Genomic DNA, 109,699 nt, shown 5'->3' on the forward strand with positions numbered 1-109,699 from the left:
TCCGTCTTCCTTCAGGGGCAGGGAGCCCGGGTTGATTTGCACATCGACGACGTTGATGTTTGAGCTGACAGATGGGTCGACCAGAGCGGTGTGCTCTTCACATGCGGCAAGCAGAGCTGCGGAAGCGAGCGCTAAAAAGCTGCGCCGGTTAAAGAAAGCCATATTCAAAGCCCCTTGAGTGTCTTCATTTTTTTGTGGCGCTTCGCTTAAAGGCGAGTGGCAGGGAAGTCACCAGATTTTTCTTCTGCCCTACAGGAATGCGAGGGGTATTTGCTGATTTCCAACTTTGCTAACCACGTATGCAAACGGTTTGCAAATTTGCGATAATGTCCTTTGGCTTCGCCGCAGCGCAATATATGGTCGCGCTGAAACTGACAGGGGATATGAGCCATGAAGGACATTCTTTCCGAGCTGGAAGACCGCCGCCAGGACGCGCGGCTGGGCGGCGGCCAGCGCCGCATCGACGCACAGCACGGGCGCGGCAAGCTGACGGCCCGCGAACGGATCGAACTGCTGCTGGACGAGGGCAGCTTCGAAGAGTTCGACATGTTCATCGCCCACCGCTGCACTGATTTCGGCATGGAAAACAACAAGCCGGCAGGCGATGGGGTGGTCACCGGCTGGGGCACCATCAATGGCCGCCAGGTCTATGTCTTCTCCCAGGACTTCACCGTGCTGGGCGGTTCGGTCTCCGCCACTCACGCCCAGAAGATCTGCAAGATCATGGATATGGCCGTGCAGAACGGCGCGCCGGTCATTGGCATCAACGATTCTGGCGGTGCCCGCATCCAGGAAGGTGTCGACGCGCTCGCAGGCTACGCCGAGATCTTCCAGCGCAACATCATGGCCTCCGGCGTGATCCCGCAGATCTCTGTCATCATGGGCCCCTGCGCCGGCGGCGCGGTCTACTCACCTGCGATGACCGACTTCATCTTCATGGTCAAGGACACCTCCTACATGTTCGTGACCGGCCCCGACGTGGTGAAAACCGTGACCAACGAGGTGGTGACGGCTGAGGAACTGGGTGGCGCCTCCACCCACACCAAGAAGTCCTCCGTCGCGGATGGCGCCTTTGAAAACGATGTCGAAGCCCTTGCAGAAGTCCGCCGCCTGGTCGACTTCCTGCCCTTGAACAACCGCGAAAAGCCCCCGGTGCGCCCGTTCTTTGACCAGCCCGGCCGGATCGAGGAAAGCCTGGACACCCTGATCCCGGAAAACCCCAACAGCCCCTACGACATGAAGGAGCTGATCACCAAGGTCGCGGATGAGGGCGATTTCTACGAGATCCAGGAGGATTTCGCCAAGAACATCATCACCGGCTTTATCCGCCTTGAGGGCCAGACCGTCGGCGTCGTCGCCAACCAGCCGATGGTGCTGGCAGGCTGCCTCGACATTGACTCCAGCCGCAAGGCCGCCCGTTTCGTGCGCTTCTGCGACTGTTTCGAGATCCCGATCCTGACCTTCGTCGACGTGCCGGGCTTCCTTCCGGGCACCTCCCAGGAATACGGCGGCGTCATCAAACACGGTGCGAAACTGCTGTTCGCCTATGGCGAAGCCACCGTGCCGAAGGTCACCGTGATTACCCGCAAGGCCTATGGCGGCGCCTATGACGTGATGGCCTCCAAGCACCTGCGCGGCGACTTCAACTACGCCTGGCCGACGGCGGAGATCGCGGTGATGGGCGCCAAGGGCGCCACCGAGATCATCCACCGCGCCGACCTTGGCGATGCGGACAAGATCGCGGCCCACACGGCGGACTACGAAGACCGTTTCGCCAATCCCTTCGTGGCGGCGGAACGCGGCTTCATCGACGAGGTGATCATGCCCCAATCCACCCGAAAACGGGTCAGCCGCGCCTTTGCCTCCCTGCGGGGCAAGCAGCTCAAAAACCCGTGGAAAAAGCACGACAACATTCCGCTGTGAGTTGGTTATGGAGTTGAGCAAAGAAACAGCTGGTCAAATGGCTGAGCAATTCGTTGCGATTGCCAGCCAGCATGGAGATGGGCCATTCGATTACTCGGCTCCGTCTGTCATACTGCTTGATCAGTTGCTTGACGGATTTCATTCATCAGGGGGTAACCCCGAGGAAATGCAAGGAACAATTGCAGTTGCCTCTTGCTACTTGGGTGAAGTTTTACGGCGTGTTGCGGGAGCAGAATGGCTGAATGGCGACGAGGCCGGCGACAATGTTCCAGAGGTCATGAGATTTCCTCTTATGATGAAATTTGAGGGCAGCCTGCTTGTTCCGTTTAGTAAGGTGTGGAAACGGGTTGAGAATGGCTCGGAAGATAGTCTGCCATTCTATTTCGACGTGTTGATGAAGCAGGCTGGAAGAGATGAGGTGCCGAGAATTGCCTCTTCTTCCCAGTTTTCCAAGAAAGAGAAGCTGGGCTTCATGGCTCGATTGTTTGGAAAGAAGCTGTGACCCGCGCCCACTGGCATATCACCCGCACGGACAGCAGCCTGACGCTGTCGCGCCGCCTGCCTGCACGCTTCGACGTGGCGGCGGAAACGGTGCTGCCAGCTGCTGATCCCCTGCGGCTGGCGCATCAGATCCGGCAGGATATGTGGCGGAAGCTGCAGAACTTGCGCGGCTTCTCCCCTGTGGTGGAAATCACTGACGAAGGGCAGGGGATGCGGGTGCGCGCGGGCGGGCAGGTGATGGGCCGGGTGCCCGCCAATGCTGCCGCGCAAATCACTGAAATGCTGGAAAATCCAGGCCGCCGGGCCCGCTGGATCCGCCATGCCAGCAGGCGCAAGGACGCCGCTCTGCCCGATTCCCGGGCAGATGCGAAGGATTCGCATAGAATCGCGGCAAAAATTGACATGAAGAGCGAATCAGCGTCATGATCCGCTCCAGCCGATATCAGACAGCGCGCGCCACTTGCGCAGCGCCTGCAGCTCCGGCCGGAGGAGCCCGGGTGACCGGGGGCCGGGGCTGCGGATATCTGGCGGCAATCCCCTTTGCTCTCTGTGCGTTCGCTGCTGCGGCGGCGGATGCCGTGCCTGTCCCCTCGGGTCAGCCTGTGACCCTGGCAGAGGTGGTCCTGGATGATGCCCCCAGCCAGGCCGGAGACACCTGGGCGCGGTTCCGCTTCCTGGCGCCACAGATCGCCCGCGAAAGCGGAACGGTCAGCTATGAAGCGGCTGCCCCTGACATGGACCACCTTTGCGGCACAATCGCGCTGCCTTATCTGGCCGAACACGGCCTGAGCGCGGCGCGGGTGGTGATCTCGCTGTCGGACCGGATGGTGCCCTTTGGCGCCCAGGACCCGGAGGCAACCCAGTTTTTCGAAGCCTACCGCCCCGAGGGCGCGGCCTGCATTTGGGAGGCTTTCTGATGTTTCCACAATATCTTGCGGGCCATGAGCAGGATCGGCGGAATCTTGCGGCATTGCAGCCACAGCCCCGTCAATTGCCGCGATTTGCATGTGACTTGCCCGCAAAGCCGGGTATCCTCGGTGCGGGCAGTCACACGGCTGCCTTCGCATTGAGGTTGAGGCACGCGGACGGCAGCGCCGCCGCAGGTTTCACAAATTTTATCAGGAGACAGAAATGTCCAAGAGCATCAAGCTTCTCGCCCTGGCCGGCCTGCTGGCCGCCGTCACTGCCTGCGCCCAGCAGGAAGAAGAATTCGTCGTTGTTGAGCCGGTTTCTGAAGAACCGGTCTTCACCGGCAAGTACAACTAAGCACTACAGGGGTCCGGCCCTGCGGCCGGCCCCCGCCGCCCCGTGGGGTGCCGGACCGGAGGCACCCAAATGCTGAAACACCGCGGGTTCCCGGGCCGTATGCCCGGCACTGATTTCCAATTCACCATCCGCCGCCCCAACCCCAAAGGGGTTACGCCGCTGACCCGGCGCGAGCGCTTCCGCGACCGCAAGAACGTCGACAAGCGCGTCGACCTGATGTTCATGCAGTCCCTGTGGGAGCATTTCGGCGACCAGCCGTTTGAACGCGGCAACCTCGATGCGGGTCGGCTCAGCTGGCTGTTCGGCCGCGAAGTGATCCCAGCCGAAGATCCCTTTGATCCCGAAAGCTACGAGGCGCTGCTGGTCATCAATGAAGCGGTTGCGCGCGCGTCCTTCCCGGAGGCGTTCGACTGATGCCGCACCCCCGGACGCATACCTCCGGCACGGCAGCGCGGTTCCTTGCGCGCAGCCAATACGGGCGTCCGGGGCGCCGCAATTTCGGCGTGAATCTGCACATGGGCCTTCCAGTTCAGCAGGAATCTGCCAAATTGCCGGATCTTGCGTTTCAGGGGCTTACAGCGGCGCGTGCCCGGTGCATCGTGAGTCAAGCAGCGCAGCCACGCTGCTGTGCCGAGCATCTGTTCCGGCCCCTTCGCCTGAACGGGCAGGTACGCGCCCCCATCCGCGGCCTGCCCGTCTTTTATCCCCTTCAGGCATTGGCGGAAGCTTGCCGTATCCCCCCCCCGGTGCGGCAAGCCTCCGCTCAACAGCCGCAGTTTGAGCCGGCAGCGTTGCACCGTCCCGTGCAGCCTGCAAATTCGGCCGGGACAGTAACGTCCCCGGAAGAAGGAACCTGGACATGCGGGCAAAATCTCTCATCGCAGCGCTCTCGCTCTGCGGCCTCGTGGCGGCCTGTGGCGACACCACCGGCGAGCGCATCATCTACGGCGGCGGCGCAGGCGCGCTTGGCGCAGCCGTGCTGGATGCTAACCTGGTCACCGGCGCCGCTGTCGGCGTGGCCGCAAACCTCATCTACTGCGAGCAAAACCCGCGCAAGTGCTGACGCACCTGCCGCCGCTCTGAACAGCCGCCCCTCGCGGGCTGCTTCTGACATCGCGCAAACGCCGCGTCCGGGCTCTCCCCGGGCGCGGCGTTTTGCATTCCGGAAGACCAAGGAACAAGGGACTGCCTATGTTTGATAAGATCCTGATCGCCAACCGGGGCGAGATCGCCTGCCGTGTGATCAAAACCGCGCGCAAGATGGGTATCAAGACCGTCGCCATCTACTCTGACGCCGACAAGCAGGCCCTGCATGTGCAAATGGCCGACGAGGCCGTCCACATCGGCCCGCCGCCCGCCAACCAGTCTTATATCGTCATCGACAAGGTGATGGAGGCGATCCGCCAGACCGGCGCCCAGGCCGTGCATCCGGGCTATGGCTTCCTGTCCGAGAACTCCAAGTTCGCCGAGGCGTTGGAGGCCGAAGGCGTTGCCTTTGTAGGCCCCCCGAAGGGCGCGATCGAGGCGATGGGTGACAAGATCACCTCCAAGAAGATTGCCCAGGAAGCAGGCGTTTCCACTGTGCCCGGCTACATGGGCCTGATTGCCGACGCTGACGAGGCGGTGAAGATCTCCAACGAGATCGGCTATCCGGTGATGATCAAGGCCTCCGCCGGCGGCGGCGGCAAGGGCATGCGGATCGCCTGGAACGACGAAGAGGCCCGCGAAGGCTTCCAGTCCTCCAAGAACGAGGCGGCGAACTCCTTTGGCGACGACCGGATCTTCATCGAGAAATTCGTCACCCAGCCGCGCCACATCGAAATCCAGGTGCTCTGCGACAAGCACGGCAACGGCATCTACCTGGGTGAGCGCGAATGCTCGATCCAGCGCCGCAACCAGAAAGTCGTCGAAGAGGCCCCGTCGCCGTTCCTGGACGAAGAGACCCGCAAGGCGATGGGTGAGCAGGCTGTCGCGCTGGCCAAGGCCGTGGGCTACTCCTCCGCAGGCACCGTGGAATTCATCGTCGATGGCGACAAGAACTTCTATTTCCTGGAAATGAACACCCGCCTGCAGGTGGAACACCCGGTCACTGAACTGATCACCGGCGTCGATCTGGTGGAGCAGATGATCCGTGTCGCCGACGGCGCCGAACTGCCGATGCGCCAGGAGGATGTGAAACTCACCGGCTGGGCGATTGAAAACCGCCTTTACGCCGAAGATCCGTATCGCGGTTTCCTGCCCTCCATCGGCCGCCTGACCCGCTACCGCCCGCCGGCAGAAACGGCTGCCGGCCCGATGCTGGTCAATGGCAAATGGCAAGGTGATGCACCCGCTGGTGAGACCGCCGTGCGTAATGACACCGGCGTTTACGAAGGCGGCGAGATCTCGATGTATTACGACCCGATGATCGCCAAGCTCTGCACCTGGGCGCCGACCCGCGAGGACGCCATCGGCGCCATGCGCACCGCGCTCGACAGCTTCGAGGTGGAGGGCATCGGCCACAACCTGCCGTTCCTGTCTGCAGTGATGGATCATCCGATCTTTATCGAAGGCTCCATGACCACCGCCTTCATCGAGGAACAGTACCCCGACGGTTTCGAGGGCGTTGAGCTGCACAGCGACGATCTGCGCAAGATCGCCGCCGCCTGCGCCGCGATGCACCGGGTTGCCGAAATCCGCCGCACCCGCGTCTCCGGCCGGATGGACAACCATGAGCGCAAGGTCGGCACCGATTGGGTTGTCGCCCTGCAAGGTCAGTCCTTCAACGTGGTGATTGACGCCGACCGAGAGGGCGCCACCGTCAATTTCGAGGGCGGCGGCAGCTACCGTGTGACCTCTGACTGGACCCCGGGCGACCAGCTGGCCACGCTGAATGTGGACGGCGAAACCCTGGTGCTGAAGGTCGGCAAGGTGACCCAGGGTTTCCGCGTCCGTTCCCGCGGCGCCGACCTTGCCGTCAAGGTGCGCACCCCGCGCCAGGCTGAGCTGGCCGAGCTGATGCCTGAGAAGGTCGCGCCCGATACCTCCAAGATGCTGCTGTGCCCGATGCCCGGCCTGATTGTGAAGGTCGACGTCGAAGTGGGGCAGGAGGTCCAGGAAGGCCAGGCGCTCTGCACCGTTGAGGCGATGAAGATGGAAAACATCCTGCGCGCTGAGCGGAAAGGCGTGGTGTCCAAGATCAACGCTGCCGCAGGCGACAGCCTGGCGGTTGATGATGTGATCATGGAGTTCGAATAATGCACCTCGGGGCAGGCACATATGCGCGCGGGCAGGCGGGTTTTCCCGTCCCCGCAGCCGTGCCTGCCCCGGACAGCATCTCCGTATGCACCAAATCTTCAGGTTTTTCTGCGACACTGGCACCGTTTGACGACCCCAAGGTGCCGCATGACCCGTCTCCTGACCTGTCTTTTGTCCGCTCTGGCTGTCCTGTCCGCCTGCGCGCTGGACAAGGAAGAGGCGCTGCGCGTTCAGCTTTCCGCCTGGGTGGAGCTGGGGGAGACGTTCTTTTTCCAAAGCTCGATGAGCTGCACCGCAGCGGTGTTTCACACCGCGGAAAATCCGCGCATCACTTCACTGGTGGACCGCGCCCGCTCGCTCAACACTGGCATGAAGATGCTGGATGCCGGCAAGCCCGTGATGTTTGCAGTGGCGGGCAAATCCCCCAACGCGGTGACAGAGGACATCATGTCCCGCGACCTGCCGCAGGGGCTGGGGGTGCTGAATTCCGGACTGGCGGGGGTCAGCTGCATGACGGATCTGGTCAAATCCGTCTATTACCAGGCGATCCGCAACCCGGCTTCCAGCCTGGTCTTCGTGCCGGAAACCGGTGCGATGGTGATCCTGGACAAGCAGGCGATGGCGCTGATCTACGTCCGCGGCAACGGCTGACCGGACTTGCAGGGCGGGGTCACCCGCCGCGCCGCTCTTCCACTTCGCGCAAACGCTCGGGGAACTTGTCGATGGTGCGGGACAGCTCGCGCACCGTCCAGGGGTGCGGCTTGCGCAGCTTGACGCCGCCGTCCTTGCCCACCAGAACCAGCATGAAGCCGCGCGGCCGCAGCTTCTTGCGCAGGGCGGACTTGGCAGCCGGATCGGTATCGGTCAGCACCACAACATCGCGCGTCTTCAGTGCTTCGATGCCCTCCATCAGCCGTTCCATCTGTTCATGGAACCGCGGGTCCTCGGGACTGTCGGCAAACACAACCACAGGGCGGTGCGTCCACTGGAATTCCTCCAGTTCCACATCATACCCGGGCTGGATCAAATCGGCCGCAGTTCCATCTGCCGCCGCAGCCGCCAGCGGCAGGAAGCCTGCCAAAACAACGCTTAGGATTGCTCTCATGATCTCTCCTGTTGTGTTGAATATATGTGCGCCGGCGGCAAATGCGACTGTGAATTCCGCCACTTGGACAAAAAACATCTTCGTTAACGGGATAATGAGGGGTTGCCGGCCATGATCGTGCCATTCCCCTTGACCGGGCTGCGGCCTGCGGCCCTCCATAAGAGGCCCCGTAACGCTATGAAAGTCATCCTGCACACCGGCGCTCACCGCTGCGCCACCACCTCGTTCCAGGAATACATGCGCCAGAATGTGCCCGGTTTGAACCGGCAGGGCATTGGCTTCTGGGGGCCGTACCGCACCCGCAAGGGGCTGTTCCATGGCATCCAGCCGGGGCCGGCGCAGGTGACGGGCCGCGATCTGGTGCAGCGTGCGCAAGGCAGGCTGCAGGTCCGCCTGGCGGGCTGCCGCGAACGCGGCATCAGCCAGCTGCTGGTGAGCGAGGAAAACATGATCGGCGCGGTGCGCCAGAACCTGCGGCTCGGCGACCTTTACGGCGGCGTCGGCGAACGGATGGCGCGTTACGCGCAGGCCTTCAGCGGCGCAGTGACCGATGTGGCGCTCTCGATCCGCAGCCTCGACAGTTACTGGACCTCCGGCCTCGCCTATGCGGTGGCGCGCGGGCACAAGATGCCGACCGCCGGCAGCCTCGACCGGCTGGCGTATTCCGCGCGCAGCTGGCGCGACGTGATCACCGACATTGTTGCGGCCATGCCGGGCGTGACCCTGCATGTGCTGCCGTTTGAAACCTTCGGCACCCGGCCTGAGGCGGCGCTGACAGCCCTCACCGGCATCAAGGCACCGCGCGCCCATGCGCGGGTGCGCCTCAACGCCTCGCTGTGCCTGCAGGACCTGCGCGCCAGCCTGCCGCCGGCAGCGGCAGCCGACCTGCCCGATGGGACAGGCCGCTGGCGCCCCTTCAGCGACGCCCAGACCGCTGCCCTGCGCGAGGCCTATGCCGACGACATGATGTGGCTTGCGGGCGGGGCAGACGGCCTCGCGGCGCTGGCACAAGACCCGGATAAACAGGCGGCGGGCACGAACCCGCCCCGTATCGCACTGACAAGAGGAAGACCTGATGACAAACAAAGACGAATGGCGGGCTCTGGCTGAGAAAGAGCTGCGCGGACGGGCTGTTGACGACCTCAACTGGCAGACGCTGGAAGGCATCGAGGTCAAGCCGCTCTATACCGAAGACGACACCAGGGATCTGCCCCACATGGGCACGCTCCCCGGTTTCGGTCCCTTCACCCGCGGGGTGAAGGCCACCATGTACGCAGGCCGCCCCTGGACCATCCGCCAGTATGCGGGCTTCTCCACCGCAGAAGAATCCAACGCCTTCTACCGCCGCAACCTGGCCGCGGGCCAGCAGGGCGTCTCGGTCGCTTTCGATCTTGCCACCCACCGCGGCTATGACAGCGACCACCCCCGTGTGGTCGGCGATGTCGGCAAGGCGGGCGTTGCCATCGATTCAGTTGAGGACATGAAGATCCTGTTCGACGGTATCCCGCTCGACAAGGTCTCGGTCTCGATGACCATGAACGGCGCGGTGATCCCGGTGCTGGCGTCCTTCATTGTCGCCGGTGAGGAGCAGGGCCACGACAGATCCCTGCTGGCGGGCACCATCCAGAACGACATCCTCAAGGAGTTCATGGTCCGCAACACCTATATCTATCCGCCCAAGCCCTCCATGCGGATCATTTCGGACATCATCGAGTACACCTCGAACGAGATGCCCAAGTTCAACTCCATCTCGATCTCCGGCTACCACATGCAGGAGGCCGGCGCGAACCTGGTGCAAGAGCTGGCTTATACCATCGCGGACGGGCGCGAATACGTGCGTGCAGCACTGGATGCGGGCATGGACGTGGACAAGTTCGCCGGCCGGCTGTCGTTCTTCTTTGCGATCGGCATGAACTTCTTCATGGAAATCGCCAAGCTGCGCGCCGCTCGCACCCTGTGGCACCGGGTGATGACCGAGTTCGGCGCCAAGTCCGAACGCTCCAAGATGCTGCGCACCCACTGCCAGACCTCCGGCGTCTCCTTGCAGGAGCAGGACCCCTACAACAACGTGATCCGCACCGCCTATGAGGCGATGTCGGCGGTCCTCGGCGGCACCCAGTCGTTGCACACCAACGCGCTCGATGAAGCCATCGCGCTGCCCACCGATTTTTCTGCCCGCATCGCCCGCAACACCCAGCTGGTGCTGCAGGAGGAAACCGGTGTGACCAATGTGGTCGACCCGCTGGCCGGCTCCTACTACATCGAAAGCCTCACGGCGGAACTGGTCGACAAGGCCTGGGCGCTGATGGAAGAGGTCGAGGAGATGGGCGGCATGACCAAGGCCGTCGAGAGCGGCATGCCCAAGCTGCGCATCGAAGAGTCGGCGGCCCGCCGCCAGGCGATGATCGACCGCGGCGAGGAGGTGGTCGTCGGCGTCAACAAGTACCGCAAGGACAAGGAAGACCCGATCGACATCCTGGATGTCGACAACCACGCGGTGCGTGACGCCCAGATCGCCCGCCTTCAAAAGATGCGCGAGACCCGCGACGAGGCCGCCTGCCAGGCCGCCCTCGATGAACTGACCCGCCGCGCCGCATCGGGCGAGGGCAACCTTCTGGAAGCCGCAGTCGAAGCCGCCCGCGCGCGGGCCTCAGTCGGAGAGATCTCCATGGCAATGGAAAAGGAATTCGGCCGCCACCGCGCGGAAGTCAAAACCCTGGCCGGCGTCTATGGCGCTGCATACGAGGGCGACGAGGGCTTTGCTGCGATCCAGAAATCGATCGAGGACTTCGCCGAGGAGGAAGGCCGCCGCCCCCGCCTTCTGGTGGTCAAGATGGGCCAGGACGGCCACGACCGCGGCGCCAAGGTGATTGCAACCGCCTTTGCAGACATCGGCTTTGACGTGGACGTCGGCCCGCTGTTCCAGACCCCGGAGGAAGCCGCCCAGGACGCCATCGACAACGATGTCCACGTGATCGGCATCTCGTCACAGGCCGCGGGCCACAAGACGCTGGCACCGCAACTGGTCGAGGCGCTGAAGGCCGAAGGCGCGGGCGACATCATCGTGATCTGCGGCGGCGTGATCCCGCAGCAGGATTACGAGTTCCTGTACTCCAAGGGCGTCAAGGCAATCTTCGGCCCCGGCACCAACATCCCGGAAGCCGCCCAGGACATCCTGCGCCTGATCCGCGAAGCGCGCGCCTGACTTGAAAAACCGCATCTGCGGGGCAGGGGAGGCTCTCCCGCACCCGCAGATGCCCGCCCTTCGGGCCGCCCCCTTGGCGGCTTTGGGTCCGGCAGCCCGCCCCGATGGGGCGGGCTGCCTGCATCGCGCCTCCGCGCGATGCCGTGCCCAACCGGTGCGGGTGTGCCAATGGCAAAGCCAGCGGCGGGCGGGAGTGCCCCGTTTTCAGTAACTTGACGGCGGATGCCGCAGCTTTCCGCCGGAACGTGCGCACTGCGCCTTGGCAAAACTGCGGCACGGTGGTTGAGTGGCGCCATGCTGCGATCCAAACGCCGCCAGATACTTACCGGCATGGCCCTTGGCGCCCTTTGGGGCGTGCTGGTAGTTGGCCTGCCGCAATGGCTGGGCTTGCCATACATTCCGGCCCCCATCGCTTTGCCAGGCGCCTTCCTGGCACCGGGACTGGTGCTGACGCTGATCATCGGCCGCCTAGCGCAGCGGCGGTTCTTTGATGACGCTATCATCGACGGCGAGCCTTTCCCGCCCGGTTCCGCGGCAGAAATCGACCAGCGGGTGCTTACCAATACTGTCGAGCAGCTTGTTCTGGCACTGGCCATCTGGCCCTTCGCGGCCGTCACCCTGGGCGGCGCCGTGGCGATTGCCCTTGGCCTTTCCTTTGCGCTGATGCGGGTGCTGTTCTGGGCTGGCTACCACCTGTCGCCGCCAATGCGGGGGCTGGGGTTTGCCGGGACGTTTTACCCGACGGTGATCGCCGGTATCTGGGCACTGGCGGTCTGGGTTTAAGCGGCAGGCCCGTACCCTGCCGATTTCCCGCCTTGCACCCCGCCGCAGCGCCGCTAGTCTCTCGCGCAAAGGGGAGGCGTCTGAATGATACTCGATCACCTGGCGGTAGCCGGCGCAACGCTGGAAGACGCCGCCGCGCATGTGGAGCAGTCCCTCGGCATCCCCCTCGGTCCCGGCGGCGCCCATGCCCGTTACGGCACCCGCAACCGGCTGATCGGGCTGGAGGACGGGCTTTACCTTGAGGCGATCGCCGTCGACCCGGAAACCCAGCCGCAGGAGCAGCCGCGCTGGTTCAACCTCGACCAATTTGCAGGCCCTGCACGGCTCAGCAACTGGATCCTGCGCAGTGAAGATCTGGAAGCGGAGAAATCCCTGCTGCCGCCTCATGCCCAGCGGCATGTTTCGATGCAGCGCGGGGATTTGCGCTGGCTGATGACGGTGCCCGCGGACGGGCTGCTGCCTTATGACAACCTCTTTCCCGCAGTTCTGCAGTGGCAGGCCGACCCGCCCGCAGCGAGACTGCCGCAATCGGGCTGCCGCCTGAGCCGCCTGATCCTCAGCCACCCGGAGGCTTCGGCTTTGCAGCAGGCACTGGACAGGATCATCGCGGACCCGCGCATCGCAGTGGAGCAGGGCGCCCCTGCGATGATGGCTGAGTTTGGTACGCCGCACGGGCAGAGGCAGCTCAGATGATCATCCGCCCCGCTACAGCAGCAGACGCCGAGGCTGTCTGTGCCATCGCCAACTGGGTGATCCGCGACACGCTGGCGACCTTCAACACGATTGAAAAGACCCCTGAACAGGTGCGCGAGCAGATCACCGCCAGCAACGGCGCCTATCTGGTCGCGGAGCAGGACGGGGAGATCCTCGGCCACGCGCATTTCTTCCCGTTCCGCCCAGGTCCCGGCTACCGCTTCACCGCCGAGCACACCATCCACCTGCTGCCCGCGGCGCAGGGGCAGGGCGCCGGCCGCCGCCTGATGCAGGCGCTGGAGAGCAAGGCCAAGGAATCGCAGGTCCACGTCCTGATCGCCAGCGTCAGCAGCGCCAACCCGGGCGCCATCGCCTTTCACGCCGCGCTTGGTTATGCGGAAACCGCCCGGATGCCGGAGCTTGGCTGCAAGAACGGTCTCTGGCTCGACACTGTTTTCATGCAGAAAATCCTGACGCCGGGTATTCCCGCCCCTGACAGTGCCGCGAAACCCGGATAGGCTCGCCGCATGTCACTCTGGACCCGCATATCCGACGCGCTGGCCGCGCTTGCCGCAGGCGAAAGCCTCACCGACGTCTTTGACAAGCTGCGCGCGCCGCCCGAACGCACGGTGGCCTTTGCCATCGCCGTCATCGCGCTGGGTGCCAAGATGGCCAAGGCCGACGGCCAGGTCACCCGCGACGAGGTCACCGCCTTCCGCGAGGTGTTCCAGATCGCCCAGGATGACGAGGCCGGCGCGGCCCGCGTCTTTAACATGGCGCGCACCGATGTGGCCGGTTACCAGGAATACGCCCGCCGCATCCAGCGCATGTTCGGAAACGACCCCACCACGCTCTGCGACCTGATGGAGGGGCTGTTCCACATCGCCATGGCTGATGGCTTCTACCACCCCGGCGAAAACGAGTTCCTGGAGGAGGTGAGCCGCATCTTCGGCCAGACCCCGCAGCAGTTTCAGGCGCTGCGGGCGCGTTTCGTGCCGGATGCCCCCAAGGATCCCTATACGGTGCTGGGCGTCAGCCCTGAGATGACCCGAGAGGAGATCCGCAAGCACTGGCGGCAGCTGGTGCGCGACACCCACCCGGATGCGATGATCGCCCGCGGGGTGCCGGAGGAAGCAGTGCGGCTGGCGGAGAAGCGGATGATCGACATCAACCGCGCCTGGGATGAAATCAGCGGATGCGGCGGCAATGCGGCTGGCCACCTATAATATCGAGTGGTTCGCCTATCTGTTCGACAAGGACGACACCCTGATGCTGGACGCCAAGCCCTCGGGCGTGCATGGCGTCGACCGCTACACCCAAGGCCGCGCCATCGCCCATGTGCTGCAGCGTATCGACGCCGATGCCATCATGGTGGTCGAGGCGCCCAATACCGGCCGCAGCCAGCGCACCACCCGGGCGCTGGAAAACTTCGCTGCTGAGGCAGGACTGCGCGCGCGCGAGGCGGTCAGCGGCTTCCCGAACGACACCCATCAGGAAATCGCGCTGCTCTATGACCCGGATGTGCTGGACGCGGTGCATGACGCGCGCTCCAGCCCTGCCGCACCGCGGTTTGACGGGGTGTTCGAAATCGACCTCGACGTGGATGAGCGGCTGGATCAGGTGGCGTTCTCCAAACCGCCGCTGGAGCTGGCGGTGACCACCAAGGGCGGCACCGCCTTGCGGCTGATTGGCGCGCACCTGAAATCCAAGGCACCGCATGGGGCCAGAACGCCGGAAGCCNNGCGGCCGGGGAGGGGGGGCCTCCCCCAACCCCCCCGCGGGGCCGGCGGGTGCCCCCAAGGGGGGCCCCCGCCTTGCGGCTGATGGGCGCGCCCCTAAAACCCAAGGCCCCGCAGGGGCCAAAACCGCCGGAAGCCATCCCTGCCGCCGCCACCGCCAACCGCCGCAAGCAACTGGCGCAGGCGATCTGGCTGCACCGCCGGGTTGAGGAGCACGTCGCCGCAGGCGAGCATGTGATGGTGCTGGGCGATCTCAATGATGGACCCGGGCTTGACCAGTATGAACAGCTGTTCGGCCAGTCCTCGGTGGAGATCGTGATGGGCGATCTGCTGCACGACCCCCACGCCCAAAGCCTGCTGCAGCCGCGCCCGGCCATCCCGCCCAGCACCTCGAGGTTCTATAATGCGGAAACCAAGCGTTTCACCCGGGCGCTGCTGGATTACGTGATGATTTCGCAAAGCCTGATGGGCCTGCGCCCCCAGTGGCGTATCTGGCACCCGTTTGAGGACGGCGAATGCTACGCCGATGCAGACATGCGCCAGGCGCTGCTGGATGCGTCCGACCATTTTCCGGTGACACTGGATATTGAGGCGGGGTGAGACGCGGGCGGTGCAGCAGCGACCGCGTGGCAAAAGGCAGACCGCAGCAAGCACATTTTGCGCTGATACCATTCTCACGCCACAAATCTGCCTGATACTCAGGGGAAATTCTCCCTATTACATTGCTAAAAAGAGATTTTCTATGTTCTCCCGCATCTTTCGCCAATACCGCCGCTTCTTACTTGGCTGTGCTCTCTTGACGCTGGGCACAATACTCGCAACTGAACTCGGATTTTCTGAACCGTTTGAGGTGGAAGGGCCTCCTGTCCTGACTGCCATATCCCTGATCCTTGCCGTCGTTATTCTCATGGGGCTGCTGATCACCGTATTCACTTTGCTCCTCCCGGCCTGGCTGCCGATGGTAGAGGTTGTCCTCTTGGCCCTCCTGCTCAGCTTGCCTTTGGAACCGGTCTGGCAGTTGGTAGCGGCTAAGACTGGGGCACCGGATTGGATCAGTTGTTTCCTGCTGGCAGGGCTCATTGTGGCCGTAGAACGCTTTATCTACGGCTCCTGGCAGCCTCGGTCATGGCGCCGCGATCTGAAGCCGTGCACCACAACATTTACTGTTCCAGGCACTCCGGAAATCGTGTGGGCGAAACTTGCCCCCATTCCCGCTCACAAGGAGAGCTATTACTGGCCTGATGCGTCCTTTTTGCCGTCGAAGGAAAACAGCAGTGCGGATTTTATTCTGAGCTTGCCTCGTAAGGATATCTACAAGGATGTGCTTGTTGAAATCCGGATAAACAAATCTGATGCGCCGCGGCACCTGAGCTACCGTGCGGACCCCCTGGCGAAGGGCAACGAAGTTGCCTACGCAGTGGAATTCCGCATTGATCCCATCAGCCACGAAAGATGTCGGGTAACCTACAGCCGGCAACTTCTGTCGGTGACACCGGGAAAACGTCTTTTCCTCTATCTTACAAATGATTTTCGCGACATGCGTGCCAGTCTGCGCGCTCGGCTGTCCGGCCGTCGCGATCGTTCTATTCAGGGGTTGCAGATGCTGCGCAGTTAAGGGCGGCCGAAGGGCGGTATGATGCCCGGAGTTTGCGCGGGAGGAACCAGCACCGGACCATTACCCGGCGGCGCAGGATATCGGGACGGGGGGCAGTGGCCGCCTCTACCGGAGCATTCGCGGCTTTCGCAGACACGCTTAGCTTGACAGGCTCCAGTCCACAGATTACGTGACCGCCGCACGAGGGGCATGATGCCTCTTGCAATGGAGATTTTATGAAAGAGTCCCGGGCCTGACGCCCGTTCCTGGCGAACTTCACAGGAACACCCGCAAAGATAGGCACACTCACGCGCTGACGCTGAGTGATCCTGTTTCTGTGCTTTCATAAAATCGAGACATCCCAATGAATATCTCAAAGCACGAGCAACGTGTTTTGCATGAACTCGCTCTGGGCGGCGAGATCAAATACGCACGCGGCGGCAACGGCAAAGTGCACTCCGTCCAGTGTTTTACACGTGACGGATTTGTCCTCTCCACCTGTACAAAGGACGTGTTCAAGCGCCTGAAAGACAAGCGCTTCATCAAGTCGAAGAACGGCAGCCCCTATCGCATCACGCATTTAGGGAACCAATCCGTGCGCGTGCAAATGAACCAGCGATAGGACAGAAAAAGATGACAGATAACACGTTCTCTATCCGCCCTTACCGCGCCGGTGACACGGATGCGGTGATTGCCGTCTGGCAAAGGGCCAACGCGCTTGCTCATCCGTTCCTCAGCCCGGACTTCGCGGCAGAGGTGCAGCAGGCCATGCGCAGCATCTATCTGCCAAATGCGGAAACCTGGGTGCTGGAGGAGGCAGGCGCCGTCATCGGTTTCATTGCATTGCTTGGCAATGAAATCGGCGGCCTGTTCCTGGAGCCGTCCAGACACGGTCGGGGATACGGCAAGGCGCTGGTAGATCATGCCGTTGCCCTGAAGGGGCCGCTGAAGGTGGAGGTCTTTCGAGACAACACCATCGGGCGGCCGTTCTATGAACGCTACGGCTTCGAATTTGCCGGGGGCGTGCTTCACGAACCTTCCGGACAGGTGAGCCGGAAGATGGCGATGCCCGGTGCCTGACCGCCTTCAACAGGTCGCCCCTTGCAGGGCGGCCATGCTATTCATCCAATGGAGACCAGAAATGGACCGCATGGAAAAAGAAAACATCATCGACGTTCACCGCCGTGCCTTTGGCCCGGAGGAAGGACCGGAAGTCGCAAAGCTTGCAGAAAGCTTCCTTGATCACCCCGACACGATCTCAATCAGTGTCAGCCGGGAGGGAAGGATTGCGGGCAATGTGCTGTTCACGCCCTTCGTTTTCGAGGACCACCCCGGCACAAAATGCTGCCTGCTCGCGCCCTGCGGCGTTTTGCCGGAGTATCAGGGCCATGGAGTGGGCAAGGAGCTGATGAAAAGCAGCATCGCACACCTCAGGTCCGCAGGATTTGACGCAGTGTTCGTGCTGGGCGTCCCCGCATTCTATCCCCGCTACGGCTTTGTCCCGACGGACAAGCAAACGCCGTACCCGGATCTGCTGACCATTCCGGAATCCTGGATGGCACTGGAACTGACCGCCGGAACCGTTGCAAAGCTGAGTGGCAAGACGACGGCAATTCCTGAGTTCATGCAGCCAGAGATGTGGGACACCTCCGCATACGGCTAGGTGCTTGAAACCCGGATCTGTGCACCCCGGACGGTTTGACGGGGAAGGCCGGCGCGGAATTCGCGCTGGCCTTTCAGATAGCCAGCGCCTGAAAGGCATGGGCTCCGTTCTGGTTTTCATTAAATTTTAGGCAACTAGCGGCAGACTTGCACTTGCGGGCGCGCGTGCTGCCCTCCACTTTTGGTTGTGGTGGGCGGCGTTCGCGGTGTGATCCGCATACGCAGGTGCCGGAGTATGAGCGAGCAAGACAGAAACAGGGTCTTTGCGGCTGAGCTGGAAGCCCGGTTCGGCGCGGAGCTTGACAGCCGCGAGCGCGAAACCGCGGCGCAGGCACTGGGCCGGGATGCGGCCCGCTGCCGGCTGCGTCCGGGCGGGTTGCGCGCGCTGTTCAAGGCGCTGGAGGAAACCGAACCCGCGGGCCAGGGCTGAGCTTTGCCATGGCGGAATATACGGCAGAAGCCTTCAAGTGGTCCGGCACCGGCTACAACGCGCAGTACAACACCTCCCACACCGCGGTGTTCAAGGACAACGATGCTGCTTACCAGGGCGAAGGCGACAACGGAGAGCGCATCAGCATCGACGGCGGCTCCTTCGGCAAGACCGCCGGCGACCCTTATGCCATCGACATCTCTTTCACCGGCACTGACGGGGCGCAGCACACCGAAACCTTCTATTTCTTCAATACCGGCGGGGAGTGGTATTTCGTGCCGGGGCCGGGCTCTGCCTTCACCACCGGTGCCACGCTGGGCAGCTATCAAAGCCATACCAGCGGCTGGAACTATGCGGATGTGGTCTGTTTCGCCCGCGGCACCCTGATCAGCACCGCCGAGGGCCCCTGTCCGGTGGAGATGCTGCGCCCGGGGCAGCAGGTCCTGACCGCCGATGGCGGCTATGCCGTGCTGCAAATGGTGACCTGCCGCGCAGTCAGTGCAGAACAGATCCGCCGCAACCCGAATTTGTGTCCGGTGCTGATCCGCGCCGGTGCGCTGGGCGCGGGACTGCCGCTGCGGGACTTGCGGGTGTCACGCCAGCACCGGCTGCTAGTCAGTTCCCGCATTGCAGGCCGCATGTTCGGTCAGGAACAGGTGCTTGCGGCTGCCCGCCAGCTGACGGCGCTGCCCGGCATCCGCATCGACGACACGGTGGCTGAGATAGAGTATTTCCACCTGATCTTCGGCCAGCACGAGGTGGTGCTGGCCGAAGGCACCCCGGCGGAAAGCCTGCTGATGGGGCCGGAGGCGCTGAAGACCCTGCCGCCCGCCGAACATGCCCGGCTCAAGCGCCTGTTTCCGGCGCTGGACGGCGCGGCCCCGCCACCCGGGCCTGCGCGTCCGATCCCTGCGGGCAAGCAGCAGCGCAAGCTGATCGCCCGCCACAAAAAGAACAGCCAGCCATTACTGCAGACCTATGTGTCGGATCCGGCGGCTGCCGCGGGCAAGGCTCCAGCCGCCGCAGGGCACAGCTGCCCCCCTTGCAGCACCGGCCCTGGCAAGCCGCCGCTGATCCTGTCGGAACCGCTGACCGGGCCGGATCCGGGAGGCAGGCCTTCGTAAACTGCGGCGGTGCAGTTCACCCGAACCGGGACAACCTGACCGTAGGGCCAAGTGCCGCCTGAATCAAAAACTATTAGCTTTCAACAGGCATCTGTTACCGATCTGTAAGGCACCATTTTGAGTGCAACTGTATCGATGCAAGTGTAAAGGTGGATTATGCTCTGCTCTAGATGACGTTTCTTCATCTTCACATTTAAGGATTTGATTTTTATGCCGAAGTTTACTGGCCGCTTGTGTTTTGCGGGTGCCATTGCGCTAGTGCTGGCTAGTCCGGTTTCAAGCATTGAGGCTGCAGGAGAGGCTGCGGGCAAACCTTCTCGGGCAAGTTTTGACCAAGCGGCAGAAATGTTCAAAGACATCTGCTTGGATACTCTCCCTGAATTCCGGCACTCCAAAGAGATCGCGGTTGGAAAATATGGCGCCGAATTTGACGGTCGAAAAGACCTCTCATGGCATTCCTTCGATCCCAGCAGCTTCGTCAAGACGATCACCATCAGCAGACGCAAGGAGTGTTCGATAACAGTGGAAACTGACGGCAGAGGTGAGCACCATGTCGAGGCATTTCGAGCAATCCTGCCGGATCTTCCTTCCACTGGCCTTTACTCTGAGCGAACCGGGAAGGGGGATGATTTGGATCACTTGGCCCAGTGGCAGTACTTATTCAGTGCCAACGAGGCTACCCCTTACCGACTGCTCAAAAAATACAGCTACCGAAATACTAAGCTGGGAGACGCAGTGAGCCTGACACTCAGCGTTTCATACCGAAGTTTTCAATGCACAGTTTCAAAAGAACAGTTGGAACTTTTCGGCATTACCGGCGAGCCACCAAGAAAGGATCTGCTGCTGTCTGATGCGGAACGATGGTGCTGAGCAATCTGCGCCGTTCGCACCGGGATCGGCGTTGCCTGCAAGAGTTTTGCCAAACTGGCTTTGTCCAGCCCTGCGCCACCTCCCGCCCCCCTGTTACACCCCGCAGCCGCTCCCTATATTAGCCCTATGAAACATCTCATCCTGCCTGCCGCTCTGATCACCCTGATGTCCGCGCCGCTTTCCGCTCAGGAGGCGGAAGAGGAGGGTACCGGCCCGTCGCTGATGGAACGCGGCGCGGAGCTGTTCTGGGAAGGGCTGCGCAAGGAGATGGCGCCCGCTCTGGAAGACCTGCAGGGCATGATGGAGGAGATCGGTCCCTCGATGGGTGCCTTCCTGGCCGAGATGGGGCCGGCGCTGGCGGACATTGCCGATCAGGTGGAGGACTGGAGCGCCTATGAGCTGCCGGAAATCCTGCCCAACGGCGATATCATCATCCGCAAGAAGCCTAAGGACAACGCGCCTGCCAAGGAAGACAAGGATGAGGACGAAGGCGTCACTGAAATCTGACGCCGCTGCGGCCTCCTGTAGCTGTTATTCCGGCGCCTGCTCCGGCAGAGCTTCCGGTGCGGGTTTGCTGAACTTCAGGTCAACCTCCGCCCCCAGCGCCTTGGCCAGCGACTTCAGCCGCGATTCCGCCACTTCGCCGTAAAGCGGCCGGGCCGCGTCCGGCAGGGTCACATGCAGCACCCGTTTGCGCGGCTGCCACTGCAATTCACCGATTTCGCCGTTGCTGGTCACCATCAGCATGGCGCCGAAGCGCATCGCCTTGCCCAGCACCTCGGCTTCGTGCTGGCCCTTTTCGTCCAAGAGATCATAGAGATACTCAAAGGAACTGCCGTGCCGCTTGTTGCTGTAGCGGTGCAAGAGCGCGAGCCCCAGGAACACCCGTTCAGAATGCTTGAGCCCGCCGAGGTTGGCGCGGGTGGCGTTGTCGAAACAGACCTCGGCGCGGTAGTCGGGATGCGCCCGCCAGCTGACGTCATGCAGCAGGCAGGCCGCCTTGACCAGCCGCCGCTTGCTGTGGCGGGCATTGGCGAACAGCGGATGCACGAAGTCATAAAGCGTCTTGCCAAAGCCCGGGACGCGGGCGTCCTTCATCTCGGCAAAGCGCGAGGCCTCGACCAGCGGGTCGCGGGCGCGCAGCCGCTGCGGCATCTGCTCGTACAGCAGCCCCTCGCGGATGCCGTAGCTGGAGACCGCGATGTCCTTGGGCTTGAAGGTTTTCACGAGCCGGGTCAGCACGTCGATGGCATAGGGCACCAGCGACATCCGGCTGGCGGACACCCCGCAAGCGCCGCGCAGCTTATCCAGATCGCTGGTCTCAATATAACGGGCAGTTTCGCGGACGTCCTTTGCGGACATCCGGTATTCGTGCAGCACTTTCAAAGGGTAGCCGCGGCGGTGCATGTCGATGCGGGCAATCGCGCGCCAGCTGCCGCCGACCAGGAACAGGCGGTCGCGCTGCGGGCCCATTTCGCCCTTCAGCCGTTCGATCACTTCCTTGATGTGCTCTTTGCGGCCGCGACGCCCGCCCTTGATATCACGCAGCTTCAGCGGCCCAAGGGATGAGGTCACCCGTCGCCCGACAGAGTTTTCCTGGATCTCCGCCAGCTCCATCGAGGAGCCGCCGATATCGCAGACCAGACCATAGGCGCCGGGCCAGCCCAGCAAAACGCCCTGCGCCGACAAACGCGCCTCTTCACGCCCGTCGATGACGTGGATCTTGAGGCCGGTCTCGCGCAGCACTTCCTCGCAGAACTCCGGCCCGTCCTCAGCGTCGCGCACCGCGGCGGTGGCGACAGCGGACAGGGGCGGCAGCCCCATGCCCTTGGCCAGATGCTGGAACCGGCGCAGCGCCGACAGCGCCCGGGCGCGGCCCTCGGGGTTCAGGCGGCCCGATTCCGACAGGCCGGCACCCAGCGCGCACATGATCTTTTCGTTGTAGAAATAGGCCGGGCTGCGGGCGGCGCCGTCAAACACCACCAGGCGGACCGAGTTGGAGCCGACATCGACCACCCCCACCCGCGACAGCGCCCGGGCCTTGGGGTCATCAAAGATCGGACGCCCGAAGGGGCCCCAATCGGTGGCGGCGGCGGCGGGGTCCTGGGACAGGTTCATGAGGGCTCCGTCTTGCGATCCGCGGACAGGATGGGGGATGGGCGGGCAGCGGTCAACAGCTTGCGGATGCGTCATTTTCCGCCGCCTCTTCGCGCACTTCCGTTAGCGCCCGCACTGCCAGGGGCCGTGTCAGGCTGCGTTTTTCGGCCAAGGACAGCTGGTCCAGCCGCCGCACGATCTGCGCCGCGGCCGCAAAGGAACGGTCCATATGCGCCACCAGATAGGGAATCACATCCGGCTTGGGGGTGATCTGGCGGTCGTTGAACAGCTTGGCCAGCACCACTGCCAGCAGCTGGTCGTCGGGCGGCTGCAGTTCAGCATGGGTGGCGGCCTGCACCCGGCTTTGCAGGTCGGGCAGCGTCAGTCCCCAGAGGTTCGGTGCGCCGCGCCCGGTCATCACCAGGGAATGGCCCTGCGCCAGCACCAGATTGTGCAGGTGGAACAGGGCGTTCTGCTGCTCTTGGTCATCGGCGATCTGCGGCACGTCCTCAACCACGACCGGGCCTTGCGCCAGCTCCGGCACCAACTGTTCGCTCAGGCTCGCAGCGGACAGGATCCGCGCCCCGGTCTGGCTGGCCCAGACATGCGCCAGATGGGTTTTTCCTGCGCCTTTGGGGCCGGTCAGCACCAGCTTTCCACTGGGCCAGGCGAACTGCGGGTCCAGCAGGGCCACCGCCATCGCGTTGGAGGGCGCGACAAAGAAATCCTCCCGCCCCAGCGCCGGTTTCGCCGGGAGATCAAAGCTCAGCTGCTGTGCCATCGGGTTACTCCGCGCCTGCGTCGCGTTTCTCAGCATTGGGATGGCTTTGGCCCTGATACAGGCGGCTGTCCAGATACTGTTCAGTCACAAAGCGCGCGATCACGCCAAGCGCCGCCGCCACGGGCACCGCCACCAGCATGCCGACAAAGCCGAACAATGCGCCAAAGACCGACAGCGCCAGCAGCAGCCAGACCGGATGCAAACCCACCGAGCCGCCCACCAGCTTGGGCGTCAGGATATTGCCTTCTGCCACCTGACCGATGGCAAAGATGGCGGCCACCAGCCCGATCGACACCCAGTCGCCCCAGAACTGGAACAGCGCCAGGCCGATGGCCAGCGCGCCGCCAATGAGGGCGCCGAGGTAGGGAATGAAGGTGACAAGCCCCGCGATGAAGCCGACAGCGAGGCCGAAGTTCAGCCCTACCAGCATCAGCGCCACTGCGTAATAGGTGCCCAGGATCAGGCAGACGGTGCCCATGCCGCGGATGAAGGAGGCCAGCACCGCATCGATTTCGCCCGCCAGGCGGCGGATCACCGGCTGGTGGTCGCGCGGCAGCAGCTCGTCGATCCGGGCAACCATCCGGTCCCAGTCCAGCAGCAGATAGACCGCCACCACCGGCACGATGACCAGCAGGATCACGATGTTCAGGAAGGAGGCCGCGCCGCCCAGCACTGATTGCAGCACCTCCATCGCACGCGATTGCAGCGTCTGCATGAAGGAGGTGACAGCCTGGTGTATGCGGCTGTTCTCCTCGAAAACCGTGGGGAAATGCTCGGTCGCAAAGGCGCGGGCATCGCGCAGCAGCTGGGGCAGCACCTGCGCCAGGTCGATCATCTGCGAGATCAGCGTCGGCACCACCACCACCAGCAGCAGGAGGAAGATCAGCAGGGTGCCCACGGTGATCGCGGCGGTGGCGCCGGCGCGGCTCATGCCCCAGGCCTCCAGCCGGTCGGCCACCGGATCGATCATATAGGCGATGGCCGCGCCCAGCACGAAGGGCATCAGCACATTGCCAAGCGCCCACATCACCACCGCAAAGACAATCGCCGCGATGCCCCAGTATTTCAGCTGCTGTTTTGCCGGTAAGGCCATGGTCCGCGTGCCGCCCTTGGTCCGTTTGTATCAGGTTCCTGGCGCCAGTCTTTCCTGATGCCGCAGGGGCTTGCAAGGGGGCAGGGCAAATCCCCTGTGGGCAAGGCGGGGATAAGGCGGAAAAGGCCGGGGGCAACTGGGGGATGGCTTTGCCATGCAACGCTTGGGCGAACCTGCAAAAAAGCCCGGACCAAATTGATCCGGGCTCAGATGCCAAGGGGGAGGGGCGCCTTAGTGGCAGTCAGGCCGGGCGCCGGGCAGCAGAACCTTGTCGACCACATGGATCACACCATTGTCCGCCTTGATGTCCGCAATCACGACGTTGGCGGAACTGCCGGTTCCGTCAGCGATGCTGACGCCTTCGGAGGTTTTGCTGATGCACAGCCGTTCAGAGGCCAGAACGGGTTTGAAATAGTTGGAACCGCTGGGGATCATCTCAGCCGTCAGTTTTCTGTCATCGACGTGGTAGAGCAGCACATTTGTCAGCTGATCCTTGTTCTCGGGTTTCAGCAGGGTTTCCACCGTGCCTTCGGGCAGGGCGGCAAAGGCTTCGTTGACCGGCGCGTAGACGGTGAAGGGACCGGGGCCTTGCAGGGTTTCAGCCAGCCCGGCTGCCTGGACGGCGGCAACCAGGGTCGAGAACCGGTCGTCAGAGGCGGCAATGTCGACAATGGTGTTTGCGGACGCAACGCTGGAAAAGCTCAGAACGGCGGCGGCGGCACAGGCCGCGTGTTTGATCTTGGAAAACATGAAAAGTCCTCTCTGCTGAAGCTGTGTTTGGCGTCATGACACGAGCGTTACGGCGCCAGCAGGGGGATTGGATTATTCCGCTCACGCGTCCGTGAACGGGTGTGAACGCATGATCTTCATCAGCTGTGGATCGTGCCCAGCTCCGGCGTGTCTTCGCCCGCGTTCTCATCCGGCCAGTTGGTGCGCCAGATTTCCGCTGACCAATGGCCGCAATGGACGGCGGGACGGTCGAAGCCCGGAAGCGGAGGCAGCAGCGGCTGCACCACCACGTCATGGCGCGGCACGGCGAAATAGGGGAAGGAGTAGCGTTCCCGCCCGGTTTTGTTGACCACCCGGTGCGGGGTGGACACCAGACGGCCGCCGGACCACAGCTCCAGCATGTCGCCAATGTTCACCACAAAACCGCCGTGCGGGCAGTCCGGAGTGATCCAGCCACCGTCCCGGGTCTGCACCTCAAGGCCCCCGACCGGGTCCGGCGCGATGATGGTCAGCGCGTCGGTGTCCTTGTGCGGGTGGATGCCGAACCCTTCCTCCTCCGGCGCCTGCGGCGGGTAGTGCAGCAGGGACATGTTGGTGAGCGGGGCTTCAAACGGTTCGCGGAAGGCTGCCGGGTCCAGCCCCAGCCCCTCTGCCAGCGCGCCGAGGAGCAGGTGGAACACATCGTCCAGTTCGGTCCAGTAACCCAGGATCACGTCACGCGCTTCCGGCACCTCAACCGGCCAGCGGTTGGGGCCGTAGAGCGGGCATTCGCTGCGGACCGGATCGTCCGCCGCCACCTCATGGTGCAGTTTATAACCCTCGTATTTGTCCGCCGTGCCGGAGCCGTCATTCGGCGTGAAGAACCCCATGGGGATGTAGCCGCGGTAATTCTCCCGCGTAATTGCTTGATCCCACTTGGATTTCTCCGGTACGGCAAAGATCGTCTGCACCGTGTTCCGCACCGCCTCCACGGTTTCCCGCGCGACGCCGGTGCCGGTGATCGAGAGGAACCCGATATCCTCCGCCGCGGCCAGAATCGCGGCAACCGTTTCCTGCCGCCGGGGATGGCCCGCCTCGCGCAGTGGCGTGATGTCGATGGTGGGGATGGCTTGGGTCAATGGATCCGCACCCCCTGGCGCTTCAGCTCTCCTTGCACGGCGGTGATATCCACCGCGTCAAACTCGCAACCCGATTTCACGGACAGCGCCGCGGCGATGCCCGCGCCTTGTCCCGCCACGGCGCAGCAGGCCATGTTGCGGGTGGCGGCATGAGCGATCTTGTCGCCGCCGATGGCGCGGCCGGTGACCAGCAGCCCCTGCACGCCTTTGGGCAGCATCGAGCGGTAGGGGATTTGCATGTAGCGCCCGGTGGTGGGCAGGATCAGCACCCCGTAGCCGTCGATGAACTCCGGGTAGATGCCGATGGTGTCCTCGAACCGGCCCTGATTCCGTGTCTCGTCCTCGGTGATGTTGTGATGCGCGTCGATCTTGCGGGTGTCGCGGATGCCGATGGTCATGCCGAAGTTGCGCAGCCGCGCACCTTCGCAGCCCGGCGTATAGGCGCGCAGTGCGTTGATGGCGTGCATCGCCTGCTGGCGGCCCTCGATCTCGCCGCGGGTCATGCTGTCGGGGTCGGTGCCGTCGATGCCTGCCAGATGCACCAGGTTCATATAGGTCATCTCGCCGCTGTCATGCACCGCGCCCCAGGTGCCGCCGATGGTATTGAGATGCGCCGGGATCACCCCGTCGCGGATCGCCTGGCCAAAGGGCTTGGCCAGGAAGGGGGAGAACATCTCATCCTCCTTGCCTGAGGTCTCCACCTGCCATTCGCCGGTCGACCAGTTGGCGTAGGTCTGCGGATCAGCCTTCACGCCCTCCATGAACTTCTGCTTGTCGACGCCGGCGATGTGGAACATCACGCTGGCCGCCTGCATTTGCTCCACCGGTGTCTTGAGGGTCGGCGCGCCCATCATGTGGGCAATGTCCGCATCACCCGTGGCGTCGATCACACGTTTCGCCAGGATGGCCTCGCGGCCCGCCTTGCTCTCGACGATGACGCCGGTGATCCGGTTTCCCTCGCGGATCGGGGCGACAAACACCCGGTGCAGCATCGGGTGAATGCCGGCCTCTTCGACCAGCTTGTCCGCGACCAGCTTGAAGCCCTCGCTGTCCAGCTCATAGCTGAGCGACTGGCTTTCGGGCACCGCCGCGCCCATCATCTTGGCGCGTTCCTCGAACTCCCAGCCGATGCCGCCGGCCTCCACCGTTTCCTCGTGCCGGTACCAGGCAAAGCCCTCGACCCCCACGGTGGTGATATTGCCGCCGAAACAGCCGAAGCGGTCCAGCAAAGCGACCTCCACCCCCGCCCGCGCCGCCGCCAAGGCCGCTGCCAGCCCGCCGGGGCCGGAGCCCACGACCAGCACTTCGGTTTCATGGATAACCGGTATCTCGCGGGCCGGTTCGGTAATTGTTTTGGCCACGTCTCTCTCCCTAAGTCGTGCCGCCGTGTTTGGCGTTTCCGCTAACACTTTCGAATCTTGAACGGCGGTTCAAGTTCCTTTGCGCCAGAATGCGGCAAAAGCGACATCATGCTGAGAGAGGGGCGCATACCGGTCCCAGGGCGGGTTTGCGGCGCAAATTAGGAGATTTCCGAATTTAATGCGACACTTGAGGCAGAATTAACGAGTAAGAGGGGAGGCGTCATGCCTGAAACAAAGAAAATGCTCGATCCCGACCCGAGGGTCTGGGACTTCGAGACAGAGTATGAACTGGGACAGGACAACATCCGGCCGTTCGGCCTGGACATCCATAATCCTGTCTTCCTGATTTCCAGTATCCTGATTGCCGCCTTCGTGCTGATCGCGCTTGCCAACCAGGAAGCGGCAGCGGCCTTTTTCGGCTGGCTGCGGCCCTGGCTGACCAGCACCTTTGATTGGTTCTTGGTCTTGTCGGTGGATGCCATCACCCTGTTCTGCCTGGCACTGATCGTCCTGCCGGTCGGCTCTGTCCGGATCGGCGGCAAGGATGCCAAGCCGGATTATTCCTATGCCGGGTGGATTGCGATGATGTTCGCGGCCGGCATCGGTATCGGCCTCTTGTTCTTCGGCGTGCTTGAGCCGGTCTACTACAACTTCTCAGAAGGCGGCGCCGCGCGTCCGCTGGGGATCGATATCAATGAGCCGGGCAATGAATACATCGGCATTGTCGGCACCATTCACCATTGGGGCCTGGAGGGCTGGGCGGTTTACGCCGCGGTCGGCCTGTCGCTGGCGATCTTCTGCTACAACCTCGACCTGCCGCTGACCCTGCGCTCGGCCTTTTATCCGATCCTGGGCGAGCGGGTCTGGGGCTGGTGGGGCCATGCCATTGATACGCTGGCGGTCTTTGCCACGCTGTTCGGGCTGACCACCTCCTTGGGCCTTGGCGCGCAGCAGGTTGCGGCCGGCCTTTATGAGGTGTTCGGGATCGAGCCATCTCCGACGGTTGTCGTGCTGCTGATCATCGGCATCACCGCAATTGCGCTGGGCTCGGTGCTGATGGGCATGGATGCCGGTGTCAAACGGCTGTCGGAAATCAACATGGTGATGGCGGTGGCGCTGTTCATCTTCGTTCTGCTGGTCACTGGCATAGGCACTGCAATTGCACGCTATTTCAACGTGATGGTGGACTATATTCAACTGCTTCCGGCGCTCTCCAATCCCTTCGGGCGCGAGGACACCAGCTACTTCCACGGCTGGACCACCTTCTACTGGGCCTGGTGGATTGCCTGGTCGCCCTTTGTCGGCATGTTCATTGCCCGCATCTCCAAGGGCCGCACGGTACGCGAGTTCGTGCTGTGCGCGCTGATCGCCCCGACCGCGGTCTGTGCCCTGTGGATGTCGACCTTTGGCGGCGGCGCCATCGACATGCTGAACGCCGGCGGCGCCGAGGGCGTCAAGGCCACGGTGATCGACAGCTACAAGCCCGAGGGCGCGCTGTTCGGCTTCCTCAAGGAGCTGCCTTTGTACTCGATCGTCGCACCTATCTCGCTGGTGCTGATCGTGATCTTCTTTGTGACCTCATCGGACTCCGGCTCGCTGGTGATCGACACCATCACCGCAGGCGGCAAGATGGACGCCCCGGTGATCCAGCGGGTGTTCTGGTGCACTCTGGAGGGTCTGGTGGCCATCGCGCTCCTGCTTGGCGGCGGGCTGTCGGCGCTGCAGGGCGCGGCGGTCTCGACCGGCATCCCGTTCACGCTGGTGGTGCTGATGATGTGTTACTGCCTGTGGCTGGCGCTGCGCGCTGAGCGGGCGAAAATGTAACAGGCCAGTGCTGCGGGCGGAGAGACCGCCCGCAGCGTTCTCTATCTGCTTCTTTAGTTATGTCGCAAATGCGCGCGGCAGGCGTCGCCTGTCCCGTACCCTGAGTCTTGGGAGCAGAGCAGGGAGCGCGATTCGCCATGACACGCAGCAAGTACAGCAAGGACACGCCGCGGGTGGCGGTGCCGCAGATCGAGGCCTTCCGCATTGCCGAGGCCATTCTGTCTGCCAAGGGCTGCCCCGCGGACATCGCGGCTGAGGTGGCGGCGCATCTGGTCGATTCCGACCTGTCGGGGGTGGAATCGCACGGTGTGTGGCGGATCCTGCCTTATGCGGGCTACTACGACAGCGGCTATCTGACCGCCGGGGCGCGCCCGGAGCTGCAGCAGAACGCCCGCGGCGCCTGGAGTGTTACCGGCCATGGCGGCATCGGCATTCCGGCAATGTCGATTGCGATCCGCGATGTGGTGGCGCGGGCGCAGGATAGTGGCATTGCGGCCATCGCTGTTATTGAGGCCGGCCATACCGGGCGGCTGGGGGCCTTTGCCGAATATGCAGCTGAACAGGGCTGCCTGGCGATCATCATCGGCGGCGGCGGACGCGAGGCCTGGCGGCTGGTCGCCCCTTACGGAGGACGCAAGGCGCTGATGTCCACCAACCCCTATGCCATCGGCATTCCCGGCGGCCGGCGCGGGCCGGTGATCGTTGATTTCGCCACCTCAGCGGCGGCTGCGGGCTGGGTCTACGGCGCGCGGATTGCTGGCGCCAAGCTGCCGGAGGGCGTGCTGATCGACCGCGACGGCAACCCCAGCACCGACCCCGAGGCCTATTTCGAGGGCGGCGCCATCCTGACGGCGGGCGGTGCCAAGGGTTATGCGCTGTCGGTGGCGGCTGAGATGATCGCCGAGGCGATGCTGGGGCCGGTCACCACCGAATGCAACTGGCTGATGCTGGCGCTGGACTGCAGCCTGTATCAGGAGTCCAGCCGCTTGCAGGAGATTGCCGAGGGCATTCTGGACGAGTTCCGCAACTGCCCGCCGGCGCCCGGGTTCGACCGGGTCGAAATCCCCGGCGAGCGCGAGGCCGATGCACGGGCGGAGAATGCGGAGAAGCCGATCCTGCTGCCGGAAGCCACCTGGGCGGAGATCCGGATGCTGGCAGACGGGCTGGGGGTGAAGGTTTAGGGGCGCATTTTCTGCACCACGAGGCCCGGGACTGACCTTGGGGAGGCGCGCATGCGCCTTCCCGGGGGGAAGGTCAGGCGCGGGCCGTGCGGCTGGCGCCACACGTCCCAAAGTGACGGGCGGCCAATGTTTCGGCTCAAGCAGGTGCTGCGGCATCCCTGTAAGGGCGGATCCTCCTCTTGCCCGCACCCCCATCACCCACTAAACCGGGCGGGAACTCGAACACACATCACCGATGGAGCCAAGATGCGCCTGTCCCGCTATTTTCTGCCGGTTCTGAAAGAGAACCCCTCGGAAGCCCAGATCGTCAGCCACCGGCTGATGCTGCGCGCCGGGATGATCAAGCAATCCGCTGCCGGGATCTATTCCTGGCTGCCCTTGGGCTTTAAGGTGCTGAAGAAGATCGAAAGCATCGTCCATGACGAGCAGATCCGCGCGGGCCATATTCCGATGCAGATGCCGACCATGCAGTCGGCCGACCTGTGGCGCGAGTCGGGCCGCTATGAGGCTTACGGCCAGGAGATGCTGCGGGTGAAGGACCGGCATGACCGCGACATGCTGTTTACCCCCACCGCCGAAGAGCTGATCACCGACATCTTCCGCGCCCACGTCAGCAGTTATAAGGACCTGCCGCTGACCATGTACCAGATCCAGTGGAAGTTCCGTGACGAGATCCGCCCGCGTTTCGGCGTGATGCGCGGCCGCGAATTCTACATGAAGGACGGCTACAACTTCGACCTGACCAAGGAAGACGCGCTGCACGCCTACAACCGCCACCTGGTCAGCTACCTGCGCACCTATGAGCGCATGGGGCTTCAGGCGATCCCGATGCGCGCCGACAGCGGCCCGATCGGTGGCGACGACACCCATGAATTCCTGGTGCTGGCCGAGACCGGCGAGTCCGAAGTCTTCTATGACAGCGCCGTCACCGATCTGACCTTCGGCGACCGCGAGATCGATTATGACAGCGTCGAGCAGTGCCAGAGCGTGCTGGAGGAGTTCACCTCCAAATACGCCCGCACCGACGAGACCCACGACGAAGCCTTGTTCAACCAGATCCCCGAGGAGCGCCGCCGGGTGGCGCGCGGCATCGAGGTCGGCCAGATCTTCTATTTCGGCACCAAGTATTCCGACGCCATGGGCGCCACCGTGCAGGGCCCCGACGGCAAGAACGTGCCGGTCCACATGGGCTCCCACGGCATCGGCGTCAGCCGCCTGCTGGGTGCGATCATCGAGGCCAGCCACGACGACAAGGGCATCATCTGGCCCGAAGGCGTGACCCCGTTCCACTGCGGTATCGTCAACCTCAAGCAGGGCGACGACGAAGCGGATGCCGCCTGCAACCAGCTTTATGCGGCACTGACCGCGGCCGGTCTGGACCCGCTCTATGATGACCGCAACGAGCGCGCGGGCGGCAAGTTTGCCACCATGGACCTGATCGGTCTGCCCTGGCGCATCACCGTCGGCCCGCGCGGGCTGAAGAACGGCGTGGTTGAGCTGACCTCCCGCCGCACCGGCGAGAGCGAGGAGCTGTCCCCGGAAGAGGCCGTGAAGAAGGTGGTTGAGGTCTACAAGGCGCATCCCACCGGGCGCGGTTTCTGAGCCAGCCTGCCGGTTTGAAGGATACAGCCCCGCTGGCGAGAGCTGGCGGGGTTTTCCTTTGCCTTGCAAGGCGCTGACAGAGGGCGGCCCGGATGCTAACCTTGTCCTGAACCGGAACAGGGGCAGGGCAAGCATGGGCAATTTCAGCGGTATCGCAGCAGACAGCGGGCTGACCCATGTGCTGTCCTCCTTTCCGCAGAACTCCGAACAACTGCTGCGCTTGCTGGACCGCATCATGTGCAGCGGCGGTGCGCTGACCCGGGGCGAGCGCGAGGCAATAGCCGCGCATGTCTCCGGCCTGAACGGCGTGGCCTATTGCGTCCATTTCCACAGCCTGTTCTCTGAGGTGTTCTGCGGCCCGGTTGCGGCGACGCAGGACCGGATCCGGCCCCTGCTGGATTATGCCGACGCCTTGCACGAAGAGGAGGCAGAGGGCATCTCGCAGGCCTTTGAGGCCGCCACCAGCGCGGGCTGGAGCGATGCGGCGCTTTACGAGGTGGTGGAGGTCTGCGGCATGTTCAGCTTCATCAACACCATTGTCAGGGCGGCGGGGCTGGCCGAGCCAGACCAGAAACCGGACCCGCAGCCGACGGCTGAGGAGCTGGAAGGTTCCTATGCTGCAATGGCAAAGGTTGTGCGCGGAACGTAGTCCTTGCGCGGACCGCGCCCGCCAGTCCGCAGCACAAAGGGACGGTCTTTTCTCTTGCCCGCACCACCCGTCCGCCGCAGGGTGCCGGAAACGGGAGGATACGGCATGAAACAGATCCTGGCTTTTGGTGCCAGCCAGACCTGGGGCAGCGACCCCCGTACCGGCGGGCGCCATGCGGCAGCGGACCGGTGGCCGGTCGCGCTGGGTGAAGGCCTGCCGGATGCAGAGGTGATCACCGAAGGGCTGCGCGGGCGCACAGCGGCTCACTCCCGCCACACGGCTTGCGTTGAGATGCGCGGCGATGCAGTGCTGCCGATGCTGCTGCACAGCCACGCGCCGCTGGATCTGGTGGTGATCATGCTGGGCACCAACGAGATTTACGAGACCCGTCCCAACCATCTGATCCGCGACGGTCTGGAGCGGCTGGTCGAGATCATCCGCCACCACCCCTGGCGGATGCCGGAACCGGTGGCGCCGCAGGTGCTGCTGGTCTCGCCGCCGCCGGTGACGCTGTGCGAAACCTCGGATGTGACCCCGGCGATGGTCGAACAGTCAGAGGCACTGGCAGACGTGATCGAGGCGCTGGCAGACCGGCTTGGCTGCGGCTTTTTCGATTCCGGCCAGGTGGCGCGGGCCTCAGCCGCGGATGGCTACCATCTGGAGGCGGCGGACTCGCGCGCCCTGGGCCAGGCGCTGCGGCTGCCGGTGGCGGCGATGCTGGCGCTCTGACGCAAGCTCCGATCAGCCCTGTTTCAGCGGGTATTCGTGGCCTGAGAACCGGTGGAACAGGGCGGCAATCGCCACCAGCGCCACGGCCCCGGTCAGCACCGGGAAAAGCAGGAAGGAGACGCCGGGATCGGTGGCAAAGACCACCAGCGGGTCGGCGCCCGCGGGCGGATGGGTCAGCCGCAGCGCTGCCATCAGGGCAATCGAAAGGCCAACCGCCAGCGCCAGCGCCCACCAGGTATCGGGCAGCAGCGTGTTCAGTGCCAGGGCGACGGCGGTCGCCAGCACATGGCCGCCGACCACATGCGCGGGCTGCGACAGCGGGCTGGCAGGGACCGAGAACAACAGCACGCAGCTGGCGCCGAAGGGGGCCATCAGCAGCAGCAGATTGGCGTGGGTGGTAAGCAGCGACAGCGCCGCAATTGCCAGAAAGGCGCCAAGCCCCGCCATGATCACCATGCGCAGCGAGGGATGCGGCAGCGCGCGTTTGAAGTACCTGTCCATCGTTTCCACCCATTAAAACCGGAACCCGCCTGATAAAGCCCTAGCACCGGGCGAATACAAGGCAATGGGCATATGCGGCAGGTCACGATGCGGTGACGCCGTGCGGAACGGGTGCGCAAGAGTTTTGAAGGAAAACTCTTGGCAAATCTCTTCCTCAAAAGATTTGCGTGCGGGATCCGCTTGCCTGAGCGCAGCGTTTGGCGTTTGATTGAAAGAAAACCAGGCGGCAGAAAAGAGAGCAGCAATGCTGGCGAGGATCATCACCCTGGCAAGCGGCACCTTCGGGGCGGCGGCCAGTTCGCAGTTCCCGGAGTATTCGCAGCAGTATCTGCAGCGGCTGGACGGCGCAGTGGACGAACTGCGGCGGATTGCGGCCGGGTTCGATAGTGACGCGGCGGAACTGGGGCTGACCCGGCAGGAGGCCCTGGTACAGCTGTCCGAAGGCGGCGCGATGGGCGCGCAGCGGGCGGAAACCATGGCGGGAGTCCTGTCCCGGTTCCAGCAGCTGCAGGCCGATATGGCGGCGCTGCAGGATCTGACACCGCTGCAACGGGTGCTGAGCGCTGCCCGGTTCTCCGATCCGGAGGTTGCGACGGCCGCCTGGGCCAGTTTCCAGCCTGCAATTCCAGTCAGCGCGGACGGGCTGATATTTGCCGGCGGCGGCGTGCTGGCAGGTGTACTGGCGGCCGGCCTGCTCCTATCGGTTCTCCGCCTGCCGTTCCGGGCGCTTGGCCTGGCTGCTTGACCCTGTCCCGCCGCCCTCCTAGGGTCGCGCAAAATTTCCGGGCAGGACCGCTTATGGCCACGACACCACCGCCGTTTTCACGTTTTGAATGGATCATCGCCTGGCGCTACCTTCGCGCCCGCAAGGCCGAGGGCGGGGTCAGCGTAATGACCTGGATCAGCCTCATCGGCATTACGCTGGCGGTATTTGCGCTGATTGCCACGCTGGCGGTACGCTCCGGCTTCCGCTCAGAGTTTGTCGGCACCATTCTGGGCGCCAATGCCCATGTCACCGTCTATTCTTATGGCGAGGTGAATGAGGCGGGCGTGCTGGACCGCTCGCTGAAAGACTACGAGGCGCTGGCGAAGACCGTCGCCGCGGTCCCCGGCGTCACCCGGGCCGCGCCGCTGGTCAAGGGGCAGGTGATGGCCAACCTGCGCGACCGCAACGCGGGCGTCGAGGTGTTCGGCATCTCCGCCGAGGACATCCAAGGCATCCCCGGCGTCGCCCAGAGCGAAGAAGCCATCGGCGACCTTGCCCGGTTCGAGGAGGGCATCGCCATCGGCTCCGGTGTCGCGCGGGAACTGGGGGTTTCGGTCGGCGACAAGATCAAGCTGATCTCCCCCAATGGCGTCAAAACCGCCTTTGGCACCAGCCCGCGGGTCAATGCCTATGAGGTGGTCTATGTCTTCACCGCAGGCCGCTGGGACATCGACCGCACCCGGGTCTATCTGCCCTTTGGTGAGGCGCAGAGCTTCTTTAACCGCGAGGGTGTCGCGGATGAGATCGAGGTCATGGTGGAAGACCCTGAAAACGTGGATCAAATCGCCCTGCCGATCCTGACGGCAGCGGGTGGCGTTGCGGGCGTCTGGACCTGGCGCGATGCCTCCGGCGGCTTCCTGCGGGCGCTGGAGGTCGAGGACAATGTGATGTTCATCATCCTGTCGATCCTGGTGCTGATCGCGGCGATGAACATCGTCTCCGGCCTGATCATGCTGGTCAAGAACAAGGGCCGCGATATCGGCATCCTGCGCACCATCGGCCTCAGCGAAGGGTCCGTCATGCGGGTGTTCTTCATCTGCGGCGCCTTCACCGGCGTCCTTGGCACAATCTGCGGTGTGGTGCTGGGCTGCCTGTTTGCGCTTTACATCGATCCGATCTTTTCCTTTGTGAACTACGTCATGGGCGGCGGCGTCTGGGATCCGTCGATCCGCGGCATCTATGCGCTGCCCGCCGAGCTGCGGCTGGCGGATGTGGTTTCGGCCACCGCGCTGTCCTTGGGGCTGTCGTTCTTCGTGACTATTTTCCCGGCCCGCCGCGCGGCGCGCCTCAACCCGGTGGAGGCGCTGCGCTATGAGTGAGATCACGCTGGAGCTGAAGGGGATCACCAAATCCTACCTGACCGGCACGCCGGGGCAGGTCGACGTGCTGCGCGGCGCCGGCCTGAGCCTGCAGGCAGGCGAAGTTGTGGCGCTGGTGGCGCCCTCAGGCGCGGGCAAGTCGACGCTGCTGCATATCGCAGGCCTGCTGGACACGCCGGACGCGGGCGAGGTGCGGGTGGCCGGTGAGGACGTTACCCGCAAGGGCGACCGCCGCCGCACCCGGGTGCGCCGCCAGGAAGTCGGGTTCGTCTACCAGTTCCACCACCTGCTGCCGGAATTCACCGCGCTGGAAAACATCGTTCTGCCGCAGCTGGCCAATGGGGCCTCGCAGAAATCCGCAGTGGCACGGGCGGCGCAGCTTTTGGGAACCGTGGGGCTGGCAGGCCGCGCCGATCACCGCCCCGCGGCGCTGTCGGGCGGCGAGCAGCAGCGGGTTGCCTTTTGCCGGGCGCTGGCCAATGCGCCGCGGGTGCTGCTGGCGGATGAGCCGACCGGGAACCTGGATCCCGGCACATCGGATCAGGTGTTTGCGGCGCTGATGGAGCTGGTGCGCGGCACCGGCCTGTCGGCGCTGATTGCCACCCACAATCTGGAGCTGGCAGCGCGGATGGACCGGCAGGTGAAGCTGGAGAACGGGTTGCTGGTGCCGGTTTAGATCATTGGCTGAGGTCCCTTGGGAAGATTCGACGGTCAGTCTCTTGCATTCCGCCCGACCACACTTTCGTGTGCCGGTACCGTTCCCGCAGGTGGACTAAGGTCTGTCAGACGCTTGGACGGAAGCTCGCCAGTTTCAGCCCGAAGCCGATGAACACCACACCCGTGATCCCCTTCAGCCAGCGCTGGAAGCCGGGGCTGCCGGCCGCCGCTGTCAGGCGGGTGAACAGCAGAACCATGGCGCCGAACCAGAGCGCAGCAATCGCCGCGTGCAGTGCCACCAGCAGGAAGGCAGAGGCGGCAGGTGTCCCGCCTGCGGTGATGAATTGCGGGAAGGCGGCAAGGTAGAACATTGACACCTTGGGGTTCAGCGCGTTGGTCAGGAAGCCCTCGCCAAAAGCGCGGGCCAGTGTGCGGCGGCGTTTGGCCGGGGTGACGCGGGCGGCGGGGCTGATGCTGTTGAAGGCCGCGATCAGTGCCTTGGCCCCGATCCAGCAGAGATAGGCGGCGCCCAGGTATTTCACGATGGCAAAGGCGGTGGCCGATTTCACCAGGATGACCGACAGGCCCAGGATCGAGAGCGCGCCATGCAGGAAAAAGGCTGCCACGAAGCCCGCGATATTGGAAAACCCCGCGCTGCGGCCGGAAGCGGGGACGGTCTTGGCAATCAGGAACCCATTGGGGCCGGGCGACATCACCAGAAGGGCCGCGACAAAGGCAAACGCGGCAATTTCGGACCAGGCCATCAGAAAAACTCCGTCATGAAAATCAGCTGCTGGGGAGCCTAGCCGCAGGGCCGCCGGCGGGCAAGGCGGCGGAACCTTGCCGGCGGAGAAGGTGCGGCTTTGGCCCTTGGACAGCTGTTTGCTATCAGCTATTCAAATTGGTCCGGGCGGGTTAGGCTGTCCGGGGTTGCGCAGAAAGGGCTGAGACGTGGTGAATTCGGTAATCGAGAAAGATGTGACGGTTGAAGGCAATATCACCTCCAGCAAGGGCAGCGTCGAGGTCCGGGGCCGGGTTGTCGGTGATGTGTCGGCGCTGGCGGTGACGGTGCTGGAAGGCGGCACCGTGGATGGGGCGCTGAGTGCGAAATCGGTTACCGTGGAAGGCGCCTACAGCGGCAAGATCCAATGCGAGGACCTGCGTCTGGCAGCCAGCTCGCAGGTGCAGGCGGATGTCTCGGCGCAGACCATGTCGACCGAGAACGGCGCCCAGCTGCAGGGCAATATCAAGGTCAGCGGCAAGACGAACGGCGCGTAAGCGCAGACGCTTCGGCGGGCGTCAGGCGGTTTGCGTCTGGCCCCGGCCTGTCTGGCAGGTTAACAGTCCGGGCATGACTGATACCCTGCCGCCGTGCCCCGAGTGTTCCTCTGCCTATACCTATCAGGTGGATGCCCTGCTGATCTGTCCTGAATGCGCCCATGAATGGGCGGCGGGTGAGGCCGCAGGCGATGCCAAGGAAGTGCGCGACAGTGTCGGCAATCTGCTGGCAGACGGCGACACGGTGACGGTGATCAAGGACCTGAAACTGAAAGGCACGTCCTCGGTGATCAAGGTCGGCACCAAGGTGCGCGGCATCCGGCTGGTGGACGGCGATCACGACATCGACTGCAAGGTGCCGGGCGTCGGGCCGATCGGACTGAAGTCGCAGTTCGTGAAGAAGGTGGCCGGTTAGGCCATCTGGGTGATCCAGACCCCCAGCGCCATCACCGAAATGCCGGCCGCGCGGGTCAGGGTCAGCGGGCTGACCTGGGCGCCGAACAACCCGAAATGGTCGATGGCGGCGGCAGAGATCAGCTGGCCGATCAGCACGAAAAACACCGCGTTGCCGACGCCGAAATGCGGCGCCACATAGGTGATCGACAGGACGTAGAAGGCCACCAGCACGCCCGCCAGCAGCAGGTGCTTGGGCGCGGCTGGGATCTTGGCCAGTGCTTGCGGGCCCGCCATCAGCGCATAAAGCGATGTGGCAATCAGCGCGATCAGGAACAGCACCACCGCGGCAGAGGCGGGGGAGCCGATCAGCTTGCCCAGTGCGGCGTTCAGAGCCGCCAGCACCGGAATGCCAAGGCCCGCGGCCAGCATGATGAGGGCGTATTGGGTCATTGGGCGGCTCCTGCAGATTGCTTGGTGGATTTGTGGCCGGAAATCCGGCGTCAAGACAAGCCCTACGTTGCGGCGCAACGCCGGAATCCGGCGCGAATTCCGGCCATGAAAAATCGATTTTTCATGGCCGTTTTCATTGCATGAAAACGGTTGATCAATCGCAGATGCCGTTCAGTTCCGCGTCCTTCCAGGGCAGATAGACCGCGCTCTCGCGGCTATGCGGCAGCGGGCTGACGGGCATAGCAGCGGAGAGCATCCGGTGAAGACGCCGGGTGCGGGCGGCCTGCGGCGCGAGGGCGCGGCAGCAGACGTATTCCTCGACGATGGCGCCCTGCTGCTCAAACCCGTAGGTGAGGAAACTGGGGTCGCCTTCCAGGTCGAACAGATAGGGATCTCGGTCCTGGCCGTGTTCCGCCGCAGCGCGCAAGGGGGAATAGCCGGTCTGGCGGCGGTTCTGCCATTGCCAGACATGGGTGGCCTCATGCGCCAGCAGCATCGCCTCCACCAGATGCAGCCGGTCCGGGTGTTCCGGCAGGTAATTGTCCAGATACCAGTCGCGGGTGAAGAAGATGCGGTTGAACAGCGCGACGGCGGCGGGTTTGGCGGTGACGATCTCTTCCTTCACGGGCGGCAGGATGCGCTCGCGGCAGGTGACGCGCGGGCGCGGCATGCGGCGGAAGGTGACCGGCCCCAAGGGCGCGCCCTCGACAAGGCGGACCTTATCTGTGTTGAGGCTGGTACCGTGCAAGGTGGCCAGATAGGCGCGTTCGGTCTCTGTCAGCGGGCGTCCGCAGGCAGAAAGGATCAGCAGGGCGAGGAGCAGGCAGCGGATCATATGCGGCTGTGCCTCAGCAGCTCATCGCCAGCACGCGGCTGATTTCGGTGAGGGTGCGGCCGGATTGATCCATCCATGTGTTGAAGGCGGATTGCACGGACTTCAGAGCGGTCTTGGAGGTGGCGGGTTTGTCGATCACACCTTCGGCGATGAGGCGGGCGGTGACGTCCTGGGACAGGATAAAACTGTCGCGCCCGGCAAAGCGCATGGCGTATTGGCCGGTGTTGTCGCCCAGCCTGCTTCCGCGTTTCTTGAGTATGTCCAGCAGCCCGATGTAATCGGATGAGGGCCAGCCGCCCAGCACCTGACCTGCGCCGCCCTGATCGCGCAGCTCCATCAGGAAGGCGGCGTTTTGCCGGACCGTGGCGAGTTTGGCGCCGTTCCGGACCACGCGGGTGTCGCTGAGGATGCGGTCGAACTCGTCCTCGCTCATGAAGGCGCAGGGGCCGGGGTCGAAGCCGTGAAAGACCTCCTCGAACCCGTCCCATTTCGCCTCGATCACTTTCCAGTTGAAGCCCGCCTGGAAGATGCATTTGGTCATGGTGGCGAGCCAGCGGTCCTCCGGCAGGTCCGTCACCTTCGGGTCGGGTTTGGAGAGTTTTTCCTCCAGCGCAGCGGGGCCGCCGTGGCGGTCTGCGGAAATGGCATAGATCTCGTCAAAGCTGCGCATGGGCGGGTCCTGCTGGGTCGCTTCAGGTTAGCGGCGCGCGCGCAGCTCGACAATGGATTTGCCGAGGCGGAAGGGGGCGGCGAAACTGACGAGGCACAGCGCGATAATCTGCAAGACCAGGATATGGGCGTTCGATTGCAGGTATTCCCATTCCTCCTTGAGCTTGGACACATGGGCGATGAGGTCGTCATAGGCGCGGGCGATGATCAGGAAATCGCCGGCGATGGCGGGGACCTTGCGGCGCATGGTGTCGACGGCGGCCTGTGTCGGGGTGTCAAGCGCGGTGAAAACCAGGAAGGCTTCCGGGTCAAAGGCGCTGGCCTGGGCTTCCATGTCCTTCATCTCGTCCATCTCAGCGCGGCCGCCGCCGAATAGGAAACTGAGGCCCTGCAGCGGCGCGACCTCATCTGTCACCGCGATGAACAGCGGCAATTCGGCGTTGCCCGCGGTGGAGGCGGAGAGGAATTCGACCTTTTCGCACAGGACCGCGATGTCGGCGTCATAGGCCGGGTCGCAGAAGCGCAGGCGGAAGCGGGCGGCGTCGCGGTCAAAGGCCGCCGTTGCGGCATAGGCGATGTCGATCTGGCGTTCGAGCCGGGAGCTATCCGCGGCGTAGATGCCGGAGATCACCGCCACCAGCGCGCCGAAGCCGCCGAGCAGCACCCAGACAAGATCCGCCAGTTTCCAGGCCCGGTGGCCCGGCGGCTTGCGGAACAGGAAGGCGGTGGCGATGAGGCCCGCGAAGAAGAACAAGAGGAGCAGGGGCAGCTGGTTGTCCGCGATGAAGGCCATGGCTGTCCCCGTTCTGTGATTGGCTGGCCTAACCATAAGAAGGGAAAGCGGTTTCAGGCAACAGCCCTCACGAAGCTGTCACCGGATGCGCGGGTTTGGCCGGGCGGGAGGGGGTCCCTGTCCGGTGGCCGTCAGTCTGGCCGTCTGCTTGTCTGGGGCCGTTGGGCCGTTTTGTTTGTGTGGCCGTTTCGTGCTGGCCGGATAAGAGGTGGCGGCGCCGCCAAGAGGCCTGGAGGGGCCGGAGGCGGAGGGCCGGGCAGGGGGTCGCAAGCCCCCATGTCCGCTCGAAAGCTTCCGTTGTGCGGAGAACCCCTGCACCCGGTGAAGAGGTGGTCTTGGGGGCTCCCGTATCTCCTGTTGATGCGGCGTGTCAGTCCGCACCGGTGTCGCGACGGATTGGAGTATGGCAGAGCGGGGTTAAGGGCGCGCAACCGGGGCGTGCGGTGGATTGGGAGTTGGCGCAACGGGGGGTGGCAGAGTACGTATTCAAAGCTCAAACTTAGGGGAGCGCGAGGGTCTGGCAGGGTAAATCAGCTTATGGTAGTGCGGAGCCCATAGGCAACAGGAAGCGTGTGCAATATGGAATTTGTACTATTAGCCGCAGTCGGGGTGGCGGTTTGGTTTGTGATAAGGTCAAACAGAAAAAGCTACTCCTACAGAAAACATCCGCGGCCACTGGAGAGGCCGGAACCCGTTGAAAGGCAGGCGGACAGGCCAAGCCGCAAAAATAACTGGGGATTGACGGATCCCAAGAACCAAGCGGCGGCTGTGGCGAAAGTCAACTTTGAGAAGACCAAGCTTATGAATGCGTCTGAGTTTCGCGTGTTTGCGGCTTTGGAAAAAATAATCGCTGATCTGGACGAGGGCTATCGCGTCATGGCGCAAACCAGCTTGGGTGAGGTGATAAAACCGAAGTCCAGTTCCGGGGACTGGAAGGAGCGCAAGAATGCGTTTGCTTCAATCAACTCCAAGAGATTGGATTTTGCGGTGATTGATAAATTCGGTTTTGTGGCACTGGCAGTCGAATATCAAGGCAGCGGACACCATCAGGAAACAGCGTTTATTCGGGACGCGGTAAAAAAGGAAGCGTTGCGCCGCGCTGGCATCCGGCTTCTCGAGGTGGAGAAGGGAACAACGCCAAAGGAGCTGAAGCAGTCGGTTCTTACGTCACTCGGCAAAAACGGGACCGATGCAGCCTGAGTTCACTCTGCCTTGGGACGTGGCGCGCAGCGGCACGGCCCGCGCCTGACCTTCCCCCCGGGAAGGCGCATTCGCGCCCTCCCAAGGTCAGGCGCGGGCCTTGTGTTGTGGAAGAGATCAACAAATGACCGTACGAAAAGACACTATGAACAGTTAGGAAGTCTTGGGTGTTCGTCTAAATGCAGCGTTTCCGAACACTCGAACATCTTCAGCGATTGCATCTAGCATCGGCTTGCTCTTCCCCGAAAAGTCTGCCTCACTTACGGCCTTGTTAATAACTGCCTGCTGCCGATCAGAGATTGTCTCAGTCGCAGACTTGGCGAGTTCGGCGCGATCAATCATGAACTCGTGTAAGGTCGGAGGGAAAATTGCTCGTTTATTAGTGATCTTACTGGAGGTAGGAAAAACCTCCCCGCCGTACCAAGGTTGACCATTGTTTCGAATAAGACAAAAAGACAACCAAGGACCGATTTTGAAGTAACTTCCAAAGATGCTTCCACCTTCAGAGTGAATTAGGTCCATTTCGGTGTGTCGCCTAATATACCTGTGCCAATTTGAGGGCATATCTTGAAGATTGTTCGGAACGCCAAGGCCGAAAGGTATGAGGTACAATTTCTGAGGCGATACCGAGTAACGTTGGCCGCTCAAATACCCTCGAATTTCTGCGATTGAATGAAGAAGGGCTTTTCTCTCATGTCGCGTCAGCTCATCCAGCTTGTCACTGTTTCTAACGTAGTATGTTTGAATTCTATGGTGAACGCTGGCTACGAATTGGTAGGTTGACCGTTTAAAATTTTTTGGAAGCTCGCCGTCTCCGATTGAGGGTATGAAAATGTCCCTCGAGAACTCGTTCTCAAATACACTGGTCTCTCTTTCGCATGTCTTGCAAAGTAGCGGGGCCTTTAGACCATCTTGCACCCGCTTATTTGGGCTTCCAGCATTTCGGAGGAATTTTGTTCCGCCAGTTTCAACCATCCACTTGAAAACGAACTTTGGAATGACATGACTGTTCTTTATGGGCGGCCTCTGCCTGCAAAGAATACATCTTTGATAGCCTAGATTCCTCAAAAGGTATGCCTCTCAAACATCCAGCTCCTCCACGAACTTCGCATTCTCCTGAATATACTGGAAGCGGAGCTCGGGTTTCTTGCCCATCAGGCGCTCGACCAGGTCGCCGGTCTCGCCGGGCTCGTCCTCGTCGATGGTGACGCGGATCAGCTTGCGGGTCGCCGGGTCCATCGTGGTTTCCTTCAGGTCCTTGGCGTCCATTTCGCCAAGACCCTTGAAGCGGCTCACATCGATCTTGCCCTTGCCGCCCAGGCCCTTTTCCAGCCATGTGTCGCGCTCTGCCTCGTCCAGGCAGTAGACGCGCTTGGCGCCCTGGGTCAGGCGGAACAGCGGCGGGCAGGCGAGGTAGAGGTGGCCGCCGTCAATCAGCGGGCGCATCTGGGTGAAGAAGAAGGTCATCAGGAGCGAGGCGATATGGGCGCCGTCGACGTCCGCATCGGTCATGATGATGATCTTGTCATAGCGCAGATCGTCGAGGTTGAACTTGGTGCCAAGGCCGACGCCAAGCGCCTCGCAGAGGTCGTTGATCTCGGCGTTTGAACCCAGCTTGTTGGAGGCGGCGCCCAGCACGTTCAGGATTTTACCTTTGAGCGGCAGAAGCGCCTGATTGGTGCGGTTGCGCGCGCCCTTGCCGGAGCCGCCCGCGGAGTCGCCCTCGACAATGAACAGCTCGGTGCCTGCGCGGTCCTTGGAGGTGCAGTCGGTGAGCTTGCCGGGCAGGCGCAGTTTCTTGGTGGCGGATTTGCGCTGGGTCTCTTTTTCCTGCTTGCGGCGGAGGCGTTCCTCGGCGCGCAGGATCAGGAAGTCGAGGATGGCGCCGGCGGATTTGGTGTCGGCGGCCAGCCAGTTGTCGAAATGGTCGCGGACCGAGTTTTCCACCATCTTGGAGGCGGCCTCAGTCGACAGGCGGTCCTTGGTCTGGCCGACGAACGCGGGGTCGGCGATGAAGCAGGAGACCAGCGCGCAGCCGCCCGCCATCAGGTCGTCGCGGGTGATCTGGGCGGCCTTCTTGTTGCTGACCAGCTCGCCATAGGCCTTGATGCCCTTGAGGATCGCGGCCCAGAAGCCGGTCACGTGGGTGCCGCCCTCGGGCGTCGGGACGGTGTTACAGTAGGACTGGGTGAAGCCGTCGCGCGAGGGCGTCCAGTTGATCGCCCATTCGACATAGCCCGGCGCGCCGAATTTCTCGCGGAACTCGACCTTGCCGGCGAAGGGCTGGTCTGCGTAGACGGAGGATTTGCCGAGCACCTCTGTCAGGTAATCCTTGAGGCCGCCGGGGAAGTGGAAGGTGGCCTCGGTGGGCGTCTCGCCGTCGTCGATTTCGGACTTCCAGCGGATTTCGACGCCGGAGAACAGGTAGGCCTTGGAGCGCACCAGGGTGAAGAGGCGCTTGGGCTTGAAACGGTGGTGGCCGAAGATTTCCTCATCGGCGTGGAAGGTCACGAAGGTGCCGCGCTTGTTGGGGGCGGCGCCGATTTTCTCAACCGGGCCGAGGGGCAGGCCGCGGGAGAAGCGCTGCTCGAACAGCTCCTTGTTCTTGGCCACTTGCACGACCATGGAATCCGACAGTGCGTTCACCACCGAGGAGCCGACGCCGTGCAACCCGCCCGAGGTCTGGTAGGCTTTGCCGGAGAACTTGCCGCCTGCGTGCAAGGTACACAGGATTACTTCCAGCGCGGATTTGTCCGGGAACTTGGGGTGCGGGTCGATCGGAATGCCGCGGCCGTTGTCGGAGATGGTGACGGCGTAGTCGGAATGCAGCGTCACCTCGATCCGGTTGGCGTGGCCTGCGACGGCCTCGTCCATCGAGTTGTCGAGGATTTCCGCCACCATGTGGTGCAGCGCGCGTTCATCGGTGCCGCCGATATACATGCCGGGGCGCTGGCGGACCGGTTCGAGGCCTTCCAGAACCTCGATAGAGGACGCGTCATAGGTTTCCGATGCAGGCGTGCTGAGGAGGTCGTCGGCCATGTGCGGGAGCTGCTCTTCCTTGGTGTTGATTGGTGAGCATTATGGCAGGTGTTGGGGCCGGGTGGAAGAGGGACGCAAGGGGCTGTGGATAAGGCGGCCAGTGCTTTGCATTGTTTTGGGAATTGAACGGAGTTGCCGAGCTGCGCCGCGGGTCTGTTTCCAGTTGGCAGTTCGTGCGGAGCAAGTTTTCAATCCTTCGAAGGTAAGTTCCGGTAATCAGGCTGCGGCGATATTCTCCGTGCGGGTGCAGCATTTGCAGGCTAAACCTTCGCCAGCGGCAGGCAGGAGGAGGGCGCGCGGGTGGCTGAGAAAGGGATCAAGACGCAGGATTGGGCGGCGTTCCGGGCGGAGGCGCAGCGGATGCTGGATGCGGCGCTGGATCAGATGCAGCAGGCGGCGGAGCGCCCGTGGCAGCCGGTGCCGGAGGATATTGAGGCGCGCTATGCGGTGACGGCTGAGGCGCGCGGGCCGCAGGAGACCGTGGACCGGATCATCGAGGACGTGCTGCCCTATCATGGCGGCAATATCCATCCTCGGTTCTGGGGCTGGGTTCAGGGCTCGGGGCTGGCCTCGGACCTGATCAGCTCTCTGGCCGCGGCGGCGGTCAATGCCAATATGGGCGGCCGCGATCACGGGGCGAACTACATGGAGCGCGCAGTGGTGGACTGGACGCGTGCCAGGATGGGGATGCCGGAGAGCGCCAGCGGCATTCTGGTGACCGGCACCTCGCAGGCGACGGTGATTGCCTTTCAGGCAGCGCGGCTGCGGGTCATGAAGGATCTTCGCAGGACCGGGCAGGGCGCGGTGCGGCTTACGGCCTATGCGGGTGAGGGCGTGCACAATGCGACGCTGAAGGCAGTGGAGCTGCTGGGCATCGGTTCTGATAACCTGCGCAAGGTGCCCCTGACCGATGGCAAGCTGGACTGCGGCGCGCTGGCGGCGATGGTGGCCGAGGACAAGGCTGCCGGAACCGTTCCCTTTCTGGTTGTGGGCAATGCGGGCACGGTGGATCTGGGGCTGTTCGATGATCTGAATGCCTTGGCGGATGCTGCGGCGGCGCTGGGGCTGTGGCTGCATGTGGACGGGGCCTTTGGCGCCTGGACGCGGATTGCGGATGAACCCTACCGGTCGCTGTCTGATGGCATTGGGCGGGCCGACAGTATTGCGCTTGATTTCCACAAGTGGATGTATGTCGGATATGACTGCGGCATGGCGCTGCTGAGGAACGAGGACGAGCACCGGGCGGCCTTTGCGGCGCGGCCTGCGTATCTGGAAGGGGCCGAGCGCGGGCTGGCGGGTGGCGAGCCTTGGTTCTGCGACTACGGCATCGACCTTAGCCGAGGCAACCGGGCGCTGAAGGTCTGGACGGCGCTGGAAACCTATGGCGAGGCGGCGTTCTCTGAGGCGATCAACGGCAACTGTGAGCTGGCTGGTTTCATGGCGGCAGAGGTTGAGGCGCAGCCTCTAATGGCGCTGGGGGCACCGGTGGTGTCGAACGTCTGCGTGTTCACCGCGCGCAGCGATCTGGCCCCGGAGGCGCAGTCAGCGCTGAATGCGGATATCGCCCAGACCCTCCAGGAGAGCGGCGAGGCGGTGTTCTCAACCACCCGTGCAGGCGGCAGGGTAATGTTGCGCGCCGCTATCACCAACCACCGCAGCCGCGAGGCGGATGTGCGGGCGGCGATTGCAGCGGTGGCGCGGGAGGCGGCGAAGTAAAGCGATGAGCCCGGCGCGCCGTGACGTTGGGTTCGGTCTTTCCGTCGCGTCAGATCCCGTTACTCTCCGTGCCAATAATCAGGGAGAGAGACATGGCCTGGATCAGGACCGTTCCGTTTGAAGAGGCAACCGGCAAGCTGAAGAAGCTGTATGAGCGGGTGACCGGGCCGGGCGGCAACGTTGACAACATCATGATGGTGCATTCCCTTCGGCCGCATTCGATGGAAGGCCATATGGCGCTGTACAAGAATGTGCTGCACCACACCGGCAATAAGGTCCCGAAATGGTTTCTGGAGGTGCTGGGGGTCTGGGTGTCGTCGCTGAACGATTGCGCCTATTGCGTAGAGCATCACTTTGCCGGGCTGCAGCGGCTTTTGGGCGACACGGATCGCGGTCTGGCGATACGGGCGGCGATCGAGGCGCGCGATCCGGGTGCCGCGCCGCTGGAGCCGGCGCAGGTGCTGGCGATGGGCTATGCGCGGATGCTGACCGAGGAGCCTGCCAGTGTGAGCGAGGCAGACATTGAGGCCCTGCGCGAGGCGGGGTTCGAGGATGGCGAGATCCTGGAGATCAACCAGGTGACGGCCTATTTCTCCTATGCGAACCGGACAGTGCTGGGGCTGGGGTGCTCCACCAAAGGCGACGTGCTGGGGCTGAGCCCGAACAATTCGGAGAACCCGGAGGACTGGGGGCATAAATAGGGGCGCTGCCCCTCGGCCCGTTTGGGTCTCCCCCTGGAGTGTTTGAGACCAGAAAGAAACAGGCGGCCCGTTTCGGCCGTCTTTTTTTTTTGTTGTGCAGACGGCTAATCTTTTGATGCAGGTCAGGGCGGGGGAGCGGTGGCAGTATTAGGGTTGCGGCGCAGATTGAAAGAAGGAGTTTTTGATGGACGCCGCAGTGAAAAAGAGTGCCGGTAAAACCGCAAGCCCAATGCCGGTTCAGCCCCCCGCCAGCGCCTCGGCCGAGGCCCGGGGACCCAGTGCCGAGGACATCCGCCGGGCGTTTGAGAGCGGCAAGTACCCGTACCCCAAGAAGATGCAGCGCAAGGCCTATGAGGCGGAAAAGGCGCGGCTGCAAGCAGAGCTGCTGAAAGTGCAATTGTGGGCGCAGGAGACCGGCGAGAAGTTTGTTTTGCTGTTCGAGGGCCGCGATGCGGCAGGCAAGGGCGGCACCATCAAGCGGTTCACAGAGCATTTGAACCCGCGTTCTGCCCGGGTGGTCGCCTTGAACAAGCCCTCGGACGAGGAGCGCGGCCAGTGGTATTTCCAGCGTTACGTGCGGCATCTACCGACCAGCGGCGAGATCGTGTTTTATGACCGGTCCTGGTACAACCGCGCGGGCGTCGAGCGGGTAATGAGTTTCTGCGAGCCGAACGAATACCTGGAATTCATGCGCCAGGCGCCGGAGTTTGAGCGGATGCTGGCGCGGTCGGGTATCCGGCTGTACAAATACTGGTTCTCGGTCACCCAGGCCGAACAGAAGCGGCGGTTCGACTCGCGAGAGACCGACCCGCTGAAGCAGTGGAAGCTGTCGCCGATCGATAAGGCGTCCTTGGGCAAGTGGGATGATTATACCGAGGCCAAGGAGGCGATGTTCTTTTATACGGACACCGCGGACGCGCCCTGGACGGTGATCAAGTCGAACTGCAAGAAGCGTGCGCGGCTGAACTGCATGCGGCACTTCCTGGCCTCGCTGGACTATCCGGGCAAGGACCCGGAGATCGCGCGGGCACCGGATCCGCTGATTGTCGGCCAGGCGCATCATGTGATCCACCAGTCCGATCACATCCTGGGCAAGGCGCTGCATCCTGAAACACGGACGCGCTGATCCCCGCTTGCGGTGCGGCCCTGCGCTTGCGGGGCCGCCGAACTGGGCTTAAGTCTTTGGGCATGAAACATCTTGCTCCACTTCTGGCACTTGCGCTGCTGGCCCCTGCGGGTGCCGGGGCGCATCCGCATATCTTTGTCGACACCGGAATGAAGCTGGTGGTCTCAGACGGCGGGCAATTGCAGGCGGTGGAGATCACCTGGGCTTATGATGAGTTCTATTCGCTGCTGATCTTTGAGGACCGGGGGCTGGACAGTGATTTCGACGGAAGCCTGACGGCAGAGGAACTGGCGCAGCTGCAAGGCTTCGATCTGGCCTGGAGCGAGGGCTTTCAGGGCGACACCTATCTGACCCTTGGCGGCGAGGCGCTGGGCCTGGGCGCGCCGGAGCATCTGTCGACCGAGGTGAAGGACGGGCGGATCACCACAAGGCACCGGCGGGTTCTGACACAGCCGCAGGCGGCGGACGGCGTGGTGATCAAGGCTTATGACCCGACCTATTACACGGCCTACACGGTGAACCAGGGGCTGGAGGTCAGCGGCGGCTGCCAGGGCAGTATCACCCCGCCCAATCTGGATCAGGCCTATACCCTGGTGGAGGAGCTGCTCTATGCGATGCCCGCGGATCAGGCTGAGGAGGCCTACCCGGAAGTGGGCGAGGCTTTTGCCGATACCGTCCGCTTGAGCTGCGGTGCGTAAGGTGAAGATTTTCTTAACAATTGCAGCGCTGGGCGTAGCGGCGTTGGCAGTTTGGCTCTGGGGCTTTGGCGGCGCCGGGGCGGTGTCCGTTTGGGCCGCCGAGGGTCAGCGCGAGGCGCAGAATGCGATGGCGCGGGGGCTGCGGGCGTTGCGCGCCGGGGAGCCTGGTGCGCTGATAGCGCTGCTCAGCTTGTGCTTCGCCTACGGCTTCTTTCACGCTGCCGGGCCGGGCCATGGCAAGCTGGTAATCGGCGGCTATGGCATGGGCAAACCGGTGCCGCTCATGCGGCTGGCGGGGCTGGCACTGGCGTCTTCGCTGGCGCAGGCGGGTACAGCCGTTCTGCTGGTGGCGGGCGGGCTGCTGCTGCTGGACTGGGGTCGCGAGCAGCTGACCAGTGCGGCGGAGAATGTTCTGGCGCCCTTGTCATACGGGCTGATCGCGCTGGTCGGGCTTTGGCTGCTGGTGCGGGGGCTGCGGAGGCTGATGGCGAGCCGTACTGTTCAGGCGGCAAGCCACCCTGAACCCCTTCACCAAGGGCACCACGGTCACGATCATCATCACCACCATCATGATGACGGGGTCTGCGCTTCCTGCGGCCACAAGCACGGGCCGACGGTTGAGGAAGCGGCCAACGTGCATTCGCTGCGCGATGCACTGGCGATCATCGGCGCGGTGGCGCTGCGGCCCTGCACCGGCGCGGTGTTCCTGCTGCTCTTGACCTGGCGGATGGGGGTGCTGTGGGCCGGGATTGCCGGTGCCTTTGCCATGGGGCTGGGCACCGCCACGGTGACGGTCGCGGTGGCGGTTGCAGCCGTCACAATGCGCAAAGGCGCGCTGGCGCAGATGGAAGGCACTGGTGCCTTGCGCGCAGCGGCGGTGCTGGAGATCCTTGCCGGAGCCGTGGTGGCGGTGCTGGCCAGCCAGATCATGCTGCGGGCCTTGTAGGCCTCAATCAGCCAGAGCACTGTCCAGCAGGGCAAACATCGGTTCCTGCGTCAGGTAAGCGGACATCAGCGCGCCCATCGGGGCGGCTTGCTCGCGCGCGCTCATCTCATGCCAGACCGTCAGCGATTTGCGCTGCAGCAGCGCGCCGTGGGGGTGGGCCTTGCCATAGGGGGCGGGGACGCGTTTCAGCTCCGGGTCTTTGGCGGCAAAGCCTTTGAGGGCGAGAATATCCACCAGGGCTGCGGTCTCATCGCCGAAAGCGCCGTCGATGGCCTGCCGCCAGCGCGGCAGCTGCGCCTTGCTGAAGCCCATGAGGCCGCCGCCTGCCGTACAGTAATCCGGCGCGATGCCGAAGAACAGCGCGCAGCCTGCGCCGTTCAGGGTCCACATCATGTGCAGGTGAGTGTTGTACGGCGTCTTGTCCTTGGAAAACCGCACGTCGCGCTGCGGGCGAAACAGCTTGGCAGTGACTTGCGCGCCGCTGCGGCGGCTGATCGCCTGCGCCACCTCGTCCATCAGCAGGAGCGTGGGGGATTTCAGCTGCGTCTCATACCGGTCCTTATGCGCGGTGAACCAGTCCCGGCTGTTGTTCTTCGCAAGCTCCCCGAGAAAGGTGCGGGCGTCGGGGATCAGCTGGGCAAAGGCGTCGGTCATTCAAAAGGGCTCCTGCGAAGGGTTGCCTGTGCAGAATACCACCATGGGCCTGTGCGCAGGCAAGGAAACTCTTCTCTTGCCGGGGCGTGCGGGGGCGCCTAAGGCTGGCGGGATGAGCACGTTAGCGACCAAACACACCGAGATGCCCCTGCGCGGCCACGTGCGGGCGATTGCCGTTCTAGGCTTGCCGCTGATCGGCGGCCATGTGGCGCAGTTTGCCATCGGCCTCACCGATACCGTCATGCTAGGCTGGTACGGGGTGGCGGAATTGGCGGCGGTGACGCTGGGCTCGTCCTATTTCTTCTCGATTTTCCTGTTGGGCTCCGGCTTTGCCTTTGCGGTGATGCCGATGGTGGCGGCCGCGGCCGGCGCGGGAGAGGAGCGGCAGATCCGCCGCTCGACCCGCATGGGGCTGTGGCTGTCGCTGGCCTATGGCGTTGCGGCGATGCCGCTCTTGTGGTGGTCGGAGCCGATCCTGCTGGCGCTGGGGCAGGAGGCAAAGGTGGCGCATGATGCGGCGGAATACCTGCGGATTGCCGGCTGGTCGCTGTTTCCGGCGCTATTGTACATGGTTGCGAAATCCTATCTGGCGGCGCTGGAGCGCACCCAGATCGTGCTGTGGCTGTCGGTTTTTGCCGCGGTGATCAACGCGCTGGTGAACTATGCGCTGATCTTCGGCAACTGGGGCGCGCCGGAGCTGGGGATCACAGGGGCGGCGATCGCCTCACTGGTGACCAACGGCGTGTCCTTTGTGCTGGTGCTGGCCTATGCGCTGAAGGTGCTGCCGCAGCATGAACTGTTGAAGAATTTCCACCGGCCGGACTGGGAGATGCTGGGCAAGGTTTTCCGCATGGGCACGCCGATCGGGCTGACGACCCTGGCGGAGGCCAGCCTGTTTGCGGCGTCCGCCATGTTGATGGGCTGGCTGGGCACGGTGCCGCTGGCCGCGCATGGCATTGCGATCTCTTTGGGCGGGCTGACTTTCATGGTGCATTTGGGGCTGTCCAATGCCGCCACCATCCGGGCAGGCAATGCCTTTGGCCGCGGCGACCGGGAGCACCTGGCGCGCGGCGGCAAGGCGGTGACGGTGATGTCGCTGGCGGTGTCGGCGGTGGCGATAGTCCTGTTCCTGACCATTCCGGGCCCGCTGATGTCGCTGTTCCTGGACGCGGAAGATCCGCAGAAGGATGCGATTCTGCTGATTGGCGGCGGTCTGCTGGCGGCGGCGGCGCTGTTTCAGCTGATGGACGGGATGCAGGCAGTGGCGCTGGGATTGCTGCGCGGAGTGCAGGACACCGGTGTGCCGATGGTGATTGCGGCGCTCAGCTATTGGGCGGTGGGCATTCCGGCCTCTTATGTCTTTGGCTTCCTTCTGGATTGGGAAGGCCTGGGGGTATGGATGGGGCTGGTTGCCGGCCTGACCTGCGCCGGGCTGTTCCTGATGCTGCGGTTCTGGCGCCGCTCAATCCAGAAGGTGGGCACCGCCGCCTGAGCCGGGCTTCACAGCTGATTTACCCCGTTCCCTGACGGGCTTGACCGGCCTGAACCCTGCGGGCAGGCTTTCGTGAGAGCATTGTATTCATACACAAAGAGGCCGTTTCCCATGATGACAGACGACGACAAGCGCCTGCTGCGCATTGCCTATGAGGAAGCCAAGGCCGGGTTTGACGAGGGCGGCTGCCCGATCGGTTCAGTACTGGCCCGCGGCGGCCAGGTGGTGGCGCAGGGACGCAATCAGCGGGTGCAGAAGGGGGATCCGATTGCCCATGGCGAAATGGACGCGCTGCGCAAGGCCGGACGGCAGAAAACATACCGGGACACGGTTCTCTATACCTCTCTGTCGCCCTGCATGATGTGCAGCGGCACCATCGTCCAGTTCGGCATCCCGCGGGTGGTGATCGGCGACACGCAGAATTTCGGCGGCAACGAGGACTTCCTGCGCGCCAAGGGCGTCGAGGTTGTGATTGCCGATGATCCGGACTGCATGGCACTGATGGACCGCTTCATCCGAGAGAAGCCAGAGCTGTGGGCGGAGGACATCGCGGAATAGGATTCGGGGTGCCGGGGCTGGAGGGCGAAAACGGAATGGCGGATCGGTTCCCGCCACCGGTGCATTTTTCATAGGCCGGGCGGAAAGTTGCAGGAAGGGGCCGCGGGCCTGCGCGGACAAAGGCCGGTCTGGCTGGAAGGGCGGTAACCTGCTTATTTGAAACAGGAAAAACGGCGCCGTTGCGCCGGGTTTCGAGCCGGATGCGGTTGGGGGATGGTACCGCATCAGGGCGCGTCATAGCTGTTTGCCACGGCTCGCGGGACACACCGCGGGCTGCAACAAACCAAATGATGACTGGAGTGTCTCACATGAAAAAGTTTGCCCTGACCGCCGCCGCTGTTGCTGCTCTGACCGCTTCGCCGCTGGCTGCAAAGGACCTGGCTGCAGAGCTGGATGCCGATGGCAACGGTACTTTCTCGCTGGAAGAGCTTCAGCTGGCGTTCCCTGAGCTGACCGCGGAAACCTTTGCCACCATTGACGCCAATGCGGATGGCGAAGCCGATGCGGCAGAAGTGAGCGCAGCGATCGAGGCGGGCGTTCTGACCCAGGCAGGCTGATCCCGGCCAAAGCCGCTGGTGCGCCGTCTTGCTGCACCCCTCTTGCCTTTCGGGGGGAGGCGCATCGTCCCTTCCAGCCGCGCAGGTGACGGCACAGCGCAGAAAAGGCCCCGCGGATTGCGGGGCCTTTTTTACATGTCCGGCGGGGTGGCGGATGCGGTGCATTTCCCGTCGGGTTTCGGGGGCTGCACCAGGCGGCTTGCCTGTAGGGTCAGCGCAGATTTGAAACCTCGTGCGCCGGGCAGCGGCCCACGCCGTCAGGAGGCTCTGCCATGTCCAAACCGATTGTTCTTATCACCTCGGCCACCGGCCGCATCGGCCGTGAACTGGTGGCGCGGCTGGCGCAAGGGCAGCAGTTCACCGTGCGCGCGTGCTACTTCAGCGAGGCTAAGGCGGAACAGCTGAAGGCTCTGGGAGCAGACGAGGCAGTGAAATTCGACCTGTCGGACCCGGGCACCTGGGCGGCTGCGCTGGAAGGCGTATCGGCGGTCTATTCCGCTTCGCTGGATCCGATGCTGGAGGGGCATCTGAACTTCTGCAAGGCGCTCGGAGAGCGCAAGGATCAGATCAAGCATGTGGTGCGTGTCAGCTGCATGGGAGCGGACACTAACACTGCCGATTATGATGCCGGTACCCATGCGTCGCGCGCCGGTGCGGGTATTCCGCTGATGCTGCAGCACTACTGGTGGGGGGAGAAGGCGCTGATTGATGCAGGGCTGAATGTCACCGCGCTGCGCAACAACTTCTTCATGAACCACCTGTTGAAGACAGACTGCGAAACTATTGAAAACGAAGGCTGGTTCTCCAATCCGCTGGGGGGTATGCGCAACTCCTTTGTCGCCACCCGCGATATTGCCGAGGCGGCGGCAGTGGTCCTGGCGGAGGGGCCGGAGCGGCACGGCAACAAGTTCTATGACATCACCGGCCCGGCGCCGCAGTCGATGGCGGAAATCGCTGCCGATCTGGGCCGCGCCATGGGGAAGGAGATCGAATACCGTGCTCAGTCGATGGAGCAGTTCGAGGCGGATTTCGGTGCCACCCGGGCGGAATTCTTCGAATATCTGACCAACGGCTTCTACACCCGCTGCAGCCCGGATTTCTACAACATCACCGGCCACAAGCCGACGTCCTATTATGACTACCTGACCACCAAGGGCGCCAGCGGTGAGACCGGGCTGGAAGAACTGTGGCAGGGCAACCTGTGGAAGAAGGGCGTGGACGCGATGAAGGACGCGGCAGGCGCCAAGGCGTCCTGAGGTGCCGGGCGGATTTTCAGATGCTTCCGGCGGATATGACCGGAAGAACCCTTGTTTCTGAATGTCAGGTGAACGGAGCCTTGCTGCTATACTTTAACGGTACAGCGGCGGCTTCTGTTTCCCAGGGGGCGGCCTAGACGGCTGACTTTGGTTCCTGCTGGCGAAAATCAAGTTTTGGTTGTATCGTATTGGAAGTGTAGCACGGGCGGGTGCCTTCGTTTTCGGTGCCCTTTTAACGAGTATGGACTTTCTTGGCGGAGTGTCTGGTTGTGTTCGATGACCCTATCCGTATCGCGCAGGCAGGTGTAGGGGTTACCCTGGTGGCTGCAATTGTAGCCATCTGCCAGTTATCAGCTGCAAATAAAGCTTTGAATCTTGGCAATGCATTTGAGGTGCGCCGGGAACTGGCAAGCAATGCCAACGATCTGCTGTCAGTTATGGCCTCCACCAGCGACGGCGACCGCCAGACAGAGGCATATAATCTATGGAATTTGCGGTTCGACTATATTGAAAAGCTGGTTTCCGAGGGCGGGATGACGGCGGAATCCTGGGATGCGATCCTGCAAGAGCAATGCAGATTGTACGAGCCAACTAAGTTTGGCGCGTATCTCCCGGAGAGCGGTCAACTGGAATTCCGGCAGGCGCGGCTGCGCACGTTGTGCAAAGGAGGCGAGTAATGCGAAGAACCCCGGTAAACTTGGTTTCCCTGGCTGTTCTCGGGCTTTGCCTTGCTTGGCTGGTTGCACAGGCGCAGGACGTCTATGAGGAATACGGCAAGAGAATTCTTGAAGCGCAAACGCGCAACAACCCTGACCAAGGCGTTGTCATAGCCGTTGTTGAAGCGCTGGATCTGGAAGAGACGCTTGATGCCGCCTACCGCAGCTACCTGAATGTTACGGCCGAGGAGATGGTCGAGACACTGTCCGAGATCTCTGGCCGGGCGTCTGAACTGGCCGAGAATTTTCGTGCCTTTGGGGCTTCGGAGCTGATGCAAAATACTGAACTGGGTGTTTTGGCCAAGCTTCGTATTCTGGAGGATTACGATGCGGACCCGGAAAAGCCCGAACAGCAGTACGCGGATTCGCTGGCAGATCTGCTGAATGCGATTGCGCAGCAATCGGAAGCGTTGGGTGAACTCTCAGAAGCTCTGGCAAAGCTGGAGCTGGAACCGGAGGAGCTAGGTGTGGCGTTGGAAATCATGAGCGGGATAAAGCAGGCCTGCGGAGCCATCGTGGGATTGAAAACCGTCGAGCAGTCAGACGCTTAGCGACGAGGTGAGAGCGAAAGCAGGGGCTCGCTCGTTTCCGGTGGGTTTGTTTGCAAGGCGGTAGGGCATGGCTCTATCCGGGGCGCATGGTTTCAAAATGTCAAATGCCGAAATGAACTCTGTCTCGATCAATTGCAAAAAATGGCTGGGGAGCGGACCGGCTAAGTCTGCACCCGCGGGCAGCAACGGGGCGTTCCACGCGGCTGCAGCGTGCCTGCTCTGCGGGCTGCTGGCGCTTTTCTGGAGCGTTGCGGCAGTGGCCGCCGGGGACGGTGAACCGGAACGCCCGCCAGCGGGGCTGATGTGGAACCGCAGCGGCCTGCCCGCTGTCTTTCCCCTGCAGGTCAGGACACCTGAAGGTGACGACTATTTCCTGGTGCTGTCCGGCAGCAAAGGTGATGCGCTGGCGGCCTATATCCGGGGTGGGGAGTACTTTAAGGTTCTGGTGCCGCCAGGTCGCTTTGCGCTGCGTTTCGCCGGCGGTGCCGACTGGCTGGGCGAGGCGCGGTTGTTCGGGCCGGACACCGGGATTTTTGAATTGCCTGAGCCGCTGGAGTTTGCGGTCCGCGGCGCAGGGATCAAGGCGGGTCATCTGGTTACGCTGACCGGGGAGCCGCTGCACGGCGGTCTGCGGGCAGAGGTTGAGGGCCAGTTCGTCTGCCAGATTGCCGGCCTGGAGGGGATAAAACCGCAGCAGGCAGAGCCGGAGCGGTTTCGCGGTTTCGGCTTGGGCGGTGATGCGCAGGCAAGGGCCGTAACGCACTTGAGATGGCGGCTGGGGCTGACAGGGGTGGAGCCGGGCACGCCGGACGCCCTGTGGCAGCGCGGCCAGTTTGTTCTGGGAAATCCGAACCTGCCCAGGCACCCGCCGCATAGGGCTTGGCCGGGCCTGCCGCAGGTGCAAAGCGGGTTCCGGTCTTATTCTGTCAGGTCGCTGTATTGCGGATGAGCCGGTGGCCTGTGCCTCTATTCCCCGCCGCGGTCCTTCATCAGCCGGTCGGCCTTCTTGCGCACCAGAACGTTGCGCAGGTCGTGCATGGCCATCAGAAGCGCATCGGTGACTTCCTCCAGCTGTGCATCCGTGGCTCGGCTATTGACCCAATGGGCGGTGAGGTTCAAATGGTCGATGGCGCGGTGGATGTCGTCGACATCGCGGGCTGCCAGGGTGGCGGCGCGGGCTTCCATCCAGGATTTGATCTCAGCAAGGTCCTGTTCGCTCAGCTGGCGCTGGCCGTGCGGTTTGATCTCGCCGTTGCGGATGTTCACCACGGCGATCTGGTCCATCTCGATCCGCCGGTTGCGGTTCGCGGTATCGACCCGGAAGACAAAAGCGCCGTTCTCACGGACGCGGAAGTAATACTCCGGCAGATCGGCGCTCATGCTCTTGTCTCCTGTCAGGTCAGCGCGGCGCAGAAGGACTGGATGCGGCGGCAGGCCTCCTCCAGCGCTTCGTCGGAGGTCGCGTAGCTGACGCGGAAGTTGGGCGACAGGCCGAAGGCGGCACCGAACACCACGGCGACGTCGGCTTCCTCCAGCAGGGCAGTGGCGAAATCCTCATCCGTTTCAATCACCTTGCCCGCGGGTGTGGTCTTGCCGATCAGCCCTGCGATGGAGGGGTAGACGTAAAACGCGCCCTCCGGCACCGGGCAGGTGATGCCGTCGATTTCAGATAGCATGGAGACCACCAGGTCGCGGCGGCGCACGAATTTTTCGTTGTTGGGCGCCAGGAAGTCCTGGGTGCCGTTCAAGGCCTCCACCGCGGCCCATTGGCTGACGGAGCAGGGATTGGAGGTGGACTGCGACTGCACCTTGCGCATGGCGGCAATCAGCTTCTCGGGGCCTGCCGCATAGCCGATGCGCCAGCCGGTCATTGCGTAGGCCTTGGAGACACCGTTGCAGGTGAGAGTGCGTTCATACAGGCCGGGCTCCACTTGCGCTGGGGTGCAGAATTCAAACCCGTCATAGGCGAGGTGTTCGTACATGTCGTCGGTCATCACCCAGACATGGGGGTGGCGCATCAGCACGTCGGTCAGCTCTTTCAGCTCTGCCTTGCTGTAACCCGCACCGGTCGGGTTGGAGGGCGAGTTGAAGATGAACCATTTGGTCTTTGGTGTGATCGCGGCCTCGAGCTGATCGGCGGTCAGCTTGAAATTGGTCTGCAGTGAGGTTTCAGCGATCACCGGGGAGCCGCCGGCCAGCAGCACCATGTCCGGGTAGCTGACCCAGTAGGGGGCGGGAATCACCACCTCATCACCGGGGTTCAGGGTGGCCATCAGCGCGTTGTAAAGCGTTTGCTTGCCACCGGTGCCGACCGAGACCTGCGCAGGCGTGTAGTCGAGGCCATGATCGCGCTTCATCTTGGCACAGACCGCCTGCTTCAGTTCGGGGATGCCATCGGGGGCGGTGTATTTGGTCTTGCCCGCGGCGATGGCCGCGACAGCTGCGTCCTTGATGTTCTGCGGCGTGTCGAAATCCGGCTCACCGGCTGACAGGCCGATTACGTCGCGTCCTGCCGCCTTCAGCTCAGCCGCTTTTGCGGTCATTGCGATGGTCGGCGACGGTTTGACGCGGGATAAGGTCTCGGACAGGAAAGACATTGGCGGTGCCCCGGTTTGTATGTTCTGCGGAACTGTCATAGGTTGCCGCCAAACAGCGATCAAGCTGCATTGGCACTTTGAGTTAGGAGAACTGACAATGACTGAGCAGAACACAGACTGGTACGGCCCGGATGCAGCAACTTTCGGCGACCGCGTTGCCGCGGCGCGCGAAGCAGCCGGGATGACCCAGGGCCAGCTGGCGCGGCGCCTGGGTGTCAAGAAGTCGACCCTGAGTGCCTGGGAGCGGGACCTGTCGGAGCCGCGTGCAAACAAGCTGACAATGCTGGCAGGCCTGTTGAACGTGTCGATGTCCTGGCTGCTGACCGGCGAAGGCGAAGGCATGTCGGAACCGGCGCCGCTGGAGCTTGAAGCCGGTGATTTTGCCAGCGTGCTGAATGAGTTGCGTTCGCTGCGCAGCGAGATGCGCCAGAACGCCGAGCGTGCTGCGCGGCTGGAAAAGAAACTGCGCACCCTGCTGCAGGTCAATGACGCACCGGCAGCCGAAACTGTCTGAGGCCAAGTGATGCAGGAAGACCGTGCCACCCGACTGAAGCGGCTGCAGATGCGCTCGATGCGCCGGGGTATCAAGGAAATGGATATCCTGCTGTCGGCCTATGCAGCTGCCAGCCTGGAGCAGATGGACGCGGCGCAGCTGGATCTTTATGACCAGCTGCTGCTCGAGAACGACCAGGATCTGTACCAGTGGGTGACCGGCCAGGCGGAACCGCAGGAGCGGTTCCGCACCCTGGTTGCAGAAATCGCACAAACCCACCAAAAATAATAAAATTCCGGCTTAACCGATTTTTCGGGAATTGTTGGCATCTTGTCTCAGAAGCAAATTCGAGTCGGAGATGCGAATGAGTATGGAATTGCCAATTGGCCAGGTGGACCGCAAGGGTTTCATGACTGGCTATCTGGAGGCGCTGGGTCTGCTTGAGCGCCTTCATCGTCTGCTGCTGGATGTCATCAAGGACGAGTTTGAACGCGTTGGTGTATTGGAAATCAATGCCGTTCAAGCGCTGCTGCTGTTTAACATCGGCGACAACGAGGTGACCGCCGGGGAATTGAAAACCCGCGGCTACTATCAGGGCAGCAATGTCAGTTACAACCTGAAGAAACTGGTCGAAATGGGCTATATGCACCATCAGCGCTGCGAGATTGACCGCCGCTCTGTGCGGGTGCGCCTGACCCAGCGCGGCCGCGAGATCCGCGATATCGTTTCGGCGCTGTTCTCCCGCCATGCCGAAGGGCTGGAAGGCAAGAACGTGATTTCCTCCGAAGGGATCGAGGACATTACCGCCTCGCTGAAGCGTATGGAACGCTACTGGTCCGACCAGATCCGTTACATTTACTAAGAGTCTGCCGGGAAAACTTTCCAGCAGGCATCAGGCCGCGCAGCCGGGGAACACCGGCAGGCCGCTGACAGGGCATGAGGGGAAACCGTGCTCTGACCGGATTGATGGGTAAGGCGCCGGGTCTCGCGCAGGCCACGGCTGAGGCTGCAGAAGCAGCCGCCCTTTCCGTCTGGTATGAACGGGCACAGAACAGGCGTTTTTGCACGGACAGCCCAGGCAGGGCTGAGCCGGCATTTTTGCGTGGGTGCCTGTTGCGTTCCGGGCTATTGTTCGCGGTGGCTGCACTCGCTTCGGCATCCGCTTGTGCCGGCCTTGGCTTACGCCCTGCACCACGAAAGCGATACAGGGCTGGCAGTCAGAGGCCAGCTCACTCTGCGGCCGGCTCTGTCAACATCCAGGCCTGACAGTGACGCGGCCCGCCAGTGACCAGACCAATCAGTGACCGGGCCTACCAGTGACCGGTGTTTTCCATGCTGGCCCAGGGCTCTGCCGCGGGCAGGGAGGGGCCGTTCTGCAGCAGTTCGACCGAGATATTGTCGGGCGAACGCACAAAGGCCATATGCCCGTCGCGCGGCGGGCGGTTGATGGTGACGCCGTTGTCCATCAGGTGCTGGCAGGTGGCATAGATGTCATCCACGCCATAGGCGAGATGTCCGAAATGGCGGCTGTCGCTGGGCAGCCCATCGTCGCCGTCCCAGTTGTATGTCAGCTCGACCGGGGCGTCCTCCTGGCCGGGAGGCGCCATGAAGACCAGGGTAAAGCGGCCCTGTTCATTGTCCCAGCGGCGGGTTTCCTTGAGGCCGAGGAGTTCGAAGAAGGCCATGGATTTCTCCAGATCCTTCACCCGGACCATGGTGTGCAGATAGGTAAGCGGCATGATGGTTTTCCCCTGATTGGTTTTGCCGGCAGTATTGACCGGGCTGGGCAGAAGGAAAAGCGGCAAAGAGGGGGCTTCCGTCACGATCCTGTGCTCATTTTGCGGCTTTTGATTCCGGGCGGGCCAGATGTAGTATGTCCCTAGGGGCAGGGCGCAAGGGATTCCCGCTTGGCCCCGCCCGGTCCGGAAGGTAAGACCGGGCCAGCGCCAGAGGGCAGGGAGCAGGCCATGCAACAGTATCACGATCAGCTGCAGTTCATTCTGGATCACGGGGTGCCGTCAGACGACCGCACCGGTACCGGCACGCTGTCCTGTTTCGGGATGCAGGCACGCTATTCCCTGGCGGACGGCTTCCCGCTGGTGACCACCAAGAAGCTGCATCTGCGCTCCATCATCCATGAACTGCTGTGGTTCCTGTCCGGCGACACCAACATCCGCTACCTGAAGGAAAACGGGGTGTCGATCTGGGACGAGTGGGCTGATGAGAATGGCAACCTGGGTCCTGTATACGGCCACCAATGGCGCCGGTTCCCCAAGCTGGAGCTGGCAGAGGGCACGTTGGGGGATGAGCCGCTGTACCGTGCGGGCAGCGTCGATCAGATCGCGGATCTGGTGGAGATGATCCGCAAAAGCCCGGACAGCCGCCGCCTGATCGTGTCGGCCTGGAATCCTGCAGATGTCCCGGACATGGCGCTGCCGCCCTGCCATACGCTGTGGCAGGTGCGGGTTGCGGGCGGCAAGATGCACATGCAGCTGTATCAGCGCTCTGCCGATATGTTCCTGGGGGTGCCGTTCAACATCGCGTCTTATTCTCTGCTGCTGGCCATGGTGGCGCATGTGACCGGTTACGAGGCCGGGGATTTTGTGCACACCATGGGTGACGCGCATATCTATTCGAACCATGTGGAGCAGGTGCAGCTGCAGCTGTCGCGCAGCCCCAAGCCGCTGCCGCAGTTGCGGATCCAGCGTCAGGTGAACTCGATTTTCGACTTCACTTTCGAGGATTTTGAGATCCTGAACTATGACCCCGACCCGGTGATCAAGGCGCCGGTGGCGGTTTAAGACACAAGGACAACAGGCATGATTACCCTGATCGCTGCGCGAGCGCGCAACGGCGCCATCGGCAAGGACAATGATATCCCGTGGTTTGCGCCCGAGGATCTGAAGGCGTTCCAGCGCGAGACTTTGGGCGGTGCCATCATCATGGGCCGCAATACCTGGGACAGCCTGCCGGTGAAGCCGTTGAAGAACCGGCTCAATCTGGTGGTGTCTTCCAACCCGCAGGCGGCAGAGATCGTGCTGCCCTCGATCGAGGCTGCGGTGCAGGAAGCCTATGCCCAAGGCTACCGGCGCGTCTATGGCATCGGCGGCGAGGGGATCTATCGCGGAATGCTGGAGATGGCAGACAGGCTGCTGGTTACCGAGGTGGATCTGACCATCGAGGATGCAGATGCCTATTTCCCGGAGTTTCAGGCTGACGACTGGGCAAAGGCCGGGGAAACGGTGCTGCGCGGAAGCGATCCGGCTTGTGTGATGGTGGAATACTTGCGGAAGGGCTGAGACAGCACGTCAGTGCCTGCGCCCGGTCAATGTCCGGGCGCAGCGCAGGCATGAGACCTTACATCGCCTTGATGTCGGCCGCCATTTGCCGGCCGTCCCGGCCCTCGGTCAGCTGATAGCCGACTTTCATGTTGTCGGCGAGACCGGTCATGCCCGACCGCTCCACCGCTGAAATGTGCACAAACACATCCTTGCCGCCTTCATCGGGTTCAATAAACCCGTACCCTTTGGTGGTGTTGAACCACTTCACGGTGCCGCTTGGCATTTCCCGTGTCTCCTTCTACTTTGCACGTCGCCCCGGGATGCCCAGGGGTATCCGGCCCGTTCCCTGATTGCGGGGAACATGGTTAAACCGAACAACCTAGAGTTTTGCACGGGCTGAATGAAAATCAAGAGAAACCGGTGAATTCTACCATAAATTGTGTGAATTCCGGATGGGGAGCATGAAGGCATCATGAAAATCTATGGGCTCAAGAACTGCGACACCTGCCGCAAGGCGTTGAAAGCGCTTCCTGATTCGGTTCTGTCGGATATCCGCGCGGATGGCATGCCGGAGGGTTTGCTGGAGGCTGCGCATACGCAGTTCGGCGACAAGCTGATCAACACGCGGTCGACCACTTGGAGAGGCCTGAGCGAGGAAGAGCGCGCCAGCGAGCCGCTCGACCTGCTGCGGGCGCACCCGGCATTGATGAAGCGGCCGCTGATCGAGCGTGACGGGGAATTATTCCTGGGCTGGGATCAGAACACCAAGGCGGCTCTTGGCGCGGCCTGAGGCGGCGCATATGTCATTCCCGCAGTTTCTGGGAGAGAATTGATGCGTAATGCAGCCCTTGTTCTGGGGATCATCGCCGGGATTTTCGGCATGGTGGTGGGGTTGTTCGGCTATGGCTACACCGCTGCGGTGGAGCATTTCGGCGAGGTTGAGGGGCTGGCCGAGCAGGTCGAGAACGTCGAGAAGCTGCGGCTGCTGGCGGTGCTGTCGCCTATGCTGGCGATTGCCGGCGGGGCGATGGCACGGGCGCGGGCCTTGTGGGGCGGTATTCTGCTGCTGGGGTCGGCGGCGGGGATGTATGCGGGCTTTGGCCTCAACGTCTTTACCATTTTCCCGCTCAGCTTTGCCGCGGTGGGCGGCTTGATGGCGCTTGCGGCGGGCAAGCCGGACGAACCCAAGGCGCATTTCTGATCCATAGCGAAACCGCATGAAAAAGGCGCCGCTGCCGGGGCAGGGCGCCTTTTGCGTTTGACAACTGGTGGTGTCAGGCGATGGCCGGTTCCATCCGGTTGCGCAGCAGGGCGTCCACGGATAGCGCGCCTGCGCCTTTGACCACCAGAACCGCCAGAAGGAAAACCCAGAACAGCCGCTGGTCCAGGATCACCGCGTCGGGGAAGCGGTCGAACAGTGCGCCAAGGGTTTTGTCGTCGGTCGCACCGTGGCCGTAGATGTCGGTCAGCGATTGCACGATGACAAAGCCGATCATGCCGAGCGAAGCGAGGCGGGTCAGAAGGCCGATGACGATCAGCAGAGGCAGGATGAACTCGGCGTAGGTGCCGGCCAGCACCACCAGTTTCTGGAACAGCCCGAACTGGGAGACGTCATAGCCGACAGCCTCCAGCTGTTTCGGGAAGATCTGGCTGTAGGCGCCGATCGAGGGGCTGAACAGGCCGAGGATGCCGTCGCCCAGCTTGGTCAGGCCGGAGTTCCAGAAGTAGAGCAGCAGGGTGGAGGCGAAGACAAAGCGCGCTGCCAGCGGCAGCAGCCAGTTGCCGCCCCTTTCCACCTGGCGGAAGACGGCGTCGTGAATGGAGACAAGTGCATGCATGGATTTACCCTTTGCTGTCCAATCCGGTGATCGCGCCGCCCTGCAACAGCAGGGCCAGCGTGGCACCCAGGTCGAAAGTTTCGTCTGCGGCGGCGGCCTGTTCCAGCGCTTCGCCGATGGTGGCGCCCTTCATAAGGGCGCGGATCCAGGTGGCCCCGCCGGGCGGCAGAACCTGGGGAATGGGGTCGAATTCAGGACGGGTGACCAGCACGTCCTGGGCCTGCGGCTCAGGCTTGGGCGCGCCGTTTTCGGTGTTGTAGCGCCAGATGGCGTGGATTGGCCAAGGAGAACAGACAACCTGCACCGCGGGTGCAAGAGAGAGGCGGGTATCCATCAGCTGACCCGGCGTTAGCGCGCCAAGCGCGTCAGGCGCAATTGGCGCGGCATCGGCGGCATGGTAGGCGCGGCGCAGAGCCAGCTCCAGCCGGGCCACATCGCCGAGGTAACCCAGATGCTGGAGCTGCTCCATGCCTTCCAGAAAGGCGGGGAAGTGTTCGCCGTAGAACATCATCAGCGGCGAGGACGGCGGATGCTGGCGCAGATAGATGCCTGCCAGCCCGTCCATGTTCTGCTTGCCCAGAAGCTTGGCAATCACCGGAAAGGCGCTGTGCATGGCCTCTGTCAGCGAGACGGCGACATTGTTTCGGTAGACACTGAAACGGCGCCCGGCGGGCTGGTCCTGATGGTCGATCAGACCGTCCGGCACCGGCTGGCCCGCATCCATCATGGCGCGGGTGAACTCTGTCTGGCTGACGCTCATGCCGGGACGCGCTCCAGCGCGGTTGCGGCGCGGGCGGCCTCTGCCTCCAGCACCGGCCAGTCCGGCACGTCGTTGTCCCATTCGATCAGCACCGGTTTGGGGCCGGATTTTGCCAGCGTGTAATCCAAGAGCGCCCAGACCGGGTCCACCACCTCGCGCCCGTGGCTGTCGATCAGCAAGGGACGGCCGTGGCCGTCCTCATCCTCGTCGTGGCCGCCAAGGTGAATCTCGCCGACCTTGTCCAGCGGGAAGGCGTCGATGTAGCCCTGCGGCGAGAAGTCGAGGTTGGTGGCGGAGACAAAGACGTTGTTCACGTCCAGAAGCAGCCCGCAGCCGGTGCGGCGGGAGATTTCGGCCAGGAACTCAGGCTCGGACCAGGTGCTCTCGGCGAAGGCGAGGTAGCTGGAGGGGTTTTCCAGCAGCATCCGGCGGCCGATGGTGTCCTGCAGTTCGTTGATGTGATCGCAGATCCGCTGCAGGCTGGTGTCCGTGTAAGGCAGCGGCAGCAGGTCGTTGTAGAAATGACTGTCGTGGGTGGACCAGGCCAGATGTTCAGAGAAGCTGGCAGGGTTCAGCCAGCCCACCAGATGCTTGAGCCGGGCAAGGTGGTCGGTATCCAGGGGCCCTTCGCCGCCGATCGACAGGCCGACGCCATGCACCGACATGGCGAAGTTTTCAGACAAATGGCGCAGCTGCGCAATTGGACGTCCGCCGTCACCCATGTAGTTTTCGGCGTGGATTTCCAGCCACTTGACGCTGCCCGGATCGGCGGTGATCTGGGCGAAATGCTGCGGCTTGTAACCGACGCCGGGAGCGGCGGGCAGCCTGTCATGTGCAGCGGTGTCAAGCATGGAGGGTCCTGTGGTCCGGGTGCAAAAGGGGCGGGAATTGACACTCCCGCCCCGGAAATCAAGCCGGTGTTATGCCGGCAGGTCGCGCTCCAGCGGCTCCAGCGAGCCCTTGCGCTCAGTGCCGTCTGCCATCGCCGGCAGTTCCATGCCCTCGCAGGTGCCTGCGTCAACCAGAGTCCAGGCGTTGCCCTGGTAGTCGGTGGTCGAGGTGCCTGCGCAGGTGGTGCCGGGGCCGGCGGCGCAGTCGTTCTGGCCTGCCAGCGAAACGCCGTAGCATTTTTCCTTGGTGGCAGCAGCAGCGGGGATGGTCGAAGCTGCGGTCAGAGCGGCGGCAACGGCGCTGGCAACGGCCAGGGATTTTGCGGTGGTCGACATCTCGTGAATTCCTTTCGGTTTAACGTGCGGTGTCGTGTTGACAGGAAAACACTAACCCGAGGTTTTCAGGAATTTAAGTCACGAGGCCGTGTCTCACGTCTGCGTCAGCGTATGTGAGACAGGATTGCAGCGCAAAGAGCTGAAATCGCGGGGTTTTACCGGATTTTGAAACAAAACGGCCCCCGGATGGGGGCCGCTGATGCTGTTTTCGGGACGGAATGTTACAGAAGGTCCGGCGGGGTGGCTTCCACCGCCAGTGCCTTTGTAACATTTTCGAGGCTTTCCACCTTGGTCTGTTTTTCGCCAAGACGGCGGACAGAGACGGTGCGCTCCTCCACCTCGCGGTGGCCGACGGCGAGAATGACCGGAACCTTGCCCACGGAATGTTCGCGGACCTTGTAGTTGATCTTCTCGTTGCGGATGTCGGCCTCGGCCCGCACGCCGGCTTTCTTCAGTTCGGCCACGACGTCCTGCACATAGTCATCGGCGTCGGAGGTGATCGAGGCGACCACCACCTGGCGCGGCGCCAGCCAGAACGGCAGCTTGCCAGCGTGTTCCTCGATCAGGATGCCGATGAAACGCTCAAAGGAGCCGAGGGTGGCGCGGTGCAGCATGACCGGGCGGTGCTTGGCACCGTCGGCGCCGATATAGGTGGCGTCCAGGCGTTCGGGCAGAACAAAGTCCACCTGGTGGGTGCCGCACTGCCAGTCGCGGCCGATGGCGTCGGTCAGAACGAATTCCAGCTTGGGGCCGTAGAAGGCGCCTTCGCCCGGGTTCAGTTCCGGCTCGATCCCGGCGGCGCGGGTGGCGGACAGAAGCGCGGCCTCTGCCTTGTCCCAGACCTCATCGGAACCGGCGCGGGTGTCCGGGCGGTCAGAGAATTTGACCGAGAACTTCTCGAACCCCAGATCCTTGTAGATCTTTGACAGGAAGTCGATGAACTCCGCGGTTTCGGATTCGATCTGATCCTCGGCGCAGAAGATGTGGCCGTCATCCTGGGTAAAGCCGCGCACCCGCATGATGCCGTGCAGCGCGCCCGAGGGCTCATACCGGTTGCAGGAGCCGAACTCGGCCATCCGCAGCGGCAGGTCGCGGTAGGATTTGAGGCCCTGGTTGAAGATCTGCACGTGGCAGGGGCAGTTCATCGGCTTCAGCGCGTTCACCGCCTTTTCGCGGGCGTGCTCCTCGTCGACTTCGACGATGAACATGTTCTCCTGGTATTTGTCCCAGTGGCCCGAGGCTTCCCACAATTTGCGGTCGACGACCTGCGGGGTGTTCACTTCGACATAGCCGCCCTTGCGCTGCTGGCGGCGCATGTAGTCCTGCAGCTGGGTGTAGACGGTCCAGCCGTTCGGGTGCCAGAAGATCTGGCCCGGTGCCTCTTCCTGCATGTGGAACAGGTCCATTTCGCGGCCCAGTTTGCGGTGGTCGCGCTTGGCGGCCTCTTCCAGCATGTGGAGATGCGCTTTCAGCTTTTCCTTGCCGGTGAAGGCAACGCCGTAGATCCGCTGCAGCATTGCGCGGGAGCTGTCGCCGCGCCAGTAGGCGCCTGCGATGCTCATCAGCTTGAATGCATCGCCGGGCAACTGGCCGGTGTGCTGCAGGTGCGGGCCGCGGCAAAGGTCCTGCCAGTCGCCGTGCCAGTACATCCGCAGCGGCTCATTGCCGGGGATGCTTTCGATCAGTTCGACCTTATAGGGTTCGTTGTTGTCGGTGTAATGCTGGATCGCGCGGTCGCGTTCCCACACTTCGGTGCGGACTTCATCACGCTTGTTGATGATTTCCTTCATCTTTTTCTCGATGGCGCCGAGATCCTCCGGGGTGAAGGGCTCAGCCCGGTCGAAGTCGTAGTACCAGCCGTTCTCAATGACCGGGCCAATGGTGACCTTGGTGTCGGGCCAGATTTCCTGCACCGCGCGCGCCATCACATGCGCCAGGTCGTGGCGGATCAGCTCATTGGCCTGGACCTCATCCTTCATGGTGTGGATGGCGATGGTGGCGTCGCCTTCGATTGGCCACTGCAGGTCCCAGTGCTGATCGTTGACGGTGGCAGAGATGGCCTTCTTGGCCAGCGAGGTCGAGATGCCGGCAGCCACCTGCGCAGGGGTTATACCTGCGTCGTAGGATCGTGCATTGCCATCGGGGAAAGTGAGAGAGATTTGGGCCATGGTCTGGCTGCTCCTCGTCGGTTTGGCGCCCACAGAACGCCCGGTTGCGGGTATGTGTTTGGTCTGCGCGTTTTGCTGCCAATACAAGGGCAAGTCAAGGCGGCATTGCATGTGATTGTAATTGCGCAGGAATTTCCGTTTGTGTGCCTGTGCATGCGATTGTACAAATATGTATACCGCTAAGCAATTGAAAAATAACAAAAAAATTGTTGCCATGAATGGCGATCCGGGGCAGGGTGGCCGAAATCTTAGGCCCAATGGACATACCAGGAGTGTTCCGATGACCCGCCCGAACCCGAACTTTGACCTGACGGTTGAAGATGTGGATCTGATTGAAACCGCACTGTGCCAGTCGCAGAAAATCCTGTCGCACCGCCATCTGTCTTATGAGCACGGCGCGCAGATCGAAGGCGGAGCAAACATGGAGAAGGCGGTGCAGACCGGGGAGGTCCTGAGCCGGATTCAGAACCTGCTGGGCCGTTTGCAGATGCAAAAGGTGAGCGGGACACCTGCCGCCGGACTGTCCTGATCCTCCGCCGGGCAAGCGAGGGGCCAGCCCCTCGCGCTCCCCGGGATATTTTCAGCCAGATGAAGACGATCCCGGTTTATTGGGCTGGTGAGGGCACGCCTTCGCGGATCATGGCGGAGTAGTCGGGACCGACCCCATGCGCCTGTGCGATCGGTGTGACGCTGCCAAGCGCGCGCAGGTTTTCGACGCTGCGGCTCTGGTCAAGCACGCCTTGCTCCCAGGCAAACTCCGGCAGGTAGCCATTGGCCAGCACCCGCCAGTCCAGCGGCACCTCGTCCGCAAAGCTGCGGATCAGGGTCATCACCACCGTGGTGCAATTGGTGGTCAGGGAGTTGTACCACTGGGGCCGGGCTGCCAGGCTGTTGGCGGTCTCAACATATTTCAGCAGCAGTTCCCGCCCGGTGTCGGGGCTCACACCGATGCGGAACAGCTGCACATCCTCGCCGCGGGCATTGGTGCGGGTGCCGACCAGATCGCGCTCGTCGGCGGCGATCAGAACCAGGGTGTTGGATTTGAACAGGTCGGCAATGGGAGAGAAACCGCCGCCCAGCTGACGCCGCACCTCGACGGACCAGGCGATGTGGTCGCCGCCCTCAAAGCCGAAGCTGACGATCATATGTGCCATCTGCGGGCCTGCCCAATAGGACATGAAGAGGTCGGTGGATTGCAGCTTGGTCAGGTCGTAGCTGCGGGTCTCCCAGGCCTCGGCGAAGTCTTCCGGCGTTTCCCATGCGAAGTTGCGCACGTTTTCGAGGGTGAGGATGTCGCCCTCGAACGTGCCGGTCACCTGGCGGGCCACATCGGGCGACCAGTTGCGCTCTGCGGGCGGGGTGAGGGTGGACCACCACAGGATGACGGCAGCCATCGCCAGCGCAAAAGTGGTGAGCGCGCGCAAGGCGCGGCGGCGGAACATGCTTGCGATTACGGCAACACCCAGCAGGCCAAAGCCGCTCGCCAAGGCCCCGCGGCCCAGTGTCTCAAAGGGCAGCCGGTACCATAGGGCCATGACGGCCCAAACTGTTGCCAGGGCCACTGCAATGATCGCGGCGCCAGTGAAAATGCCCTTGATGAGTCTGAACATGCCCCCGGGGTCCTTCAAAAAATTTTGCGGACCATAAGGAAGTCGGCAGGGGAGTTGCAAGCAGGCAGTGCAGCTGCTTGCGGGGCGGGCGGAGCCGTGCCACATCTTGGGAAAAGCACAGGAGAGCAAAGACATGCCAGCTGCATCATACCTTGAGACCGCCCAGGGCCGCCGGATTGCCTATCATCTGAGCGAGGGGCAAGGGCCGTGCGTGGTATTCCTGGGCGGGCTGAAGTCGGACATGGAAGGCACCAAGGCGGTGCATCTGGAGGCCTGGGCGAAGGCACGCGGACAGGCGTTTCTGCGGTTCGACTATTCCGGTCATGGCGAAAGCTCCGGCACGTTCGAGGAAGGCTGCATCGGCGACTGGCATGAGGACACGCTGGAGGCGGTTGCGCAGCTGACTGAAGGCGTGATCGTACCCGTGGGCTCCTCCATGGGCGGCTGGCAGGCGCTATTGCTGGCGCGGGAGATGCCGGAACGGATCAAGGGCCTGGTGACCATCGCGGCGGCGCCGGATTTCACCGAGGACGGCTATTGGGCCAATTTTTCGGATGCGCAAAAGGCCGAGCTGGAGAGCCGCGGCTATGTGGAGCTGCCGAGCGACTATATGGAGCCCTACCATATCTCCAAGCGGATGATCGAAGACGGACGCAAGCGGCTGGTGCTGCGGACGCCGCTGTTCCTGCCCTTCAAGGTACGCTGTCTGCAGGGAACGGCGGATACCGCGGTGTCGACAGAGACCGCGCTGCGGCTGATGGAGCATGCGACTTGTCCCGACATGCGGCTGAACCTGGTGAAGGACGCGGATCACCGGTTCTCGGACGAGGCCTGTCTGCAGATGATCGAGGATGCGGTACTGGACGTCCTGGGCACCGCCTGATGCGCCGGTTCGGGCGTGCCTTGGGGCGAGGGCTGCTGGCCCTGGCGGTGCCCGTTGCGGCGCTGACGGTCTTTGGCCCTTACGAGGAGGTGGACCTGACCGCCAGTTTCGATGCACGCAAGTTTGGCGAAGGTGTTCAGGTTTATTTCGAAAGCGTCGAGAGTCGGTTCGATGACATTACGCCCGGCACGGAAAAGCGCGTGGTTTGGGCCGGGCAAGCAGAGACACGGACGCCGGTGTCAGTCCTTTACATCCATGGGTTTTCCGCCACCTCCGAGGAAGTCCGACCGGTGCCGGACCGGGTGGCTGCAGGCCTTGGCGCCAATCTGGTCTTTACCCGGCTGACCGGCCATGGGCGCACTGGCGTGGCGATGCTGGAAGGCACGCCCAAGGCCTGGATGCAGGACACCGCCGAGGCGCTGGCGGCTGCAGCGCACGTTGGGGACCGGGTCGTTGTGATTGCCAATTCCACAGGTGCAGCCCTTGCGACTGTGGCAGCGCTGGACACGGACCTGGCGCAGAACATCGATGCGATGGTGCTGATGTCGCCGAATTACGGGTTGAACTCGGTGTTTGCACCCCTGCTGACCTGGCCTGCAGCACGTTATTGGCTGCCGCCGCTGGCCGGGCGCGAGATTGAACTGCCGGTGCGCAGCGAAGCCTATGAACGGTTCTGGACCACGCGTTATCCGTCTCAGGCGGTGCTGCCAATGGCGGCAATGGTGAATGCGGTCCGGGAGATGGATCTCAGCGATACTGATGTTCCCGTATTGTTCTGGTATTCCGTTGGCGATAAAGTGGTGCGGCCGGACCTTGCAGCGGAGGTCGCCGCGGCCTGGGGCGGCCCGGTTGCGGTGAGCCTGGTTCCGCCGGGGGCTGCGGACGATGTGCATGGCCATATTCTGGCCGGGGATATCGTGTCGCCCAGCCAGACGCAGGCAACGGTGGACGGCATTTTGAATTGGTTGAAAACACAAGGATTTGAATGATGGAACAAAGGGTGAGCCTGATTACACTGGGCGTGCCGGATATGGAAAAGGCCGCCGCCTTTTACGAGGCTCTGGGTTGGAAGCGGGCTGAAAGCCCGGATGGCGTCATTGCATTTGATCTGATTTCGCAGACACTGGGCCTCTATCCGCTGGCGGCGCTGGCGGAGGATATCGGCCTGCCGCCAGAGGCCTTGGGAACCGGCGCCATGACGCTGAGCCACAACACCCGCAGCAAGGAGGAGGTGGCACAGCTTCTGGCAGCGGCAGAGGACGCGGGGGCGGAGGTGCTGAAGCCTGCGCAGGATGTGTTCTGGGGCGGCCATCACGGGTATTTCCGCAGCCCGGACGGGCATGTCTGGGAAGTCGCCTTTAACCCGTTCTCGCCGCTGGCCGAGAACGGTGCGTTCCGCTGGAACGGTTACTGAGCGTGGCGCGCTGGCGGCAGTTCTTTTGTAAATTGCCGCCATTCCGCGGATTTCCTTGATCCGCAGGTTTGCTGTGCGCAGAATTCCCTTACGGGTGTGAGGCAAACCGCGAGGGCAGGACATGCCTAATGATCAGCAACCGTGCCGCGAACCTTTGGTTCTGCTGCCGGGCATGATGTGCGACGGCCGGATTTTCTACGCTCAGGTTCGAACGTTTTCCGGCAGCATGCCGGTGATGGTGCTGCCGCTGGCCGGCGGCGACACGGTCGAGAAGATCGCTGCCCGGATGCTGAGCCATCTGCCGCCGCGTTTTGCCCTGGCGGGATTTTCGATGGGCGGCATTCTGGCAATGGAACTGGTGCGCCGGGCGCCGGAGAGGATCAGCCGCCTGTGTGTTATCGGGGCCAGCCCGCTGGCCGAGACGCCGGACCAGGCCGCCAGCCGGGAGCCGCAGATCGTCGCAGCCCGCGCCGGACGGCTGGAGGATGTGCTGCGCGAGACGATGCCGACTGAAGCGCTTGCCCCGGGGCCCCTGCGCTTGGAGGTGCACAAGCTGTTTTGCCGGATGGGCATGGAGCTGGGGCCGGAATTGTATGTGGCGCAGGCACGTGCGCTGCAGCGGCGGCCGGACCAGCAGGCCGCGATGCGGCGGGTGCATGTGCCCACACTGGTTCTGGGCGGTGAGCATGACACGATCGTGCCGCCGGCCAAGCTGGACCTGCTGGCACAGCTGATCCCCGATGCGCGGCTGGAAATCCTGCCGGATGCCGGGCATTTTCCGGTGCTGGAGCAGCCGGATGCAGTGAACCGGGCGCTGCTGCACTGGCTGGCAGAGCCGGTTGCCGAACCGGATACCACCCCCGCCATGTGTGCTCAGGGGTAGAGTTTTGCGCGCTCTGCCTTGCTGATCAGCTGAGGCTCTGCCACCGGTTTGCCGGTGTCCGCATCAAAGAATGGCGTGTCCTTCCACCGGCCGGACAGCCGCGCGGTGATCATCCGGCTGAGGATGCCCCAGGCCATGGCGCCGCCGCCCTTGGTGCGGGCTTGTTTGTCGGGGGCGGGGATGAAGGCCCTGGCCCGGATCTTGCCTAGGGCGGACTTGTCTTGAAACATGTCAGAGCGCATGCCGGCAAAGGGCAGCCCGGGTTTGGCCAGGGTGTTGGCAAAGGGTGTGCCGCAGCAGGATGCATACCAGCGCAACGGCCCGCGGGGGCCGAGGCGGAGCGCCTTCAGATGCTCCGCGCCTTGGGTGATGGAGATTGTATCAGGGGCGAGCTGGAACAGATCGACTGGGTCCGGGGCCGGGTCGGGCTGGCCGTGGTACAGCTCATTGGCGCGGCAATCGGCGCAATAGCAGACAACGCGGGTGCCGGTTTTGATGCCTTGCGCCGCAACTTCACCGCGCAAGGTCCCGCAATTGCAGGAAAACGCCAGCCCGTCCGCCATGCGGTCAGGCGGCCGTGTTCTTGTTGGCGGGTTTTCGGTCCGGCGTCTTCTGGCGGCTGTTGGCGTTCATGAAGTCGATCACCAGCGGGCGGATGTTGTTGCGCCAGCTGCGGCCCGCGAAGATGCCGTAGTGGCCGGCACCGGGCTCCACATGGCTGGCTTTCTTCTCTTCCGGCAGGCCGGTGCAGAGGTCCAGTGCGGCGATGCATTGGCCGGGGGCAGAGATGTCGTCCTTGGCGCCTTCAACGGTTTTGACCGCCACATCGGTGATTTTGGAGAAGTCCACCTTGTGGCCGTTCACGACGAACTCGTTGCGGGCGATTTCGCGGTTCTTGAAGATGCGTTCGACAGTGGACAGGTAGAATTCTGCCGTCATGTCCATCACCGCCAGGTATTCGTCATAGAAGCGGTTGTGGGCATCGTGGTCGGAGGCTTCGCCGCGGGACACGCGCTGGATCTGGTCCATGAAGGCCTTGGAATGCCGTTCTCCGTTCATCGACATGAAGGATGCCAGCTGCAGGAGGCCCGGGTAGACCTTGCGGCCGACGCCCTTGTACTTGTAGCCGACGCGCTGGATCATGGTTTCCTCGAGCTGGCCCATGGTGACACGGCGCCCGAAGTCGGTGACTTCGGTCGGGGTGGCGTCCGGGTCCACCGGGCCGCCGATCAGCGTCAGCGAGGACGGTTGCGCCTTGGGATCCTGCTCTGCCAGATAAGCGGTGGCAGCCAGGGTCAGCGGCACCGGCTGGCAGACCGCAACAACATGGATGTCGGGACCCAGCTCACGCATGAAGTCGACGAGGTAAAGGGTGTAATCCTCAACGTCGAATTTACCTGCAGAAACAGGGATGTCGCGGGCGTTGTGCCAGTCCGTCACATAGACTTCACAGTTCCTGATCAGACTTTGAACGGTAGAGCGGAGGAGCGTGGCGTAATGGCCGGACATCGGGGCGACCAGCAGTACTTTACGCGGCTGCTCCTCGCGTCCGCTGACCTTGAAATGGATGAGGTCGCCAAAGGGGCGTTCCACCACATTGGTGATTTCAACGACGTGGTCCTTGCCGTCTTCGCAGGTGAAGGAGGGAATGCCCCAATCGGGTTTCACCACCATGCGCTGGTAAGTACGTTCCGTCACTTCGCCCCAGGCGGCCATCCAGCTGAGGGCAGGGTTTGGCAAGGCGGAAAAGACCGGGTAAGATGCCATGGAGAGGGCGGTGGCTCCCAACCATTGGTTGGTGTTCCGGACGGTCTCCATCAGGTCGTAGGTCATCATGTATCGCATGCGCGTCTCCTTCGGGCTTTGCCCCAGCGTCATCGGACCAACAAATCCGGACTATCGGACCAATCGCCGCTTTGCCCTGAAAATTGCAGAAGAGTATTCTGCATAGCAGAAAGCCTATGAGGGATTCTTTTATATGACAACTAGTGACGAATTATCCGCAGCCCCGAATTCTGAGAGCATTGAAAAGCTTAAGGAAAACATGACCCGTGTGGAGGAGCTGAGCAAACGTCTGGCTGATGTCATGTCCAGGAAGGTGCCGCATAACCCGGCTTTGGACGGTCCGAATCAAGAGCTTTATGCGCGCGCAGCAACTGCCTATTGGGCCGAAGCGATGCAGAACCCGGCAAAGATCCTGGAACAGCAGGTCGAGTACTGGAGCAAATCCGTGCTGAATTTTGCCGAAGCGCAGAAAGCCCTGGCTGGAAAACTGGAGAATACGGATGACGGCGGCCCGAAGGACCGCCGTTTTTCGAATCCGCTGTGGGAGACCAGCCCGTACTTCAATTTCGTGAAGCAGCAGTACATGACCAACGCGGATGCGATCCGCAAGGCGGTGCAGGAAGCTGTGGACCTGGACCGCAAGGACAAGCAGCGGCTTTCATATTTCGCCGATCAGATCATTGAGATGATGGCACCGACCAATTTCCTGCCTACCAACCCGGATGCGCTGGAAAAGGCGGTGGAGACCGAAGGCCAGTCGCTGATCGACGGCCTGGAAAACTTGGTCACAGATCTGGAAGCCAACAACGGCGAGCTGGTGGTGCGGCTGGCGGATGAGAGCGCCTTTGAGCTGGGCGGCAATATCGCCACCACGCCGGGAGACGTGGTTTACCGCAACCGGATGATGGAACTGATCCAGTACAAACCGGTAACAGAGACCGTGCATGAGACGCCGATCGTACTGTTCCCGCCCTGGATCAACAAGTTCTACATCCTCGACCTCAAGGCGCAGAACAGTCTGATCAAATGGATAACCGAGCAGGGCTACACGCTGTTTGTTGTGTCCTGGGTCAACGCGGATTCCAGCCATGCCGAGGTCGGCATGGAGGATTACATCCAAGAGGGTTTCCTGACTGCTTTTGATAAGGCCAAAGAGATCTGTAAGGTCAAGCAGGTCAACGCGGTGGGCTATTGCATCGCGGGCACTACGCTGAGCCTGACGCTGTCGCTGCTGAAACAGCGCGGCGACAAGTCGGTGAAATCGGCGACCTTCTTTACCACGCTCACGGATTTCGGCGATCAGGGCGAGTTTACGCCGTTTCTGCAGAATGATTTCGTCGACGGAATTGAGGCGCAGGTGGAAGAGGAGGGGCTGCTGCGTTCCTGGGTTATTGCACGGACCATGTCATTCCTGCGCTCCAAGGACCTGATCTACGGCCCAGCGGTTAAAAGCTACATGATGGGTGAGACGCCGCCCGCGTTTGATCTGCTTTACTGGAACGGTGATGGCGCCAATCTGCCGGGCCGGATGGCGGTGCAGTATCTGCGGGGCCTGTGCCAGAACAACGAGTTTGTCGGCGAGGGCTTTGAGCTGATGGGCCACAAGCTGCATATCAAGGACGTGGATGTGCCGCTGATGGCGATCACCTGCGAGACCGACCATATCGCCCGATGGAAGGACTGTTATGCCGGTGTGCAGCAGATGGGGTCGCGCAGCAAGAGCTTCATCGTGTCGGAGTCCGGCCATATCGCGGGCATCGTCAATCCGCCCAGCAAGAAGAAATACGGCCATTACACCAACGAAGACCTGAAGGGCGATCAGGAGGCCTGGATGGCGGGGGCAGAGTTCCACGAGGGGTCGTGGTGGCCGCGCTGGAACGACTGGCTGAGGAAACGCTCCGGCAAGCAGGTTCCCGCCCGCGAAGTGGGAGATTCGGGCTTCCCTTCTTTGATGCCGGCGCCGGGATCCTATGTGAAGGTGAAGGCAAACCGTTGATTTTGCAGGTGCAGAAGTATTTTTTCTGCACCGCAGCAAAAAATCCTTGAAATGCTGCGGTGCGGCACTCATATTCCCCTCATGCTAAGAGCGCAGGATGGTCCTGCTGCAGCTTTCTGAGGAATTAGAACTATGGCAAAGACCCAAGACTTCACCGCGATGATGAAAGACTTCATGGGCGCCTTCCCGGTCGACACCAAAGCGATGGAAGACGCATTCAAGAACACCGCAGCTCTGAACGAGAAGCTGTCCGCTGTTGCCCTGGACGCAGCCGGCAAATCCGCCGAGATCTCCAGCAAGTGGACCAAAGAAACCATCGCCAAGCTGGGCGACGTTTCCAAAGTCAAGGCAGAGCCGGCCGACTACGCCAAAGCCGCAACCGATTTCGCTTCCGCTTCCGCTGAAGTGGCTGCCGAGAACATGGCTGCATTTGCCGAGATCGCCAAGAAGGTCCAGATGGACACCGTTGAGCTGCTGATGGCTGCTGGCAAAGACGCAACCGAAGAAGCAACCGCTGCCGTGAAAAAGGCCACCGAAGAGGTGACCACCGCAGCGAAGAAAGCTTCGGCAGCAGCCAAGTAAGAACGACCACGATCCGGCCCTCGCTCTCCTCCCTGACGGAGCCGGACCGTGAAGAAGGGCAGGCCGCAAGGCCTGTCCTTTTGCATTTCAGGGATCACCCGGATTTCACATCTCACTCAGGCAGACCGGCGCGGCGCAGGCCGTCGCAGTAATGCTCCAGGTCTTCTGGCCTGGCGAAGGGCAGCGTGCTGCGGATGCGGGCGACAGAAAAACCGGGTTCCAGCTGCAGGATACGCCCGCATTCCTGAGCTGCAGCAGCCTGGTCACCCAACTGACCGTAGCAGGCCGCCAGATGGCGGCGGGGTGCGGGGAAGCCTGGGAATAGCCCGACCGCCTTGTTCACCTCAGAGATGCCCGGTTGGTATTCCTGGCACATATACAGCGCCAGTCCCTTGAACCAATGGAAATAGGTTGGATGGAATGGGTTGCGTGCGGTGGCCTCTTCAAGCTCGGCGAGGGCTTGTTTCGGCTTACCCTGGTAGACCATTGCCAAGCCACGGAAGGCCATGGCGTCCGTGTCATTCGGGTTGAGCGCCAGGGCGCGCTGGAAATGATCCTCTGCCAGGGAAAACTCCCCCTTAAACAGGTGCATGACGGCCAGGCGGCGCTGCACGACGCTGTCCAAAGGGTCGATGCGGGCGGCACGACGCAGCAGCGGGAAGGCCCGGTCCAGGGTTTCAGCAGGTGATTTGCCCCAGCCGCTCATCCATTCCACCAGGTAAGTGAGCGCGAGGCCTGAACAGGCCGTGGCATTACCGGGGTCGGCGTCGCTGGCCTGCTGGTACAGACTGCGGCACTGCAACAGCGCGTCATGGGTATCCAGGATCAGCGCCTTTGCCTTCAGCACAAGATCCCTGGCAGTCATAGGGGTTTCGTTTGCCGCAAGCGCGGCCGATTTCCGTTTTGCGGTGGCTTGCAGCTGTCCTGCCAGCGTCTGCGTGATTTGCCGGGTTAGGGCATCCTGCTGGCTGATATCAGCGCCGGCCTCCAGATGGTATTGCTCGCTGAGCAGCGTAGTACCGCTGAACCCATCTGCCAGAGAAACGGCGATCCGCAGTTTGTCGGGCAGCTGCCGCACTGTGCCCTCGGCCAGGTAGCGCACCCCCAGCTCAACCGCGGCCACCGAAGTCTCTGAGGCGCTGCGGGCGTAGCGCAGCGCCGTCGTCCGGGATATCACCCGCAGTTCGCGAAAGCGGGAGAGGCCGATCGTGATGTCTTCGGTCAGGGATTCCGCCAGGCCGTTTGCACTGTCCGACGCATCAGGGTTTCCGGCAAACGGCAGAACCGCAACAGAGATTTCATAGACCGGGCCTTCAGGATCCAGCTGCGGCATGGTGTTTTCAGCAATACGGAAGATCCGCACTGGATCGGAGATGTTGCGGATAACCTGAAGGCCCAGGTCATCAAAGGCTGCATTGATCCGCCCGCGGACCTGCTCCTGCACGGTGCCGGAGACACAGATTTCACCGGGCCCGGCAAGGCTTTCGAGCCGCGCGGCGATGTTGACGCAATTGCCGAACAGGTCGTCTCCGGATGAGATCACATTCCCGGTGTGGATTCCCATGCGCAGCTCCAGACGCTTGGAACCCAGGCTGGCTGCCGGGCCCGTTGATTTCCTGGATATCAGCAGGGCTGCCTTTACAGCCTGAAGGGAGGAGGGAAATTCCAGCAGGAAACCGTCCCCCAGTGTTTTGACAAGCTGGCCTGAATACTGGCGCGCAGCGGGCACGATGATCTGGTCCGCTAGTTTGCGCACGGCCGCAACGGCCTCGGGTTCCCCGGTTTCCACCATCGCGGAAAAGCCGGCCACGTCAGCAATCAGAATGGCAGCTTGTCTCTGTCTGTCCCCTTGGTCAGCCATATTCCCTGCCACCACAGACTCAAAGACCTAGATCTCATTATATCATATTGAGAGTTTTTTCGAAAATTTAGATGCAAAAAATATGATATTTTCTTCAAGGGCTTCTGCCCGGGATTTAAAACTGCGCATCACGGAAGCTGCCGAACTGCGGTTGCCAGCCGGTCAGATCGCGCAGCTTGCCTGAGCCCATCTGCTGGTCCAGTGTCGGGCCTTCGGCCCAGTCGCCGTATTTGCACAGCACATGTTTCAGGCTGCGCACCACATAGCCTCCGTCATGGCCGCGGCGGCAGGCAATCTCCCGGGTGATCTCGGCCACCGGCACTCCATCCTGAGCGCTGGCGTTGAAATGGCCGGTAAGGTTCGTGTCTTCCAGCAGCAGCCGGTAGGTACGGGCCAGATCCTCTCGCTGGATCAGCGGCCAGCGGGTGGAGATGCTGCCCCAGATCTCGAACGGTTTGGCTTCGCTGGCGGCCTCCAGATAGCGGGAGAAGGCGCCGCCGTTTTCGTGGTAGACCAATGCCGGGTGGATCACCGCCGCAGAAACGCCCCGAGCGTCCAGAACCGTGCGGGCGTTATGTTGCATCCAGGCAAACGGCTTGATCGGCCGCATCGGGCTGGTCTCATCGGCAACGCGGCTGCCAGTGGTGCCATAGAGCCAGCATCCGCCGGTGTAGATCATCCGCAGCGGCTGCGGGCGCAGGGCGGCTTGCCGCAGGATTGCGGTGATGGCCGTGGTATCGGCCTCCGCCATGTCATCTTCGAAGGTTGCGGCCAGCTGGATCAGGCCATCGGTACGGGCCGCTTCGCGCACCCAGGCGCCAGGTGCGCGCAGATCGCCCCGCAAGGGGCGGGCGCCCAGGGCCTCCAGCTTACGGTCCGAGGTTTCAGACCGGCTGAGGCCGGTGACATTGTGGCCGCGGCGGACCAGTTCGCTGGTGACGGCGGTGCCGATGGAGCCGGTGCCGCCAAGGATCAGGATGTTCATAGCTGTGTGCTCCCGCTCAAAAACCTGTTGCGGGGGTACTGATAAAAGCTCAAGCCGGGTTCAGGTCAAGCGGCTTTTGATGCCGATGCTTCAGAGGTGTACAGAACAATTGTTGCGGAAAACACACCAAGGCTTCCCTTTTGTTCTGCACTGGCATAGGCTTCGCTGCAATGCGTCATGACCGGGGAGGGAACACATGGCAGAACAGGACAAACCCTTGCTGATCAAACGGTATGCGAGCCGGCGGCTCTATAACACCGAGACCAGCGATTATGTCACGCTGGAGGATATCGCGGGGTTCATCCGGGAAGGCCGCGAGGTGCAGATCGTCGATCTGAAAACCGGTGACGACCTGACCCGCCAGTATCTTCTCCAGATCATTGCCGAACATGAAAGCCGCGGCGAGAACGTGCTGCCGGTCAATGTGCTGAACGATCTCGTGCGAAGCTACATGGTGCCGGGCGGCGGAGTGATGCCGCAGTTCCTGCAGACCTCCTTTGACATGCTGCGCGAGAGCCAGTCGAAGATGATGGAAAACATGAATGCAATGAACCCGATGTCCAAGATGCCGGGGTTCGAGGCGATGAAGGCGCAGCAGGAGGCGTTCCTGAAGGCGATGACCGGCGGTTTCGGTGCTGCGGGCTGGACCGGCGGTGCTGAGGAAGAAAAATCCGAAAGCAGCGGCGAAGATCTGGACGACATCAAAAAGCAGCTGGCCGCGCTACAGGAAAAACTGTCAAAGATGAAATGACACCCAGTGCCTGGCGGCATTGACAACAAAGCCCCCGGTCCGGTTCGGCGGGGGCTTTTTCATGCGCAGTTATTTGCGGGTGCGGATCAGGACCCGGCCTCAACCTTCAGCACGTTGTGCAGGCGGTGATAGGGCGCGTTTTTCACGATCTTGTCCAGATCCTTTGCCGCGGGTGCCGGACGTGCGCGCATGAACAAATAGGCGCTGGCACCAAAAGACAGGGCGCAGGCGCCGATGATCGTGCTGACGATAACAGTCTCAAGTCCCATGGCTTCAAACATGCGTTTCTCCGGTTGCACTGCCAATATAGGGGAGGATTGCTGAAATTTCCATATCACTTCCCCTCCTTCCTGAGTTTGCCTGCTTCCAGCACATGACGGGCCAGGGAATCGGCGCTTTCCCGCGCTTGCGCGCGGCGGCGCATCTTGCCCCGCCCGCCGATGCGGGAGGCGGTTGCGAAAATGAAGCCTGAAAACGACAGCAGGGTGAGGCCAAAAGCCAGCCCGCCGGTCACTGTGCCGGCAATTGCTGCGCCAAAGCTCGCCAGCAGCGCGCCGGCAGCCAGACGCTGGGCCCATTGGCCGATCACCTGATCCGCGTCACGGGCCTGCGCCTCGGCCTCTGCCGCCTCGGTAGCATAGGCGGCCAGCAGGTCGGCCACGGCCAGGCCGCAGTCCGGGTCGTTGGAGGCGCGGATGGCGGCCAGCAGCGCAGCCCGTTCTGCCTGGTCCAAAACAACCGCGCCAATGATCTGGCTCAGCTCACCCCCGGGGACGGCGTCCCCCATGCTCAGCGAATTTGCCATGGCCACCAGCGCGGTGGCCGGGCGCCTTTTGAATCTCAATGGGGTTTTCATGGGCGGCACCGTGAACGGCACAAGCCAGGATTGCAATCATGAAAAGGCCCCGGCGCGGGCCAGGGCGTTTACGCACTGAAGCACCCGTTTCGTTCAGGCGGCAGCCTTGCTTATGGTCTCTTCTGCGGCAGCCAGAAGGATGTCTGCAATCACGTCCAGCTCTGCCCGGGTCAGCCGCACCGGAAGGCGCACGTCACAGGCCTTCATCAGCATGGCGCGGGTCTGCGGCAGATCGGGCTGTTCGCCCAGGAACTGCCAGTTCCAGAAGGCGCGGGCGTTGTCGGTCGACAGGCCGAAAACCTGCACCTTGACGCCCTTGGCCTCAGCCGCGGCGGCAAAGGCGCGGGTTTGCGCCTCGCTCAAATTCACCAGGTTGAACTGGATCGAATCTGGTGCGCGGCGTTCCGGATCCAGCGGTGCGGGCACGTCAAAGAAAGGGGAGGCATTCAACCGTTCCGCCACGTAGTCGTGGTTGGCTAGGCCGTCGCGCACCCGGCGCGCCAGTTCCGGCAGCTGCGGGCGGATCACCGCGGCTGAGAGGTTGCTCATCCGCAGGTTATAGAGCGGCAGCTGGTTCTGCCACTTGGCAAAGGCCTGCTCCAGGTCCGGGGTGTTTTCCCCATGCGGGCCTTTGTGCTTTTTCCAGTTGTGCTCATAGGCACCGGACATGATCGCGGCGCGGGCAACCAGGTCGGCGTCGTCGGTAATCAGGATGCCGCCTTCGCCTGCGTTGACCATCTTGTAGGACTGGAAGGAGAAGCAGCCAACCTTGCCGATGGTGCCGATATTTTTGCCGTTCCAGGTGGTGCCGAGCGAATGGGCTGCGTCCTCGACCACCGGTATGCCGCGGGCATCGCACAGCGCCATGATCGCATCCATGTCGGAGGTGTGGCCGCGCATATGGCTGATGATCACCGCCTGCACGCCGTCCAGCTTGGCCTCGAAATCGGCCATGTCGATACGGTAGTTGTCAGCCACCTCGCACAGCACCGGCACACAGTCGGCATGCACTACGGAGGAGGGTACAGCAGCAAAAGTAAAGGCTGGAATCAGCACGCGGGCGTCACGGGGCAGGCCAAGCGCCTTCAGCGACAGGAACAGCGCGGCCGAACAGGAAGACACCGCCAGCGCAAATTTGCAGCCCAGAAGCTCTGCGTATTCCTGTTCCAGCAGCGTGACCGGCGCATTCTCCGACGCGGTGTAGCGGAACAGGTCGCCCGATTGCATCAGGGCGTCGATGGCGTCGCGGGCGGCTGCGGGAATGGGTTCAGCGTCATGAACGTTGGGCGGCAGAGCCATATTTCAAAATCCTGAATTGTTGCTTTGGGAAATGTAAAACTAACTCTCCAGGATGCCAAGACCGGACGCGGCGGAATCTGCTGCGTCCGGCGAAATTTCACAGAATTGTTGCGGAGTTGCGCGGAATCCGGCTTAGGCCACTGCTTAGACGCCCAGACGGTCGCGCATGGCAAACCAGGTCATTGCCAGCACCAGGAGCGGTGAGCGCATCCGCGGCCCGCCGGGGAAGCGCGGGGCGGGGACGCGGGCCAGGGTATCAAACCCCACGGCCTGGCCCTGAATGGCCTGCGCCATCAGCTGGCCCGCATGGGTGGCAGTGCCGACACCGTGGCCCGAGTAGCCGGAGGCGGTCAGCACATTGGGCGCCAGCCGCGCCAGATAAGGCATCCGTTTCATGGTGATGCCCAGAGTGCCGCCCCAGGCGTAGTCGATCCTGACGTCCTTCAGATGCGGAAAGATTTCCGCCATCGGCTTGCGCACTGTGGCGGAGATGTCTGCCGGAAACCGGTAGCCATAGCTTTCGCCGCCGCCGAACAGCAGCCGCTTGTCATGGCTGAGGCGGAAGTAGTTGACCACGAACTTGGTGTCCGCGACGGCCACATCGCGGGCCAGAACACGGCCGGTGTCATCGCCCAGCGGTTCGGTGGCCACCACGAAATTGTTGATCGGCATCACCCGCGCTGCGACCTGGCCGTTCAATCCGCCGAGATAACCATTGCAAGCCAGGATCAGATGGTCTGCTGTGACGATGCCGCCCGCAGTGCGGATACGCAGCTGGCTGCCTTCCTGAATATCCAGAACCTCGCTGCCTTCGCGGATGACGGCCCCGGCAGCGGCGGCTGCACGGGCAAGGCCCAGCACATAGGCGAGCGGGTGCAGGTGGCCTGCGCCCATGTCGAGAGAGCCGCCGACATAGGCAGGCGAGGGGCAGAGCGCCTGCATCGCGTCCCGGTCCAGCAGTTCGATTTGATCATAGCCGTAGCGGTTTTGCAGATGTTCGGCATAGGCGTGTTCATGCGCTGTCTCGCCCCTGGAGAAGCAGGCATGCGCGACGCCAGGCCTCAGGTGGCAGTCGATGCTATGGCGGGCCACCAGATCCTTCACCAGGTCCTTGGCATCTTCGGCCAGATCCCAAAGCTTGCGGGCATCATCCTGGCCGACGAGTTTTTCCAGCCCGTCCTGTTCCATCCGCTGGCCGCTGCCCAGCTGGCCGCCATTGCGGCCCGAGGCGCCAAAGCCGACCCGCTGCGCTTCCAGCAGTACAACGGACACCCCGGCCTCCGCCAGATGCAGCGCAGCCGACAGGCCCGTATAGCCGCCGCCGACGATGCACACGTCCGCCTTTGCATCGCCATCCAGCGCTGGAAAACGCTCCAGCGGCGCGGTGGTGGCCGCATACCAGCTGTCAGGATATTCACCCTTGCGATCATTGGAATAGAGCAGGTTCATCGCCATCCCGCACCTCACCTGTTGGAGGGAGTCCCCGGAAGGGATCCCGCTGTTCTTCTTTGCCCAAATACTCAATTGCACAGGCGCTGCATCGGGGCGCAGCGCCTGCGGCTTCAGACGTTCATCAGCAGATGCTCGCGCTCCCAGGGGGAGATGACCTGCAGGAACTCCTCATACTCCGCGCGCTTCACGATGGAGTAGACGCGGGCAAAGTCCGGGCCCAGCACTTCGTGCAGCTCCGTGGCCTCGTCGAACAGGTCAAGCGCCTGACCCATCACCTGCGGGATATCGCCTTCGCCCTCATAGGCGTCGCCCTTGAACTGCTTGCGCGGGCGCTCCTCGTTGACCAGGCCGAGATAGCCGCAGGCCAGCGACAGGGCGATGCCCAGGTAGGGGTTGCAGTCCATGCCGGCGATGCGGTTTTCCACCCGCCGGGCCTCGGGGCCGGACAGCGGCACGCGGATGCCGGTGGTGCGGTTGTCGCGCGCCCATTCCAGATTGATCGGCGCGGCGTGATCCTTCACGTAACGGCGGTAGGAGTTCACATAGGGGGCCATCACCGCGAGCCCGGCAGGCAGGTGGTTCTGCAGGCCGGCGATGAAGTTGTAAAACGCATCCGTCTCGCCGCCCTGCGGGCCGGAGAAGATGTTCTGGCCGGTTTCAATGTCCAGGATCGAATGGTGGATGTGCATGGCAGAGCCGGGCTCATCCTCGATCGGCTTGGCCATGAAAGTGGCAAAGCAGTCATGCCTCAGTGCTGCCTCGCGGATCAGCCGCTTGAAGTAGAACACCTCATCCGCCAGCTTGACCGGGTCGCCGTGCAGCAGGTTGATCTCCAGCTGGCCTGCGCCGCCTTCCTGGGTGATGCCGTCGATCTCAAACCCCTGCGCCTCGGCAAAGTCGTAGATATCGTCGATGACGGGCCCAAACTCGTCCACCGCGGTCATCGAATAGGCCTGCCGCGCCGCAGCCGGGCGGCCGGAACGGCCCATCATCGGTTCGATTTCCTTGGCCGGGTCGATGTTGCGGGCAACCAGGAAAAACTCCATCTCCGGCGCCACTACCGGCTTCCAGCCCTTGTCATGGTACAGCTGCACCACACGCTTCAGCACGTTGCGCGGAGAAAAGGGGATCGGCTTGTCATCGCGGTCGTAGGCATCGTGGATCACCTGCAGCGTCCAGTCGCCTGTCCAGGGGGCGGCTGTTGCTGTGGACATGTCCGGCTTCAGGGTCATGTCCTTTTCGATCCAGCCGTCTTCATCCGCGGCATCTGCCCAGTCCCCGGTTATGGTCTGGTAGAAGATGCTGTCGGGCAGATGAAAATAGTCGGTCTTTGCGAATTTCGATGCCGGTACCGCCTTGCCACGGGCGATACCGGGAAGGTCCGAGATAACGCATTCGACTTCGTCGAGACGACGCCCCTCCAGATAGGCTTGTGCTGCTTCGGGAAGGGTGTCGAGCCAGGCTGACATTAGATCCTCTCTTTCCTGTAAAATTCTGCGAGGAGGGTTGCGATATCTTGGTTGTCCACGGGGGCGTCCAGCTCAGCGGCTGCACGGTCCAGCAGGTCGTTGGGCACCACGCCGCGGCCGCGTTTTTCGATCAGGCCGCCGACGAAGGCATTGGGGAATTCCGGGTGGGGCTGCCAGGAGATGATGTGGTCGCCGTAGGCGAGGATACCATTGCGGCAGAACTCATTGCCGCCCAGCACCCGCGCGCCGTCGGGCAGATCCACCACCTGGTCCTGATGCCAGGCGTTGAGGGTCAGGTTCTTGCCGTCCACCTGATAGGTGACACGGCCTACGGCCCAGCCGCCCTCATACTTTTCGACTTTGCCGCCGAGCGCCTGGGCGATGATCTGATGGCCGAAGCAGATGCCCGCCAGCGGCTGCTTGCGCGCGTGAATGGCGCGGATCAGATCCTCCAGCGGCGGGATCCAGGCGTGGTCCTCATAGGCGCCGTGCTTGGAGCCGGTGATCAGCCAGGCGTCGGCGTCCTGAGGCCCGTCCGGCAGAATGCCGTCCACCACCGCCCAAGTCTGAAACTCAAACCCGTTGCCGTCCAGCATGTCGCGGAACATGGCGTCGTAGTCGCCGAAACTGCCGAACAGGTCTTCGGGGGAATGGCCGGTTTGCAGGATGCCGATTTTCATAAGTCACCAAATTTGATCAAATTGAGCCTAGCCGAGGATGCCAGGGCGGGCAAGGGCCTTGCCGGACGCCGCGGGCAAAGCGGGTTTATACCGCCTCCAGCCAGGACAGCCAATGGCTCTCCCTGGGGCGTTCCGCAAAGCCTTTCAGCTCCTGCCGCTTGGTCATCACCAGGTTGCGGATGGCGAGATCGGGCAGAATGCGGGCAATCAGCGGGTCGGTGTCGAACCAGTTGATTGCGGTCTCCCAGTCGGAGGCCAGCTGCGGCAGGCCCTCGATCTCGTAGATGTTGCCGTCTGAGGGGGCGGGCGGCTGCATCTTGTCTTCAATACCGGCCAAGGTCGCGCCCAGCACCGTGGCCAGCATCAGGTAGGGGTTGATGTCGCCGCCTGCGACCCTGTGCTCGATCCGGCGCGCCTTGGGACTGCCGCCGGGAATGCGGATGGCAGCGGTGCGGTTTTCATATGCCCAAGCGGCACTGACCGGGGCGTGGGCACCCGGCACCAGCCGGTCATAGGAGTTGCCATGCGGGGCAAAAATCAGCGAGCTGGCAGGCATCGCCGCCAAACAGCCGGCCACTGCGTGCATCAGCAGATCAGATCCTTTGTCGCTGCCGTCATCAAAGATGTTGTTGCCGTCCTGATCCTCGACCGAGAAATGCACATGCATCCCGTTGCCGGCTTCCTCGGCATAGGGTTTGGCCATGAAGGTCGCGGCAAATCCGTGTTTGCGCGCAAGCCCTTTTACCAAAGCCTTGAACAACCACGCATCATCTGCGGCGCGCATGGCCTCCTGATGGAGGAGGTTGATTTCGAACTGGCCGAGGCCGGCCTCCGAAATGGCGTCCTGTGCGGGAATGCCCATCGCCTCAGCACCGTCATAGAGATCTGAGAAGAACTCATCAAAGGCGTCCAGTTCGGCAATCGACAGAACCGATTGCTGGTCCAACTCGCGCCCCGTCAGCGGGTCGATCGGCGGGGCCGGGCGGGTGCCGCTGTCGTCCAGCAGGCTGAACTCCATCTCGGTGGCGGCAACCACGGTCCAGCCGCGCGCAGCGTAGCGCGACAGCACATCTGCCAGCACATGGCGGGGATCACCCAGGAAGGGGGATCCATCCTCCCAGTACATCGCCATCGGCACCAGCGCCGAGGCGGTCTTGAGCCAGGGCATTGGCACCGGGCCGCGCTCAGTGGGCAGCATCACTCCGTCGGCGTCGCCGGTTTCAAAGACCAGCGGGCTGTCTTCGACGTCGCGGCCCCACAGGTCGACGTTAAGGGCGGACACCGGCATCCGGGCGCCGCCGCTCTCCAGTTTGCCGGCCTGGCTCGCGGGCAGCCGCTTGCCGCGCATCTGGCCGTTCATATCGCAGGCGGCAATGCGGATTGTCTTCAGTCCGGGCAGGTCCATTTGGGGCTCCATAAGTGCGTTGCGCCAACCCTAGCCTAAGGAAATCCATTCGCCAAGATAATTTGATCAAAAGATTGATGCGGCAGCAGAGGGGCCTGTTGCAGCGGTTGCTGCCCGGCTGCTTGATGCTCAGCAAGTTTGCCTGCATCCAAAGAAAATGGCTCCCGAAGGAGCCATTCTGCTTTTAGCGGATCAGGCTTATTCTCAGTCTGGGCTTGGCCCGCCGCTCCTGCGGCAGATGCCTGTTCAGCCGCCGGTTCACAAAGCCGAACAGGCTGATAATCACTAGCGTCAGCAGGATGAAGTAGAAGGCCAGGATCGGGTAGGGGACAAACGGGTTGAAGGTCTTGTCCGCGAAATAGCTGGCGTAATAGAGTGCATCGCCCTGCTGCCGCCAGGCTGGGAAGCCGGAGAAGAACACCAGTGTGGTGGCATGGAACAGGAAGATCGCCTCGTTGGTGTAGGCAGGCCAGGCCAGCCGCAGCATGGTCGGGAATGTGATGCGACGGAAGCGGTTCCAGCCGGTCATGCCATAGGCGTCAGCTGCCTCGATGTCGCCCTTGGGGATCGACAGCAGCGCGCCATAGAAGATCTCGCCCGAGTAGGCCGCGGTATTGCAGAACAGCACGACCAGCGCGCCGAGCCAGGCGGAAGTGAACGGGTCAAAGAAGCTGGAGACGCCCTTGAGGCTAAGGAAACAGGCGTAGGCAAAGAAAAACTGGATGAACAGCGGGCTGCCGCGGAACACGAAAATGAACCACTCCGCGGGCTTGCGCCACAGCGGGTTGGGGCTGGATTTGCCCACCGCCAGCGCCACCGCCAGGAAAAAGCCGGTCATCAGCGCCAGCGCGCCGAAATAGACATTCCAGATCAGGCCGGAGCCGATCAGGGTGAAATGCTCGCACAGGGTATATTCGCCCCGCGGCAACAGCCGTTCGCCAAAGCCCAGGGAGCGGAAGGCATAGGCCTGGATGGTTTCAACGCAACTCATGCCGCTGCCTTTCTTTGTGCTTCACCTGCTGCTGTGGCCTGGCCCTTGGTCAGGCGGGTCATGATACGGTCCAGAACCACTTCGGACACTTTGGTGAAGCAGAGGTAGAACACCAGAAGCGCCGCGAAATACCAGACATGCCAGTTCGGGTGCGGGTAGTCGGTGAAGCGCGCGGTCTTGGTGCCGCCCAGTTCACGTGCCCAATAGACGATGTCTTCAACACCCAGCAGGAACAGCAGCGGCGTGGACTTGATCAACACCATCCACAGGTTCGACAGGCCGGGCAGTGCATAGACCCACATTTGCGGCACCAGGATGCGCCAGAACGCTTGGCGATGGGTCATGCCATAGGCCTCCGCCGTTTCGATCTGGGCGCGTGGCACGGCCCGCATGGCGCCGTAAAGGACGTTGGCCGCGAAGGCCCCGAACACGATGGAGAAGGTCAGGACGGCCAGGAAAAAGCCATAGGTTTCATGCACCCACTGCGGCGAAGTTGAAAGTGGCAGCTTGGCTGCGTCGCAGACCACAAAGTCGATGCCCTGGCGGATCGGCTGGTCCCAATCCGGGCATTTCACCTTGTGGCGCATCCACTCAAACGCCTGGTCGAGTGCGATGACGAAGAACAGGAAGAAGGCAATGTCCGGCACACCGCGCACGATGCTGGTGTAGCCCTTGCCGAACCAGCGCAGCGGCAGGAACTTGGAGCGGGCAGCACTGGCAGCGCCGAAACCGAACAGCAGTGCCACCGGGGCGGTGATCGCCAGCAGGGTCAGCACCACAAAGACAGAGATGTAGAGATTCACATGCTTGCCGGTGGTCAGATAGCAGCTTAGCCAGCTTAGCCCCTCAAGCGTGGATGGGTCCGTGCAATAGGAAAACATATGTACCCTGTCTTTCTCGAGTTCACGCCCGGCACGCGAGGCGCCGGAAGAGAATGAATGAGGCCCGCGCGCCGCAGCGGCGGGCCTGCAAGATCCTGCAACAGGATCAGATTACCACTGGGAGGACACTTCCCACTTGGCGATCAGTTCATTGAGCGAACCATCGTCTTTCATCGACTGGATTGCTGCGTCGAACTTGCCGCGCAGTTCGGCATCCGACTCGCGGAAACCCATGCCAACGCCGCCGCCAAGGGATTCGGATTTCTCCAGCATCACCAGATCGTCGCCAACCACGGTGTCGAGGAAGCTTTTGTCGGCCAGAACCGCGTCAGCTTCGCCATTGCGCACGGCTGCGACGGTTTCTTCCGGGGTGGCGAATTCGACCAGGGTCCAGCCCTGCTCGGCGATGAAGGCCGCCTGGATGGTGGTGGCCTGGGCCGCGATCACGCCGCCTGCCAGGTCGACGTCAGCCGACTGCGCCACATAGGCGGACGGATCCGGCGGAGTGTAGGGCTGGGTGAAGTCGATGACTTCATCGCGCTCGTCGGTGATCGACATGCCGGCGATGATGGTGTCGTAGTTGCCGGAAACCAGGTTCGGAATGATCGAATCCCAGTCGTTCTTGACCCACTCGCAGGTCAGTTCGGCGCGTTTGCACAGTTCATCGCCCAGTTCGCGCTCGAAGCCGTCGATCTCGCCGGCGTCGTTGACGAAGTTCCACGGCGCATAGGCGCCTTCGGTGCCCAGGCGCACGGTGTCCGCCAGGCCCATGCCCGCGGTCAGCGCCAGGGCGGCGGTGCCAAGGATCAGAGATTTCATCAAGTTACTCCCATTTTTGGTTGGTTATTGATTTCGTTATTATTGGTCGTGGCGGGTCGATGACAAGAACGCGCGCAACCGTTCGGAGCGGGTTCCGCCAAAGACGTCATCCGGCGTGCCTTCTTCCTCGATCAGACCCTGGTGCAGGAACACCACGTGACTGGACACATCAGCTGCCATCTTCATGTCGTGGGTCACGATCAGCATGGTGCGGCCTTCAGCGGCCAGATCCTTGATCACCTTCACAACTTCCTGCTCCAGCTCAGGGTCCAGAGCTGAGGTGGGTTCGTCGAAAAGCAGCGCCTCCGGCTCCATGCACAGGCCCCGGGCAATCGCCGCGCGCTGCTGCTGGCCGCCGGACAGCTGCGCCGGGTAAACGTCGCATTTGTCGCCGATGCCGACCTTGGCCAGATAATGGCGCGCTTTTTCCTCGACCTCAGCCTTGTCGCGGCCCAGCACTGTGACCGGCGCCTCCATCACGTTTTGCAGGATGGTCATATGGGCCCAAAGGTTGAATTGCTGGAACACCATCGACAGGTTGGTGCGGATTCGCAGAACCTGTTTGGCATCGGCCGGACGGCGCGCCAGCCCCTTGCCGGTCCATGTGATCGGCTCGCCCTTGAACAGGATTTCACCCTGCTGGCTGTCCTCCAGAAGGTTGCAGCAGCGCAGCAAGGTGGACTTTCCAGACCCCGAAGACCCGATCAGCGACACCACGTCGCCCTTCTTGGCGGTGATGTCGACGCCTTTGATCACTTCCAGCTCGCCATAGGATTTATGCAGGCCGCGGATTTGCAGAACGGGCGTTGTATCGGTCAAGGTGTCTTTGTCCCTGTGAGTGGAAATTCGTTCTTATTGGACCGAAAAAAAGACCGAATGCAACGTTCAAACCGCACAAGCTGTCACCTCAGTTGTCAAAACGGCGGGTTTGGCGGTGCATTTCGGAAGGAGCGCTACGTAAGCTCCGCCGCGCGGATGCGCTGTTCGGTCAACACCGGGCCGGGCGGGGTCGGCACCGCCAGATAGTCGCTGGGGGTGAACCGCACCAGACCTTTCAGATGCAAACACGCTCTGGTGTCCTCATCCAGATCGCGGATGGTGGTTTCTATGGCCGTGAACAGCTCGTCCGCATCTCTGCCCAAGGCCGTGATGTAGGGCAGGGTGGGTGTTGGAACGGTACGTTCAATCTCGATCAGACTGCTGGCAAATGAGTCGTGCTCCCGGATCAATTCCCAGGTCAGCGCGTCGAGAGAGGCAAAGTCGGCGCGGCCTACGGCAACAGCTTCGGCAGACAGCCGGTGGCCGCCGGTTTCCACCAGTGCGCCGGGCAGGATGCTTCGGTCGTGCAGATGCACCATTGGCGCCGCCCAGCCCGATTGCGACAGGGATTCGTTATAGGCAAAGCGGCGTCCGCCAAACGACGAAAGCGGCTGGCCCGCGTCTTGCTTGCGGGCTACGAAGACGCTGTTGTAGTAACCGGGTTCGCAGCCGGGCAAGCCGTAATCCGGGGTTCCCACCAGCTCCACCTCGCCATAGAGACGGGTGCGGTAGGGACAGCCGCAGGTTTGCGACAGCAGCAGCTCCGGAGATTTCCACACCTGCCAGAAATCTGTACCGCGGGTCAGCTGATCCGGGCCGCCGCTCAGATGCTTGCGGATCTCTGCCCAGAACCTGTCGTTGGCCGCCGCGGTCTCCGGACGGTCGTACATGCCGAGATGTGCAATCATTTCACAGCCTCTGCCCGTTTGCGCGCCATGGCGCTGTCCACGTCCGAAACCCCCAGCAGGCTGGCCGACAGCCGCAGCAGTGCGTCTTCGTTTGCGTCCCGGTGCCCGTCGGCCAGCGCGACCTGCCAAAGCGCCTCGATCACGCCGGTTCGGTCCTCATAAGCCACCGCATCCTTGATGGCGCGGGTAAAGCGGACAGTATCCGGCGCCTCAGCCTCCATCGCCTCAGCCTGTTCGCGCAGGATCAGTGCACCGCCGGTGTCCAGCCCGTAGCGGGTGGTCAGGATGCGGTCGATGCGGTCCTTCTCCACCTCGGAATAATTGTGGTCTGAGCGGGCAATCCGTACCAGCAGCGCCGTCAGTGCGAGTTTTGCGCCTTCGTCGTCCAGCTGCGCGGGCGCTGGCTCCAGCAGCCGGTTCAGCAGTTCCTTGAACATCAGCTGTCCTCCGCTGTGGGGGAGAATTTAGCCACCGCGCGGGCGCGCGCTTTCTGGCTGTCGGCATAGGACAGGCCCATCGCCTTGCGGGCATCCTCGATGATGGTGATTTCGCCTTCATGCTCATTGCCGTCCGCAAGCACGACTTCCCACAGCGCATCCAGCGCTGCCAGCCGTTCCTCCAGCCCGGTAGTTTCACGGATCAGCCTGCCGAAAGTGTCGGTCTCTGGGGCCGCGGCGTGCAGTTTTTCGCAGGTGGCGCGCACCTTGGCCGCCTCGATCGCGTTATGCTGGTAGAGCCGCGCCAGAATGCGGTCAATCAGGCTGATCTCCTCCAGCTTGTAGTCCCGGTCGGACTGCGCCACCCGCACCAGAAGCGCCCCCAGCGCAAGTTCAGCGTCTGGATCAGGCAGAGCAGGCGGTTCAGAGGGGCGGAACGCTTGAAAGAGCTTCTTGAGCATAGGCATCGGCAGACCTCAGGCAGAGCGGCAGGGCAGGCGGGTCAGCCCGCGTACCCTTCGATGATGTGCATATCACCCGTCGAGACCAGATCGCGAAAGGCCTTGGCGTCCTGATAAGCCACGGAATCATAGCAGGCTTTGGCGGTTTCGAAATCCTTGAATTCAAGGACCACAGTGCGGGCCCGGAACGCGCCTTCGCGGACTTCCCGCTCACCGCCGCGGATCAGGAACTTGGCATCGTATTCAGCCAGCACCGGGCGGGCGGCGTTTATGTAGGACTGATAGCGCTCCATGTCGTTCACATCCACATGGGCCACCCAGTATCCCTTGGGTGCGGATCCTTCGGCCATGGCTGCAGCCTCCCTTGTTCTTATGGTTGCGGGCAGGCTGATACAAAACGGCTGCAAAGACAATGGGGCGGTTATCAGGAATTTCCCCGTATTTCTGGAAAGATGAACGATTTCAGTGCGCTGCTGCATAAAGTGAAACGCCCGCCGGAAGGGCGGGCGTTTCAAAAAAGCTTGGCAATGGGATCAGGCGATCTCTGCCAAACGTGCCAGAGCCTCTTTGACCTTGGCTTCCTCTTCCTCGCGTGCGGCAAGGTTCTCCCGGGCTTCCGCCACAACCTCTTCCGGCGCGGAGGCCGCGAACTTCGGGTTGTTGAGCCTCCCGCGCAGGCCGCCCAGCTCTTTGGCCAGCTTGCCCAGGGTTTTCTCCAGACGCGCCTTCTCGGCATCCACGTCGATCACATCCGCCAGCGGCAGGCCGAAGGAAGCACCGGGGGCCGCCACAGAAGCACAGCCTTTGGGGAAGCTCTCCACCTGTTCCAGCACGGTAATGCGGGCCAGTTTCTGAATCATCGCCTCATTCTTCTCCCAGGCGGAACGCGCCTGATCGGAGAATTCGGTCACAACCATCGGGATTTTGGCTCCGGCCGGCACATGCATCTGCGCGCGGGTGGAGCGGATGTTCTCAATCGCAGTGATCACCCAGTTCATCTCGGCATCAGCCTCGGCGTTGACCAGCTCGGTGCCGTAGGTCGGCCACTCGGCATGCACCAGCATCTTCTCGCGCTTGGCGGTGTTGCCCCACAGCTCCTCGGTGATGAAGGGCATGATCGGGTGCAGCAGGATCATGCACTGATCCAGCACCCAGCCCAGGGTTTGGCGGGTCTCAGCAATCACCGCTTCATCCTCGGAGCCGAACAGCGGTTTCGACAGCTCGATGTACCAGTCGCAGACCTTGCCCCAGACAAAAGCATAAAGCGCATTGGCCGCGTCGTTAAACCGGTAGGCCTCCAGTGCTGCGTCCACTTCCACCCGCACCTTGGCGGTTTCACCGATGATCCACTGGTTCACGGCAGCCTGCGCATCCGGACAGACATAGGCCGGGACGTTATCATCATAGACGTTGTTGAAATGGGCAAAGTTCACCGCATTCCACAGCTTGGTGCCAAAGTTCCGGTAACCCTTGAGGCGCTCCATATCCAGCTTCAGCACGCCGCCAAGCGCCGCCATCGCAGCAGAAGAGAAGCGCAGTGCGTCGGCGCCGAATTCCTCTATGATTTCCAGCGGGTCTACCACGTTGCCAGTGGATTTCGACATCTTCTTGCCTTTGGCGTCGCGCACCAGGCCATGCAGGTAGACGGTGTCGAAGGGGATCTGATCAACGACCGCCAGCTGCATCATCATCATCCGGGCGACCCAGAAGAACAGAATGTCCTGACCGGTGACCAGGGTCGAGGTCGGGAAGTACTTCTGCATCTCGGCGGTGTCTTCCGGCCAGCCCAGCGTGCCGATCGGCCAGAGGCCGGAGGAGAACCAGGTGTCCAGCACGTCAGGGTCGCGGCCAATGCAAAGTTCGGCCTCTAATCTAGCCGGGTCTGGGTTGATGCCATGAACATCGAGAGATGACTTTACAGGTAGGGAACCGTTAAAGGAGACGGCCGAAACATTGATGTTTGTAAGATCGGAATAATACTGTTTAGCAAGCTGTGCTGCTTCTGTTTCTGAAGCCGCACAAAATGATACGCAGTCGGAACCGCTGGGAAGCAGATACGTCTCGTCGCCAGACCCGTCCTGTGCTGCGTGCTCTTCTAGAGCTTCAGCCAGCCATTCTTTGGTCGGCCCGTACCACACCGGGATCTGATGGCCCCACCACAGCTGGCGCGAGATGCACCAGGGCTCGATGTTTTCCAGCCAGTGGTAATAGGTCTTCTCGCCGCTCTCCGGCAGGATCTTCACATCGCCATTGCGCACTGCATCCAGTGCGGGGCCGACAACTTTTTCCGCGTCCACGAACCACTGATCGGTCAGCATCGGCTCGATCACAACCTTGGAGCGGTCGCCAAAGGGCTGCATGATCGGCTTGTTCTCGACGTAAGGCTCCGGCACTTGGACCTCTTCGCCGCTTTCCGGATCGGTCTTGGTGACCGTGTGCATGACCGCCAGCCCTTCGCTGGTGATCTGCTCGACCACCAGTTTGCGCGCCTCGAACCGGTCCAGACCGCGCAGGTCGTCCGGCACCAGGTTGATGGCGTCGGCTTCGATTTCACTCAGGGTCTGCTCGCCCTTGGCAACCGCCATGGCAACGCCTGCGGCCTCGTCATAAGACGCGCCGTCGGCCCGCATCTGGCCGCGCATATCCATAAGGCGGTACATCGGAATGCCGCCGCGCTTGGCAACCTGATAGTCGTTGAAGTCATGCGCGCCGGTGATCTTCACAGCACCCGAGCCGAAGTCCTTGTCCGGGTACTCATCGGTGATGATTGGGATCAGTCGGCGGTGCTCCTTGGGGCCGACCGGGATTTCGCACAGTTTGCCCACAATAGGTGCGTAACGCTCATCCGACGGATGCACCGCCACTGCGCCGTCGCCCAGCATGGTTTCAGGCCGTGTGGTGGCGATGGAGATATAGTCGCGCTCCTCCTCGAGGATGACGTTGCCGTCCTCGTCCTTCTCCACATAGGTGTAGGTGGCACCGTTCGCGAGCGGGTATTTGAAGTGCCACATGTGGCCTGCAACCTCGATGTTCTCGACCTCAAGGTCGGAAATCGCGGTTTCGAAATGCGGGTCCCAGTTGACCAGCCGCTTGCCGCGGTAGATCAGCCCCTTGTTGTACATTTCCACAAACACCTTGATCACGGCGTCATGGAAGTTGGGGGAGTTCTCGTGGCCGGTGCGGGTATCACCCTGCGCGCCCGCCATGGTAAAGGCGGTGCGGGAGAAATCGCAGGACGCGCCAAGGCGCTTCAGCTGCTCAACAATGGTGCCGCCGGATTTTTCCTTCCATTCCCAGACCTTTTCCAGGAACTTTTCGCGGCCGAGTTCCCGGCGGGACGGCTGCTGGTTTTTTGCCAGCTCACGCTCGACAACCATTTGGGTGGCGATCCCCGCATGGTCGGTGCCCGGCTGCCACAGGGTGTCGTAACCCTGCATCCGCTTCCAGCGGATCAGAATATCCTGAAGCGTGTTGTTGAAGGCATGGCCCATGTGCAGGACGCCGGTGACGTTCGGCGGCGGGATCATGATGCAATAGGTGGAGGCTTCCGGCTTGGCGTTGGCGCCTGCCTTAAAGCAGCCAGCCTCTTCCCAGGCCTTGTAAAGGCGGCTTTCGGCTTCAGCCGCGTTGAATGTCTTTTCCATCGCCATGCGCTCGATCCTGCGTGGGTGTCATTTCGGGTCGGGCTATCCCTTACCGAAAGGGGCGGCAAAGGGAAAGTACCCTAAGGCGCGGCGGCTGGCAGGAGGAACGCTCGCGCTTTGGCAGGCACATATTTTCGAGTGCTAACGGCAGGTTTTTGGGAACCAACGGCAGGTGGTGGCGTTTTACCTGCACGATGCACCTCGCGGTTCCGCCGGGTGCGCTGAGTTTCAGGCGCCGGAGTCCGGCGCCGCACCCAAAGACGCCCGGCCCCTGCTGACGCGCATTCCGCGGTACGGGCCGGGCGCACGATTTTATACTGTGCAAAGGGGCGCCCGGTGCTGTTCGTGCAGCGGACGTCAAATTTTGTCCAGTGCCTCGTGCAGTTTTTCCAATTCACCCTCGTGCATGGAGATCGCTTGCGCCTTGTAGGGGAAGTTCCGGGCGCGTACCTCTGACTGGAACTCCTGCAATGCCTCCACCCGTTCCTGGTACATTTGCCTGTGAAGCCGGCCCAGGTCACGGAAGGCATGGGCGTGGCGCGGCGGGTTATCCGCTTCGCCACAGATGTCGGCCATGAACAGAAAGACCACATCGCCCGCATTGCCGGAGCCGAGGGAGATGGTGACTATTGAAGTGCGGTCATTGAGCAACCGCAGCGTTTCCTCCGCCACACATTCAATCTCGCATGCAAAGGCGCCGGCATTCTCGTAGCGCTTGAAGGTTTCATGGATCTGCATCGCTTCCTCCGCTGTGCGGCCGAAGGCGCGCAATCCGCCGCACCAGTGGCTGAGCGATGGCACCAGCCCCATGTGCACCTGCACCGGGATGCTTTCTTTGGCCAGCATTTCCACAACGTCATAGGAGCGGTTGGTGAAGTACATATCCGCACCGTTTTCCATGCATTGGATGGCGTGGCGCATGATCTCGTCATTGGTGGCGAACTGGCCCCAATTCATCGCGGTGCCTGCAAAATGGGTGGGGGCGATTTCACGCGCCATGGCCAAGTGCACGTCCCACAGGGTAAGCAGGTCAATACCCGCATCGACGCAGGCCTGGATTTCCGCCTCATTGGCCGGGTTGCACATGGTCAGGCGCTCTCCGGTTTTCTTGAGGTCGATCAGATCCTTGACTGTGTAGTTGCGCCGCGCCGGGCGGCGGCCGAAAGTATAGATGTTTTTCATGGGTTCTGCCTGTTTCTCAAATGGGAAAACCGGGCCAAAGCGGCCCGGCAGGGTATTCCGTGATGCCTGTTACTCGGCAGCCCAGATCTTGCGGCGGCGCTCCTTTACCATTTCGTTGCCCTCATCGGTGCCGTCGTGGAAGGTGTTGAACCACTCGTCCCAGGGCGTCTCCCATGTACCGTAGTTGCAGTCGAAGAACCGGTGGTGCAGCTGGTGGAAGAAGTCGCCGACCAGGAATTTGGTGTTATTGCCAAGCTTCAGGTGTTCGAACCCTGCGTGCGAGGTTGGGGCGCCGATGCCGTGGTGGAACAGCAGGAAGATCGCCAGCACCGGATGCCCCGGCAGCAGGAAGAAGATCATCGTGTCGAACATCAGGAAGAAGCTTTCGACCGGGTGCATCGCGAGGCCGGACCAGGGACCGGTGTTGATGTTGCGGTGATGCCAGGCATGCACCTTGTTATAGAGCACACCCACATGCAGCAGCCGGTGCAGCCAGTAGAAGTGAAAGCCCGCCCATATGGGGATGAAGATGGTCATCAGAACGAAAGTGACGGGATCTTCCTCAAGCGTGATCATGGTGACCCAGCCGTTGGCATAGGCGTAAAGGATCAGGCTCTCCCAGAAGGTCCAGAAGGTGAGTGCCGGGCCAAGGGTCCAGAACATGTTGTCCCAGACCTGGTTCTTGAAGGTGAAGACCTTTGCGCCCTTCATCATCGGGCGCATGTCATAGCGGTACTCATCCGCTTGGGTGCGGTACTTCCAAAGCGCCAGATGCAGCCCGCCGGCCACCACCATCAGGATACAGAAGTTGCGGAACCAGATTTCAGCCACCCAGTCCCAGCTGAGCGTGGCGATGCGGTCCAATGAGGGGGTGAAGAAGGTCCAGGTGATGATGGCAAAGACCAACAAGAGCGCCCGCAGGGCCAGCGGGTTCCAGCTCTGCAGCAGGTATTTGATCGAGGCCAGCGGCCTCAAAGGCCAATCCCAATAGGGGGAGGTCTGGATCGGAAGCGCGGGGGTGAAGTTCCAAATCTTGCGCTTGGGGCGCGGCGCGTTGGCGGGACCTGTCATGTCTCGTCTCTCATCTCGCTAGTGGAGCGGCTGCCGCCGCGGGGTCTGTTCGCTGCCATGAACCCTAGGGGAGGGGCGGAAAATCCCAGAACGGTATGTCTTGCTAGTGAGGATAAGTTTTGCTTAGCCTGCGCACATGGCGACCCGAATTCCCTCCCTGAACTGGCTGCGCGTGTTCGAGGCCGCGGCGCGCACTGAAAGCTTTGCCCGCGCGGCGGCGCAGCTGAACATGTCAGCTGCGGCTGTCAGCCAGCAAGTAAAGGCGCTGGAGACGCAACTGGGCACGCCGCTGTTTCACCGGCATGCCCATGCGGTGACGCTGACAGAGGCAGGGCGGGCCTATCTGCCCTCGGTCCAGCAGTCGCTGTTGATGCTGGAAACCGCCACCACCGGGCTGTTCGGGGAAAGCCGCGAGCAGCGGCTGTTTGTGCAGTCGGTGCTGCTGTTTGCGCATGGGGTGCTGGCATGCGGGTTGCCGGGCTTTCAGGCGGCGCATCCACAGGTAAACCTGGCCCTTAGCACAGGAAACATGGCGGCGGATTTTGCTAACCGGTTCACCGACTTGCAGATTGTTTTCGGTAATCCTGCACTGTTTGGCACCGACAGCGACGAACTGCTGCGAGAGGTGCTGTTTCCGGCCGCCCCGCCAGAGACTGCCGCACAGATCCAGTCGCCGCAGGATCTGTTTCAATTCCCTCTAATCGAAGTCTCCACCCACCGGGCCAGCTGGGTACAGCTGTTTGAGCACTTGCGGCTGCCTCCTGGGCAGGCGCGCTACTTCTTTGCCGACAATTCGCTGATGGCGGCGGAACTGGCGGCACAGGGAGTCGGTATTGCGCTGGCCCGGGCACCAGCATCTGATGCTGCAATAAAAGCTGCAGGGCTGGTTCCGTGTTTGCCCGAGGTTTCCGTACCGGGGCAGGAGGCCTATCACCTGATCTATCCTGACCGCGGCGCCATGCGGCCAGTGGCAAGGTTGTTCCGCGACTGGCTGCTGGACTACGTCCGCTCCGTTTGACCGCTACTGCCCGGTCCGGTCCAGCTTTGTGGCCAGGTGGATAAGGCTTTCGGAGGAACGCACGCCGCGGGCCTCGGCGATGCTGTCAATGGTTTCATCGAGTTCAGCCGTGCTTTGGGCGACCACTTGTGCCAGCAAGTCAAACCGGCCGGAGGTCGTGTGCACCACCTCAACACCGGGTAGGTTGCGCAGGCGGGCCAGTACCTCCGGTCCTGACCGCGGCTCAATCGACATCAGCACCGTGGCCTGCAGCGGCGGACGGGCAGCCGCAGAGGTCTTGAGCGTGTAGCCGGTGATGACACCGGTGGCTTCCAGCCGCTCGATCCGCGCCTGAACTGTGGTGCGGGCCAGGCTCAGGTGGCGGGCGAGTTCAGCCACCGGGCGACGGGCGTTCTCCCGCAGCAGGGTGACAAGGCGCTGATCTGTTTCGTCGGATTGCATAATGCACCTGCGATATGACGGTTGATTTCGTCACTATAGTAAATGTGCCGGCCGGAATCGACGATCATTTCTCGCAAAATATGTAAAACGAATGAGGGTTACCCGATGCAGCAGATTCCTCCGCTTTGGCTTTCGCCTGAGTCCCACCTTGCCCGCAGCGCGCCGGATCATCCGATCCTGTATTTCTCGCCGCGTGTCTTGCATGAGGTGGCGCGGAGGTTCCGGGCAGGCTTTCCGGGTCTGGTAACCTACGCGGTCAAAGCAAACCCGCATCCCGCGGTGCTGTCCAATCTGGTAGCGGCGGGGATCACCGCCTTTGACGTGGCCTCACCTGCGGAGATGGAGGCGGTGCGCGCAGCCAGCCCCGACGCAGTCATGCATTACAACAACCCGATGCGTTCGGAGGCAGAGGTTGCAGCAGGCATTGAGCACGGCGTCGCCAGCTGGTCGGTGGATGAGCTGAGCGAGCTGGAGAAGCTGGACGCGGTGCCGCGCTCCTGTGAAATCGCAGTGCGTTTCGCGCTGCCGGTTGCAGGCGCGGTCTATGATTTCGGCAGCAAGTTCGGTGCTGCCCCCGAGGAGGCCGTCGAACTGCTGAAGCAGGTTGCCGCCCGCGGCTGGACCCCGGCGCTGTGTTTTCATCCCGGCACCCAATGCGAGGATGAAAGCGCCTGGGTCGAATATGTCCACGCCGCCAAGCGGATCATTGACGAGGCAGGCGTGCAGATCACCCGGCTGAACGTCGGCGGCGGGTTCGCCGCCAATCGCGATGGCGTGGCACCGGATCTGGAGAAGGTCTTTGCCGCGATCGGAGAGGCTGCGGATGCAGCCTTTGGCGCAGGCAAGCCCAAGCTGATTTGCGAACCGGGCCGGGCAATGGTTTCCGAAAGCTTCACCCTGGCGGCGCGGATCAAGGGAATGCGCAAAGCAGGCGAGGTGGTCTTTCTCAACGATGGCATCTACGGCGGGCTGGTTGATATCCGCGACATGGGCCTGCCGGGCCGGGTCGAGGTCGTCGGCTCTGACGGCAAACACCGCGCGGGCGACCGCAAGCCGCGGGTGGTGTTCGGCCCCACTTGCGACAGCCTGGACAGGCTGCCGGACGGGCTGCCGCTGCCTTGCGATGCCGCCACCGGCGACTATGTCCTGTTTCCGGGGCTTGGCGCCTATTCCTCTGCCATGAGCACGCAGTTCAACGGCTACGGCCTGTCTGACGTGGCGACGGTGATTGAGCTGGCTGGACAACCGGCCAGCTAAGGGTACTCTCGCCCCCGGACAGCCAGTCAGCGCGGACAGGGGGCGAGCATGGACAAATTCGGGAAAAGCCAGCCGGTAAAACGGGTCGAGGATGTCAGATTCCTGACCGGGCAGGGAAATTATATCGAAGACGCCGCCCCGGCGGGTGCCCTGCGCGCCTGGGTGCTGCGCAGCCCGGTGGCGCATGGGATAATTACGGCCCTGCATACCGAGGACGCGCTGGAGGCTGAGGGAGTCCATGCGGTGATCACCCTGGCGGATCTTGAGGCCGCGGGCATCAACGTCTCTATGGATGGCACCACGGTGAAAAACCGGGATGGCACGGACGGCGCTTCGCCGGAACGCCCGATGCTGGCCCGTAGCAAGGTCCGCTATGTCGGGGAGCCGGTGGCCGTTGTCGTGGCTGAAACGCTGGACCAGGCCCGTGATGCGGGTGAACTGATCGAACTGGAGATCGACGACCTGCCGGTCAAGCTGGACCTTCACCCGGGCGGCGAGGCCCTGCACGGCAGCGTACCCGATAACAAGGCCTTTGACTGGGGCATGGGGGATGAGGCGGCCACGGCGGAGGCCTTTCGCACTGCCGCCCATACCGTTGCCCTCCAGGTCGAGGACAACCGGATCATGGTCAGCACCATGGAGCCGCGCGGCTGCTTCGCCGAATGGCAGCAGGGGCGGCTGCATTTCACCTTTGGCGGTCAGGGGGTTTGGGGGATGAAGTCCCAGCTGGCTTCCAAGCTGGGGCTCAATGAAGATGACATCAAGGTCACCACGCCGGATGTCGGCGGCGGTTTCGGGATGAAGGCCTTTGCCTACCCCGAATACTTTGCAGTGGCCCACGCCGCCACGGTGCTGAGCCGCCCGGTGTTCTGGATGTCAGACCGGTCTGAGGCCATGCTGAGCGACAACGGCGGCCGCGATCTGACCTCGCTGGCGGAACTGGCTTTTGACGAAAACCTGAAGATCACCGCATACCGGGTCAGCACCCGCTGCAACCTCGGCGCCTACAACTCCCATTTCGGGCAGCCGATCCAGACCCAGCTGTTCAGCCGGGTGCTGGCAGGTGTCTATGACATCCAGACCGCCTGGTTGCAGGTGGAGGGGATCTATACCAACACCACTCAGGTGGACGCCTGCCGCGGCGCCGGGCGGCCTGAGGCGATCTATGTGCTGGAACGGGTGATGGACCGCGCCGCGCGCGAACTGGGTATGGATCCTCTGGAGCTGCGGCGGCGGAACTTCATCAAGCCTGCGGCGTTTCCCTATGGCACCGTGACCGGGGAGACCTATGACGTGGGTGATTTCGACAAAGTGCTGACCCGCGCCGCCGAGGAGGCGGACCTGAAGGGATTCGCCGCCCGCCGCGCCGAAAATGGTAAACGCGGCAAGTACCGGGGCGTCGGGGTCTGTTACTATATCGAAAGCATTTTGGGCGATCCTTCAGAAGGCGCGGAAGTGGAGTTTCTGGAGGATGGCCGGGTGAACATCTATGTCGGCACGCAAAGCAACGGCCAGGGACATGAGACCGTCTATGCCCAATTCCTTGCCGACCAGAGCGGAATTCCGGCGGAAAGCATCCAGGTGATCCAGGGCGACAGCGACCGCATCGCGAAGGGCGGCGGCACGGGGGGCTCGCGTTCTGTCACCACCCAGGCCAACGCGACGCTGGCGGCGGTGGAAAGGATGATTGCCGCCTTTACCCCTTTCCTGGCGGAAGAGATGGGCGTGGAAGAGGATGCCGTGAAGTTTGACGGCGATACCTTCCGGGCGCCGGGATCCAACCTGACCCCCACCATGCTGGAGGCGGCAGAGATGGCCCGCGCGCAAGGCCGCACCGATCTGCAGCGTCACGCGGCGCGGGTTCGGCTGCCGGGACGCTCGTTTCCGAACGGCGCGCATATTGCCGAAATTGTTATTGATCCGGAGACTGGGCAAGCCGACGTGGAGCGCTACACTGTAGTGGACGATTTCGGTAATCTGATCAACCCGATGCTGGCCGAAGGCCAAGTGCATGGCGGGGTGGCGCAGGGGCTGGGACAGGCCATGTTGGAGCGGGTTGTCTACGATGAGGACGGGCAATTGCTCACGGCTTCGTTCATGGACTATGCCTTGCCGCGGGCCAGCGGCGTCCCCATGATTGGTTTTACCTCCGAGCCGGTGCCTTCGACACAGAACCCGATGGGGATGAAAGGCTGCGGCGAGGCGGGCACCGTCGGTGCGCTGGCAGCAGTTGCAAATGCGGTGCAGGACGCGGTCTGGGACCGCGGCGTGCGGCAAGTGGACATGCCGTTCACCCCGCTGAGGATTTGGGAAGTGCTTAGGGATGTTTCTGAAGCAGCTGAGTAAGAGGGTTTTAGGGTGGCTTGGACGGCCGCTGCGCTCGGAGCATTCCGGCGAGACCAAGCTGCGCGGGCCGCATGCCCATGTGATCATCCTGGATGGCACCATGTCGACGCTGGAGGCGGGCCATGAAACCCACGCAGGTCAGCTGTACCGGCTGTGCCAGGAAATGGGCGGCCAAGTGTCGGTCTTCTATGAATCCGGTGTCCAGTGGAAGGGATGGGGCAGCGCCCCCGACGTGATGATGGGGCGCGGTATTAACCGGCAGATCCGCCGTGCCTACGGCTATCTTGCCTCCCGCTACCGTCCCGGCGACCGGATCTATCTGTTCGGCTATTCCCGCGGTGCCTATGCCGTGCGCTCTCTGGCCGGTGTGATTGACCGGATCGGCTTGTTGAAACCCGAACATGCCACCGTCCGCCACATCCGCACGGCCTACCGTCACTACCGGCTGAACGGGCGCTCCAATTCCGGTGCTGCCTTTACCGCCGCCCATTGCCACGACGCGGTCGAGATCGAGATGGTGGGAGTCTGGGATACCGTCAAGGCGCTGGGCCTGCGGCTGCCGCTCTTGTGGCGCTGGGCGGAACGGCAGCACAACTTCCACAACCACACGCTGGGTCCGCATATCAAGAGCGGCTATCACGCTTTGGCTCTGGATGAGACGCGCGACGTGTTCAGGCCGGTGCTTTGGGATTGCCCCAAGGGCTGGAACGGCCATGTGGAACAGGTCTGGTTCCGCGGTGCCCATGGCGATGTCGGAGGTCAGCTGGGCGGTTATGAGGACGCGCGGCCGCTGGCCAATGTGTCACTGATCTGGATGCTGGAGAAAGCCGAGGAACGCGGTCTGCCGCTGCCGCTGGACTGGCGGATGCGGTTCTCGGTCGATCCTCAGGCGCCCTCTGTCGGCACCTGGCAGGGCTGGGGCAAGATCTTCCTCTTGCGCAGCCGCCGCCGGGTTGGTCTGGACGCCAGCGAACGTTTGCACAGCAGCGTCGGTGCAGGCAGGCAGAAAGCGTCCGCCGCGGGCGGTTGGCTGGCCAAGTTTTCCAAGACCTGATTGCAGCGGGCCGCGGCCGGACAGCAGCGGCAGATTTGGCAAGTCCGGTGAGGCTGTGGCGCTACCGGACGGCAGCTTGGCGCTGCGCCAGTTCTCGTCCCAGCCGCTTCAAGGAAACTGACACAATCAGTTTGTGCGCTGGGCGGACAGGCAGCATGTAGATGCGGCCGAACAAGTTGTGGGTCTTTACGGAGGATGTGATGCTCAGCACGCCGCTGTTGCTGGTCACGCAGGTCATGACATCCAGATGCCGGTCCCGCACGGTAAGAGTCAGGACCTGATCCGAGACTGCTTCTACCAGAAAGAAATCCAGCTTGTCCCCGGCCGAAACATCCTGACCCTGCCGACCGGAAAACCCGCCGATCCGTCTGACCCCGAACAGAGTTGAGATGGCGTCGCGCAGCCGAAAGGCCAGTTTCATGCCGGGCAGTGGTCGCTGGTGCATGATGTTCCAGGCTTCCAGCGGCGTCACTGGAACCGGCAATACCAGCGACTGCGTGTCGAGGAAATCAAGCTCCTTGGCGGGCGCCAGAACCTGAATGCGGGCGGTCGCGGCACAAGCGAGGCGGTTTGGCGGCATGGCCAGCCTTTCTGCGGTTTCTGATCTGCTTGCAGATACTTAAGTGGGAATCCGCAGCAGGCAAGGCTGCAGGCGGCGCTGCAATAGTTACTGCGGGGCGATTTGCATCACAATGCAGGTGGTGGAGCCGGTTGCGTAGAGCTTGCCGTCCTCCAGCCCGCGGATTTCGCCATGTGCCACGCCGGTGGAGCGGCCCACATGGTCGATGCTGCCAGTGCAGTTGATGGTGGTGCCCAGCGGGATCGGCCGCAGAATATTGATCTTGTATTCCAGCGTTGTGTAGACGGCGCCCAGCGGCACCTTGGTCATCACTGCACAGGCCATTGCGCTGTCCAGCAGTGTTCCGTACCAGCCGCCATGAACGGTGCCCATCGGATTGCAAACATGAAACTCAGGCGTGCCGCGGAACACCACCTGGCCGTCCTCGACACTGTGCAGATGATAGCCCAGGGTTTCGGCAATCGGCGGGCCGGGCAGGCGGCCTTCCAGGATCCCCCGCATGAAATCCAGCCCCGAAATCCGGGATATCTGATCAATTGTCAGCAGGTCAGAGGGTTGTTTGGCATAGAACATGGCGCGCGGGTCCTTGGCGGGAAATCCCGGCCATTAGAAACCGCGTGCCGTTTTGCGCAACGCTTACGCCACGTTCTGGAGTGACACCTTGGGGGTGACACCCAGAGCAAAGCAAACGTCGCGGGTTAGCTCCGGCCTGTTCAGCGTGTAGAAGTGCAGCTTGTCCACGCCGCCTTCCAGGAGGTCAGAGCACAGCTCGGTGCAAATCACAGTCGCCAGCAGTTCCTCGCGTCCGTCCCGCAGCGCCTTGTCAAAGGCATTCTCGACCCAATCGGGAATGACAGTGCCGCAGCGCTTGGCGAAATTGCGGGCGCCTTTCCAGTTCTCGATCGGCAGGATGCCGGGAGTCAGCTTGGTGCCGTCGATTCCGGCCTTCTCGCAGGCGTCGCGGAAGCGGAAGAAGGTCTCAGCCTCGAAGAAGAACTGTGTCAGCGCCTCATCGGCGCCGGCATCCAGTTTGCGCTTCAGCCATTCCACATCCGCGGCCTGATCGGCTGCGTCCGGGTGGCGGTCCGGGTAGGCGCCGACCTTGATACTGAAATTTCCGCGCGCCTTCAGCCCTTCAATCAACTCAACCGAATTGGCAAAGCCTTCGGGGTGCGGGGTGAACTTGCCTTCGCCTTTGGGCGGGTCACCGCGCAGCGCCACGATCTCGGTCACGCCTGCCTCGGCAAACTGGTCTGCGATCTCAAGCGTTTCCGCCTTTGATGCATTCACGCAAGTTAGGTGCGCCGCCACATTCAGACCGGAGGAATTGTGCAGCGTGGCAACCGCGTCGCGGGTCAGGGTGCGGGTAGTGCCGCCAGCGCCATAGGTAACGGAAACAAAACGCGGGCCCATCGGAGAGAGGACCTGCACGGTGTCCCAAAGCCGGAAGGAGGCTTCGAGATTTTGCGGCGGGAAGAATTCAAAGGAAATCTTGGGCGTCGTCATCTCAGGTCTCTCACTAGGTTGATGTCACCTCTTGTTGCATGCGCAGCAATGTGAGACAATTTCATAATACTCAAGATTAACATGAGCGATCTGATAGGATGCATATCGAATTCCGCCATCTCCGCACCATCAAGGCCATCCATGAGGCTGGCGGTCTGGCCCGCGCTGCCGAGCAGCTGAACATCACCCAAAGTGCGCTGAGCCACCAAGTGAAGGGGCTGGAGGAACAGGCCGGCGTCGAGCTGTTCATCCGCCGCTCCAAGCCGATGAAGCTGTCACCGGCAGGCCTGCGGCTGCTGCGGCTGGCAGAGCAGGTCCTGCCGCAAGTTGAAGCGGCGCAAGCAGAATTCTCCTCTCTGCGCGACGGCAACACAGGCCGGATGCACATCGCCATCGAATGCCATGCCTGTTTTGAATGGCTGTTTCCGGTGCTGGAGGGGTTCCGCAAGAACTGGGGCGATGTGGATGTGGACATCCGCCCGGGCCTTGCGTTTGACGCATTGCCCGCGCTGCTGAAGGAGGAGGTGGATCTGGTCGTTTCCTCCGATCCGGAGGACATCAACGGCGTCGAGTTCATCGAGCTGTTTGACTACAACCCTGTCTTTGTCGCTTCGGCGCAGCATCCGCTGGCTGCGAATGCCTATGTGGAGGCAGAGGATTTCATCGGCCAGAATCTGATCACCTACCCGGTGGACAAGGTCCGGCTGGATGTTTTCAGCCAGCTGCTGATCCCAGCCGGGGTGGAGCCTGCCTCGATCCGGCAGGTGGAGCTGACGGCGGTGATCCTGCTGCTGGTTGCTTCCAACCGCGGGGTTTCCGTGCTGCCGGACTGGGTGGTGCGGGAGGTGAAATACTCCTCCGACTATGTGACCCGGCCGCTGACTAAATCCGGCATCACCCGCAGCCTTTATGCGGCGATCCGAACGGAGGACCGCGGGAAGCCCTTCATGCAGGAGCTGATCCGCCTGGCCAAGGTCGAGGCGCGCAAGCTGCAGCATCAATAGATACTGCCGCCTGCGGTGGCGCGGAGCGGCCTGCGCCGTTCCGACGCCTGTGCCCGCTCCGCGCGGTTGCGTGATCCGGCGGGCGCCAGGGCCCGGTTCAAACCAGCTTGACGATCTGCTTGCCGGTATTGCCGCCGTGCAGCATCGCCAGGAAGGTCTTGGGGGCGTCCTCCAGACCTTCGGCAATATCCTCCAGGTACTTGATCTCGCCGCTGGCGATCTTGGGGGCCACTTCCTGCAGGAAGGCCGGGTAGCGGTCGTAGTGGTTGAAGATGATGAAGCCATTGACCGACAGGAACTTTGTCAGCACCGCGCGCCAGATGGCCGGGGCCGTCAGATCCGTCTCGGCGCTGTTGTACCAGGCGATCATGCCGCAGACCGGTATGCGGCCAAAGTTGTTCATCAGTGGCAGCACCGCCTCCAGAACCTTTCCGCCGACGTTTTCATAGTAGATGTCGATACCGTCCGGGCATTCCGCCGCCAGCGCCTCATTCAGCGCTTCGGCACTGTCATAGGCGTGGTGGTCGAGGCAGGCGTCAAAGCCGAAGGTATCTACCGCCAGCTTGCATTTGTCCGCGCCGCCCGCGATGCCGACAACGCGCAGGCCCTTCTGCTTGGCAAGCTGGCCGACCATTGAGCCGACCGGGCCAGTCGCGGCGGCAACCACCAGTGTTTCGCCTGCCTGCGGGCGGCCATAGGCATCCAAGCCATGCCATGCGGTAAACCCCGGCATGCCTAGAACGCCAAGCGCGGTGGTGAGCGGTGCCAAATCCGGATCCAGCTTGCGCAATTCAGAGGCTTTGGCGCAGGCGTGGCTGGCCCAGCCGAACATTCCC

121 protein-coding genes and 1 pseudogene (2 of these 122 only partly in view) are annotated in these 109,699 nt (G+C 62.5%); 68 read left to right on the forward strand and 54 right to left on the reverse strand.

Features of this window, described 5'->3' with window-relative positions:
- Window positions 1-162 carry the beginning of a hypothetical protein gene (locus tag RA26_RS18225; RefSeq protein WP_039186167.1) on the reverse strand. It extends 417 nt beyond the left edge of the window, so 162 of the gene's 579 nt are visible here — the first part of the coding sequence; it begins with the start codon at window positions 160-162; its stop codon lies off the left edge, out of view.
- Window positions 163-390: 228 nt separating this feature from the next.
- Here RA26_RS18225 and RA26_RS18230 point away from each other — a divergent pair, with 228 nt between their 5' ends.
- The 9 genes from RA26_RS18230 (at window position 391) to RA26_RS18265 (ending at window position 7,578) form a co-directional block, all read left to right on the forward strand.
- On the forward strand, window positions 391-1,923 hold the full coding sequence (locus RA26_RS18230) for an acyl-CoA carboxylase subunit beta (protein WP_039186168.1): 1,533 nt from the start codon (window positions 391-393) through the stop codon (window positions 1,921-1,923).
- A 7-nt stretch (window positions 1,924-1,930) separates the two neighbouring features.
- On the forward strand, window positions 1,931-2,425 hold the full coding sequence (locus tag RA26_RS22190; RefSeq protein WP_052272487.1) for a hypothetical protein: 495 nt from the start codon (window positions 1,931-1,933) through the stop codon (window positions 2,423-2,425).
- Complete coding sequence (locus RA26_RS18240) at window positions 2,422-2,850, forward strand: hypothetical protein (protein ID WP_039186169.1); 429 nt, start codon at window positions 2,422-2,424, stop codon at window positions 2,848-2,850. The genes RA26_RS22190 and RA26_RS18240 overlap by 4 nt, the downstream gene beginning before the upstream one ends.
- Window positions 2,847-3,341 carry a DUF6497 family protein gene (locus tag RA26_RS18245; protein WP_039186170.1) on the forward strand — a complete coding sequence of 165 codons (495 nt, stop codon included), beginning with the start codon at window positions 2,847-2,849 and terminating at the stop codon, window positions 3,339-3,341. Before RA26_RS18240 ends, RA26_RS18245 begins: the two co-directional genes overlap by 4 nt.
- A 214-nt stretch (window positions 3,342-3,555) precedes the next feature.
- Complete coding sequence (locus RA26_RS23380) at window positions 3,556-3,690, forward strand: hypothetical protein (protein ID WP_260015408.1); 135 nt, start codon at window positions 3,556-3,558, stop codon at window positions 3,688-3,690.
- 69 nt (window positions 3,691-3,759) lie between these two features.
- Window positions 3,760-4,104, forward strand: coding sequence for a hypothetical protein (locus RA26_RS18250; RefSeq protein WP_039186171.1), 345 nt, complete (start codon window positions 3,760-3,762; stop codon window positions 4,102-4,104).
- Window positions 4,105-4,549: 445 nt separating this feature from the next.
- Complete coding sequence (locus tag RA26_RS18255) at window positions 4,550-4,753, forward strand: hypothetical protein (protein WP_039186172.1); 204 nt, start codon at window positions 4,550-4,552, stop codon at window positions 4,751-4,753.
- A 128-nt stretch (window positions 4,754-4,881) separates the two neighbouring features.
- Window positions 4,882-6,927 carry an acetyl-CoA carboxylase biotin carboxylase subunit gene (locus RA26_RS18260; protein WP_039186173.1) on the forward strand — a complete coding sequence of 682 codons (2,046 nt, stop codon included), beginning with the start codon at window positions 4,882-4,884 and terminating at the stop codon, window positions 6,925-6,927.
- A 147-nt stretch (window positions 6,928-7,074) separates the two neighbouring features.
- On the forward strand, window positions 7,075-7,578 hold the full coding sequence (locus tag RA26_RS18265; protein ID WP_039186174.1) for a hypothetical protein: 504 nt from the start codon (window positions 7,075-7,077) through the stop codon (window positions 7,576-7,578).
- Window positions 7,579-7,597: 19 nt separating this feature from the next.
- Here the strand turns inward: RA26_RS18265 and RA26_RS18270 are convergent, their stop codons facing one another.
- Entirely contained in the window at window positions 7,598-8,032 is a 435-nt protein-coding gene (locus tag RA26_RS18270) for a DUF4174 domain-containing protein (RefSeq protein WP_039186409.1), read from the reverse strand.
- A 177-nt stretch (window positions 8,033-8,209) separates the two neighbouring features.
- On the opposite strand from RA26_RS18270, the gene RA26_RS18275 reads away from it, so the two are divergent.
- The 16 genes and pseudogenes from RA26_RS18275 to RA26_RS18350 all read left to right on the forward strand — a co-directional run bounded on the left by RA26_RS18275 (window position 8,210) and on the right by RA26_RS18350 (window position 20,639).
- Window positions 8,210-9,142 (forward strand): hypothetical protein, encoded by a 933-nt coding sequence (locus tag RA26_RS18275; RefSeq protein ID WP_039186175.1) that lies wholly within the window; start codon window positions 8,210-8,212, stop codon window positions 9,140-9,142.
- On the forward strand, window positions 9,108-11,237 hold the full coding sequence (gene scpA / locus RA26_RS18280; RefSeq protein WP_039186177.1) for a methylmalonyl-CoA mutase: 2,130 nt from the start codon (window positions 9,108-9,110) through the stop codon (window positions 11,235-11,237). Before RA26_RS18275 ends, scpA begins: the two co-directional genes overlap by 35 nt.
- A gap of 294 nt (window positions 11,238-11,531) precedes the next feature.
- Window positions 11,532-12,020 (forward strand): MAPEG family protein, encoded by a 489-nt coding sequence (locus RA26_RS18285; protein ID WP_039186179.1) that lies wholly within the window; start codon window positions 11,532-11,534, stop codon window positions 12,018-12,020.
- Window positions 12,021-12,104: 84 nt separating this feature from the next.
- The gene (locus RA26_RS18290; RefSeq protein WP_039186180.1) at window positions 12,105-12,713 is read left to right on the forward strand and encodes a VOC family protein; all 609 of its coding nucleotides are present in this window, start codon (window positions 12,105-12,107) and stop codon (window positions 12,711-12,713) included.
- Window positions 12,710-13,231, forward strand: a complete 522-nt coding sequence (locus tag RA26_RS18295; RefSeq protein ID WP_039186183.1) for a GNAT family N-acetyltransferase — start codon at window positions 12,710-12,712, stop codon at window positions 13,229-13,231. Before RA26_RS18290 ends, RA26_RS18295 begins: the two co-directional genes overlap by 4 nt.
- Before the next feature lie 9 nt (window positions 13,232-13,240).
- Window positions 13,241-13,939: a molecular chaperone DjiA gene (locus RA26_RS18300; RefSeq protein WP_039186184.1), complete on the forward strand. Its 699-nt coding sequence runs from the start codon at window positions 13,241-13,243 to the stop codon at window positions 13,937-13,939.
- A partial coding sequence (locus RA26_RS18305) for an endonuclease/exonuclease/phosphatase family protein (protein ID WP_039186412.1) occupies window positions 13,920-14,453 on the forward strand: 534 nt, incomplete at its 3' end. The genes RA26_RS18300 and RA26_RS18305, both read left to right, overlap by 20 nt.
- Window positions 14,454-14,521: 68 nt before the next feature.
- Window positions 14,522-15,052, forward strand: a pseudogene (locus tag RA26_RS18310) (endonuclease/exonuclease/phosphatase family protein); the annotation flags it as partial.
- Between the two features lie 142 nt (window positions 15,053-15,194).
- On the forward strand, window positions 15,195-16,067 hold the full coding sequence (locus tag RA26_RS18315) for a hypothetical protein (protein WP_039186188.1): 873 nt from the start codon (window positions 15,195-15,197) through the stop codon (window positions 16,065-16,067).
- 343 nt (window positions 16,068-16,410) lie between these two features.
- On the forward strand, window positions 16,411-16,668 hold the full coding sequence (locus tag RA26_RS18320) for a YjhX family toxin (RefSeq protein ID WP_039186190.1): 258 nt from the start codon (window positions 16,411-16,413) through the stop codon (window positions 16,666-16,668).
- An 11-nt stretch (window positions 16,669-16,679) separates the two neighbouring features.
- Window positions 16,680-17,126 (forward strand): GNAT family N-acetyltransferase, encoded by a 447-nt coding sequence (locus RA26_RS18325; protein ID WP_039186192.1) that lies wholly within the window; start codon window positions 16,680-16,682, stop codon window positions 17,124-17,126.
- A gap of 61 nt (window positions 17,127-17,187) precedes the next feature.
- On the forward strand, window positions 17,188-17,709 hold the full coding sequence (locus RA26_RS18330; protein WP_039186194.1) for a GNAT family N-acetyltransferase: 522 nt from the start codon (window positions 17,188-17,190) through the stop codon (window positions 17,707-17,709).
- 234 nt (window positions 17,710-17,943) lie between these two features.
- The gene (locus tag RA26_RS18335) at window positions 17,944-18,138 is read left to right on the forward strand and encodes a hypothetical protein (protein WP_039186196.1); all 195 of its coding nucleotides are present in this window, start codon (window positions 17,944-17,946) and stop codon (window positions 18,136-18,138) included.
- A gap of 8 nt (window positions 18,139-18,146) precedes the next feature.
- The gene (locus RA26_RS18340; protein ID WP_082015876.1) at window positions 18,147-19,262 is read left to right on the forward strand and encodes a Hint domain-containing protein; all 1,116 of its coding nucleotides are present in this window, start codon (window positions 18,147-18,149) and stop codon (window positions 19,260-19,262) included.
- Window positions 19,263-19,472: 210 nt separating this feature from the next.
- A complete protein-coding gene (locus tag RA26_RS18345; RefSeq protein WP_152612659.1) occupies window positions 19,473-20,132 on the forward strand; it encodes a hypothetical protein in 660 nt (219 codons plus the stop codon).
- Window positions 20,133-20,258: 126 nt separating this feature from the next.
- Window positions 20,259-20,639: a hypothetical protein gene (locus RA26_RS18350; RefSeq protein ID WP_039186200.1), complete on the forward strand. Its 381-nt coding sequence runs from the start codon at window positions 20,259-20,261 to the stop codon at window positions 20,637-20,639.
- Window positions 20,640-20,663: 24 nt separating this feature from the next.
- Here the strand turns inward: RA26_RS18350 and RA26_RS18355 are convergent, their stop codons facing one another.
- The 6 genes from RA26_RS18355 to RA26_RS18380 form a co-directional block, all read right to left on the reverse strand.
- Window positions 20,664-22,250, reverse strand: a complete 1,587-nt coding sequence (locus RA26_RS18355) for a Ppx/GppA family phosphatase (RefSeq protein ID WP_039186202.1) — start codon at window positions 22,248-22,250, stop codon at window positions 20,664-20,666.
- 52 nt (window positions 22,251-22,302) lie between these two features.
- Entirely contained in the window at window positions 22,303-23,010 is a 708-nt protein-coding gene (locus RA26_RS18360) for an HdaA/DnaA family protein (RefSeq protein ID WP_039186205.1), read from the reverse strand.
- Between the two features lie 4 nt (window positions 23,011-23,014).
- Window positions 23,015-24,103, reverse strand: coding sequence for an AI-2E family transporter (locus tag RA26_RS18365; protein WP_039186207.1), 1,089 nt, complete (start codon window positions 24,101-24,103; stop codon window positions 23,015-23,017).
- A gap of 231 nt (window positions 24,104-24,334) precedes the next feature.
- On the reverse strand, window positions 24,335-24,853 hold the full coding sequence (locus tag RA26_RS18370; protein ID WP_039186209.1) for a fasciclin domain-containing protein: 519 nt from the start codon (window positions 24,851-24,853) through the stop codon (window positions 24,335-24,337).
- A 119-nt stretch (window positions 24,854-24,972) separates the two neighbouring features.
- Complete coding sequence (locus RA26_RS18375) at window positions 24,973-25,950, reverse strand: isopenicillin N synthase family dioxygenase (protein WP_039186212.1); 978 nt, start codon at window positions 25,948-25,950, stop codon at window positions 24,973-24,975.
- Window positions 25,947-27,311, reverse strand: a complete 1,365-nt coding sequence (locus tag RA26_RS18380; protein ID WP_039186213.1) for an FAD-dependent oxidoreductase — start codon at window positions 27,309-27,311, stop codon at window positions 25,947-25,949. Before RA26_RS18380 ends, RA26_RS18375 begins: the two co-directional genes overlap by 4 nt.
- 222 nt (window positions 27,312-27,533) lie before the next feature.
- Between RA26_RS18380 and RA26_RS18385 the strand changes: the two genes are divergently transcribed.
- The 5 genes from RA26_RS18385 (at window position 27,534) to RA26_RS18405 (ending at window position 33,296) form a co-directional block, all read left to right on the forward strand.
- Window positions 27,534-29,135: a BCCT family transporter gene (locus RA26_RS18385; protein WP_039186215.1), complete on the forward strand. Its 1,602-nt coding sequence runs from the start codon at window positions 27,534-27,536 to the stop codon at window positions 29,133-29,135.
- A 137-nt stretch (window positions 29,136-29,272) separates the two neighbouring features.
- Entirely contained in the window at window positions 29,273-30,316 is a 1,044-nt protein-coding gene (locus RA26_RS18390) for an Ldh family oxidoreductase (protein WP_039186217.1), read from the forward strand.
- Window positions 30,317-30,562: 246 nt separating this feature from the next.
- A complete protein-coding gene (gene proS / locus RA26_RS18395) occupies window positions 30,563-31,918 on the forward strand; it encodes a proline--tRNA ligase (RefSeq protein WP_039186219.1) in 1,356 nt (451 codons plus the stop codon).
- 133 nt (window positions 31,919-32,051) lie between these two features.
- Window positions 32,052-32,567 carry a carboxymuconolactone decarboxylase family protein gene (locus RA26_RS18400; RefSeq protein ID WP_039186221.1) on the forward strand — a complete coding sequence of 172 codons (516 nt, stop codon included), beginning with the start codon at window positions 32,052-32,054 and terminating at the stop codon, window positions 32,565-32,567.
- Between the two features lie 105 nt (window positions 32,568-32,672).
- Entirely contained in the window at window positions 32,673-33,296 is a 624-nt protein-coding gene (locus tag RA26_RS18405) for a GDSL-type esterase/lipase family protein (RefSeq protein ID WP_039186224.1), read from the forward strand.
- Window positions 33,297-33,308: 12 nt separating this feature from the next.
- On the opposite strand, the gene RA26_RS18410 is transcribed toward RA26_RS18405, so the two are convergent.
- Window positions 33,309-33,797, reverse strand: coding sequence for an HPP family protein (locus RA26_RS18410; protein WP_039186226.1), 489 nt, complete (start codon window positions 33,795-33,797; stop codon window positions 33,309-33,311).
- A 12-nt stretch (window positions 33,798-33,809) separates the two neighbouring features.
- Window positions 33,810-34,058: a hypothetical protein gene (locus tag RA26_RS22770; protein WP_152612660.1), complete on the reverse strand. Its 249-nt coding sequence runs from the start codon at window positions 34,056-34,058 to the stop codon at window positions 33,810-33,812.
- Here RA26_RS22770 and RA26_RS18415 point away from each other — a divergent pair.
- Genes RA26_RS18415 through RA26_RS18425 form a run of 3 tightly spaced genes read left to right on the forward strand, consistent with a single transcriptional unit; the run spans window position 34,042 to window position 36,558 of the window.
- The gene (locus RA26_RS18415; protein WP_039186229.1) at window positions 34,042-34,542 is read left to right on the forward strand and encodes a DUF2937 family protein; all 501 of its coding nucleotides are present in this window, start codon (window positions 34,042-34,044) and stop codon (window positions 34,540-34,542) included. The genes RA26_RS22770 and RA26_RS18415 overlap by 17 nt on opposite strands.
- Before the next feature lie 53 nt (window positions 34,543-34,595).
- Window positions 34,596-35,882 (forward strand): lipoprotein-releasing ABC transporter permease subunit, encoded by a 1,287-nt coding sequence (locus RA26_RS18420; RefSeq protein ID WP_039186231.1) that lies wholly within the window; start codon window positions 34,596-34,598, stop codon window positions 35,880-35,882.
- Window positions 35,875-36,558 (forward strand): ABC transporter ATP-binding protein, encoded by a 684-nt coding sequence (locus RA26_RS18425; RefSeq protein WP_039186233.1) that lies wholly within the window; start codon window positions 35,875-35,877, stop codon window positions 36,556-36,558. Before RA26_RS18420 ends, RA26_RS18425 begins: the two co-directional genes overlap by 8 nt.
- Window positions 36,559-36,664: 106 nt before the next feature.
- Here the strand turns inward: RA26_RS18425 and RA26_RS18430 are convergent, their stop codons facing one another.
- Entirely contained in the window at window positions 36,665-37,303 is a 639-nt protein-coding gene (locus RA26_RS18430; protein ID WP_039186235.1) for a LysE family translocator, read from the reverse strand.
- A 187-nt stretch (window positions 37,304-37,490) separates the two neighbouring features.
- Between RA26_RS18430 and RA26_RS18435 the strand changes: the two genes are divergently transcribed.
- Complete coding sequence (locus tag RA26_RS18435) at window positions 37,491-37,817, forward strand: bactofilin family protein (RefSeq protein ID WP_039186237.1); 327 nt, start codon at window positions 37,491-37,493, stop codon at window positions 37,815-37,817.
- Window positions 37,818-37,890: 73 nt separating this feature from the next.
- On the forward strand, window positions 37,891-38,232 hold the full coding sequence (locus tag RA26_RS18440) for a zinc ribbon domain-containing protein YjdM (RefSeq protein ID WP_039186238.1): 342 nt from the start codon (window positions 37,891-37,893) through the stop codon (window positions 38,230-38,232).
- Here RA26_RS18440 and RA26_RS18445 read toward each other — a convergent pair.
- The 4 genes from RA26_RS18445 to RA26_RS18460 all read right to left on the reverse strand — a co-directional run bounded on the left by RA26_RS18445 (window position 38,229) and on the right by RA26_RS18460 (window position 40,960).
- Complete coding sequence (locus tag RA26_RS18445; protein WP_039186239.1) at window positions 38,229-38,663, reverse strand: DMT family transporter; 435 nt, start codon at window positions 38,661-38,663, stop codon at window positions 38,229-38,231. The genes RA26_RS18440 and RA26_RS18445 overlap by 4 nt on opposite strands.
- Before the next feature lie 154 nt (window positions 38,664-38,817).
- Window positions 38,818-39,498 carry a hypothetical protein gene (locus tag RA26_RS18450; RefSeq protein ID WP_039186240.1) on the reverse strand — a complete coding sequence of 227 codons (681 nt, stop codon included), beginning with the start codon at window positions 39,496-39,498 and terminating at the stop codon, window positions 38,818-38,820.
- Between the two features lie 13 nt (window positions 39,499-39,511).
- The gene (locus RA26_RS18455) at window positions 39,512-40,168 is read right to left on the reverse strand and encodes a DNA-3-methyladenine glycosylase I (protein ID WP_039186241.1); all 657 of its coding nucleotides are present in this window, start codon (window positions 40,166-40,168) and stop codon (window positions 39,512-39,514) included.
- A 27-nt stretch (window positions 40,169-40,195) separates the two neighbouring features.
- A complete protein-coding gene (locus tag RA26_RS18460) occupies window positions 40,196-40,960 on the reverse strand; it encodes a hypothetical protein (protein WP_039186243.1) in 765 nt (254 codons plus the stop codon).
- Window positions 40,961-41,539: 579 nt separating this feature from the next.
- Here RA26_RS18460 and RA26_RS18465 point away from each other — a divergent pair.
- Window positions 41,540-42,160: a DUF2726 domain-containing protein gene (locus RA26_RS18465; RefSeq protein WP_082015877.1), complete on the forward strand. Its 621-nt coding sequence runs from the start codon at window positions 41,540-41,542 to the stop codon at window positions 42,158-42,160.
- A 1,080-nt stretch (window positions 42,161-43,240) separates the two neighbouring features.
- Here the strand turns inward: RA26_RS18465 and parE are convergent.
- Window positions 43,241-45,199 carry a DNA topoisomerase IV subunit B gene (gene parE, locus RA26_RS18470; protein WP_039186245.1) on the reverse strand — a complete coding sequence of 653 codons (1,959 nt, stop codon included), beginning with the start codon at window positions 45,197-45,199 and terminating at the stop codon, window positions 43,241-43,243.
- 300 nt (window positions 45,200-45,499) lie between these two features.
- Between parE and RA26_RS18475 the strand changes: the two genes are divergently transcribed.
- From RA26_RS18475 to RA26_RS18495, 5 genes are all read left to right on the forward strand, one after another.
- Entirely contained in the window at window positions 45,500-46,915 is a 1,416-nt protein-coding gene (locus RA26_RS18475; protein WP_039186247.1) for a pyridoxal phosphate-dependent decarboxylase family protein, read from the forward strand.
- A 92-nt stretch (window positions 46,916-47,007) separates the two neighbouring features.
- Entirely contained in the window at window positions 47,008-47,616 is a 609-nt protein-coding gene (locus RA26_RS18480) for a carboxymuconolactone decarboxylase family protein (RefSeq protein WP_039186249.1), read from the forward strand.
- 229 nt (window positions 47,617-47,845) lie between these two features.
- A complete protein-coding gene (ppk2, locus tag RA26_RS18485) occupies window positions 47,846-48,742 on the forward strand; it encodes a polyphosphate kinase 2 (RefSeq protein WP_241482690.1) in 897 nt (298 codons plus the stop codon).
- Between the two features lie 62 nt (window positions 48,743-48,804).
- Complete coding sequence (locus tag RA26_RS18490) at window positions 48,805-49,440, forward strand: DUF1007 family protein (protein ID WP_039186252.1); 636 nt, start codon at window positions 48,805-48,807, stop codon at window positions 49,438-49,440.
- 1 nt (window position 49,441) lies between these two features.
- Entirely contained in the window at window positions 49,442-50,386 is a 945-nt protein-coding gene (locus RA26_RS18495) for a nickel/cobalt transporter (RefSeq protein ID WP_039186254.1), read from the forward strand.
- 3 nt (window positions 50,387-50,389) lie between these two features.
- Here the strand turns inward: RA26_RS18495 and RA26_RS18500 are convergent, their stop codons facing one another.
- Window positions 50,390-51,040 carry a TIGR02453 family protein gene (locus RA26_RS18500; protein ID WP_039186256.1) on the reverse strand — a complete coding sequence of 217 codons (651 nt, stop codon included), beginning with the start codon at window positions 51,038-51,040 and terminating at the stop codon, window positions 50,390-50,392.
- A gap of 112 nt (window positions 51,041-51,152) precedes the next feature.
- Between RA26_RS18500 and RA26_RS18505 the strand changes: the two genes are divergently transcribed.
- From RA26_RS18505 to RA26_RS18535, 7 genes are all read left to right on the forward strand, one after another.
- Window positions 51,153-52,532 carry an MATE family efflux transporter gene (locus RA26_RS18505; protein ID WP_052272491.1) on the forward strand — a complete coding sequence of 460 codons (1,380 nt, stop codon included), beginning with the start codon at window positions 51,153-51,155 and terminating at the stop codon, window positions 52,530-52,532.
- A gap of 114 nt (window positions 52,533-52,646) precedes the next feature.
- The gene (locus tag RA26_RS18510; RefSeq protein ID WP_039186417.1) at window positions 52,647-53,090 is read left to right on the forward strand and encodes a nucleoside deaminase; all 444 of its coding nucleotides are present in this window, start codon (window positions 52,647-52,649) and stop codon (window positions 53,088-53,090) included.
- Between the two features lie 308 nt (window positions 53,091-53,398).
- Window positions 53,399-53,647: a calcium-binding protein gene (locus tag RA26_RS18515; RefSeq protein ID WP_039186259.1), complete on the forward strand. Its 249-nt coding sequence runs from the start codon at window positions 53,399-53,401 to the stop codon at window positions 53,645-53,647.
- Window positions 53,648-53,919: 272 nt separating this feature from the next.
- The gene (locus tag RA26_RS18520) at window positions 53,920-54,903 is read left to right on the forward strand and encodes an NAD(P)H-binding protein (protein ID WP_039186261.1); all 984 of its coding nucleotides are present in this window, start codon (window positions 53,920-53,922) and stop codon (window positions 54,901-54,903) included.
- Window positions 54,904-55,172: 269 nt separating this feature from the next.
- A complete protein-coding gene (locus tag RA26_RS18525; protein WP_152612661.1) occupies window positions 55,173-55,580 on the forward strand; it encodes a hypothetical protein in 408 nt (135 codons plus the stop codon).
- Complete coding sequence (locus RA26_RS18530) at window positions 55,580-56,170, forward strand: hypothetical protein (RefSeq protein ID WP_152612662.1); 591 nt, start codon at window positions 55,580-55,582, stop codon at window positions 56,168-56,170. The genes RA26_RS18525 and RA26_RS18530 overlap by 1 nt, the downstream gene beginning before the upstream one ends.
- A 67-nt stretch (window positions 56,171-56,237) precedes the next feature.
- Window positions 56,238-57,119, forward strand: coding sequence for a hypothetical protein (locus RA26_RS18535; protein WP_193747639.1), 882 nt, complete (start codon window positions 56,238-56,240; stop codon window positions 57,117-57,119).
- Window positions 57,120-57,136: 17 nt separating this feature from the next.
- Here the strand turns inward: RA26_RS18535 and RA26_RS18540 are convergent, their stop codons facing one another.
- Both RA26_RS18540 and RA26_RS18545 read right to left on the reverse strand, forming a co-directional pair.
- A complete protein-coding gene (locus RA26_RS18540) occupies window positions 57,137-57,550 on the reverse strand; it encodes a hypothetical protein (protein WP_039186267.1) in 414 nt (137 codons plus the stop codon).
- A gap of 14 nt (window positions 57,551-57,564) precedes the next feature.
- Window positions 57,565-58,767 carry a pyridoxal phosphate-dependent aminotransferase gene (locus RA26_RS18545; RefSeq protein ID WP_039186269.1) on the reverse strand — a complete coding sequence of 401 codons (1,203 nt, stop codon included), beginning with the start codon at window positions 58,765-58,767 and terminating at the stop codon, window positions 57,565-57,567.
- A gap of 97 nt (window positions 58,768-58,864) precedes the next feature.
- Between RA26_RS18545 and RA26_RS18550 the strand changes: the two genes are divergently transcribed.
- The 3 genes from RA26_RS18550 to RA26_RS18560 all read left to right on the forward strand — a co-directional run bounded on the left by RA26_RS18550 (window position 58,865) and on the right by RA26_RS18560 (window position 60,122).
- Window positions 58,865-59,281 carry a helix-turn-helix domain-containing protein gene (locus RA26_RS18550; protein ID WP_039186271.1) on the forward strand — a complete coding sequence of 139 codons (417 nt, stop codon included), beginning with the start codon at window positions 58,865-58,867 and terminating at the stop codon, window positions 59,279-59,281.
- A 9-nt stretch (window positions 59,282-59,290) separates the two neighbouring features.
- On the forward strand, window positions 59,291-59,548 hold the full coding sequence (locus RA26_RS18555; protein WP_039186273.1) for an FAD assembly factor SdhE: 258 nt from the start codon (window positions 59,291-59,293) through the stop codon (window positions 59,546-59,548).
- Between the two features lie 76 nt (window positions 59,549-59,624).
- A complete protein-coding gene (locus tag RA26_RS18560; protein WP_039186275.1) occupies window positions 59,625-60,122 on the forward strand; it encodes a MarR family winged helix-turn-helix transcriptional regulator in 498 nt (165 codons plus the stop codon).
- Between the two features lie 448 nt (window positions 60,123-60,570).
- On the opposite strand, the gene RA26_RS18565 is transcribed toward RA26_RS18560, so the two are convergent.
- Complete coding sequence (locus RA26_RS18565) at window positions 60,571-60,999, reverse strand: VOC family protein (RefSeq protein WP_039186422.1); 429 nt, start codon at window positions 60,997-60,999, stop codon at window positions 60,571-60,573.
- 228 nt (window positions 61,000-61,227) lie between these two features.
- On the opposite strand from RA26_RS18565, the gene RA26_RS18570 reads away from it, so the two are divergent.
- Both RA26_RS18570 and RA26_RS18575 read left to right on the forward strand, forming a co-directional pair.
- A complete protein-coding gene (locus tag RA26_RS18570) occupies window positions 61,228-62,061 on the forward strand; it encodes a thymidylate synthase (protein WP_039186277.1) in 834 nt (277 codons plus the stop codon).
- Window positions 62,062-62,079: 18 nt separating this feature from the next.
- Window positions 62,080-62,559: a dihydrofolate reductase gene (locus RA26_RS18575; protein ID WP_039186279.1), complete on the forward strand. Its 480-nt coding sequence runs from the start codon at window positions 62,080-62,082 to the stop codon at window positions 62,557-62,559.
- Between the two features lie 58 nt (window positions 62,560-62,617).
- Here the strand turns inward: RA26_RS18575 and RA26_RS18580 are convergent, their stop codons facing one another.
- Window positions 62,618-62,824, reverse strand: coding sequence for a cold-shock protein (locus RA26_RS18580; RefSeq protein ID WP_039186282.1), 207 nt, complete (start codon window positions 62,822-62,824; stop codon window positions 62,618-62,620).
- Window positions 62,825-63,013: 189 nt separating this feature from the next.
- Between RA26_RS18580 and RA26_RS18585 the strand changes: the two genes are divergently transcribed.
- Together RA26_RS18585 and RA26_RS18590 are read left to right on the forward strand one after the other, a co-directional pair.
- Window positions 63,014-63,331, forward strand: coding sequence for an ArsC/Spx/MgsR family protein (locus RA26_RS18585; protein ID WP_039186283.1), 318 nt, complete (start codon window positions 63,014-63,016; stop codon window positions 63,329-63,331).
- 42 nt (window positions 63,332-63,373) lie between these two features.
- A complete protein-coding gene (locus tag RA26_RS18590; RefSeq protein ID WP_039186285.1) occupies window positions 63,374-63,742 on the forward strand; it encodes a hypothetical protein in 369 nt (122 codons plus the stop codon).
- A gap of 73 nt (window positions 63,743-63,815) precedes the next feature.
- Here the strand turns inward: RA26_RS18590 and RA26_RS18595 are convergent, their stop codons facing one another.
- The 5 genes from RA26_RS18595 to thrS all read right to left on the reverse strand — a co-directional run bounded on the left by RA26_RS18595 (window position 63,816) and on the right by thrS (window position 68,533).
- Window positions 63,816-64,379 (reverse strand): DoxX family protein, encoded by a 564-nt coding sequence (locus RA26_RS18595; protein WP_019295614.1) that lies wholly within the window; start codon window positions 64,377-64,379, stop codon window positions 63,816-63,818.
- Between the two features lie 4 nt (window positions 64,380-64,383).
- Window positions 64,384-65,139 carry an HvfC/BufC N-terminal domain-containing protein gene (locus tag RA26_RS18600; RefSeq protein ID WP_039186286.1) on the reverse strand — a complete coding sequence of 252 codons (756 nt, stop codon included), beginning with the start codon at window positions 65,137-65,139 and terminating at the stop codon, window positions 64,384-64,386.
- Window positions 65,136-65,990, reverse strand: coding sequence for an MNIO family bufferin maturase (gene bufB / locus RA26_RS18605; protein ID WP_039186287.1), 855 nt, complete (start codon window positions 65,988-65,990; stop codon window positions 65,136-65,138). The genes RA26_RS18600 and bufB overlap by 4 nt, the downstream gene beginning before the upstream one ends.
- 69 nt (window positions 65,991-66,059) lie before the next feature.
- Window positions 66,060-66,365, reverse strand: coding sequence for a BufA1 family periplasmic bufferin-type metallophore (locus RA26_RS18610; protein WP_019295611.1), 306 nt, complete (start codon window positions 66,363-66,365; stop codon window positions 66,060-66,062).
- A 221-nt stretch (window positions 66,366-66,586) separates the two neighbouring features.
- Window positions 66,587-68,533, reverse strand: coding sequence for a threonine--tRNA ligase (gene thrS / locus RA26_RS18615; RefSeq protein ID WP_039186289.1), 1,947 nt, complete (start codon window positions 68,531-68,533; stop codon window positions 66,587-66,589).
- Window positions 68,534-68,813: 280 nt separating this feature from the next.
- Here thrS and RA26_RS18620 point away from each other — a divergent pair, with 280 nt between their 5' ends.
- Entirely contained in the window at window positions 68,814-69,062 is a 249-nt protein-coding gene (locus tag RA26_RS18620) for a hypothetical protein (protein WP_039186291.1), read from the forward strand.
- A 76-nt stretch (window positions 69,063-69,138) separates the two neighbouring features.
- Here RA26_RS18620 and RA26_RS18625 read toward each other — a convergent pair whose 3' ends face one another.
- Window positions 69,139-70,143 carry an Lnb N-terminal periplasmic domain-containing protein gene (locus RA26_RS18625; protein WP_039186293.1) on the reverse strand — a complete coding sequence of 335 codons (1,005 nt, stop codon included), beginning with the start codon at window positions 70,141-70,143 and terminating at the stop codon, window positions 69,139-69,141.
- 133 nt (window positions 70,144-70,276) lie between these two features.
- Between RA26_RS18625 and RA26_RS18630 the strand changes: the two genes are divergently transcribed.
- From RA26_RS18630 to RA26_RS18645, 4 genes are all read left to right on the forward strand, one after another.
- A complete protein-coding gene (locus tag RA26_RS18630) occupies window positions 70,277-71,026 on the forward strand; it encodes an alpha/beta hydrolase (RefSeq protein ID WP_039186294.1) in 750 nt (249 codons plus the stop codon).
- A complete protein-coding gene (locus RA26_RS18635) occupies window positions 71,026-72,015 on the forward strand; it encodes an alpha/beta hydrolase (protein ID WP_039186295.1) in 990 nt (329 codons plus the stop codon). Before RA26_RS18630 ends, RA26_RS18635 begins: the two co-directional genes overlap by 1 nt.
- Entirely contained in the window at window positions 72,015-72,440 is a 426-nt protein-coding gene (locus RA26_RS18640; RefSeq protein WP_039186424.1) for a VOC family protein, read from the forward strand. Before RA26_RS18635 ends, RA26_RS18640 begins: the two co-directional genes overlap by 1 nt.
- Window positions 72,441-72,561: 121 nt before the next feature.
- The gene (locus RA26_RS18645; RefSeq protein WP_039186297.1) at window positions 72,562-73,323 is read left to right on the forward strand and encodes an alpha/beta fold hydrolase; all 762 of its coding nucleotides are present in this window, start codon (window positions 72,562-72,564) and stop codon (window positions 73,321-73,323) included.
- Here RA26_RS18645 and RA26_RS18650 read toward each other — a convergent pair.
- Together RA26_RS18650 and phaZ are read right to left on the reverse strand one after the other, a co-directional pair.
- The gene (locus RA26_RS18650) at window positions 73,314-73,886 is read right to left on the reverse strand and encodes a DUF6151 family protein (RefSeq protein ID WP_039186298.1); all 573 of its coding nucleotides are present in this window, start codon (window positions 73,884-73,886) and stop codon (window positions 73,314-73,316) included. The genes RA26_RS18645 and RA26_RS18650 overlap by 10 nt on opposite strands.
- A 4-nt stretch (window positions 73,887-73,890) precedes the next feature.
- Complete coding sequence (phaZ, locus tag RA26_RS18655; RefSeq protein ID WP_039186299.1) at window positions 73,891-75,168, reverse strand: polyhydroxyalkanoate depolymerase; 1,278 nt, start codon at window positions 75,166-75,168, stop codon at window positions 73,891-73,893.
- Between the two features lie 133 nt (window positions 75,169-75,301).
- Between phaZ and RA26_RS18660 the strand changes: the two genes are divergently transcribed.
- Both RA26_RS18660 and RA26_RS18665 read left to right on the forward strand, forming a co-directional pair.
- Window positions 75,302-77,104: a PHA/PHB synthase family protein gene (locus RA26_RS18660; protein WP_039186301.1), complete on the forward strand. Its 1,803-nt coding sequence runs from the start codon at window positions 75,302-75,304 to the stop codon at window positions 77,102-77,104.
- Window positions 77,105-77,236: 132 nt separating this feature from the next.
- Complete coding sequence (locus RA26_RS18665) at window positions 77,237-77,686, forward strand: phasin family protein (RefSeq protein WP_039186303.1); 450 nt, start codon at window positions 77,237-77,239, stop codon at window positions 77,684-77,686.
- Between the two features lie 112 nt (window positions 77,687-77,798).
- On the opposite strand, the gene RA26_RS18670 is transcribed toward RA26_RS18665, so the two are convergent.
- Window positions 77,799-79,547, reverse strand: a complete 1,749-nt coding sequence (locus tag RA26_RS18670; RefSeq protein WP_082015880.1) for an adenylate/guanylate cyclase domain-containing protein — start codon at window positions 79,545-79,547, stop codon at window positions 77,799-77,801.
- A gap of 115 nt (window positions 79,548-79,662) precedes the next feature.
- A complete protein-coding gene (locus RA26_RS18675) occupies window positions 79,663-80,532 on the reverse strand; it encodes an NAD-dependent epimerase/dehydratase family protein (protein WP_039186305.1) in 870 nt (289 codons plus the stop codon).
- A gap of 196 nt (window positions 80,533-80,728) precedes the next feature.
- On the opposite strand from RA26_RS18675, the gene phaR reads away from it, so the two are divergent.
- Window positions 80,729-81,283, forward strand: coding sequence for a polyhydroxyalkanoate synthesis repressor PhaR (gene phaR / locus RA26_RS18680; RefSeq protein ID WP_039186306.1), 555 nt, complete (start codon window positions 80,729-80,731; stop codon window positions 81,281-81,283).
- Window positions 81,284-81,369: 86 nt separating this feature from the next.
- Here the strand turns inward: phaR and RA26_RS18685 are convergent, their stop codons facing one another.
- From RA26_RS18685 to RA26_RS18770, 18 genes are all read right to left on the reverse strand, one after another.
- Window positions 81,370-81,552: a hypothetical protein gene (locus RA26_RS18685; RefSeq protein WP_241482688.1), complete on the reverse strand. Its 183-nt coding sequence runs from the start codon at window positions 81,550-81,552 to the stop codon at window positions 81,370-81,372.
- Window positions 81,553-81,617: 65 nt separating this feature from the next.
- Window positions 81,618-82,139 carry a hypothetical protein gene (locus tag RA26_RS18690; protein ID WP_241482689.1) on the reverse strand — a complete coding sequence of 174 codons (522 nt, stop codon included), beginning with the start codon at window positions 82,137-82,139 and terminating at the stop codon, window positions 81,618-81,620.
- A gap of 93 nt (window positions 82,140-82,232) precedes the next feature.
- Window positions 82,233-83,438 carry a DegT/DnrJ/EryC1/StrS family aminotransferase gene (locus tag RA26_RS18695; RefSeq protein ID WP_039186313.1) on the reverse strand — a complete coding sequence of 402 codons (1,206 nt, stop codon included), beginning with the start codon at window positions 83,436-83,438 and terminating at the stop codon, window positions 82,233-82,235.
- A gap of 144 nt (window positions 83,439-83,582) precedes the next feature.
- Window positions 83,583-84,893, reverse strand: coding sequence for an NAD(P)/FAD-dependent oxidoreductase (locus tag RA26_RS18700; protein ID WP_193747640.1), 1,311 nt, complete (start codon window positions 84,891-84,893; stop codon window positions 83,583-83,585).
- 107 nt (window positions 84,894-85,000) lie between these two features.
- Window positions 85,001-86,359 carry a glutamine synthetase family protein gene (locus RA26_RS18705; RefSeq protein WP_039186314.1) on the reverse strand — a complete coding sequence of 453 codons (1,359 nt, stop codon included), beginning with the start codon at window positions 86,357-86,359 and terminating at the stop codon, window positions 85,001-85,003.
- The gene (locus RA26_RS18710; protein WP_039186316.1) at window positions 86,359-87,039 is read right to left on the reverse strand and encodes a type 1 glutamine amidotransferase; all 681 of its coding nucleotides are present in this window, start codon (window positions 87,037-87,039) and stop codon (window positions 86,359-86,361) included. The genes RA26_RS18705 and RA26_RS18710 overlap by 1 nt, the downstream gene beginning before the upstream one ends.
- A gap of 85 nt (window positions 87,040-87,124) precedes the next feature.
- Window positions 87,125-88,444 carry a glutamine synthetase family protein gene (locus RA26_RS18715; protein WP_039186319.1) on the reverse strand — a complete coding sequence of 440 codons (1,320 nt, stop codon included), beginning with the start codon at window positions 88,442-88,444 and terminating at the stop codon, window positions 87,125-87,127.
- A 184-nt stretch (window positions 88,445-88,628) separates the two neighbouring features.
- On the reverse strand, window positions 88,629-89,435 hold the full coding sequence (locus RA26_RS18720) for an ABC transporter permease (protein WP_039186321.1): 807 nt from the start codon (window positions 89,433-89,435) through the stop codon (window positions 88,629-88,631).
- On the reverse strand, window positions 89,432-90,316 hold the full coding sequence (locus tag RA26_RS18725; protein WP_039186322.1) for an ABC transporter permease: 885 nt from the start codon (window positions 90,314-90,316) through the stop codon (window positions 89,432-89,434). Before RA26_RS18725 ends, RA26_RS18720 begins: the two co-directional genes overlap by 4 nt.
- Window positions 90,317-90,427: 111 nt before the next feature.
- Window positions 90,428-91,135, reverse strand: coding sequence for a transporter substrate-binding domain-containing protein (locus tag RA26_RS18730; protein WP_039186325.1), 708 nt, complete (start codon window positions 91,133-91,135; stop codon window positions 90,428-90,430).
- 39 nt (window positions 91,136-91,174) lie between these two features.
- Window positions 91,175-91,954, reverse strand: a complete 780-nt coding sequence (locus tag RA26_RS18735; protein ID WP_039186326.1) for an ABC transporter ATP-binding protein — start codon at window positions 91,952-91,954, stop codon at window positions 91,175-91,177.
- A gap of 134 nt (window positions 91,955-92,088) precedes the next feature.
- Window positions 92,089-92,862: a phosphate/phosphite/phosphonate ABC transporter substrate-binding protein gene (locus RA26_RS18740; RefSeq protein WP_039186328.1), complete on the reverse strand. Its 774-nt coding sequence runs from the start codon at window positions 92,860-92,862 to the stop codon at window positions 92,089-92,091.
- Window positions 92,859-93,299: a tellurite resistance TerB family protein gene (locus RA26_RS18745; protein ID WP_039186330.1), complete on the reverse strand. Its 441-nt coding sequence runs from the start codon at window positions 93,297-93,299 to the stop codon at window positions 92,859-92,861. Before RA26_RS18745 ends, RA26_RS18740 begins: the two co-directional genes overlap by 4 nt.
- Window positions 93,299-93,760: a tellurite resistance TerB family protein gene (locus RA26_RS18750; RefSeq protein ID WP_039186332.1), complete on the reverse strand. Its 462-nt coding sequence runs from the start codon at window positions 93,758-93,760 to the stop codon at window positions 93,299-93,301. Before RA26_RS18750 ends, RA26_RS18745 begins: the two co-directional genes overlap by 1 nt.
- A gap of 41 nt (window positions 93,761-93,801) precedes the next feature.
- Window positions 93,802-94,110, reverse strand: a complete 309-nt coding sequence (locus RA26_RS18755) for a DUF1330 domain-containing protein (RefSeq protein ID WP_039186334.1) — start codon at window positions 94,108-94,110, stop codon at window positions 93,802-93,804.
- Window positions 94,111-94,293: 183 nt separating this feature from the next.
- On the reverse strand, window positions 94,294-97,410 hold the full coding sequence (locus tag RA26_RS18760; RefSeq protein ID WP_039186337.1) for a valine--tRNA ligase: 3,117 nt from the start codon (window positions 97,408-97,410) through the stop codon (window positions 94,294-94,296).
- A 351-nt stretch (window positions 97,411-97,761) separates the two neighbouring features.
- A complete protein-coding gene (locus tag RA26_RS18765) occupies window positions 97,762-98,586 on the reverse strand; it encodes a 3-methyl-2-oxobutanoate hydroxymethyltransferase (RefSeq protein WP_039186338.1) in 825 nt (274 codons plus the stop codon).
- A 69-nt stretch (window positions 98,587-98,655) separates the two neighbouring features.
- Window positions 98,656-99,657 carry a sterol desaturase family protein gene (locus RA26_RS18770; protein ID WP_039186340.1) on the reverse strand — a complete coding sequence of 334 codons (1,002 nt, stop codon included), beginning with the start codon at window positions 99,655-99,657 and terminating at the stop codon, window positions 98,656-98,658.
- A gap of 136 nt (window positions 99,658-99,793) precedes the next feature.
- On the opposite strand from RA26_RS18770, the gene RA26_RS18775 reads away from it, so the two are divergent.
- Window positions 99,794-100,675 carry a LysR family transcriptional regulator gene (locus RA26_RS18775; protein ID WP_039186344.1) on the forward strand — a complete coding sequence of 294 codons (882 nt, stop codon included), beginning with the start codon at window positions 99,794-99,796 and terminating at the stop codon, window positions 100,673-100,675.
- Window positions 100,676-100,678: 3 nt separating this feature from the next.
- Here the strand turns inward: RA26_RS18775 and RA26_RS18780 are convergent, their stop codons facing one another.
- A complete protein-coding gene (locus RA26_RS18780; RefSeq protein WP_039186347.1) occupies window positions 100,679-101,116 on the reverse strand; it encodes an Lrp/AsnC family transcriptional regulator in 438 nt (145 codons plus the stop codon).
- A 105-nt stretch (window positions 101,117-101,221) separates the two neighbouring features.
- On the opposite strand from RA26_RS18780, the gene RA26_RS18785 reads away from it, so the two are divergent.
- The 3 genes from RA26_RS18785 to RA26_RS18795 are packed head-to-tail and all read left to right on the forward strand — an operon-like array spanning window position 101,222 to window position 105,773.
- Window positions 101,222-102,373, forward strand: coding sequence for a type III PLP-dependent enzyme (locus tag RA26_RS18785; RefSeq protein ID WP_039186350.1), 1,152 nt, complete (start codon window positions 101,222-101,224; stop codon window positions 102,371-102,373).
- Window positions 102,374-102,421: 48 nt separating this feature from the next.
- Window positions 102,422-104,719 (forward strand): xanthine dehydrogenase family protein molybdopterin-binding subunit, encoded by a 2,298-nt coding sequence (locus tag RA26_RS18790; protein ID WP_039186353.1) that lies wholly within the window; start codon window positions 102,422-102,424, stop codon window positions 104,717-104,719.
- On the forward strand, window positions 104,697-105,773 hold the full coding sequence (locus RA26_RS18795) for a DUF2235 domain-containing protein (protein ID WP_039186355.1): 1,077 nt from the start codon (window positions 104,697-104,699) through the stop codon (window positions 105,771-105,773). The genes RA26_RS18790 and RA26_RS18795 overlap by 23 nt, the downstream gene beginning before the upstream one ends.
- Window positions 105,774-105,834: 61 nt before the next feature.
- Here the strand turns inward: RA26_RS18795 and RA26_RS18800 are convergent, their stop codons facing one another.
- The 3 genes from RA26_RS18800 to metF all read right to left on the reverse strand — a co-directional run bounded on the left by RA26_RS18800 (window position 105,835) and on the right by metF (window position 107,859).
- Complete coding sequence (locus RA26_RS18800) at window positions 105,835-106,353, reverse strand: DUF2867 domain-containing protein (RefSeq protein WP_052272489.1); 519 nt, start codon at window positions 106,351-106,353, stop codon at window positions 105,835-105,837.
- 87 nt (window positions 106,354-106,440) lie between these two features.
- Window positions 106,441-106,926, reverse strand: coding sequence for a PaaI family thioesterase (locus tag RA26_RS18805; RefSeq protein WP_039186357.1), 486 nt, complete (start codon window positions 106,924-106,926; stop codon window positions 106,441-106,443).
- Between the two features lie 63 nt (window positions 106,927-106,989).
- Window positions 106,990-107,859 (reverse strand): methylenetetrahydrofolate reductase [NAD(P)H], encoded by an 870-nt coding sequence (metF, locus tag RA26_RS18810; protein ID WP_039186359.1) that lies wholly within the window; start codon window positions 107,857-107,859, stop codon window positions 106,990-106,992.
- A gap of 98 nt (window positions 107,860-107,957) precedes the next feature.
- Between metF and RA26_RS18815 the strand changes: the two genes are divergently transcribed.
- Window positions 107,958-108,863: a LysR family transcriptional regulator gene (locus tag RA26_RS18815; RefSeq protein ID WP_039186360.1), complete on the forward strand. Its 906-nt coding sequence runs from the start codon at window positions 107,958-107,960 to the stop codon at window positions 108,861-108,863.
- Between the two features lie 97 nt (window positions 108,864-108,960).
- Here the strand turns inward: RA26_RS18815 and RA26_RS18820 are convergent, their stop codons facing one another.
- A protein-coding gene (locus tag RA26_RS18820) for an NADP-dependent oxidoreductase (protein ID WP_039186361.1) crosses the window boundary here: on the reverse strand, window positions 108,961-109,699 show its 3' portion. Its footprint extends 281 nt past the window's final position; only the last 739 of its 1,020 coding nucleotides appear in the window; its start codon lies beyond the right edge, outside the window; its stop codon occupies window positions 108,961-108,963.

The organism is Leisingera sp. ANG-M7, from assembly GCF_000813965.1.
In the GTDB taxonomy this organism is placed as follows: Bacteria; Pseudomonadota; Alphaproteobacteria; order Rhodobacterales; family Rhodobacteraceae; genus Leisingera.

Coding starts and splice junctions, on each gene's coding strand:
- RA26_RS18425 (WP_039186233.1), top strand. CDS start 35,875: ATGAGTGAGATCACGCTGGAGCTGAAGGGGATCACCAAATCCTACCTG.
- RA26_RS18300 (WP_039186184.1), top strand. CDS start 13,241: ATGTCACTCTGGACCCGCATATCCGACGCGCTGGCCGCGCTTGCCGCA.
- RA26_RS18760 (WP_039186337.1), bottom strand. CDS start 97,410: ATGGCGATGGAAAAGACATTCAACGCGGCTGAAGCCGAAAGCCGCCTT.
- RA26_RS18660 (WP_039186301.1), top strand. CDS start 75,302: ATGACAACTAGTGACGAATTATCCGCAGCCCCGAATTCTGAGAGCATT.
- RA26_RS18440 (WP_039186238.1), top strand. CDS start 37,891: ATGACTGATACCCTGCCGCCGTGCCCCGAGTGTTCCTCTGCCTATACC.
- RA26_RS18805 (WP_039186357.1), bottom strand. CDS start 106,926: ATGTTCTATGCCAAACAACCCTCTGACCTGCTGACAATTGATCAGATA.
- RA26_RS18690 (WP_241482689.1), bottom strand. CDS start 82,139: ATGAAAACCCCATTGAGATTCAAAAGGCGCCCGGCCACCGCGCTGGTG.
- RA26_RS22190 (WP_052272487.1), top strand. CDS start 1,931: ATGGAGTTGAGCAAAGAAACAGCTGGTCAAATGGCTGAGCAATTCGTT.
- RA26_RS22770 (WP_152612660.1), bottom strand. CDS start 34,058: ATGATCCTCGCCAGCATTGCTGCTCTCTTTTCTGCCGCCTGGTTTTCT.
- RA26_RS18490 (WP_039186252.1), top strand. CDS start 48,805: ATGAAACATCTTGCTCCACTTCTGGCACTTGCGCTGCTGGCCCCTGCG.
- RA26_RS18795 (WP_039186355.1), top strand. CDS start 104,697: ATGTTTCTGAAGCAGCTGAGTAAGAGGGTTTTAGGGTGGCTTGGACGG.
- RA26_RS18560 (WP_039186275.1), top strand. CDS start 59,625: ATGAGTATGGAATTGCCAATTGGCCAGGTGGACCGCAAGGGTTTCATG.
- RA26_RS18450 (WP_039186240.1), bottom strand. CDS start 39,498: ATGATCCGCTGCCTGCTCCTCGCCCTGCTGATCCTTTCTGCCTGCGGA.
- RA26_RS18410 (WP_039186226.1), bottom strand. CDS start 33,797: ATGGACAGGTACTTCAAACGCGCGCTGCCGCATCCCTCGCTGCGCATG.
- RA26_RS18715 (WP_039186319.1), bottom strand. CDS start 88,444: ATGGACCTGCCCGGACTGAAGACAATCCGCATTGCCGCCTGCGATATG.
- RA26_RS18590 (WP_039186285.1), top strand. CDS start 63,374: ATGCGTAATGCAGCCCTTGTTCTGGGGATCATCGCCGGGATTTTCGGC.
- RA26_RS18250 (WP_039186171.1), top strand. CDS start 3,760: ATGCTGAAACACCGCGGGTTCCCGGGCCGTATGCCCGGCACTGATTTC.
- RA26_RS18535 (WP_193747639.1), top strand. CDS start 56,238: ATGGCTCTATCCGGGGCGCATGGTTTCAAAATGTCAAATGCCGAAATG.
- RA26_RS18765 (WP_039186338.1), bottom strand. CDS start 98,586: ATGAAAAACATCTATACTTTCGGCCGCCGCCCGGCGCGGCGCAACTAC.
- RA26_RS18585 (WP_039186283.1), top strand. CDS start 63,014: ATGAAAATCTATGGGCTCAAGAACTGCGACACCTGCCGCAAGGCGTTG.
- RA26_RS18750 (WP_039186332.1), bottom strand. CDS start 93,760: ATGCTCAAGAAGCTCTTTCAAGCGTTCCGCCCCTCTGAACCGCCTGCT.
- RA26_RS18460 (WP_039186243.1), bottom strand. CDS start 40,960: ATGGCCTTCATCGCGGACAACCAGCTGCCCCTGCTCCTCTTGTTCTTC.
- RA26_RS18630 (WP_039186294.1), top strand. CDS start 70,277: ATGCCAGCTGCATCATACCTTGAGACCGCCCAGGGCCGCCGGATTGCC.
- RA26_RS18540 (WP_039186267.1), bottom strand. CDS start 57,550: ATGAGCGCCGATCTGCCGGAGTATTACTTCCGCGTCCGTGAGAACGGC.
- RA26_RS18510 (WP_039186417.1), top strand. CDS start 52,647: ATGACAGACGACGACAAGCGCCTGCTGCGCATTGCCTATGAGGAAGCC.
- RA26_RS18725 (WP_039186322.1), bottom strand. CDS start 90,316: ATGTTTTCCTATTGCACGGACCCATCCACGCTTGAGGGGCTAAGCTGG.
- RA26_RS18390 (WP_039186217.1), top strand. CDS start 29,273: ATGACACGCAGCAAGTACAGCAAGGACACGCCGCGGGTGGCGGTGCCG.
- proS (WP_039186219.1), top strand. CDS start 30,563: ATGCGCCTGTCCCGCTATTTTCTGCCGGTTCTGAAAGAGAACCCCTCG.
- RA26_RS18245 (WP_039186170.1), top strand. CDS start 2,847: ATGATCCGCTCCAGCCGATATCAGACAGCGCGCGCCACTTGCGCAGCG.
- RA26_RS18405 (WP_039186224.1), top strand. CDS start 32,673: ATGAAACAGATCCTGGCTTTTGGTGCCAGCCAGACCTGGGGCAGCGAC.
- RA26_RS18290 (WP_039186180.1), top strand. CDS start 12,105: ATGATACTCGATCACCTGGCGGTAGCCGGCGCAACGCTGGAAGACGCC.
- RA26_RS18665 (WP_039186303.1), top strand. CDS start 77,237: ATGGCAAAGACCCAAGACTTCACCGCGATGATGAAAGACTTCATGGGC.
- RA26_RS18455 (WP_039186241.1), bottom strand. CDS start 40,168: ATGCGCAGCTTTGACGAGATCTATGCCATTTCCGCAGACCGCCACGGC.
- RA26_RS18285 (WP_039186179.1), top strand. CDS start 11,532: ATGCTGCGATCCAAACGCCGCCAGATACTTACCGGCATGGCCCTTGGC.
- RA26_RS18345 (WP_152612659.1), top strand. CDS start 19,473: ATGCCGAAGTTTACTGGCCGCTTGTGTTTTGCGGGTGCCATTGCGCTA.
- RA26_RS18430 (WP_039186235.1), bottom strand. CDS start 37,303: ATGGCCTGGTCCGAAATTGCCGCGTTTGCCTTTGTCGCGGCCCTTCTG.
- RA26_RS18335 (WP_039186196.1), top strand. CDS start 17,944: ATGAGCGAGCAAGACAGAAACAGGGTCTTTGCGGCTGAGCTGGAAGCC.
- RA26_RS18575 (WP_039186279.1), top strand. CDS start 62,080: ATGATTACCCTGATCGCTGCGCGAGCGCGCAACGGCGCCATCGGCAAG.
- RA26_RS18365 (WP_039186207.1), bottom strand. CDS start 24,103: ATGGCCTTACCGGCAAAACAGCAGCTGAAATACTGGGGCATCGCGGCG.
- RA26_RS18360 (WP_039186205.1), bottom strand. CDS start 23,010: ATGGCACAGCAGCTGAGCTTTGATCTCCCGGCGAAACCGGCGCTGGGG.
- RA26_RS18530 (WP_152612662.1), top strand. CDS start 55,580: ATGCGAAGAACCCCGGTAAACTTGGTTTCCCTGGCTGTTCTCGGGCTT.
- RA26_RS18745 (WP_039186330.1), bottom strand. CDS start 93,299: ATGTTCAAGGAACTGCTGAACCGGCTGCTGGAGCCAGCGCCCGCGCAG.
- RA26_RS18565 (WP_039186422.1), bottom strand. CDS start 60,999: ATGCCGCTTACCTATCTGCACACCATGGTCCGGGTGAAGGATCTGGAG.
- RA26_RS18645 (WP_039186297.1), top strand. CDS start 72,562: ATGCCTAATGATCAGCAACCGTGCCGCGAACCTTTGGTTCTGCTGCCG.
- RA26_RS18785 (WP_039186350.1), top strand. CDS start 101,222: ATGCAGCAGATTCCTCCGCTTTGGCTTTCGCCTGAGTCCCACCTTGCC.
- RA26_RS18505 (WP_052272491.1), top strand. CDS start 51,153: ATGAGCACGTTAGCGACCAAACACACCGAGATGCCCCTGCGCGGCCAC.
- RA26_RS18705 (WP_039186314.1), bottom strand. CDS start 86,359: ATGTCAGCCTGGCTCGACACCCTTCCCGAAGCAGCACAAGCCTATCTG.
- bufB (WP_039186287.1), bottom strand. CDS start 65,990: ATGCTTGACACCGCTGCACATGACAGGCTGCCCGCCGCTCCCGGCGTC.
- RA26_RS18675 (WP_039186305.1), bottom strand. CDS start 80,532: ATGAACATCCTGATCCTTGGCGGCACCGGCTCCATCGGCACCGCCGTC.
- RA26_RS18340 (WP_082015876.1), top strand. CDS start 18,147: ATGGCGGAATATACGGCAGAAGCCTTCAAGTGGTCCGGCACCGGCTAC.
- RA26_RS18580 (WP_039186282.1), bottom strand. CDS start 62,824: ATGCCAAGCGGCACCGTGAAGTGGTTCAACACCACCAAAGGGTACGGG.
- RA26_RS23380 (WP_260015408.1), top strand. CDS start 3,556: ATGTCCAAGAGCATCAAGCTTCTCGCCCTGGCCGGCCTGCTGGCCGCC.
- phaR (WP_039186306.1), top strand. CDS start 80,729: ATGGCAGAACAGGACAAACCCTTGCTGATCAAACGGTATGCGAGCCGG.
- RA26_RS18620 (WP_039186291.1), top strand. CDS start 68,814: ATGACCCGCCCGAACCCGAACTTTGACCTGACGGTTGAAGATGTGGAT.
- RA26_RS18545 (WP_039186269.1), bottom strand. CDS start 58,767: ATGTCTTTCCTGTCCGAGACCTTATCCCGCGTCAAACCGTCGCCGACC.
- RA26_RS18260 (WP_039186173.1), top strand. CDS start 4,882: ATGTTTGATAAGATCCTGATCGCCAACCGGGGCGAGATCGCCTGCCGT.
- RA26_RS18295 (WP_039186183.1), top strand. CDS start 12,710: ATGATCATCCGCCCCGCTACAGCAGCAGACGCCGAGGCTGTCTGTGCC.
- ppk2 (WP_241482690.1), top strand. CDS start 47,846: ATGCCGGTTCAGCCCCCCGCCAGCGCCTCGGCCGAGGCCCGGGGACCC.
- RA26_RS18275 (WP_039186175.1), top strand. CDS start 8,210: ATGAAAGTCATCCTGCACACCGGCGCTCACCGCTGCGCCACCACCTCG.
- RA26_RS18780 (WP_039186347.1), bottom strand. CDS start 101,116: ATGCAATCCGACGAAACAGATCAGCGCCTTGTCACCCTGCTGCGGGAG.
- thrS (WP_039186289.1), bottom strand. CDS start 68,533: ATGGCCCAAATCTCTCTCACTTTCCCCGATGGCAATGCACGATCCTAC.
- RA26_RS18370 (WP_039186209.1), bottom strand. CDS start 24,853: ATGTTTTCCAAGATCAAACACGCGGCCTGTGCCGCCGCCGCCGTTCTG.
- RA26_RS18800 (WP_052272489.1), bottom strand. CDS start 106,353: ATGCCGCCAAACCGCCTCGCTTGTGCCGCGACCGCCCGCATTCAGGTT.
- RA26_RS18385 (WP_039186215.1), top strand. CDS start 27,534: ATGCCTGAAACAAAGAAAATGCTCGATCCCGACCCGAGGGTCTGGGAC.
- RA26_RS18555 (WP_039186273.1), top strand. CDS start 59,291: ATGCAGGAAGACCGTGCCACCCGACTGAAGCGGCTGCAGATGCGCTCG.
- RA26_RS18720 (WP_039186321.1), bottom strand. CDS start 89,435: ATGAGTTGCGTTGAAACCATCCAGGCCTATGCCTTCCGCTCCCTGGGC.
- RA26_RS18415 (WP_039186229.1), top strand. CDS start 34,042: ATGCTGGCGAGGATCATCACCCTGGCAAGCGGCACCTTCGGGGCGGCG.
- RA26_RS18445 (WP_039186239.1), bottom strand. CDS start 38,663: ATGACCCAATACGCCCTCATCATGCTGGCCGCGGGCCTTGGCATTCCG.
- RA26_RS18550 (WP_039186271.1), top strand. CDS start 58,865: ATGACTGAGCAGAACACAGACTGGTACGGCCCGGATGCAGCAACTTTC.
- RA26_RS18330 (WP_039186194.1), top strand. CDS start 17,188: ATGGACCGCATGGAAAAAGAAAACATCATCGACGTTCACCGCCGTGCC.
- RA26_RS18775 (WP_039186344.1), top strand. CDS start 99,794: ATGGCGACCCGAATTCCCTCCCTGAACTGGCTGCGCGTGTTCGAGGCC.
- RA26_RS18480 (WP_039186249.1), top strand. CDS start 47,008: ATGGCCTGGATCAGGACCGTTCCGTTTGAAGAGGCAACCGGCAAGCTG.
- RA26_RS18350 (WP_039186200.1), top strand. CDS start 20,259: ATGAAACATCTCATCCTGCCTGCCGCTCTGATCACCCTGATGTCCGCG.
- RA26_RS18315 (WP_039186188.1), top strand. CDS start 15,195: ATGTTCTCCCGCATCTTTCGCCAATACCGCCGCTTCTTACTTGGCTGT.
- RA26_RS18270 (WP_039186409.1), bottom strand. CDS start 8,032: ATGAGAGCAATCCTAAGCGTTGTTTTGGCAGGCTTCCTGCCGCTGGCG.
- RA26_RS18600 (WP_039186286.1), bottom strand. CDS start 65,139: ATGAGCGTCAGCCAGACAGAGTTCACCCGCGCCATGATGGATGCGGGC.
- RA26_RS18520 (WP_039186261.1), top strand. CDS start 53,920: ATGTCCAAACCGATTGTTCTTATCACCTCGGCCACCGGCCGCATCGGC.
- phaZ (WP_039186299.1), bottom strand. CDS start 75,168: ATGCGATACATGATGACCTACGACCTGATGGAGACCGTCCGGAACACC.
- RA26_RS18230 (WP_039186168.1), top strand. CDS start 391: ATGAAGGACATTCTTTCCGAGCTGGAAGACCGCCGCCAGGACGCGCGG.
- RA26_RS18570 (WP_039186277.1), top strand. CDS start 61,228: ATGCAACAGTATCACGATCAGCTGCAGTTCATTCTGGATCACGGGGTG.
- RA26_RS18325 (WP_039186192.1), top strand. CDS start 16,680: ATGACAGATAACACGTTCTCTATCCGCCCTTACCGCGCCGGTGACACG.
- RA26_RS18770 (WP_039186340.1), bottom strand. CDS start 99,657: ATGACAGGTCCCGCCAACGCGCCGCGCCCCAAGCGCAAGATTTGGAAC.
- scpA (WP_039186177.1), top strand. CDS start 9,108: ATGACAAACAAAGACGAATGGCGGGCTCTGGCTGAGAAAGAGCTGCGC.
- RA26_RS18610 (WP_019295611.1), bottom strand. CDS start 66,365: ATGTCGACCACCGCAAAATCCCTGGCCGTTGCCAGCGCCGTTGCCGCC.
- RA26_RS18685 (WP_241482688.1), bottom strand. CDS start 81,552: ATGGGACTTGAGACTGTTATCGTCAGCACGATCATCGGCGCCTGCGCC.
- RA26_RS18650 (WP_039186298.1), bottom strand. CDS start 73,886: ATGGCGGACGGGCTGGCGTTTTCCTGCAATTGCGGGACCTTGCGCGGT.
- RA26_RS18695 (WP_039186313.1), bottom strand. CDS start 83,438: ATGGCTCTGCCGCCCAACGTTCATGACGCTGAACCCATTCCCGCAGCC.
- RA26_RS18730 (WP_039186325.1), bottom strand. CDS start 91,135: ATGAAATCTCTGATCCTTGGCACCGCCGCCCTGGCGCTGACCGCGGGC.
- RA26_RS18255 (WP_039186172.1), top strand. CDS start 4,550: ATGCGGGCAAAATCTCTCATCGCAGCGCTCTCGCTCTGCGGCCTCGTG.
- RA26_RS18465 (WP_082015877.1), top strand. CDS start 41,540: ATGGAATTTGTACTATTAGCCGCAGTCGGGGTGGCGGTTTGGTTTGTG.
- RA26_RS18740 (WP_039186328.1), bottom strand. CDS start 92,862: ATGATTGCACATCTCGGCATGTACGACCGTCCGGAGACCGCGGCGGCC.
- RA26_RS18640 (WP_039186424.1), top strand. CDS start 72,015: ATGGAACAAAGGGTGAGCCTGATTACACTGGGCGTGCCGGATATGGAA.
- RA26_RS18670 (WP_082015880.1), bottom strand. CDS start 79,547: ATGGCTGACCAAGGGGACAGACAGAGACAAGCTGCCATTCTGATTGCT.
- RA26_RS18355 (WP_039186202.1), bottom strand. CDS start 22,250: ATGAACCTGTCCCAGGACCCCGCCGCCGCCGCCACCGATTGGGGCCCC.
- metF (WP_039186359.1), bottom strand. CDS start 107,859: ATGACGACGCCCAAGATTTCCTTTGAATTCTTCCCGCCGCAAAATCTC.
- RA26_RS18625 (WP_039186293.1), bottom strand. CDS start 70,143: ATGTTCAGACTCATCAAGGGCATTTTCACTGGCGCCGCGATCATTGCA.
- RA26_RS18815 (WP_039186360.1), top strand. CDS start 107,958: ATGCATATCGAATTCCGCCATCTCCGCACCATCAAGGCCATCCATGAG.
- RA26_RS18400 (WP_039186221.1), top strand. CDS start 32,052: ATGGGCAATTTCAGCGGTATCGCAGCAGACAGCGGGCTGACCCATGTG.
- RA26_RS18790 (WP_039186353.1), top strand. CDS start 102,422: ATGGACAAATTCGGGAAAAGCCAGCCGGTAAAACGGGTCGAGGATGTC.
- RA26_RS18265 (WP_039186174.1), top strand. CDS start 7,075: ATGACCCGTCTCCTGACCTGTCTTTTGTCCGCTCTGGCTGTCCTGTCC.
- RA26_RS18500 (WP_039186256.1), bottom strand. CDS start 51,040: ATGACCGACGCCTTTGCCCAGCTGATCCCCGACGCCCGCACCTTTCTC.
- RA26_RS18700 (WP_193747640.1), bottom strand. CDS start 84,893: ATGGCGATGAACCTGCTCTATTCCAATGATCGCAAGGGTGAATATCCT.
- RA26_RS18595 (WP_019295614.1), bottom strand. CDS start 64,379: ATGCATGCACTTGTCTCCATTCACGACGCCGTCTTCCGCCAGGTGGAA.
- RA26_RS18635 (WP_039186295.1), top strand. CDS start 71,026: ATGCGCCGGTTCGGGCGTGCCTTGGGGCGAGGGCTGCTGGCCCTGGCG.
- RA26_RS18320 (WP_039186190.1), top strand. CDS start 16,411: ATGAATATCTCAAAGCACGAGCAACGTGTTTTGCATGAACTCGCTCTG.
- RA26_RS18710 (WP_039186316.1), bottom strand. CDS start 87,039: ATGAAAATCGGCATCCTGCAAACCGGCCATTCCCCCGAAGACCTGTTC.
- RA26_RS18515 (WP_039186259.1), top strand. CDS start 53,399: ATGAAAAAGTTTGCCCTGACCGCCGCCGCTGTTGCTGCTCTGACCGCT.
- RA26_RS18755 (WP_039186334.1), bottom strand. CDS start 94,110: ATGGCCGAAGGATCCGCACCCAAGGGATACTGGGTGGCCCATGTGGAT.
- parE (WP_039186245.1), bottom strand. CDS start 45,199: ATGGCCGACGACCTCCTCAGCACGCCTGCATCGGAAACCTATGACGCG.
- RA26_RS18420 (WP_039186231.1), top strand. CDS start 34,596: ATGGCCACGACACCACCGCCGTTTTCACGTTTTGAATGGATCATCGCC.